The organism is Vibrio injensis (assembly GCF_001895205.1).
In the GTDB taxonomy this organism is placed as follows: Bacteria; Pseudomonadota; Gammaproteobacteria; order Enterobacterales; family Vibrionaceae; genus Vibrio; species Vibrio injensis.
Genome location: NZ_BDJF01000006.1, coordinates 423,937 through 539,279 on the forward strand (window position 1 = coordinate 423,937; position 115,343 = coordinate 539,279).

The 115,343-nt window shown below is 44.3% G+C and carries 98 protein-coding genes, 6 tRNA genes, 1 other RNA gene and 1 other annotated feature (2 of these 106 only partly in view); of the genes, 29 read left to right on the forward strand and 76 right to left on the reverse strand.

The window, feature by feature from the left end:
- The 5 genes from BSR11_RS02005 to BSR11_RS02025 form a co-directional block, all read left to right on the forward strand.
- On the forward strand, positions 1-728 hold the 3' portion of the coding sequence (locus BSR11_RS02005) for a zinc transporter ZntB (RefSeq protein WP_072668829.1). It extends 208 nt beyond the left edge of the window; only the last 728 of its 936 coding nucleotides appear in the window; its start codon lies off the left edge, out of view; its stop codon occupies positions 726-728.
- A gap of 13 nt (positions 729-741) precedes the next feature.
- Entirely contained in the window at positions 742-1,293 is a 552-nt protein-coding gene (locus tag BSR11_RS02010) for a gamma-glutamylcyclotransferase family protein (protein ID WP_072668830.1), read from the forward strand.
- 32 nt (positions 1,294-1,325) lie between these two features.
- Positions 1,326-2,471: a chromate efflux transporter gene (chrA, locus tag BSR11_RS02015; protein ID WP_072668831.1), complete on the forward strand. Its 1,146-nt coding sequence runs from the start codon at positions 1,326-1,328 to the stop codon at positions 2,469-2,471.
- A 97-nt stretch (positions 2,472-2,568) separates the two neighbouring features.
- On the forward strand, positions 2,569-3,726 hold the full coding sequence (locus BSR11_RS02020) for an HD domain-containing phosphohydrolase (protein ID WP_072668832.1): 1,158 nt from the start codon (positions 2,569-2,571) through the stop codon (positions 3,724-3,726).
- Between the two features lie 143 nt (positions 3,727-3,869).
- Entirely contained in the window at positions 3,870-5,555 is a 1,686-nt protein-coding gene (locus BSR11_RS02025) for an AMP-binding protein (RefSeq protein WP_072668833.1), read from the forward strand.
- Positions 5,556-5,772: 217 nt separating this feature from the next.
- On the opposite strand, the gene fusA is transcribed toward BSR11_RS02025, so the two are convergent.
- Positions 5,773-7,860 (reverse strand): elongation factor G, encoded by a 2,088-nt coding sequence (gene fusA, locus BSR11_RS02030; RefSeq protein ID WP_072668834.1) that lies wholly within the window; start codon positions 7,858-7,860, stop codon positions 5,773-5,775.
- Between the two features lie 223 nt (positions 7,861-8,083).
- Complete coding sequence (radA, locus tag BSR11_RS02035; RefSeq protein WP_072668835.1) at positions 8,084-9,463, reverse strand: DNA repair protein RadA; 1,380 nt, start codon at positions 9,461-9,463, stop codon at positions 8,084-8,086.
- Positions 9,464-9,614: 151 nt separating this feature from the next.
- Between radA and BSR11_RS02040 the strand changes: the two genes are divergently transcribed.
- Positions 9,615-11,945 carry a PilZ domain-containing protein gene (locus BSR11_RS02040; protein ID WP_072668836.1) on the forward strand — a complete coding sequence of 777 codons (2,331 nt, stop codon included), beginning with the start codon at positions 9,615-9,617 and terminating at the stop codon, positions 11,943-11,945.
- A gap of 78 nt (positions 11,946-12,023) precedes the next feature.
- Here BSR11_RS02040 and serB read toward each other — a convergent pair whose 3' ends face one another.
- Positions 12,024-13,004 (reverse strand): phosphoserine phosphatase, encoded by a 981-nt coding sequence (gene serB / locus BSR11_RS02045; RefSeq protein WP_072668837.1) that lies wholly within the window; start codon positions 13,002-13,004, stop codon positions 12,024-12,026.
- A 100-nt stretch (positions 13,005-13,104) separates the two neighbouring features.
- On the opposite strand from serB, the gene BSR11_RS02050 reads away from it, so the two are divergent.
- Complete coding sequence (locus tag BSR11_RS02050) at positions 13,105-13,716, forward strand: YtjB family periplasmic protein (RefSeq protein ID WP_072668838.1); 612 nt, start codon at positions 13,105-13,107, stop codon at positions 13,714-13,716.
- A 122-nt stretch (positions 13,717-13,838) separates the two neighbouring features.
- On the opposite strand, the gene deoD is transcribed toward BSR11_RS02050, so the two are convergent.
- From deoD to BSR11_RS02090, 9 genes are all read right to left on the reverse strand, one after another.
- Entirely contained in the window at positions 13,839-14,564 is a 726-nt protein-coding gene (gene deoD / locus BSR11_RS02055) for a purine-nucleoside phosphorylase (protein WP_072668839.1), read from the reverse strand.
- 125 nt (positions 14,565-14,689) lie between these two features.
- Entirely contained in the window at positions 14,690-15,910 is a 1,221-nt protein-coding gene (locus tag BSR11_RS02060) for a phosphopentomutase (protein ID WP_072668840.1), read from the reverse strand.
- A gap of 18 nt (positions 15,911-15,928) precedes the next feature.
- Positions 15,929-17,272 carry a thymidine phosphorylase gene (gene deoA, locus BSR11_RS02065; protein ID WP_072668841.1) on the reverse strand — a complete coding sequence of 448 codons (1,344 nt, stop codon included), beginning with the start codon at positions 17,270-17,272 and terminating at the stop codon, positions 15,929-15,931.
- A gap of 195 nt (positions 17,273-17,467) precedes the next feature.
- A complete protein-coding gene (deoC, locus tag BSR11_RS02070) occupies positions 17,468-18,244 on the reverse strand; it encodes a deoxyribose-phosphate aldolase (protein ID WP_072668842.1) in 777 nt (258 codons plus the stop codon).
- 585 nt (positions 18,245-18,829) lie between these two features.
- A complete protein-coding gene (locus BSR11_RS02075; protein WP_072668843.1) occupies positions 18,830-20,086 on the reverse strand; it encodes a NupC/NupG family nucleoside CNT transporter in 1,257 nt (418 codons plus the stop codon).
- A 181-nt stretch (positions 20,087-20,267) separates the two neighbouring features.
- Entirely contained in the window at positions 20,268-21,074 is an 807-nt protein-coding gene (locus BSR11_RS02080; protein ID WP_083544801.1) for a TatD family hydrolase, read from the reverse strand.
- An 11-nt stretch (positions 21,075-21,085) separates the two neighbouring features.
- Entirely contained in the window at positions 21,086-21,238 is a 153-nt protein-coding gene (locus tag BSR11_RS17240; protein WP_167363639.1) for a DUF5363 family protein, read from the reverse strand.
- Positions 21,239-21,301: 63 nt separating this feature from the next.
- The gene (gene yaaA, locus BSR11_RS02085; protein ID WP_072668845.1) at positions 21,302-22,075 is read right to left on the reverse strand and encodes a peroxide stress protein YaaA; all 774 of its coding nucleotides are present in this window, start codon (positions 22,073-22,075) and stop codon (positions 21,302-21,304) included.
- Positions 22,076-22,234: 159 nt separating this feature from the next.
- Entirely contained in the window at positions 22,235-23,662 is a 1,428-nt protein-coding gene (locus BSR11_RS02090; protein ID WP_072668846.1) for an alanine/glycine:cation symporter family protein, read from the reverse strand.
- Positions 23,663-24,562: 900 nt separating this feature from the next.
- Here BSR11_RS02090 and BSR11_RS02095 point away from each other — a divergent pair.
- A complete protein-coding gene (locus BSR11_RS02095) occupies positions 24,563-24,742 on the forward strand; it encodes a DUF3545 family protein (protein ID WP_004395917.1) in 180 nt (59 codons plus the stop codon).
- 98 nt (positions 24,743-24,840) lie between these two features.
- Here BSR11_RS02095 and BSR11_RS02100 read toward each other — a convergent pair whose 3' ends face one another.
- From BSR11_RS02100 to nfo, 3 genes are all read right to left on the reverse strand, one after another.
- Positions 24,841-25,392 carry a hemerythrin domain-containing protein gene (locus BSR11_RS02100; protein ID WP_072668847.1) on the reverse strand — a complete coding sequence of 184 codons (552 nt, stop codon included), beginning with the start codon at positions 25,390-25,392 and terminating at the stop codon, positions 24,841-24,843.
- 93 nt (positions 25,393-25,485) lie between these two features.
- Positions 25,486-26,166, reverse strand: coding sequence for a uracil-DNA glycosylase (ung, locus tag BSR11_RS02105; RefSeq protein WP_072668848.1), 681 nt, complete (start codon positions 26,164-26,166; stop codon positions 25,486-25,488).
- An 83-nt stretch (positions 26,167-26,249) separates the two neighbouring features.
- Complete coding sequence (gene nfo, locus BSR11_RS02110) at positions 26,250-27,134, reverse strand: deoxyribonuclease IV (protein WP_072668849.1); 885 nt, start codon at positions 27,132-27,134, stop codon at positions 26,250-26,252.
- A 327-nt stretch (positions 27,135-27,461) separates the two neighbouring features.
- On the opposite strand from nfo, the gene grcA reads away from it, so the two are divergent.
- The gene (grcA, locus tag BSR11_RS02115; RefSeq protein WP_072668850.1) at positions 27,462-27,839 is read left to right on the forward strand and encodes an autonomous glycyl radical cofactor GrcA; all 378 of its coding nucleotides are present in this window, start codon (positions 27,462-27,464) and stop codon (positions 27,837-27,839) included.
- A 251-nt stretch (positions 27,840-28,090) separates the two neighbouring features.
- On the opposite strand, the gene thrC is transcribed toward grcA, so the two are convergent.
- From thrC to thrA, 3 genes are read right to left on the reverse strand one after another with little or no spacing between them, the layout of a single operon-like run.
- Positions 28,091-29,368, reverse strand: coding sequence for a threonine synthase (gene thrC / locus BSR11_RS02120; protein ID WP_072668851.1), 1,278 nt, complete (start codon positions 29,366-29,368; stop codon positions 28,091-28,093).
- Entirely contained in the window at positions 29,365-30,321 is a 957-nt protein-coding gene (gene thrB / locus BSR11_RS02125) for a homoserine kinase (RefSeq protein ID WP_072668852.1), read from the reverse strand. Before thrB ends, thrC begins: the two co-directional genes overlap by 4 nt.
- A gap of 18 nt (positions 30,322-30,339) precedes the next feature.
- Entirely contained in the window at positions 30,340-32,799 is a 2,460-nt protein-coding gene (thrA, locus tag BSR11_RS02130; protein ID WP_072668853.1) for a bifunctional aspartate kinase/homoserine dehydrogenase I, read from the reverse strand.
- A gap of 33 nt (positions 32,800-32,832) precedes the next feature.
- Positions 32,833-32,951 (reverse strand) — a sequence feature (Thr leader region).
- A 261-nt stretch (positions 32,952-33,212) separates the two neighbouring features.
- Between thrA and BSR11_RS02135 the strand changes: the two genes are divergently transcribed.
- Positions 33,213-33,683, forward strand: a complete 471-nt coding sequence (locus BSR11_RS02135) for a hypothetical protein (protein ID WP_072668854.1) — start codon at positions 33,213-33,215, stop codon at positions 33,681-33,683.
- Here the strand turns inward: BSR11_RS02135 and BSR11_RS02140 are convergent.
- Positions 33,680-34,165 (reverse strand): putative 4-hydroxy-4-methyl-2-oxoglutarate aldolase, encoded by a 486-nt coding sequence (locus tag BSR11_RS02140; RefSeq protein ID WP_072668855.1) that lies wholly within the window; start codon positions 34,163-34,165, stop codon positions 33,680-33,682. The genes BSR11_RS02135 and BSR11_RS02140 overlap by 4 nt on opposite strands.
- Before the next feature lie 169 nt (positions 34,166-34,334).
- Positions 34,335-34,724 (reverse strand): DUF3293 domain-containing protein, encoded by a 390-nt coding sequence (locus BSR11_RS02145; protein WP_072668856.1) that lies wholly within the window; start codon positions 34,722-34,724, stop codon positions 34,335-34,337.
- A 307-nt stretch (positions 34,725-35,031) separates the two neighbouring features.
- Between BSR11_RS02145 and arcA the strand changes: the two genes are divergently transcribed.
- Entirely contained in the window at positions 35,032-35,748 is a 717-nt protein-coding gene (arcA, locus tag BSR11_RS02150) for a two-component system response regulator ArcA (RefSeq protein ID WP_004395926.1), read from the forward strand.
- Positions 35,749-35,939: 191 nt separating this feature from the next.
- On the opposite strand, the gene BSR11_RS02155 is transcribed toward arcA, so the two are convergent.
- The 3 genes from BSR11_RS02155 to mnmL form a co-directional block, all read right to left on the reverse strand.
- Entirely contained in the window at positions 35,940-36,407 is a 468-nt protein-coding gene (locus BSR11_RS02155; RefSeq protein WP_072668857.1) for a hypothetical protein, read from the reverse strand.
- A 1-nt stretch (position 36,408) separates the two neighbouring features.
- Complete coding sequence (arcB, locus tag BSR11_RS02160; RefSeq protein WP_072668858.1) at positions 36,409-38,760, reverse strand: aerobic respiration two-component sensor histidine kinase ArcB; 2,352 nt, start codon at positions 38,758-38,760, stop codon at positions 36,409-36,411.
- A 205-nt stretch (positions 38,761-38,965) separates the two neighbouring features.
- On the reverse strand, positions 38,966-39,907 hold the full coding sequence (gene mnmL, locus BSR11_RS02165; RefSeq protein WP_072668859.1) for a tRNA modification radical SAM protein MnmL/YtqA: 942 nt from the start codon (positions 39,905-39,907) through the stop codon (positions 38,966-38,968).
- Between the two features lie 527 nt (positions 39,908-40,434).
- Here mnmL and gltB point away from each other — a divergent pair.
- The 8 genes from gltB (at position 40,435) to BSR11_RS02205 (ending at position 51,569) form a co-directional block, all read left to right on the forward strand.
- Positions 40,435-44,976, forward strand: coding sequence for a glutamate synthase large subunit (gltB, locus tag BSR11_RS02170; protein WP_072668860.1), 4,542 nt, complete (start codon positions 40,435-40,437; stop codon positions 44,974-44,976).
- Positions 44,976-46,445: a glutamate synthase subunit beta gene (locus BSR11_RS02175; RefSeq protein WP_072668861.1), complete on the forward strand. Its 1,470-nt coding sequence runs from the start codon at positions 44,976-44,978 to the stop codon at positions 46,443-46,445. Before gltB ends, BSR11_RS02175 begins: the two co-directional genes overlap by 1 nt.
- Positions 46,446-46,946: 501 nt before the next feature.
- Positions 46,947-47,306: a DUF1499 domain-containing protein gene (locus BSR11_RS02180; RefSeq protein WP_072668962.1), complete on the forward strand. Its 360-nt coding sequence runs from the start codon at positions 46,947-46,949 to the stop codon at positions 47,304-47,306.
- 94 nt (positions 47,307-47,400) lie between these two features.
- On the forward strand, positions 47,401-48,096 hold the full coding sequence (gene mtnN, locus BSR11_RS02185) for a 5'-methylthioadenosine/S-adenosylhomocysteine nucleosidase (protein ID WP_072668862.1): 696 nt from the start codon (positions 47,401-47,403) through the stop codon (positions 48,094-48,096).
- Between the two features lie 10 nt (positions 48,097-48,106).
- Positions 48,107-49,060 (forward strand): cobalamin biosynthesis family protein, encoded by a 954-nt coding sequence (locus BSR11_RS02190; protein WP_072668863.1) that lies wholly within the window; start codon positions 48,107-48,109, stop codon positions 49,058-49,060.
- Between the two features lie 2 nt (positions 49,061-49,062).
- Positions 49,063-49,878 (forward strand): vitamin B12 ABC transporter substrate-binding protein BtuF, encoded by an 816-nt coding sequence (btuF, locus tag BSR11_RS02195; protein ID WP_072668864.1) that lies wholly within the window; start codon positions 49,063-49,065, stop codon positions 49,876-49,878.
- An 85-nt stretch (positions 49,879-49,963) separates the two neighbouring features.
- Positions 49,964-50,584, forward strand: a complete 621-nt coding sequence (locus tag BSR11_RS02200) for a TRIC cation channel family protein (protein ID WP_072668865.1) — start codon at positions 49,964-49,966, stop codon at positions 50,582-50,584.
- 124 nt (positions 50,585-50,708) lie between these two features.
- Complete coding sequence (locus tag BSR11_RS02205) at positions 50,709-51,569, forward strand: LysR family transcriptional regulator (protein WP_072668866.1); 861 nt, start codon at positions 50,709-50,711, stop codon at positions 51,567-51,569.
- Here the strand turns inward: BSR11_RS02205 and BSR11_RS02210 are convergent.
- The 3 genes from BSR11_RS02210 to carA all read right to left on the reverse strand — a co-directional run bounded on the left by BSR11_RS02210 (position 51,499) and on the right by carA (position 56,877).
- Positions 51,499-52,284, reverse strand: coding sequence for a TSUP family transporter (locus BSR11_RS02210; protein ID WP_072668867.1), 786 nt, complete (start codon positions 52,282-52,284; stop codon positions 51,499-51,501). The two genes, BSR11_RS02205 and BSR11_RS02210, sit on opposite strands and share 71 nt — an antisense overlap.
- A 206-nt stretch (positions 52,285-52,490) precedes the next feature.
- Positions 52,491-55,721 (reverse strand): carbamoyl-phosphate synthase large subunit, encoded by a 3,231-nt coding sequence (gene carB / locus BSR11_RS02215; protein ID WP_072668868.1) that lies wholly within the window; start codon positions 55,719-55,721, stop codon positions 52,491-52,493.
- A gap of 16 nt (positions 55,722-55,737) precedes the next feature.
- Entirely contained in the window at positions 55,738-56,877 is a 1,140-nt protein-coding gene (carA, locus tag BSR11_RS02220; protein ID WP_072668869.1) for a glutamine-hydrolyzing carbamoyl-phosphate synthase small subunit, read from the reverse strand.
- 259 nt (positions 56,878-57,136) lie between these two features.
- Between carA and BSR11_RS17510 the strand changes: the two genes are divergently transcribed.
- On the forward strand, positions 57,137-57,265 hold the full coding sequence (locus BSR11_RS17510; protein WP_259741279.1) for a hypothetical protein: 129 nt from the start codon (positions 57,137-57,139) through the stop codon (positions 57,263-57,265).
- Positions 57,266-57,355: 90 nt separating this feature from the next.
- Here BSR11_RS17510 and dapB read toward each other — a convergent pair whose 3' ends face one another.
- The 19 genes from dapB to rsmI all read right to left on the reverse strand — a co-directional run bounded on the left by dapB (position 57,356) and on the right by rsmI (position 79,939).
- Positions 57,356-58,165: a 4-hydroxy-tetrahydrodipicolinate reductase gene (gene dapB, locus BSR11_RS02225; protein ID WP_072668963.1), complete on the reverse strand. Its 810-nt coding sequence runs from the start codon at positions 58,163-58,165 to the stop codon at positions 57,356-57,358.
- Between the two features lie 92 nt (positions 58,166-58,257).
- Positions 58,258-58,656, reverse strand: a complete 399-nt coding sequence (mutT, locus tag BSR11_RS02230) for an 8-oxo-dGTP diphosphatase MutT (protein ID WP_072668964.1) — start codon at positions 58,654-58,656, stop codon at positions 58,258-58,260.
- A 70-nt stretch (positions 58,657-58,726) separates the two neighbouring features.
- Complete coding sequence (gene secA, locus BSR11_RS02235; RefSeq protein WP_072668870.1) at positions 58,727-61,438, reverse strand: preprotein translocase subunit SecA; 2,712 nt, start codon at positions 61,436-61,438, stop codon at positions 58,727-58,729.
- A 452-nt stretch (positions 61,439-61,890) separates the two neighbouring features.
- On the reverse strand, positions 61,891-62,808 hold the full coding sequence (gene lpxC / locus BSR11_RS02240; protein ID WP_072668871.1) for a UDP-3-O-acyl-N-acetylglucosamine deacetylase: 918 nt from the start codon (positions 62,806-62,808) through the stop codon (positions 61,891-61,893).
- A gap of 96 nt (positions 62,809-62,904) precedes the next feature.
- Positions 62,905-64,119 carry a cell division protein FtsZ gene (ftsZ, locus tag BSR11_RS02245; RefSeq protein ID WP_072668872.1) on the reverse strand — a complete coding sequence of 405 codons (1,215 nt, stop codon included), beginning with the start codon at positions 64,117-64,119 and terminating at the stop codon, positions 62,905-62,907.
- Between the two features lie 30 nt (positions 64,120-64,149).
- Positions 64,150-65,412 carry a cell division protein FtsA gene (ftsA, locus tag BSR11_RS02250; protein WP_072668873.1) on the reverse strand — a complete coding sequence of 421 codons (1,263 nt, stop codon included), beginning with the start codon at positions 65,410-65,412 and terminating at the stop codon, positions 64,150-64,152.
- A 14-nt stretch (positions 65,413-65,426) separates the two neighbouring features.
- Positions 65,427-66,185, reverse strand: a complete 759-nt coding sequence (locus tag BSR11_RS02255; RefSeq protein ID WP_072668874.1) for a cell division protein FtsQ/DivIB — start codon at positions 66,183-66,185, stop codon at positions 65,427-65,429.
- A 178-nt stretch (positions 66,186-66,363) separates the two neighbouring features.
- Entirely contained in the window at positions 66,364-67,827 is a 1,464-nt protein-coding gene (gene murC, locus BSR11_RS02260; protein WP_072668875.1) for a UDP-N-acetylmuramate--L-alanine ligase, read from the reverse strand.
- Between the two features lie 3 nt (positions 67,828-67,830).
- Positions 67,831-68,907, reverse strand: coding sequence for an undecaprenyldiphospho-muramoylpentapeptide beta-N-acetylglucosaminyltransferase (gene murG, locus BSR11_RS02265; RefSeq protein ID WP_072668876.1), 1,077 nt, complete (start codon positions 68,905-68,907; stop codon positions 67,831-67,833).
- Positions 68,894-70,081 carry a cell division protein FtsW gene (gene ftsW, locus BSR11_RS02270; RefSeq protein WP_072668877.1) on the reverse strand — a complete coding sequence of 396 codons (1,188 nt, stop codon included), beginning with the start codon at positions 70,079-70,081 and terminating at the stop codon, positions 68,894-68,896. Before ftsW ends, murG begins: the two co-directional genes overlap by 14 nt.
- 7 nt (positions 70,082-70,088) lie before the next feature.
- The gene (gene murD, locus BSR11_RS02275; protein WP_072668878.1) at positions 70,089-71,420 is read right to left on the reverse strand and encodes a UDP-N-acetylmuramoyl-L-alanine--D-glutamate ligase; all 1,332 of its coding nucleotides are present in this window, start codon (positions 71,418-71,420) and stop codon (positions 70,089-70,091) included.
- A gap of 17 nt (positions 71,421-71,437) precedes the next feature.
- Positions 71,438-72,520: a phospho-N-acetylmuramoyl-pentapeptide-transferase gene (gene mraY / locus BSR11_RS02280; protein ID WP_072668879.1), complete on the reverse strand. Its 1,083-nt coding sequence runs from the start codon at positions 72,518-72,520 to the stop codon at positions 71,438-71,440.
- Entirely contained in the window at positions 72,517-73,878 is a 1,362-nt protein-coding gene (locus tag BSR11_RS02285; protein ID WP_072668880.1) for a UDP-N-acetylmuramoyl-tripeptide--D-alanyl-D-alanine ligase, read from the reverse strand. The genes mraY and BSR11_RS02285 overlap by 4 nt, the downstream gene beginning before the upstream one ends.
- Positions 73,875-75,362, reverse strand: a complete 1,488-nt coding sequence (gene murE / locus BSR11_RS02290) for a UDP-N-acetylmuramoyl-L-alanyl-D-glutamate--2,6-diaminopimelate ligase (RefSeq protein WP_072668881.1) — start codon at positions 75,360-75,362, stop codon at positions 73,875-73,877. The genes BSR11_RS02285 and murE overlap by 4 nt, the downstream gene beginning before the upstream one ends.
- 36 nt (positions 75,363-75,398) lie before the next feature.
- A complete protein-coding gene (locus BSR11_RS02295) occupies positions 75,399-77,132 on the reverse strand; it encodes a peptidoglycan glycosyltransferase FtsI (protein ID WP_004395955.1) in 1,734 nt (577 codons plus the stop codon).
- Positions 77,129-77,446, reverse strand: coding sequence for a cell division protein FtsL (gene ftsL / locus BSR11_RS02300; protein WP_072668882.1), 318 nt, complete (start codon positions 77,444-77,446; stop codon positions 77,129-77,131). Before ftsL ends, BSR11_RS02295 begins: the two co-directional genes overlap by 4 nt.
- 9 nt (positions 77,447-77,455) lie before the next feature.
- Complete coding sequence (gene rsmH / locus BSR11_RS02305; RefSeq protein ID WP_072668883.1) at positions 77,456-78,406, reverse strand: 16S rRNA (cytosine(1402)-N(4))-methyltransferase RsmH; 951 nt, start codon at positions 78,404-78,406, stop codon at positions 77,456-77,458.
- A 185-nt stretch (positions 78,407-78,591) separates the two neighbouring features.
- An RNA gene (gene rnpB, locus BSR11_RS02310) (RNase P RNA component class A) lies at positions 78,592-78,985 on the reverse strand.
- A 90-nt stretch (positions 78,986-79,075) separates the two neighbouring features.
- On the reverse strand, positions 79,076-79,939 hold the full coding sequence (gene rsmI / locus BSR11_RS02315) for a 16S rRNA (cytidine(1402)-2'-O)-methyltransferase (RefSeq protein WP_072668884.1): 864 nt from the start codon (positions 79,937-79,939) through the stop codon (positions 79,076-79,078).
- A 69-nt stretch (positions 79,940-80,008) separates the two neighbouring features.
- Here rsmI and BSR11_RS02320 point away from each other — a divergent pair, with 69 nt between their 5' ends.
- From BSR11_RS02320 to BSR11_RS02335, 4 genes are read left to right on the forward strand one after another with little or no spacing between them, the layout of a single operon-like run.
- On the forward strand, positions 80,009-81,814 hold the full coding sequence (locus tag BSR11_RS02320) for a penicillin-binding protein activator (RefSeq protein WP_072668965.1): 1,806 nt from the start codon (positions 80,009-80,011) through the stop codon (positions 81,812-81,814).
- On the forward strand, positions 81,801-82,169 hold the full coding sequence (locus BSR11_RS02325; RefSeq protein ID WP_072668885.1) for a YraN family protein: 369 nt from the start codon (positions 81,801-81,803) through the stop codon (positions 82,167-82,169). Before BSR11_RS02320 ends, BSR11_RS02325 begins: the two co-directional genes overlap by 14 nt.
- 7 nt (positions 82,170-82,176) lie before the next feature.
- Entirely contained in the window at positions 82,177-82,767 is a 591-nt protein-coding gene (locus BSR11_RS02330) for a phosphoheptose isomerase (RefSeq protein ID WP_004395962.1), read from the forward strand.
- Between the two features lie 3 nt (positions 82,768-82,770).
- Entirely contained in the window at positions 82,771-83,352 is a 582-nt protein-coding gene (locus BSR11_RS02335; protein WP_072668886.1) for a BON domain-containing protein, read from the forward strand.
- A gap of 81 nt (positions 83,353-83,433) precedes the next feature.
- On the opposite strand, the gene sspB is transcribed toward BSR11_RS02335, so the two are convergent.
- The 5 genes from sspB to zapE all read right to left on the reverse strand — a co-directional run bounded on the left by sspB (position 83,434) and on the right by zapE (position 87,046).
- Positions 83,434-83,889: a ClpXP protease specificity-enhancing factor gene (sspB, locus tag BSR11_RS02340; protein ID WP_072668887.1), complete on the reverse strand. Its 456-nt coding sequence runs from the start codon at positions 83,887-83,889 to the stop codon at positions 83,434-83,436.
- Between the two features lie 10 nt (positions 83,890-83,899).
- Complete coding sequence (sspA, locus tag BSR11_RS02345; RefSeq protein ID WP_004395965.1) at positions 83,900-84,535, reverse strand: stringent starvation protein SspA; 636 nt, start codon at positions 84,533-84,535, stop codon at positions 83,900-83,902.
- Positions 84,536-84,779: 244 nt separating this feature from the next.
- The gene (gene rpsI / locus BSR11_RS02350; protein ID WP_004395968.1) at positions 84,780-85,172 is read right to left on the reverse strand and encodes a 30S ribosomal protein S9; all 393 of its coding nucleotides are present in this window, start codon (positions 85,170-85,172) and stop codon (positions 84,780-84,782) included.
- 15 nt (positions 85,173-85,187) lie between these two features.
- A complete protein-coding gene (rplM, locus tag BSR11_RS02355; protein ID WP_004395969.1) occupies positions 85,188-85,616 on the reverse strand; it encodes a 50S ribosomal protein L13 in 429 nt (142 codons plus the stop codon).
- Between the two features lie 326 nt (positions 85,617-85,942).
- On the reverse strand, positions 85,943-87,046 hold the full coding sequence (gene zapE / locus BSR11_RS02360; protein ID WP_072668888.1) for a cell division protein ZapE: 1,104 nt from the start codon (positions 87,044-87,046) through the stop codon (positions 85,943-85,945).
- A gap of 151 nt (positions 87,047-87,197) precedes the next feature.
- Here zapE and zapG point away from each other — a divergent pair, with 151 nt between their 5' ends.
- The 3 genes from zapG (at position 87,198) to degS (ending at position 90,534) form a co-directional block, all read left to right on the forward strand.
- Positions 87,198-87,638, forward strand: a complete 441-nt coding sequence (gene zapG, locus BSR11_RS02365; protein WP_072668889.1) for a Z-ring associated protein ZapG — start codon at positions 87,198-87,200, stop codon at positions 87,636-87,638.
- Between the two features lie 180 nt (positions 87,639-87,818).
- Positions 87,819-89,186 carry a DegQ family serine endoprotease gene (locus BSR11_RS02370; protein WP_072668890.1) on the forward strand — a complete coding sequence of 456 codons (1,368 nt, stop codon included), beginning with the start codon at positions 87,819-87,821 and terminating at the stop codon, positions 89,184-89,186.
- A gap of 286 nt (positions 89,187-89,472) precedes the next feature.
- Complete coding sequence (degS, locus tag BSR11_RS02375) at positions 89,473-90,534, forward strand: outer membrane-stress sensor serine endopeptidase DegS (RefSeq protein WP_072668891.1); 1,062 nt, start codon at positions 89,473-89,475, stop codon at positions 90,532-90,534.
- Between the two features lie 100 nt (positions 90,535-90,634).
- On the opposite strand, the gene rplS is transcribed toward degS, so the two are convergent.
- The 5 genes from rplS to ffh form a co-directional block, all read right to left on the reverse strand.
- A complete protein-coding gene (gene rplS, locus BSR11_RS02380) occupies positions 90,635-90,988 on the reverse strand; it encodes a 50S ribosomal protein L19 (protein ID WP_072668892.1) in 354 nt (117 codons plus the stop codon).
- A 42-nt stretch (positions 90,989-91,030) separates the two neighbouring features.
- Positions 91,031-91,771 (reverse strand): tRNA (guanosine(37)-N1)-methyltransferase TrmD, encoded by a 741-nt coding sequence (trmD, locus tag BSR11_RS02385; protein WP_072668893.1) that lies wholly within the window; start codon positions 91,769-91,771, stop codon positions 91,031-91,033.
- A 26-nt stretch (positions 91,772-91,797) separates the two neighbouring features.
- Positions 91,798-92,352, reverse strand: coding sequence for a ribosome maturation factor RimM (gene rimM, locus BSR11_RS02390; RefSeq protein WP_072668894.1), 555 nt, complete (start codon positions 92,350-92,352; stop codon positions 91,798-91,800).
- A 20-nt stretch (positions 92,353-92,372) separates the two neighbouring features.
- Positions 92,373-92,621 (reverse strand): 30S ribosomal protein S16, encoded by a 249-nt coding sequence (gene rpsP, locus BSR11_RS02395; RefSeq protein ID WP_004395977.1) that lies wholly within the window; start codon positions 92,619-92,621, stop codon positions 92,373-92,375.
- A gap of 237 nt (positions 92,622-92,858) precedes the next feature.
- Positions 92,859-94,229 (reverse strand): signal recognition particle protein, encoded by a 1,371-nt coding sequence (gene ffh / locus BSR11_RS02400; protein ID WP_004395978.1) that lies wholly within the window; start codon positions 94,227-94,229, stop codon positions 92,859-92,861.
- A 212-nt stretch (positions 94,230-94,441) separates the two neighbouring features.
- On the opposite strand from ffh, the gene BSR11_RS02405 reads away from it, so the two are divergent.
- Positions 94,442-95,236 carry a cytochrome C assembly family protein gene (locus BSR11_RS02405; RefSeq protein ID WP_072668895.1) on the forward strand — a complete coding sequence of 265 codons (795 nt, stop codon included), beginning with the start codon at positions 94,442-94,444 and terminating at the stop codon, positions 95,234-95,236.
- Between the two features lie 305 nt (positions 95,237-95,541).
- The gene (locus tag BSR11_RS02410) at positions 95,542-96,816 is read left to right on the forward strand and encodes an HlyC/CorC family transporter (RefSeq protein WP_072668896.1); all 1,275 of its coding nucleotides are present in this window, start codon (positions 95,542-95,544) and stop codon (positions 96,814-96,816) included.
- An 82-nt stretch (positions 96,817-96,898) separates the two neighbouring features.
- On the opposite strand, the gene luxS is transcribed toward BSR11_RS02410, so the two are convergent.
- From luxS to BSR11_RS02515, 21 genes are all read right to left on the reverse strand, one after another.
- Positions 96,899-97,417, reverse strand: coding sequence for an S-ribosylhomocysteine lyase (luxS, locus tag BSR11_RS02415; RefSeq protein WP_072668897.1), 519 nt, complete (start codon positions 97,415-97,417; stop codon positions 96,899-96,901).
- 116 nt (positions 97,418-97,533) lie between these two features.
- The gene (gshA, locus tag BSR11_RS02420) at positions 97,534-99,102 is read right to left on the reverse strand and encodes a glutamate--cysteine ligase (RefSeq protein ID WP_072668898.1); all 1,569 of its coding nucleotides are present in this window, start codon (positions 99,100-99,102) and stop codon (positions 97,534-97,536) included.
- A 267-nt stretch (positions 99,103-99,369) separates the two neighbouring features.
- Positions 99,370-102,222, reverse strand: a complete 2,853-nt coding sequence (locus BSR11_RS02425) for a M16 family metallopeptidase (protein WP_072668899.1) — start codon at positions 102,220-102,222, stop codon at positions 99,370-99,372.
- 9 nt (positions 102,223-102,231) lie between these two features.
- Positions 102,232-102,693 (reverse strand): YqaA family protein, encoded by a 462-nt coding sequence (locus tag BSR11_RS02430; protein WP_072668900.1) that lies wholly within the window; start codon positions 102,691-102,693, stop codon positions 102,232-102,234.
- On the reverse strand, positions 102,687-103,637 hold the full coding sequence (locus tag BSR11_RS02435) for an NADP-dependent oxidoreductase (protein ID WP_072668901.1): 951 nt from the start codon (positions 103,635-103,637) through the stop codon (positions 102,687-102,689). The genes BSR11_RS02430 and BSR11_RS02435 overlap by 7 nt, the downstream gene beginning before the upstream one ends.
- Before the next feature lie 165 nt (positions 103,638-103,802).
- A complete protein-coding gene (locus tag BSR11_RS02440) occupies positions 103,803-104,933 on the reverse strand; it encodes a sodium ion-translocating decarboxylase subunit beta (protein WP_072668902.1) in 1,131 nt (376 codons plus the stop codon).
- A gap of 10 nt (positions 104,934-104,943) precedes the next feature.
- Positions 104,944-106,725 (reverse strand): sodium-extruding oxaloacetate decarboxylase subunit alpha, encoded by a 1,782-nt coding sequence (oadA, locus tag BSR11_RS02445; protein WP_072668903.1) that lies wholly within the window; start codon positions 106,723-106,725, stop codon positions 104,944-104,946.
- A 28-nt stretch (positions 106,726-106,753) separates the two neighbouring features.
- A complete protein-coding gene (locus BSR11_RS02450) occupies positions 106,754-107,005 on the reverse strand; it encodes an oxaloacetate decarboxylase subunit gamma (protein ID WP_240004029.1) in 252 nt (83 codons plus the stop codon).
- Between the two features lie 463 nt (positions 107,006-107,468).
- A tRNA-Arg gene (locus BSR11_RS02455) sits at positions 107,469-107,545 on the reverse strand.
- A gap of 67 nt (positions 107,546-107,612) precedes the next feature.
- A tRNA-Arg gene (locus BSR11_RS02460) sits at positions 107,613-107,689 on the reverse strand.
- A gap of 33 nt (positions 107,690-107,722) precedes the next feature.
- Positions 107,723-107,799, reverse strand: a tRNA-Arg gene (locus BSR11_RS02465).
- A gap of 65 nt (positions 107,800-107,864) precedes the next feature.
- Positions 107,865-107,957, reverse strand: a tRNA-Ser gene (locus BSR11_RS02470).
- Positions 107,958-107,982: 25 nt separating this feature from the next.
- A tRNA-Arg gene (locus BSR11_RS02475) sits at positions 107,983-108,059 on the reverse strand.
- 49 nt (positions 108,060-108,108) lie between these two features.
- Positions 108,109-108,201: transfer RNA gene (locus BSR11_RS02480), tRNA-Ser, on the reverse strand.
- Positions 108,202-108,466: 265 nt separating this feature from the next.
- Entirely contained in the window at positions 108,467-108,664 is a 198-nt protein-coding gene (gene csrA, locus BSR11_RS02485) for a carbon storage regulator CsrA (protein ID WP_072668905.1), read from the reverse strand.
- A 90-nt stretch (positions 108,665-108,754) separates the two neighbouring features.
- Entirely contained in the window at positions 108,755-109,942 is a 1,188-nt protein-coding gene (locus BSR11_RS02490) for an aspartate kinase (protein WP_072668906.1), read from the reverse strand.
- Between the two features lie 222 nt (positions 109,943-110,164).
- Entirely contained in the window at positions 110,165-112,747 is a 2,583-nt protein-coding gene (gene alaS / locus BSR11_RS02495) for an alanine--tRNA ligase (RefSeq protein ID WP_072668907.1), read from the reverse strand.
- 131 nt (positions 112,748-112,878) lie between these two features.
- Entirely contained in the window at positions 112,879-113,379 is a 501-nt protein-coding gene (gene recX / locus BSR11_RS02500) for a recombination regulator RecX (protein WP_072668908.1), read from the reverse strand.
- Positions 113,380-113,440: 61 nt separating this feature from the next.
- Entirely contained in the window at positions 113,441-114,490 is a 1,050-nt protein-coding gene (gene recA, locus BSR11_RS02505) for a recombinase RecA (protein WP_072668909.1), read from the reverse strand.
- A gap of 131 nt (positions 114,491-114,621) precedes the next feature.
- The gene (locus BSR11_RS02510) at positions 114,622-115,113 is read right to left on the reverse strand and encodes a CinA family protein (RefSeq protein WP_072668910.1); all 492 of its coding nucleotides are present in this window, start codon (positions 115,111-115,113) and stop codon (positions 114,622-114,624) included.
- Positions 115,114-115,213: 100 nt separating this feature from the next.
- On the reverse strand, positions 115,214-115,343 hold the 3' end of the coding sequence (locus BSR11_RS02515; RefSeq protein ID WP_072668911.1) for a sulfate/molybdate ABC transporter ATP-binding protein. It continues 998 nt past the right edge of the window; the window shows 130 of its 1,128 coding nt (coding positions 999-1,128); the start codon falls outside the window, past its right edge — the gene reads right to left on this strand; the stop codon is at positions 115,214-115,216.

The window sequence follows — 115,343 nt, forward strand, 5'->3', positions numbered from 1 at the left end:
ACGAACAACGTTTTCTACTCATTCTACGAGGGGTTAATTTGAATGATAATGCCGACCCTTCTGACATGCTCAGCGTACGAATTCTCTATTATCATGGCGCCTTGATTACCAGCCGTAAGATATCTTCAAAAACCATTAATTTAATTAGCCAAGCACTACAACAAGGTAATGGACCGAAAAATCTTGCTGAGGTAATACTCGCCATCATTGATGGACTGAGCAAAAATATTGATGATTATCTCGATACGGTGGAAACCAAAATTGCTCAATTTGAAAGTGAAACCGAACTGAGTGAGCAATTAATCCAAACTCATAAAGCGCTGCTAAAAATTAAGCGATTTATAAAACCTCAACAATATGCCCTTGAAGATTATCAAACCGGTCAAATAGCGATAGCCAAAAGCAAACAATTGAATTTACGCCATAGCGTCAATACCATTACTCGGATTAATGAAACCTTAGATTTTTTTCTGAGTGAGTTGGATATTATCAAAGGAGAATTACGCCAATATCATGCAGAAAAAATGAATCAAAACACTTACTTATTTTCAGTCATTACGGCAATTTTTCTACCCGCGACGTTCCTGACTGGCTTACTTGGTGTCAATGTCGGTGGTATACCCGGTACTGACTCTCCTATCGCTTTTGGGGTCTTTTGTGCTGGCTTACTTGCTATTTTTGTGATGGAATTTTGGATACTGCGCCGTTTGCGTTTTTTAACTCATTAAGTAGGAAGTCACTATGTATATTTTCGGTTACGGAAGCTTAATGAACTCAGCTTCACGTCAACTGACAGGCCAGACAGGACAAGCAATTCCAGCGATTGTTCATGGTTTAGTGCGTTATTGGGGAAAAGTGGATGATAGCTATTTGCTTTCACCTTTAGTGGTCAACCCAGGACAAGGACAAGTGAATGGCGTACTACTCGAAGTCGATGAGACTGAATTGGCTGAATTTGATCGCCGAGAGCGAGGATATCAACGAATTGCACTTTCTCATCAACAAATAGACTGTCAGCATCCTCTTAAAACCGATCAAGAGATTTGGGTCTATGTCACCGAACAATATCAACCCCCTTGTCCACGCAGTCCGATTGTCCAAACTTACGTTGATACTGTTCTCTCCGGGTGTTTGGAAGTTTCTGAAGCGTTTGCTCGCCATTTTGTCGACCATACCTTAGGCTGGCAAGCGCCATGGGAAAATGATCGGTCCATGCCTAAATATGGCAACTTAGCTGGAGTTAACGCCACTGACCTTGAACACATCGATCAACTGATTGCTCAGGTTCGTTAAATATTCAATTCGCGATTGGGACGATGAACAAGATGTGGGAAATATTCATACGATTTTTTACGCTCGGTTGGATAAGTTTTGGCGGCCCAGCAGCGCATATTGGCTACTTTCGACACACGTTTGTTGAAAAATTGAAGTGGATGAGCGATCAACAATATGGACAGATCGTCGCTTTAAGTCAGTTTTTACCCGGCCCAGGTTCAAGTCAAGTTGGCTTCGCCATCGGCTATCAGAGAGGCGGATTACTGGGCGCTGGTTTAGCCTTTATTGGCTTTACTCTCCCGTCAATCATGATCATGGTTTTACTCGCCACTTTCAGTCGTCATTGGCTTGATACATCACAATATGCGCTACTGATCCATGGATTAAAACTGCTCGCTGTCGTAGTCGTTGCCGAAGCAACATGGGGAATGTATCAAAACTTTTGCCGAACAAAAACCACCGCCAGCTTGGGGCTGTTAAGTGCCGTTATTTTGTTGTGTTTTCCCGGTATTTTACCGCAAATATTGGTCATCATTCTGGCGGCCATCATCGGTATCGTCTGGCTAAAGAAGCCTCATCTGACAGCCACTCTCACTCCATTTCACCCAACGTGGTGGCCTTTAGTTTTATTTGTAGCGATTTTATTTGGCCTACCATGGCTAGTCAGCTCAAGTGCGAGTTTAATCTTATTCGAACAGTTTTTTCATGCTGGTAGCTTGGTATTTGGCGGTGGTCATGTCGTCATGCCTCTGCTGCAAAATTTGTTAGCCGATCAAATAAGCAGCGATATTTTTCTGGCTGGTTATGCCGCCGCTCAAGCAGTACCCGGCCCAATGTTTACACTGGCAACGTATCTGGGTTACTACTTGCTACCCGCATCGCCTGCCACTGGTGCCATCATCGCGACCATCGGTGTCTTTTTACCGGGATTTTTACTGCTTTTAGGCGTACTCAAACACTGGCAAAATCTTGCTAGTCTTCCCTCCGTTTCAGGCGCTCTCACCGGAGTCAACGCATCCGTAGTCGGATTATTACTCGCTGCTCTTTATCAACCGGTGTTTATCAGTGCTGTATTCAACGTTGTGGACGTCGCATTAATACTGATTGGTTTATGGTTACTTAAAATCATGAAATGGCCAATTCTTGGATTAGTCATGTTCTACCTGACAACTGCGCTTATTCGCTTCTTTTTGTGACAAAATGAAGCAATTTTTTGCACATCAAACAAGGTGAATTCTAAGGGATCGCCTAGACTTACTAGAGACGATGATGACACCACCGCAAGGAGGGCGCATGAACACGCACCATGAAGGAGAAAAGCCTAGCTTCTTTGCTAAAGTGGGCACACTCAACCAACAGTTAACCGATATCCATCAACGGATGCTAACGGTCGAGCCAAATATCGCTCGTATCTCTTTCGCTCTATTCGATGAAGAGAGCAACGAGTTAAAAACTTATGCTCATAGTGATAATCAAGGGAGTGAGCTACTCCATTACTCACTCTCGCTCGATAATCTGCCAAGTTTAAAAGCGTGTTCACAATCTGGTGAAGTTCGCTATCTCAATGATATTTCAGTCGAAGTTAATCATACCACTCCGCATAGCCAATGGTTATTTGAACAAGGTTTTCAATCATCAATGACCTTACCGGTTTACCATGATCAAACCTTCATTGGTTTTATTTTTTTAAATTCAAAACAAAAAAATACCTTTAGCCCAGAAAAATACGCACAACTCAAATCGTTTATCGATATTGTACGTTTTGTCGTCAGCTCAGAATACGATTTGGTTCAATCGCTACTCAATGCAACCAAAGCCATTAATGCTAAATCGCCTGAACACTGGTTAGATTCAAAAGAACATAAAGAGCGTATTAGCCGCTATGCGCGTGTCATAGCTCTAGAAGTAGCAGCGGTCTACCAATTGGATGATGAGGTAATAGAAAATATCAGCCAGTTTTCTAAATGCCATGATATTGGCAAACTGGCCATTCCAGCAGAATTACTGAATAAACCTTGTTCACTCGGTCAGGATGAAAGACAGCAACTCAATCAACATATCGAAAAAGGTATTGAGATCATCAATGATATTATTGATGATATTGGTGCTCCAGAACATCCAAGTATCGCCGTACTCAAAGAGATTGTTGCCTACCATCATGAGTTTCTTGATGGCAGTGGTTATCCTTATGGCTTAACACAAGAAGCCATTCCTATCTCCGCTCGTATTATTGCTGTCGCAAATATTTTCGATGCACTAACGAGTCATCGCCCCTACAAACAAGCTTGGTCTGTTCCATTTGCCTTGTTGGAACTAGAAAAAATGGTTGTATCCGGTAAGCTAGATAAACACTGCGTTAACGCGCTGCGTTATCATCAAGATTATTTAAAGCGGGTTAGCGAGACTTATCCAGAACTCGATCCGAAAGATAGAGAATCCCCAGCTTCTTAATTTGAGTAATTTTTGTGAGGTATCACTCTGTTGCCATTAACAAATGTGAGTTAATTAACCTTCATAACTCCAATAGCCATGCTACTATTTACAAAATTTTAACATAAATAGAATAGCCATTGCCTCATACATGGAGTTAGAGAATGAATCCGTTAACAAATCCAAGTCAAACTAAGTGTGCTCTCCCGCCCCCTAATGAAATGATCTTAACTTGGGCACAAACTCGTCCTAACGAAGTTTACTTGAAACAAATTATTAATCGGCAGTTTGTTGAATACACCTTCGCTCAAGTCGCTGATCAAGCGCTACGTCTCGTTTCAGCACTACGTGCCCTAGGTGCAGAACCTGGTGATAAAGTGGCGCTTATATCAAAAAACTGCGCTGAGTGGTTCATATGTGATTTAGCAATCATGCTCGGTGACTATGTTAGTGTGCCCATTTTCCCAACGGCGAGTGCTGATACGATTGAATATTGTACTAGCCATAGTGAAAGTAAAATAGTCATTGTCGGTAAATTAGACGATGGTAAGGCTACCGCCCAAGTTTTAGCTAAAATGCCAGAGCTGATCAGCATTGCTCTACCATACACTTCAGCACCAGCGTGCCAGCATCAATATTTAGACTTGATTGCTCAGTATCCACCCAGTGAAGAGCGGCCTGAACATTATGATGAAAAACTGATGTCGATAGTTTATACCTCTGGGACCTCGGGCGTACCAAAAGGTGCAATGCTAACCTACGGTGCTTTTGCTTGGGCAGTGCAACAATTGATCGCCCAAATCGGTATTCAAAAAGATGATCGCCTGTTTTCTTATTTGCCTCTCGCACACATCACAGAACGTGTTTACATTCTTGGCACCTCTATTCAAGGCGGTGTTTTAACCGCTTTTCCTGAATCGTTGGATACTTTTATTGAAGATGTGAAAATGCATCGCCCAACGTTGTTTATCTCTGTTCCAAGGCTCTGGACGTTGTTCCAACAACGTATTCAAGACAAACTTCCGCAGAAAAAGCTGAATATTTTGCTCAAGATTCCCTTTATAAATAGCTTAATCAAACGCAAATTAGCGGATGGTTTAGGGCTGGATAAAGCACGAGTACTGGGTTGTGGCTCTGCACCGGTCTCACCTGCCTTGTTAGAGTGGTATCACAGCCTTGGCTTAAATATTACTGAAGCATGGGGAATGACCGAATCATTTGCCTACAGTACGATCAATTACCCCTTCCGAGCCGATAAGATAGGAACGGTTGGCCATGCTGGGCCAGGAGTTCGCTTAAAAATTACCGATGACGGTGAGATACTCGTTCATAGTAAAGGGGTATTTTCTGGTTACTACAAAAATGACATTGCTTCCAAAGAAGCCTTTGATGCTCAAGGTTGGTTACACACCGGAGACTTAGGTTCAATTGACTCTGATGGTTATCTGACGATCCAAGGACGAATCAAAGATACGTTTAAAACAGCCAAAGGTAAGTTCGTTTCTCCCGTCCCCATTGAGAAAAAACTTTATGAATACAGTCGAGTAGAGATGCTGTGTTTAATTGGCTTAGGGCTACCAGCGCCGATACTTTTGGTTGTACCGCATAATTTCTCTGATTTTGATCGAGAGCGGTATGAGCGCACGACGAAACGCGTTATCGAAAAAATGAATACTCAACTCGAATCTCATGAGCAGATAAAAGGCGTATTGATGATCAAAGATCCGTGGAGTATCGATAATGGTATTCTTACCCCAACATTGAAAATTAAACGTCATGTCTTAGAGCAAAAATATCATGATATGGGCCAGAACTGGCCTAAAGACCAACTCGTGGTTTGGGAAGAGTAATCACGATTTCTTCCCTTTTAGGTAAGTGAAAAAGGAAAATAAGAGCTCCTAATCCCCAATCTTATCACTGAAGACTTTGCCCCCAGCGCCATTAGTTATGGTTGGGGGTATTCTAATTCTTCACTTATTCCTTACCCTTTATAATACAAAAACCATAAACAAAACGCCCCGATCAGTTTTCACTGTTCGGGGCGTTTTTAGCGCTTAAAATGAAGAATTATTTCTTCTCTTTTTTCGCTTTAGCTTCAGCAATAACGGTTTCTGCTACGTTAGCTGGACATGGTGCATAGTGTGAGAACTCCATAGAGAACTGACCACGACCAGATGTCATTGTACGTAGAGAACCGATATAACCAAACATTTCAGATAGTGGGATATCCGCTTTAACACGAACACCAGTCACACCAGCTTCTTGGTCTTTGATCATACCACGACGACGGTTCAAGTCACCGATAACATCACCAACGTGATCGTCTGGAGTGAACACGTCAACTTTCATGATTGGCTCAAGAAGTTGTGGGCCCGCTTTAGGCATTGATTGACGGAATGCACCTTTCGCTGCGATTTCAAATGCGATTGCAGATGAGTCAACGGCGTGGAAACCACCATCAAAAAGTTCAACTTCAACGTCTAAGGTTGGGAAGCCAGCAAGAACACCTTCTTGCATCATACCTGCAAAACCTTTCTCAATCGCTGGCCAGAATTCCTTAGGAACGTTACCACCAACAACAGTTGAAGTGAATTTGAAGCCTGAGTTTGGCTCGCCTGGTTTGATACGGTAATCGATCTTACCAAACTGACCAGAACCACCAGACTGTTTCTTATGCGTGTAGCTATCTTCAACAGCTTTCGTGATCGTTTCACGGTAAGCAACTTGAGGAGCACCAACAATAAGATCAATACCGTGTGTACGCTTAAGGATATCTACTTTGATATCTAGGTGAAGTTCACCCATCCCTTTCAGGATAGTTTCGCCAGTCTCTTCGTCTGACTCAACTTGGAATGATGGATCTTCAGAAACCATTTTACCAAGTGCAACACCTAATTTCTCAGAACCACCTTTATCTTTAGGCGCAACAGCGATAGAGATAACTGGGATTGGGAAAATCATTGGCTCAAGAGTACATTCGTGTTTAGGATCACACAGAGTATGACCTGTTTTCACGTTCTTCATACCAACGATAGCAATGATGTCACCCGCTTGCGCAGAGTCGATTTCATTACGGTCATCAGCGTGCATTTCTACCATGCGGCCAATACGCTCGGTTTTACCTGTCGCACTGTTCAAAATGGTGTCGCCTTTCTTCAGTTTACCTGAGTAAATACGAACGAAGGTTAATGCACCAAAACGGTCATCCATGATCTTAAATGCAAGAGCGCGGAATGGTTCATCAACAGAAACTTTAGCCACTTCGCCAGTTGCTTCACCAGTATCTGGATCAGTTAGCTCTTGTGCATGTACTTCTGTTGGGTTTGGTAGGTAATCTACAACGGCATCAAGGATAAGTTGCATGCCTTTGTTTTTGTACGCTGAACCACAGTAAGTTGGGAAGAAAGCAAGATCACGAGTACCTTTACGGATACAACGTTTGATGTCTTCTAGAGAAGGCTCTTCACCTTCCATATAAGCCATCATTAGCTCGTCGTCTTGTTCAACAGCCGCTTCAATCAACATTTCACGGTATTCTTCCGCTTGGTCAACTAAATCAGCTGGGATATCTGTTACTTCGTAGTTCTCTGGCAGACCTGAGTCATCCCAGATGTACGCTTTTTGGCTCAGTACATCAACAACACCAGTGAACTCATCTTCACGACCAATTGGTAGTGTCATTACTAGTGGTGTAGCGCCAAGTACATTTTTGATTTGGCCAATAACACGGAAGAAGTCTGCACCCATGCGGTCAAGCTTGTTGACGAAGATAAGACGAGATACTTCTGAGTCGTTCGCGTAACGCCAGTTGGTTTCTGATTGAGGTTCAACACCGCCTGAACCACAGAATACACCGATACCGCCGTCAAGAACTTTTAGAGAACGGTATACTTCAACTGTAAAGTCAACGTGCCCAGGAGTATCGATGATGTTAAAACGGTGGTCTTTCCAGAAACAGGTAGTCGCAGCAGACTGGATTGTGATACCACGTTCAGCTTCTTGATCCATGAAGTCCATGGTTGTAGTACCATCGTGGCTGTCGCCCATTTTATGGATTTTACCAGTCAGCTTAAGGATACGCTCCGTGGTAGTGGTTTTACCCGCATCAACGTGCGCGAAAATACCAATATTTCTGTATTTTGATAAATCTGCCATTGTCTTACTCTGTTAATAAGGTATAAAGTGCGCGCAGAGTATAGCATAATCTGTCAAGACTGATACCCCTGCGATCGCTTGCTGAAAAAAAATAGTCAAGGACTACCTGTTGCTGATGAAATATAGGTGATGCCCACACAAGACGCGAGCAAATATCGATAAAATTTTCCGTTTCATCACACCTAATCTTTCGAAAAACACCTATGCACGATTCACTTTGCCATCACAGCTCATCAAAAGCGGCAATCGCTTCGGAAAGTTTTCGAACACCATGGATTTGCATCCCAGCAATCCCCCCCTTTGGCATATTGGCAATCGGAACAATTGCGCGACTAAATCCATGTTTAAGCGCCTCGTTAAGACGCTCTTGTCCACTTGGTACCGGACGAATTTCTCCGGCTAAACCCACTTCACCAAAAACCACCACATCTTTGGGTAACGGTTTATCACGAAAGCTAGACAGTAGAGCCATTAATAGTGCCAGATCAGCACTAGTCTCAGTGACTTTTACGCCGCCCACTACGTTAACAAACACATCTTGGTCAGCCATTTGCAAACCACCATGCTTATGCAACACAGCCAATAATAAAGAGAGCCTATTTTGCTCTAAACCAACCGCTACACGACGTGGATTTGCCAACTGAGAATAATCGACTAAGGCTTGAATTTCTACTAAAAGCGGACGGGTACCTTCCCAAACCACCATAACCGAACTGCCGGAGGTCGCTTCTTCACCACGCGACAGGAATATCGCAGAAGGGTTACTGACCTCTTTTAATCCCTGCCCAGTCATTGCAAACACGCCCAGTTCGTTTACCGCACCAAAACGGTTTTTATGACTACGAAGGGTACGAAAACGACTATCCGCTCCTCCATCAAGTAAAACCGAACAGTCAATAATATGTTCTAGAACTTTAGGGCCAGCAAGAGTGCCGTCTTTAGTCACATGACCAACGATAAACACCGCAACATTATTTTGTTTGGCATAGCGAGTTAAGGCCGTCGCCGATTCGCGAACCTGAGCGACACTGCCCGGAGAGGATTGCACATCGGCGACGTGCATAACTTGAATCGAGTCGATAACCATAATTCTCGGCTGCTCTTGCTCAGCTATTTGGCAAATCCGATCAACGTTAGTTTCGGAAAGCATTTTCAGGTGTTCTTTGGGTAACCCTAAACGGGCGGCACGCATCGCCACTTGTTGGAGTGATTCTTCTCCCGTGACATAGAGAGTTGGCATCTGCGCAGAAAGTAAACACATGGTCTGTAAGAGTAACGTCGATTTACCAGCGCCAGGGCTGCCGCCAATCAGTATGGCTGCACCTGGCACCACGCCACCACCCAATACTCGATCAAACTCTTTAAAGCCACTGCTAAAACGAGGCACTTCTTGTAAATTGATTTCTGCCAACGTCTGTACACTGGTTTGCGTCGAGTTCCCCGCATAACCAGATAACCGCTCATGGCGCGCAACTTGAGGAGAAGCGGCTAAACGAACTTCAGAAATGGTGTTCCAAGCCCCACATGCATTACATTGACCTTGCCAGCGCGGAAAATCTGCTCCACACTCATTACATACATAGGCTCGCTTTGCTTTAACCATGAATCCTCAATACTTAATCAAAAATGGTCATTTAGGCGCTTTTGCCGTTTTAATACAATAGACAATAGTACCCACATTTTACTTCGGTTAGCGTTAAAGATTAACTGCATGATGCCGATATTGTTCAAGAACCTAACCTTAACAGAAAAGTATGCAGCAATCTGACATTCTCTCTTTCACTGAAAAACTCATTCCGGTCTATCGCTCTCCGGACTTTGAACTCATCCTTGCTCAGATCACGGATGGGCAGCCTGCTTCTGTTAAATTATTGATAAAAATGGAACTCAATCGACTGATGGCGCCGTGTAAAAAAATCATTGATTTGCGCAGCCGAGTCGAGACTGAATGTCGAGAATATGAAATCGACGGTTTGAAACACTGGTTAGATGATATTGCGTTAAATGACTATCAAAAAGGGGTAAAAAAATTTTCTGGTTATACTGAAGGGGTTTGGGAAACCGTTTATAAAGCGCGAATCAGCCAACGTGATAACAGCAAAACCGACCAAGCAACCAATAAAGCTTCCAAAAGCTTCCAAGCTGAGATCATTAAACTGGGCTATGATTTAAAACGCAAAGAAAATCGCCTCAGCCTAAATAGCCAAGTATTGATCACTCTTAATAATCAAGCCATTCATGCAGTAACACTGGATCTCTCGCCTTCAGGAGCAAAGTTTAAAGTACCCGCAGCATTTAACTATAAATCAGGACAAACCTTTAAAGCACAATTCACTGAACTGGAAAAATCGCTCGATATTCCAGGCTTAAATCAACCGATTGAATATCGCATACTGGCTATTGATGATTCTTATGAAAACAATGCGGTGAAATATTTGCGGGCATTACGTCTCACGGACACAACATTAATCGACAAAGTGATCAGTGAATCTTTAGCCAGTAATATTAAAAAGAATCGTCACGATAACCAAGATAAAATCATTCGCGCTCGCACCCGTGGTTATGAGCATGTTTATCTCAAGCATACCTGTCACTTACCGCTATTTTTTAGTGGTAACCAACTGAAATTAGTATTATTAACAGAAAATAATCGCCCAATTTGGCAATACTGGCATGATGAGCGTAATCAGCAAAGTTTGGGCAGCTTATTTAATAGTGAACGGATGGCTCTTCTCACCCAACCAGGGGTGAGAAATTGCAGTAATGTTCTGTACTCGTTTAAACATGAGTATCAGGATAAAACGTTGTTTTTCTCGATGTTCATGCCTGAAGCTTCAGTAGAGCAACGAAAGCTTTTCTGGCATATCGGTGCCAAAAAAGACAGCTGGAAAGCGTTCCGTTTATCGGTTTTTGAATTATCAGCCGAGGAGCGAGCCGAGTTAGCCAACCATTCCGAAGAATTATTAGAGCACTCCAATCAGCTTACTCACTGCGGTATTTTACAAGAAATTGCTGATATCAGTTCAGCACAAGATTATCTACTGGTAGCCAAACCCGCTCTGCCGGGGAGTGAATTAAATCCTTTTCGTCATAGTCGTCAAGTGATTGGTCAACCGTTAGGCGTGTATTTTGATGCTTGCTCTCGACGTAAAGAACTTCGCTACCGCTTTCGTACCCCCTTACAGCTACAAGATCAGCAGCAAGTATTAGGGGAGGGCTTGAGTGTTGACCTCTCTAAACGTGGATTAAATCTGATTCTTAATGCACCAGTTGCACTCAAGGCCGGTGATAAACTGCAGGTAAACTTTATTGATCTCAAACGCTACGATGAAAAGTTACCTTTGGATGCTTTGCCTTATCAAGTCGTTCGGATTAGTCCTGAAGGACGGCGTTTACAATTAAAAATTGAAGAAACCTCTGCAACTATCAAGAGCATTGCATTCTTTAATTCTCTTATCGAACATAACCAAGACAAATTGTTACCACAAAAAGAGCAACTCCCCAGCCCTTCTCTGTTAGAGGGCTTACACGATATGTTGTTAGATAAAATGGTTGGCTCACCCATTTTTGTTGATAAACCCGGAGCAAATTTACGACCACGAGTGATTGGCGTTAATTTTCCACTGCCCGCTCACCTCATGTTATTGGCTAAACTGGGACAAGATGGTTGCTTCTCCCTTGAGGCTATCTTTAAAAACCACACCAATACCCTACTCGCTTCTCCCATGAGACGAATTGATGGCGCAGAGCCTCAGCATCATGAAATCTACATTGCTGTCGTAAAGTTTGCTGACCGTATCCAGTCAGTAGAATCTTGTTTGAAAAGTGAATTTAGTGGTATCAAAGAACGCATTCAATTTATTCGTAGAGCAAGAGAATCTGGGGAGTTCTACGTGTTACGTATTTCAAGTTCACCAGTCTTCGAACCGATGACCACCTTGCTGCGCGAAGATCTTAACCAATTATTATTAGTCAGCTTAAACGATGCCAAAGCTTTAGAAAAAGAACTCAGTGCGATTGTTGGTTATTGTGAATTAACCGATATTACCGAGGAGGTTATCACTCGGCTGGAACTCACAGACTAAGTCAGGGTGCCCAGTTTCTCCGCCAAGCGTTAGTGGGAATCTATCGCCCATAATAAAAAATAGATTCCCATCATGCCTTTAAGGCTGGCTTTTCCAACTGATCTTTTGCTGTTTGATCAGACCCGCTGAAAGAATACACAATACACCGCCTAAACTTGCAAAGCGTACCGCCGTTTGCGCTTTTGCTTCTACTTTAGGTTTCGCATGATAGGCGATGCCTAACCCAGCAACATCCATCATCACTAAGTCATTCGCCCCATCACCCACCGCAACAGTATTATGCAATTCAATATCAAACTGCTGAGCGAGTTTTAGTACAATATCTGCTTTGGTTTGTGCGCCAACGATCTCGCCCTTCACTTCGCCACTCAGTTGGTTATTAATAATTTCTAATTGATTGGACTGCGCATAATCTAGCGATAATAACTGCTGCAGGTGATCCGAAAAATAGGTAAAGCCACCGGACGCTATCGCGGTTTTCCAACCCATCGCTTGTAGAGTGGAGAGTAACTCCGGCAATTCAGGCATCAATGGTAAATCGTTACGTACCTTTTCAAGGATTGCCGCATCTGCGCCTTTGAGTTTCGCGACTCGCTGGCGTAAACTCTGCTCGAAATCCAGCTCACCTTGCATAGCTCGCTCCGTTACCTGAGCGACCTCATCACCCACACCCGCTAGTTTAGCAATCTCATCTATACACTCAATTTGAATCGCTGTGGAGTCCATATCCAAGACGATCAAGCCGGGTTTAGACAGATCAGGCACTTCGTCAATTCGGGCATAATCTACCTGTAATTGCTGTAGAATAGGCTCTAGCACCGTATCGAGCTCTCCCGCCATTAAAGCGACATCATAATGGCCAACTTTCCATGTATCGACTATCGCTAACTCTTGACCACTCCATTGTTCAATATCGATAAAATGAGCGGGAGTCAGTGGCTGAGCAAAAATAATCCAATTAGCATTGGCCTTATCAAGAACGCTACTTTCTCGCGTTTCTGGGTAGCGATTCAGCAACGTCGTATGTTTTCTGATTGAGAGGGGTTTTACCGCATCCATGTTTAGCTTCCTTAACAATAATTCCCTGACGTTACCCTATTGCAATTTAAAAACGCAAGTCTCAATATGAGCGAAATGTCATTTTTTAGGTTTACTGTCTATGGATAGCTCACTGTTTTCATTTCGTGTCGTCGTTCGCAGCTTAACCGTTGTGCTCTTGATGGGCATGTCAGTGTTTACGATTCAAAATAGTGTCGTGATCAGCAAAGGCAATGAGCGTATTCAGGCCAATCAATTAGAAACCTTAACGAAAGTATTAATCAATCAAGCCTCTCTGTCTGCGAGTACGATGCTGGCAGAACAAGATCAAGAACGATTACTGGCACTCACCAATCAACTTGCTCAAGAACGCTTGGTATTCGATGCAACAATCTATGATGCAGAAGGCGTTAAGTTAGCAGCAAGTGATGAAGCATTAAGTGTGAGGGAAATATTAGGACTCGACACGCCACTACAAACAGCCAGTATCGGTCGCCAACAACTGGTTGAGCCAGTGTTGCATGATGGCAACATTATTGGTTTTGTTCGCTTAACTTTTGAAACGGGCCGAGTAACGGCAATTTCTGATCACCACTATCGAAAAAGTGATCGATATATGTATTTGATGTTATTGATGAGCTTTACTGGCGGGGTTTTGATCACTCTCTTGTTGCGTCGTCAATTTAGACCGAAAGAGCAGAAAGTAGAAAATGTGCTGCTTAAGCACGTTTAGCGATTAAACGATCCGGATCAGTAATGATATCCATCCCGATGAGTAAAGATAAACCGGACTCATCGGGACGAACGACACTGAGCATATCGCATCACCAATATGTTCTGCGTCATAATGAAAGATTAATACCCTGCTTGATCACCAATTAAGATGGAATCTAATGCAATTTCAATCATTTCATTAAAGGTATTTTGGCGCTCTTCAGAAGTGGTTTGCTCACCCGTTTTAATGTGGTCAGAAACCGTACAGATAGCCAATGCTTTTGCGCCATATTCAGCAGCCACACCATAGATACCAGCCGCTTCCATCTCTACGCCAACAATGCCGTATTTATCCATCACATCAAACATACTTGGATCTGGCGTATAAAACAGCTCTGCAGAAAACAAGTTGCCGACTTTAACATCAACGCCACGCGCTTTTGCCGCTTCTTCTGCCGCTTTGACCATCTTGTAATCGGCAATAGCAGCAAAGTCATGATCCTTAAAACGGATACGATTCACTTTAGAATCCGTGCATGCGCCCATACCAATCACCACATCGCGCAATTTGATATCTTCATTTACTGCACCACAGCTACCGACACGAATGATCTTTTTCACACCGTAATCTTTGATGAGTTCAGTGACGTAAATTGAGCATGAAGGAATACCCATGCCGTGGCCCATCACTGAGACTTTGCGACCTTTGTAGCTGCCCGTAAAGCCGAACATATTACGCACATCACACACCTGAACCACATCATCCAAAAAAGTCTCTGCAATGTATTTCGCGCGTAGTGGGTCACCAGGCATTAAAACAACGTCAGCGAAATCACCCAGTTGAGCATTAATATGTGGAGTTGCCATGTCTTTTCCTCTTAATAAAAGTCATTGAATTGCGGGCATAACACCAGCAAGACAATAAAAATCGCTAGCCTACCCAAATTCAAGCTAACCATAAGCGCAGCGGCCTCAACGGCCACTGCTCAGTATTACAAAAATGATTTGCCATAATCCATCGGTGACGTCGCAAAATAACTCGCTAAACTCTGACCAATATCAGCAAAGGTTTCACGGCGGCCAAGGCTACCCGGCGCGACTTTTTTACCATAGACGATCACCGGAATGTATTCGCGGGTATGATCGGTACCAGGCCAAGTAGGATCACAGCCGTGATCCGCGGTTAAAATCAGCACATCTTGTTCTTGCATCTGCTCTAGAATTTCAGGCAGACGCTGATCAAAATATTCCAATGCTGCTGCGTAACCAGCTACATCTCGGCGATGGCCATAAGCGGAATCAAAATCAACAAAGTTAGTGAATACAATCGTATTATCACCGGCCTGTTCAATTTGCTCTAACGTCGCATCAAACAAAGCGGGAATGCCGTTGGCTTTCACTTTTTTACTGATACCACAGTTGGCATAAATGTCGGCTATTTTACCAATCGACACCACGTCGCCTTGTCGCTCTTCAAGCAGTTTTTGCAATACGGTCGCTGCAGGTGGCTCTAAAGATAAATCACGGCGATTACCGGTGCGAGCAAATTGCCCTTTACCTGGGCCAGTAAAGGGACGGGCGATCACTCGGCCGATGTTATAACCTTCTAGTTCTTCACGAGCGATCTGGCACAGCTCTAGCAGGCGATCCAAACCAAAAGTCTCTTCATGGCAAGCGATCTGAAATACTGAATCTGCGGAGGTATAAAAAATAGGCTTACCTGTTGCCATATGCTCTTCACCCAAATCATCAAGAACTTGAGTACCAGAGGCATGACAATTGCCCAGAAAACCATCCAAACCAGCACGCTTTACAATGCGGTCGGTCAGTTCAGTTGGAAAACTGTTTTGCTTATCGCTGAAATAGCCCCACTCAAACAGCACTGGCACACCAGCAATTTCCCAATGCCCTGATGGAGTATCTTTACCAGAAGAAAGCTCAGCGGCATGCCCGTAAGCGCCAATAATATCAGCTTGCTGATCCAATCCTGGCGCAAATTGCCCTTTGGCTTCTTTGTGCGCCATCGCTAGACCTAACTTAGAGAGGTTGGGTAAACGTAAAGGCCCTTGACGATCCGCATTGTCCGCTTTGCCTTGTTGGCAATATTCGGCAATGTGACCTAATGTATCAGCGCCAACATCGCCAAATTTTTCAGCGTCTGGAGCGGCACCAATACCGAATGAATCTAATACTAAAACAAATGCTCTTTTCATTACTTTTCCTCGCCGGAGTTACACATCTTCAGGTCGAATTTGACGATAGATTTCCGGAGTTTCTTGATAATTGCCGCCAATCTTAACGGCTTGTTGTAGTGCTTTCGCAGCGGTCTCCCACTGAGCTTCACTGCGGGCATGAATGACCGCCAGTGGTTTATTGCTGTCAGCGATTTCACCTAAGCGAATGAATTGATCAAAACCTACAGCGTAATCAATCGTATCGGTCGCCACTCGGCGTCCGCCGCCCATACTCACCACTGCCATACCAATCGCGCGCGTATCCATGGCAGAAACTACGCCAGTTTGCTGTGCATAAACGGGGTTGATTACCTCGGCTTTTGCTAGATAACGATCGTAATTTTCGACAAAATCATTAGGGCCGCCGAGCCCTGCCACCATTTTTCCAAATCGCTCTGCCGCTTGCCCATTATCAAGCACGGCTTGTAACTTAGTGCGCGCTTCTTGAGGATCTTTGGCTAATTTGGCTAACAATAACATCTCGATGCACGAGGCCATGGTCACTTCGAGTAAACGCGGGTTACGATATTCACCGGTTAAGAAACGAACCGCTTCACGAACTTCTAAGGCATTACCTGCCGATGAAGCCAGTACTTGGTTCATATCCGTTAAGATAGCGGTCGTATTCGTTCCTGCACCATTGGCTACCGCGACGATGGATTTGGCTAACTCTTCAGAAGCTTGATAAGTGGGCATAAACGCGCCAGAACCGACTTTCACGTCCATCACTAGGGCATCCAAACCAGCAGCGAGTTTTTTCGATAAAATTGACGCTGTAATTAACGAGATATTATCCACCGTAGCGGTGATATCACGGGTTGCATAAACGCGCTTATCCGCTGGAGCTAGATTACCCGTTTGACCGATGATCGCCACGCCAGCGTGTTTGGTTACCTCACCAAACTGCTCATTACTCGGCATAATGTTATAGCCGGGGATGGCTTCTAATTTATCGAGCGTGCCCCCAGTGTGGCCTAAACCTCGCCCTGAGATCATCGGCACATAACCACCACATGCAGCCACCATAGGGCCAAGCATTAATGACGTCACATCACCAACGCCACCAGTGGAATGTTTATCAACAATCGGGCCATCAAAATTCATGTGTGCCCAATCGATAACCATACCTGAATCACGCATAGCACAAGTCAGTGCAATACGCTCTGGCATGGTCATTTCTTGAAAATAAATGGCCATCGCAAAGGCAGCGATTTGCCCTTCTGAAACCGTATTATCGGCAACGCCTTGAATGAAAAAGTAAATTTCATCGCGCGTTAATACTTCTCCGTCGCGTTTTCTACGAATAATTTCTTGTGGTAGGAATACATTAGATGTAGACATATAAGCCTCCTAAATGCTTTTGCTCATCTTTCAGGCCCTCTTTAAAATCACATGCCGTAATGGTTAGCACCATTGTTAATTAGACTCACACTTCGTTGTATAAAGTCCTCTGCTTAGTGCTTTGCAGATGCTGAAATTATCGAGGGGAAAAACAAAGTAAGTAATGCTTAGCACTACTTACTTGCTCGTTAATGATTAATAAGCAGTAGGATCAGCTTGTTGATCAGTGACCTCTAACGTATTTAATAAGTTAGTTAACAGGCTCGAAGCGCCAAAGCGATAATGACGGCTGTCAGCCCAACCTTGGCCAAGAATGTCATCCGCCATAGCTAAATATTGCGCGGCATCTTCTGCGGTACGTACGCCACCCGCTGGTTTAAAGCCTACCTGTTGCGCTACACCCATATCACGAATCACTTCTAGCATCATGCGAGCATACTCAGGGGTGGCATTAACGGGCACTTTACCTGTTGACGTTTTGATAAAATCGGCACCAGCTTCAATACTGATTTGTGACGCTTTCTTAATGAGCGCTTCTTCTTTTAATTCGCCCGTTTCGATGATGACTTTCAGTAAAATATCACCACACGCTTGTTTACACTGTTTAACCAGTTCAAAACCAACTTGCTCGTTACCAGCAATCAATGCGCGATAGGGGAATACCACATCAACTTCATCGGCACCATAAGCAACCGCGGCTTTGGTTTCAGCAACCGCAATCTCTATATCATCATTACCGTGAGGGAAATTAGTCACTGTCGCAATACGAATCTCAGGAGTGCCTTGCTCACGAAGGGTCTTCTTGGCAATAGGGATAAAACGTGGGTAAATACAGATCGCCGCCGTATTTCCTACCGGGCTTTTCGCATCATGACAAAGCTGGATAACTTTAGCGTCCGTATCATCATCATTTAGCGTGGTTAAATCCATCAGTTTCAGTGCGCGTAGCGCTGCGGCTTTTAAATCGCTCATTTCTATCTCCGATCAATATATTCAATTCATTGACTAACGAGTAAAACATTACTCAACTTAGCCACAAAATGAACGGACTTGGTTCCTTGAAGACTCGGTGTTTTCCACCAATTGCTATCCCTGTCACCGCACAATGCCAATAAGCTTCATGGCATAACCGTCTGTGATTGCGGTATAAAATAACTCCCAAGCAATCACTTGTTAGCAGTGTGTTGTTCTACAATACACTTTCATTACAACCGATCGCTCTGATGCTCTGCTGCCCCTTTTCGATAATAAAAACTGTGAATCCATCACTCGTTTCATTATCGCCATATTGGCGGCATATAAAGGCTAATAAGCTGTGATCTACAGTATAACTCTTCGCAACAAAACCCTAGCACAACACTCAGAGCAAACGGTTTGTATCTCAAAATAATCGTTATTATCCATCACGGATGATTTAGCGATTAAGCTGTTTTAGCGAACCTTATCGAGTGAAAGACAAGGAAGCACGTTTCTTGGTCAGCAAAACAACACAACCCCGCAGCAATCTCTTGCTACGGGGTTGTGTTTAGTGGCGTCTATATCGTTTTCTTTACTAAATTAGAAAGAAAGGAATAGGCCAGCAATCGTTGCTGCCATCAAGTTAGATAGCGTACCAGCGATCACAGCTTTAATACCCATACGTGCGATATCACCACGGCGTGAAGGAGCCAAGCTACCCAAACCACCTAGCAAAATTGCAATCGAGGATAAGTTAGCAAAACCACACAATGCAAAAGAGATGATCGCTTTGGTTTTCTCAGTTAACACGACAGGAGCGGCTTCACTTAGGTAAGGTGCAAATTGAGAGTAAGCCACAAATTCGTTAGCTACGGTTTTTAGACCGATGAACTCACCAGCAATCGTTGCTTCTGCCCATGGCACACCCAATAGGAATGCAAGAGGCGCGAAAATCAGACCTAAAATCATCTCTAGTGTCAGCTCAGGCATACCGAACCAACCACCGATACCGCCAAGCATACCGTTGATAAGAGCAATCAAACCAATAAATGCGATCAACATTGCACCAACGTTAAGGGCTAATTGTAAACCTGCTGATGCACCGCCTGCCGCAGCGTCAATCACGTTTGCTGGTTTATCAGCTTCCGCCGCTTCAATACCTTCGATTTGATCAACCGGTTTATCGGTTTCTGGCATGATGATTTTAGCAAACAGTAGACCACCTGGTGCCGCCATGAATGATGCCGCAACTAGGTACTCAATAGGCACGCCCATTGATGCGTAACCCGCTAGTACACCACCAGCAATAGAAGCCAAACCACCACACATTACCGCGAATAATTCAGATTGCGTCATCTTAGGCACAAACGGACGAACCACAAGTGGTGCTTCGGTTTGACCTACGAAAATGTTCGCAGCGGCTGACATAGATTCTGCGCGAGAAGTCCCTAAGGCTTTCTGTAGCGCACCACCTAAAATTCGGATAACCCATTGCATAACGCCTAGGTAGTACAGAACAGAGATCAGTGCAGAGAAGAAGATAAGTGTTGGTAATACGCGAAAAGCAAAGATGAAGCCCCCGCCACCAAATACCTCAAACATTTTACCAGAAACTAGGCCACCGAACATAAACTCAGTACCGTTATTACCATAGTTGATAACATTCGATACTGCGTCAGAGAGACCACGAAGGAGTTCTTGACCCCATGGTACATACAAAATGAATGCGCCAAGGGAAAATTGGATAGCAAAAGCACCACCCACGGTTCTGATATTGATAGCTTTACGGTTTGATGATAGTAATACTGCAATTCCCAGTAAGACAACCATACCGATTAGGCTCATAAACAGGCTCATAGTTTATGGCTTCCTTATAAAGTTAGAAGTTAATTAGGTGTTGGCGTGTGGCAAAATAGAGCTAAAAAGCGAAGCGATTATACTTATCTCAACCACAATAAAATAATGCTTTCCTCACACTTTCTTATAAGATTAATAATCCATTCACATACTTATGTGACACAAATCACTATTGATAAACTTATTTGTTACTCTCATCACGCGCATCAGTGATAGAAAGACCAAATAACGTATGGCTAGTTTGCCAAATGACCGAGGCAACCTGTTCAGGATCGGCCTGATGCAATCTTGCTAATTCCTGTAACACTAAAGGCAGTCGTAAAGGACGATTAATTTGACCTTGATAGCCCAATAGCGGCATATCTGGAGCATCCGTTTCAAGGACTAAGTCGGCCATCGATACCGAAGCGATTGCCTGACGCGTTTTATTGGCTCTAGGGTACGTAATCACGCCACCGACGCCCAATTTAAATCCTAAATCAATAAACTGCTTAGCTTCCTGGTAACTACCTGAAAAGGCGTGCAACACACCACCTTGGACAAATTTCATCTGCTTTATTATCTGAATGATGCGTTGATGAGTTTTTCGACTATGGAGGATGATTGGCTTCTGAAAAGTCTGAGCTATGGAAAGCTGTCCAATCAATAGGGCTTCTTGACGCTCTGCGGGTTGATCAATCAACGCATCTAAACCACATTCACCAATCGCCACGCAGGCGTGCTGAGCAACCGAAAGCCTATCCTCTAATTGTTGTAATAATTGGGCAGGCGTCGATAAAGGAATAAAATGAGGGTGAATGCCAAGCGCATAGTGTAAGCAATCTGAGTACTGCGCAACCAGTTGTTCAATACTCACCCAGCTATCAGGACTGGTCGAGGGGATGAGAAAACACTCAACGCCTTGCGCCTTAGCTTGAGCTAAATCATTAGACAATGTCTGTTCAAAAGCGGACAAGTCTAAATGACAGTGTGTATCAAATAATCGCACAGTACAGCACCTTAGGAACGCGATTCGGATGCATCATCGCACTCAGTATGATGCAATGGATCCATTCGATATGCGACACAACTGCGCTTTTGTTCAGGTGTTAAGCCCATCCGTTGACACCATGCATCGTAGCGAGCCAGCGCCTGTTTAAACCATTGCCACATGGCGACATCCTCTCAAACGTTTGTTGTCAGTATCATCAATTATTCCACAAAACTCTCGTGGCGTTATTGCTCTTCACGCTTAAATACCAGCTCGGTAGGACTAGACTCTTGAGGCACAAAATAATAACCAGCAGTGGTAAAATGGGTCAATTGTTCAACCGAGTTGACTTGGTTATCAATAATATAACGTGCCATCATGCCACGAGCTTTTTTAGCATAAAAACTGATCACTTTATATTGTCCGTTTTTGGCATCTTTAAAAATTGGCGTGATCACTTGTGCATCAAGCTGATTGGTTTTCACCGCTTTAAAATATTCATTTGACGCCAAATTGATCAGTACATTATCACCTTGCGCTTCAATCGCTTGATTCAGCTTATCGGTAATAATGCTGCCCCAAAACTGATACAAATTACTACCACGAGGATTCGCCAGTTTAGTGCCCATTTCTAAACGATAAGGCTGCATTAAATCGAGCGGTTTAAGTAAGCCATACAAACCGGATAGCATGCGTAAATGCTGCTGAGCAAAACGCAAACTCTCTTCAGATAAGCTTTGCGCATCAAGCCCCGTATAAACATCGCCTTTAAAAGCAAAGATCGCTTGACGTGCATTATCCAAAGTAAACTGCTCACTCCACTGCGTAAAACGAGCGACATTCAATCCAGCAATCGCATCACTGACTTTCATTAATGCGGCAATATCGTCAGGAGTTAACTGGCGACAGACATCAATCAGCAGCTTGGAATGCTCGATTAATTCCGGTTGAGAGTGATCTTGGCTTGGCAAAGGTGATTCATAATCAAGAGTTTTAGCAGGAGACACCACAATCAGCATTGTTCTATCCTAATATCGTTGACTTAGAGAGTTGAATCGTTAGGTTAACAAAAAAAGCCACACATTGTCTGCATGGCTTTTTCTATCTTATTCATTGGGCCTAACGATAGGCTTAACCACTTTCAATGGCAAACCATCATAAAAGGTAATTCTTAACGATTATTTGCTTTTGCTATCCCAAATCCCGTCTTCTAGCTGAGATTTTAGTTCTGGATAATCGTTGGCATCAAAGGTTGGTAACTTGCCGGATTTCAGTTGACGGTTATAGTCTTTCGCTAATTTAACCACCGTTCCAGAGAGCAACAAAATGGCAATTAAGTTGACGATAGCCATCAATCCCATTGTCACGTCCGCCATCGACCAAACGGTAGGTAATGTCGCCAGTGAACCGAACATCACCATACCTAAGACGATCATTCGAAAAACCACCAAGCCTTTCTTATTATTATGCTCAAGGAAAATCAGGTTAGTTTCAGCATAAGAATAATTGGCAATAATAGAGGTAAAGGCGAAGAAGAAAATCGCTAAAGCAATAAAAATGCTGCCCCAATCTCCCACTTGTGAACTCAATGCACGCTGAGTCAGCTCAATACCGGTAATTTCACCATGCGGAACGTATTCTCCAGACATCAAAATAATTGCTACCGTTGCTGAACAAATCACTATGGTATCAACGAAAACACCCAACATCTGAACATAGCCTTGTGAGGCTGGATGCGGCGGATAAGGCGTAGCAGAAGCAGCAGCGTTAGGCGCCGAGCCCATACCTGCTTCATTAGAGAATAAACCGCGTTTCACCCCATGAATCATTGCTTGAGCAATCGCATAGCCTAGACCACCAGCCGCCGCTTGCTCTAAACCAAACGCGCTTCTAAATACTAAGCTCAGTACTGAAGGTAACTTTTCGATGTTTAGAATCATCACAACCATAGCAATCAAAATATAAGCTAAGGCCATGATCGGTACAATCAGCTCGGCGGTACGAGCAATCTTGCGAATCCCACCAAAAATCACAAACGAAGAGATTAAAACGATCGCGATGCCAACATAAAGAGGATCAAAACCAAAAGCGGTGTGCATCGCACTGGAAATCGAATTGGCTTGTACTGCATTGAACACTAGACCGAATGCGATGATAAGGAAGATAGAAAACAGCACGCCCATCCAACGCATGCCTAGGCCTTTTTCCATGTAATAGGCGGGACCACCACGATAGTTTCCATCTCTATCACGGGTTTTATACAGCTGAGCCAGAGTACTTTCCGCGAAAGAAGTCGCCATACCGAGCATTGCCGTCATCCACATCCAAAAGATGGCTCCTGGGCCACCTAGTGTTAAAGCCACAGCGACACCAGCCATATTACCGGTACCAACACGAGCAGCTAAACTGGTGCATAAGGCTTGAAAAGAAGAAATACCAGATTGATCTGATTTGCGGCTATTTTTCAATACACTGAACATATGACCGAAATGACGAAACTGGATGAACCCTAAACGGACCGTGAAGTAAATCCCTACCCCGACTAAAAGATAAACGAGAATCGAACCCCAAAGCAGGTCGTTCATTAAATTAATTAAGTCTGTCACAAGAACCTCTCTTAGAATGTGTGTTGAGTTGACCAGCCGATCAGCACGAAAAGGTGAATGGGCATCCCGGAAAATTATTAGCGTTATGGGATCCATTAAGCGTGATTCAACACTTTTTAGGTCGTTAAAATAATGCAGTAAATTTTTTGACGGGCGGATAATGCTACCTGAATCAGCAAAAATCAATATGCAACAATACTCATTTTTATGTTATTTTTTACTATAAAGTCACCATTCATTAACACAAGCTCGACCATTACCCCCCAATAAAACAAATAAAAAACAAACAAAATGCTAACAATACAGAATAAAAAATCTGCACAAACTGCTTGTTGCATAATCCTAATCTCATCGGCTGAGAATCTCGCTATCACAGTGCATGACAGAAATTTTTGTCAGTAAAATGTCATAAAACACAACCAAGTGAGCAATAAATCATCGATGGGTAAATCAAAGACGTTGAATGTAACGTTTCATTAACAAGACATTTTTGACAATAAAAACGTTTGCGCGAATCGATTGCGCATTTTTTGCACAGAAAAAAGTTCAAAAATGTGAAAGAACAGAGAAAAAAAGCGCTTCAATCGACAAAAAGTCATAAATGAGAAATGAATCATGGCTAAGATTAAGTTTCATATGCTATACCCAAATCGCAGTGAAATGCAGCACAGGCTTACCGCATCAAAACAACCAATGGTTGAGATAATGTATTAATTCTGGCGCTGTAACTTCAAGCAGGAAGGGAATATCTAGCATGATGTTTACGATGTAGGCCCAACCCACAGGATACCTGCGATAAATGCCGTCCGCAGTGCTCTTCAATGAACGAGTATCTCATCAGCGAAGTTATGGCAGTATGTGGTGGAGAGGGATAATGACTAATGACAATGAGGCTTGCTTATGGATGACTTGCACTTTGATCAACTACTCGACATGGAAATGACCAAGATTCGCGCTAGCCGCAGCAAACCAGTAAAACGAATGTGGAGAGAGATTGAAGCAATACGAGATAAAAAACGCCTAGAGAAAGAGCTGCTTGATATGGATGTCTGCTTAGATCTCGATAGCATAAAGCTATAAAAATAAACCACATCAAAAGTAAAGAGCACCGAATCATTCGGCGCTCTTTATTCATGACTACTCATACAGTCTATCTTGATGATCAATTACAGCATGGATCATATACATTCAAATTCACTTTGTCTGACACGCCGAGCCAATTGAGTAAATTGCTCAGCAATGGTTTCACCAAATACAGGATCATCTTCGTGTCCACTCCAGATAGACTCAACCTGTTGCCAGTCTGAAACAGTGAATGCATTCTCTATCAATGGAAAAACCGCCCGCTCTTCTAGATCTAAATGATGCTGCTGCTGTTCAATAAAATCGCTCAACTTTTCGATGAAAACATCTTGTGGTACGACCGCATCTTGTAAAATCATTTCTACGATCAACAAAAATGCTTGAGTCTGCTCAGCCAGCAAATCGTGCTCTTGCTGCAAATCTTCTACAATCGGAGCCATGGAGTAGTGCTGCTGATAGTAATGATAAAGGATATTCTCTTTTGGATGATGGACAGATTGAGAATGAATCCCTAAATAATCAACAATCTCCTTAATAAGACTGTAGTTGATCAGTTGCTCGCTATTGAGCAACTGTAGCTTTTCACGCAGTATGGCTAACAGACGAACCATATAACCATGTTCGCGACGGATCCTTTCTAACATCATGATGAGCCTCCCTGACAGATCATTAACCAATAATGGCCTTTGGTTTGACTGTTAATTATAGCTCAAAAAACAACCAACCAAAAAACAAGGCTCTCAGACATCCAACGTCGGCTGCCAATTGATCTTTTGCTTACCTTGTTGCTCAAGTAATTGATTAGTGATTGAGAAATGCTTACAACCTAAAAAACCACGATGAGCAGAGAGCGGAGAAGGATGCGGTGCCTCTAAAACATGATGACGCTGACGATCGATCATCTTGCCCTTTTTTTGTGCATGGGCACCCCATAATAAAAAGATAATCCCCTGTCCATGCTGATTTAATGCTTCAATCACACGGTCAGTAAACGTTTCCCAACCACTATTAGCATGAGAATGCGCCTTGCCCTGCTCGACCGTTAATACAGTATTGAGCAGTAAAACACCCTGATCAGCCCAGCTTTTTAAATAACCATGATGCGGGATAGTAAATCCCCTGATATCTTGTGCCAGCTCTTTGTATATATTCACCAATGAGGGCGGAGTCTTAACTTGTGGTAACACCGAAAAACAAAGACCATGAGCTTGGTTTGGCCCATGATAAGGATCTTGGCCGAGGATCACTACGTTAACATCATGAAATTCCGTTAACCGAAAAGCGTTAAAAACCTCTGTCGCTGGTGGGTAAATCACTTTTCCAGACCGTCTTTCTTGTTCGACAAAAGCTAACGTACTTTGAAAATAGCTTTGCTGTTTTTCATGACCAATAACATCATGCCAAGTCAATGGTTGTTCCATAAAAAAGCCCTATCATATAAATCGTTAGCCTATTGTATACTCAAACTGCGCCCGATTGCAGGTAGCCAAGTCGCCTCAATAGCTCAAACCGACAATGCTTGGTGATGATGTTCTCGTAAGATTTGAATCTCTTGCGCCCAAATATTTGGATCAATCGTTTCTAAAATCAAAGGGATACCATTAAATCGGCTATCTTGAGCGATATACTCAAAACATGCCCATCCAATCTCACCCTGCCCCAATGAGTGATGACGATCGACTCGACTACCCAAGGGAGATTTTGAATCGTTAATGTGCATGGCACGCAAATAGTGTATGCCAACGATCTGATCAAAAAGCGCGAAAGTTAACTCACAATCAGCCTTAGTTCGTAAGTCGTAACCCGCAGCAAAGGTATGGCATGTATCAAGGCAAACACCCACTCTCGATTTATCATCCACTTGCTCAATAATTTCGGCAATATGCTCAAAACGCCAGCCTAAATTACTTCCCTGACCAGCGGTATTTTCAATCACCGCGACCACTTCAGGAACGGCTTGATGAGCCAGATTGATCGATTGAGCAATATGACTAAGACATTGGCTTTCAGAGATTTGTTTTAAATGACTCCCCGGATGAAAATTGAGTAATGATAATCCTAATTGCCGGCAACGTTGCATCTCATCAATAAATGCAGCCCTGGATTTGGCAAGTTTATCTGCTTCTGGTGCACCTAAATTAATCAAATAAGAATCATGCGGTAAAATATAATCATGTGTAAAACCTAACCGTTCACAATTGGCTTTAAACGCTTTTATTGTCTCGATATCTAAAGGCTTTGCAGACCATTGACGCTGATTTTTGGTAAATAAGGCAAAAGCATTTGCCCCTATTTGGTGAGCACGAATCGGTGCTTGATCAACGCCACCCGCCGCAGAAACATGAGCACCAAAATATTTGGTTTTTGAAGATTGTGTCATATTGGTCATTGAATCACTTTTTTACTTTCAGTTTTATTGAGATAACTATCTGATGCTACGTAATACAGGCTAAAAAAACACTTCAAAATGTAGTAATTTTACAAGAAAACAAACTTTAAACTTTATTTTAAATATTCAAAAAGCAGATGAAACCATTACTTATCATCAATTTATTGATTAAGATCAACTCCACAACTAATTCCAAAACAGGCTACATTGGTGTTTTTTGACCTAAATCAATACTTAAAATAGGGATATAAGCTATATAATACCCAGCTCAGCACGTATTGAAAATTAACACCAATAATGCCACATTCAGTGGCCAAGGAGACAGTAATGATCCAAGGTATTCAAATCACTAAAGCGGCCAACGACGATCTGCTTAACTCTATCTGGCTAATCGATAGCCAAACCAATCAAGCTCGTTGTGTCGCTGCCGTAAAAGGCTATGAAGCAGACCAAGTGGTTGCACTGAGCGAATTCGGCGATTATGAAAGCCGTGAAGTGGCGATTGAAACCACTCCTCGCATTGAAGGCGGTCAACATTTAAACGTTAACGTACTTAAGCGTGAAACCTTAGAAGATGCGGTTGCTAACCCAGAGAAATACCCACAATTAACCATTCGTGTCTCTGGTTATGCGGTGCGTTTTAACTCTCTGACCACTGAGCAACAACGCGATGTGATTGCACGTACTTTTACTGAATCACTATAATCGTGAGTTGAGTGGTTATCTTGATATGATATACCCAAACAACTTGGAGTTGCAGGTAGGCGGCAAGTGAGTGAGTCCCCATGAGCATAGATAGACTATGTGATTGGGGCGAACGAACGTAGCCAACACCCCTGCAGCTTCAAGTCGGAAGGATATAACCCTAAATATAAAAACGGCGTCTATTACTATAGACGCCGTTTTCTATTTATTCCGATACGACTTCACATGATGGTTTGAGCGTAAACTCCATATTACAAAGCCAGCAAGCGCGCTTTTAATTGCGCAAAATCAGCATCAAGCTGCTCAGACAATAAGGTCATCGCAGCATGTTTAGCAAGCGGCGCGGGTAGATCAATATCGCTAGCCAAAATATCATCGACCACTTCTTTAAATTTCGCAGGGTGCGCGGTACATAAAAATAACCCCGTTTCTCCCGCTTGCAACTGCTCAGTTAAAACTCGATAGCCAATCGCACCATGTGGCTCACACAAATAGCCAAGCTGATTCAGTTCTTGTACCGCTTGAGCACTTTCATGATCCAAGACGGCTCCTTTACCTAAGGTTTCTAGTCCCCAGTTTTGTAACCGGCATAGCTCTTCAATACGTGGCCAGTTGTTCGGCTGACTGACATCCATCGCATTGGAAGTGGTAGCAACGGTTGGTTTTGGATCCCATTTACCCGAGTCTAGGTAACGTGGCACAGTATCATTAGCATTGGTGGCGGCAATAAAACGTTTGACTGGTAGCCCCATCGCTTTAGCGAATAAACCAGCAGTCAAGTTACCAAAGTTACCACTAGGAACACTGATCACTAGGTTTTCACGTTCGGCTTTACTAAGCTGAGCAACCGCTTCAAAGTAATAACAGATCTGCGCCATCAATCGACTGATATTAATCGAGTTAGCCGAGTTAAGGCCAATTTGCTGACGTAACTCTGCATCATCAAAGGCTTGTTTGACTAAGGCTTGGCATGCATCAAAGTCGCCATTGATGGCAATGGTATGAATATTGCCGCCTAAGGTACAAAATAGTTTTTCTTGTAGCGGACTGATTTTTCCTTTCGGGTACAAAATCACAACATTAATGTCTGGCATACCATAAAAAGCGTGCGCAACGGCGGCTCCAGTATCACCGGATGTTGCAGTAAGGATAGTGATTTTACCACCGTCAGAGACCGCCGCCAGAGATTGCGCCATAAAGCGGCCACCAAAATCTTTAAACGCTAACGTAGGGCCATGAAACAGCTCTAACGCATACACTCCTGACTTAACCGCTTTAATCGGCGCTGGGAACTGAAAAGCCTGCTTGACCATCTCAGTCACTTTTTCTGCCGCCAATTCATCACCAATTAATGCCGATAAAATTTTACTGCTGCGCGAGATAAAATCTTCCGCTAAAAGTGCGTCAATATCACTAAATTTAGGTAACTCAGCAGGGAAAAATAACCCTTGATTACGGCCTAGTCCTTGACGGACAGCTTGGGCAAAAGAGACTTGTTGATCATTTTCTTTGATGTTGTACAGCTTCATAATTGACTTCCTGTTACTTGTGATCCCTGCTTGTCTAGACGACAGATATGCACGAATCCTTGTTCATTTTGTAAATAATTGTCTTCAAGCCATTTGGCAACACGTTCGGCAACGTCTTGCTGCTGACAAATACTAAATAAAGTTGGCCCGCTACCTGAAATCCCCGTCACGAGTGCGCCTGCAGATTTCGCATACTCACGGGCTTGGCTAAAACCAGGTAATAATTTTTCCCGATACGGCTCAGCAATCACATCTTTGATCATCGTGGCCGCCAATTCTGCTTGCTGTGTATGACAAGCATGGATAAAACCGGCCAGATGACGACCATGAGCAATCACATCTTGGCGACGATATTGAGCGGGTAAAATCGCCCGAGCTTCCGCCGTAGACACTTTGATCCCTGGATACGCCATCACCCAAAACCACTGATCAAACCCAGGTACTGACTGGCTGATAATGCCCTGTTCTTCAATCATCAGCTGCAAGCCGCCCAAGTAGCACGGTGCAACATTGTCATAATGAACACCACCGGAGATTTTCCCTTCCATTTCCCCCATTAATGCCAGTAACTCAGTCTGGTTTAATGGCTGATCATGAAAACGATTTAACGCATCGAGAGCCGCCACAATTGAACAAGCGCTAGAACCAAGTCCAGATCCAATCGGCATGTTTTTCTCTAGGGTCATCACGAGAGGCTTTGCCGCGATCTGCTTAGTGGTTAATTCACGAACAAACACCGTCCAGCAGTCATAAACAATATTTTGTTCAGGATTGCTGGGCAGTTTATCAACAAAACGTCCCGCGGTTTTGAGTTCAAAAGGCAAGCTTCCCGCGGCAACACAAACTCGGTCGCCTAATAAACTACCGTCAATCGGAGAAACGGCGGCCCCCAGAACATCAAAACCAACGCTCACATTACCAATTGAAGCTGGCGCGTAAACTACTACACTCATATCACTTGAACTCATTGCTTACACCCCTAATTTCCAGCCTAATGTCCGCATCACATCAGCAAAAACACCGGCTGCCGTCACCTCAGTACCCGCACCATAACCACGCAATACTAAAGGAATCGGTTGATAATAACGGCTATAAAAGGCGAGCGCATTTTCGCCATCTTTGACTTTAAACATCGGATCATTTTCATCGACCATAGCAAGACGGACTTGGCAGCGTCCATCTCGAATTTGCGCTCTGTAGCGAAGTACACAGCCTTGTTGACGCGCTTGCTCAACTAACTGAGCAAAATAGTGGTCGGCTTGCGGTAAGCGAGCGATAAACGCTTCAACACTGCCAGAAGTATCAAATCCCGGTGGTAATGCCGCTTCAACGTCAACATCACAGAGCTCAAGCGCTAACCCCGACTCACGAGCTAAAATTAACAGCTTACGCGCTACATCAATCCCAGACAAATCGTCTCGCGGATCCGGCTCCGTAAAGCCTTTCTCTTTGGCTAATAACGTCGCCTGACTAAAAGTCAGTCCTTCATCTAATTTACCAAAAATAAAGGATAGAGAACCGGATAAAATGCCGTTAAATTGCTCTAGTTCATCGCCAGCGGCAATTAAGTTTTGCAAATTCTCAATCACAGGTAAGCCAGCCCCCACCGTCGTTTCGTACATTAATTTACGACGCGACTGACGAGCAACACTACGCAATTGCTGATAATAAGCCATGCTGCTGGTATTGGCTTTTTTGTTCGGTGTTACCACATGAAAACCCGCTGCCAGAAAATCAGCATATTGATTAGCAATCACTTCACTCGATGTACAATCAACCAACACAGGATTGATAATATGATTGCGCTGCACTAAAGCAGTTAAATTAGCCAAAGAGAACGCTTCGGTAGCGGCGCTCATTCTGTCTCGCCACTGCTCTAACGGTAAACCACTACCATCGAGTAACAATCCCTTGCTATTAGCTAAACCACAAACTCGGATCACGATACCTTTAGCAGCCAACTTGGCTTGTTGACGATGAATTTGATCCACCAGTTCACCACCAACGCCACCGACGCCGACCACAAACACATCAAGAAAATGTTTCGAGTTAAACAAATTCTCATGACAAGCTTTAATTGCTGGGGAAACCTTATCTTCGGGGATCACAGCAGAAATCGCTCGCTCAGAGGAGCCTTGCGCAATAGCTACGATATTGACATGCGCTTCCGTTAACGAGGCAAAAAACTGCGCCGCTACGCCACGAGAAGTGCGCATACCATCGCCAACCAGTGTAATGATCGACAGATCATTCATAAACTCAACCGGCTCTAACAATCCCTCTTTGAGCTCTAATTCAAACGTTTCAGCTAAAGCTTGTTGTGCTAACTGTTTATCCTCAGCTTCAATACAAAAACTGATACTGTATTCTGAAGATGATTGCGTGATAAGAACGATGGATACACCAGCCGCCGACATAGCACCGAAGACTCGGCTGGCCATGCCAACCATGCCTTTCATGCCAGGTCCTGACACATTCACCATCGTTAAATGATTCAAGGTAGTGATGCCTTTAATCGCCAGTTTATCTTCACCACTATCTTGACCAATTAATGTTCCCGCGCCTTGGGGGTTAAAACTATTTTTAATCAAACAAGGGATATGAAATTGAGCAATGGGTGCAATGGTTTTGGGGTGTAACACCGAAGCGCCAAAATAAGACAGCTCCATAGCTTCTTGATAACTGAGTGATTTCAGTAAACGAGCATCAGCAACCAAACGTGGGTCGCAGTTATACACCCCATCGACATCAGTCCAAATCTCACAGCAATCAGCGCGTAAGCAGGCGGCTAATATAGCGGCAGAGTAATCAGAGCCATTACGCCCTAAACACACTAACTCACCTTTTTTATTGCCCGCGGTGAAACCCGGCATTATATGGACATGTTGTTTAGGTAATGGTGAGTGCAAAAAGTTTTGCGTAGAAAGCTCAACATCGACCATGGCTTCCAAATAATCGCCTTTGGCAAGTAAATACTGTACAGGATCGATTAAATTAACGGCCAAGCCTTTGGCTTGAATGGCCGCTTTCATTAGCTGTATAGAAATACGCTCACCTTTACTGATGATGCGCGCATTGACGTTATCAGGGCACATGCCTAATAAATGAATACCATGCACAAACTGACGCAGTTGCGCCATAGATTGTTCTACCTGTGCATGATAGGCAGCGCCGTCTATATTCGGTAACTGTGCTTGAATATCATTAAACAACAGCTGAAACGACTGTTCTAATTCGAGCACTTGCCTTTCAACATCACCATGACGTAACGCTGTATCGATAATAGCCACCAACTTATTGGTCGTTTTACCCGGCGCAGACAGCACAATCGCCACTTCTTCTTGCTGAGCATTATTAATGATAATATCCGCAGCTCTTAAAAGACGTTCAGCATCGGCTAGTGATGAACCCCCAAATTTTAATACTCGCATCCCTTTCTCCAAACTTGTCAAAAATAATAAGTATAAAAAAAGGCCTGTATCGGAGGGGATACAGGCCTTTTTTATGAAATTTTACGCTCAGCAGCCCGCCCCAACATGCGTAGTGTCGGTGGTAATAATGGTGGTGGTCATTACTAGGCTGAACAATGTCATCACGGTGATAAGTCACTTTCTGTTGGCGTTTATCTACGTTTACCTTATTTCGTATTGTAGAGTCAATAAAAAGTTTAATGTTTATGTATTTTAAATAATCATTCGCTCAATAAAGATAAACAAAACCGAGCTTTATCGCCCATCCGTTAATCATAAAGATAAATTCAAGATAATTTCTCTCTGCAAAACGGGGAATTTTATGCTTAAATAGTGTTCAACGTAAAATAAAGCTCGGTAACAAGGAGGATACCATGCGCATATTGATCGCACTGTCTGGCTTATCGCTAGCATTAAGCGCGCACGCCGTGACTCTTCCCTCTTTACCTTCCGAGCCCTCTCGCTCTGCACATACCGTTTTTCTCTACAGCGATCCCTCAAGCCAAACTTTCGATAGCTGGGTGATTGATAGTGGTTATGCCTACAATGTATTTCGTAACGTTGATCTTTATGTGGGCGCGAGGATCAACTCATCAAATGCCTCAATCAATGGCGGAAGTAATGGCTTTTTAAGTGGCGTTAGTTACAAGGTGAATGAGCGAGTTTCAGTGAAAAGTACTCTTTACTCATCAGCGAAATACGACGATCAAAAACGTCGCTATGATGTCTTTTCAGCAGAGCTATCCAGTCGTCTGCGTCTCTCTGAAAACTTAGATTTGCACGCCACCCTTGATTATCAAGAATGGCAACAGGGTATTGAGTTCGGAATTGGCTTTCGGTTTTAAGTTAATGTTAATAATTGCTCAGAAAGCAACACGCCATTCCAGTCAGCATATAGATAATCTCCGGGCTGAACCATTTGATTGTGTAACGTTAAGGTCACATTAACCTCTCCTGCACCACGCTTGTCAGTCTTAAAAGGCGAAGTTCCCAACGCTTTAATCCCCAAATCCATTTCTGACATTGCTACAACATCACGGACAGCACCATAAATGATCACGCCTTCCCAACCATTTTCGATCGCCAAAATCGCAATTTGGTCGCCCATTAAAGCTTTTTGGCAAGAACCATTACCATCAACAACCAGCACTTTCCCTTTACCCGGTTGACTAAGCACGTCTCTAACTTTTGAGTTATCATGATAGCAACGTACCGTGACAATCTCGCCCCAAAATGCACTACGCATCCCAAAGTTTTGTAATGGCAAATTAAGTAAAGTCACTTCTGATGGGTATTTATCACACAGATCTGGTGTTATGTCGTTCATTGTTCCTCCATGAATTTAATCAGCAAACGGCAAGAAGGAGTGATATCAATGAGGGCTTATATTTACTCTAGTCCTTGCCAATAATAATGGCCGGAACGATCAACTACTCACACCACAGCATCTTCAAGTCGTTAGACATATTGAGTCCATTAAAAGACTCTCTTTAAGGTTAGATTGATTTTATTCTACTCAATAATGGTCCTAATTCGAGTCGTTGGTGATCAAGACAAGATTGCAAAATAAGTTGTCCATCTTGTACATAATAAAACGCATTTTGTGCACATTGATTAGCCAAAACCACCGCTTTAGTAACAGGCATCACAACAGCAAAACTCTCTTCATACCAACTAAAATCATCATTACCGACAATAATCTCAATCAAATCATAATCGATTAAAGCCTGTTGTAAATGGCGATTATTTAGCCGATTCTCATCTTCTGACAAGCGAAGGCTTCGAGGGTTCCATGCCGTAATAATGACAAAATCTCCTTTAATGCTCGTTGTTGGAAACACCAACTTCACTTGAGAGTAGGCGTACCATAGGTTTTCATTGATCATCTCTTTTTACATCTCGTGATTACTATTCATATCTGTTACATTACAACTCTTGATATAAATCAACAAAGTGATTGGAATTAACATTTGGGCGTTGTTAGCATGCTGTTAACATTATAGAATCCGCTCAAAAGCTGATAGAAGCGAAAGGTGATGGATCTTCATAACAAATACACCAAGGAAGGCGGCTGTTGAGGTAATTTTTCAAGATACTTTGATTTATTATCAACATAAAGTTTCTTGTATGTTATATTTTTGCCTAGAATAAATTCTATTAGTACAATTTTTTCACAAGTTTAGGTACCGCCAAATGCAAACCCCGCAGATTCTTATCGTTGAAGACGAGCAAGTCACTCGCAACACATTAAAAAGTATTTTTGAAGCAGAGGGATACGCTGTTTTTGAAGCCAGTAACGGTGAAGAGATGCACCAAATACTGTCGGATAATCCCATTAACTTGGTCATCATGGACATTAACCTACCGGGTAAAAACGGCTTACTGCTTGCTCGTGAGCTTCGTGAACAAGCTGATGTTGCGTTAATGTTTTTAACTGGTCGTGATAATGAAGTTGATAAAATTCTAGGCCTTGAAATTGGTGCTGACGATTACATCACCAAACCGTTTAATCCTCGTGAATTGACCATTCGTGCGCGTAACCTATTAAGCCGTTCAATGAATGCCAACGTGGCTCATGAAGAAAAGCGTTCGGTTGAAAAGTATCAATTTAATGGCTGGGTATTGGATATCAATAGTCGTTCTTTGATCAGCCCACATGGTGAAGGTTACAAGCTGCCGCGTTCAGAATTCCGTGCTCTGCTTCATTTCTGTGAGAATCCGGGGAAAATTCAAACTCGTGCCGATCTATTGAAGAAAATGACTGGCCGAGAACTTAAGCCTCATGATCGCACGGTTGATGTGACTATCCGTCGTATTCGTAAGCACTTTGAATCGATCTCTGGTACGCCAGAAATTATCGCGACCATCCATGGTGAAGGCTATCGCTTCTGTGGCGACATCACAGAATAAACCTGCACACGAATAAAAAGCCTCGATAGAACGTCGAGGCTTTTTTATGATTAACAACCCGAAATCATCAGACGTAGATTGATATAGCTATCAAGCGACTAGAAGTAAACTCTTATATCAATAAGCGATCATATGGTGGAAAAATAGTTCAATTTATCCTATTGCCACTTAAAATCTGAACTGAATATTGATTAATAGACTTTATCAATCGATACCTGATGCTCGACTAGCCAAGTCTCTCCGAAACTATCTCGTACACCAAGTGCAACGCTCACTGGACGATTGATGTTCACCGATAGTGTACTGTTAAAGACCACTTCCCAATTATTTTCACTCGGTGTGCGTAATTCTAATACAGAACCGGGAAGAGACCATATTTCCTCCCCTTGTCTGAACACTAATTGAAATAAGGTTAAATCAGCGGGCAATTGACCTGAGGTTTCTAGCACTAGCGTACCATTCAAATTGTCGGTGAAATCGAGTTCAGTGGCCCCCTCAGTTAAGGCTATTTTGGGCATCCGATCGGTCCATAAATTACTTTTTAGCTGAATAGCAGCCTGAGAAAATAATGCCGCATTACTAGCCTGCCAATTGACTTGTGGCGATGTTGCACACGCTGACAGTAAAAAAGTAAGTACAATTAAAGCATATTTTTTCATGTTATCTCCTTTGCTCTAGCCACTGTTTTAACACTTGAATATCATTGCTGTATTCATTTTTTATTTCATCAACCCAATCGGCAATATTTTCCCACCACGCGGGTGCATCCGGAGACTGAGCTTTTTGTGCAACACTTTGAATACGTTTTAGACCGATTGAACCCGCCGCACCTTTAATTTTATGAGCCTCAGAGACAATTCCGGCTTGATCTTTCGCTACCATATTAGAATCCAAGATCTCTAAATAACTTGGCATCATTTTTTCAAGCATCTCAACACTTTCTAACATAGGTTGAGGCCCGACAATATCGAGATAAGAGTTTAGCATCTCGATATCGATCAAACGACGACATAACTCTTGATAACAAGGCTCAGCGGGATCAACATCAGGGAGCTTCGCAACCTCGCTCTGAAATAGCTGCTGAGCAATAACTTTACTGATCACTTCTTGCACCGCCTGCACCGAAAGTGGCTTACTTATCGCATCATCCAATCCTTGGGCTTGATACTGCTGCTTATCTTTCAAAACATTAGCAGTCAGTGCAACGAGCGGCGGTAATGAGGAGTAAGTTGCTCGATAAAACTGTGCCACATCAAACCCAGTCATATCCGGTAGCTGAATATCTAAGAAAACCAAATCAAACTCATCTGGCATAAACCGTTGCTTGGCTTCTTCACCAGTCATCGCCACCGTCACCTGATGACCTAAACTCTCTAACAGGGAGCGAGCAACCGTGATATTAAGTTCAATATCTTCCACCATAAAAATACGTAAGCTTTTTTGCGGCGTAAGGCTGAATTGCGGCTTATCCGGAGGACTCACTAAAGGCACTCGGATAGTCACCGTAAAGGTACTGCCGAAGCCCTCTTCGCTACTTACTTGAATATCACCCGCCATTAAATTGATCAATTGACGCGAAACAGCCAAACCTATGCCCGTTCCTACGGCATGGAGGTTATCTTTGCCCGATTTAACCTGGTAATACATGGCAAAGATCTTATCTAATTCAGCCTCTGGAATACCAATACCGGTATCTTCGATCTCCATAACAATCTCAGCACTATCTTGTTCAATATCAGCGCTGACACTCATCACCACACCGCCTTCTTTAGTGAACTTCATAGCGTTGCTCATTAAGTTCCACAGCACTTGGCGTAAGCGTGTTGCATCGACTTCAATCCATGTCGGTAACTCAGTTAAACGCTCCAAATCAAAACGCAGTCCTTTTTGTTCAGCCATTAACGCAGAAAGGCTCTCTAGCTCAGCAACAAATTCGATAAAGTTTAATGGGGCAGGAAAAAGCTCTAGCTTACGGCGGTCGAATTTATCCATATCAATAATGTCATTAAAAATATGACCTAAGGTGATCGCACTAACTTGAATGGTTTGCATATGCTTACGCTGCTCATCAGTGAGTTGACTATCGAGCAGCATCCTGCTTAATCCGACAATACCATTGAGTGGCGTGCGTAATTCATGACTGATGGTCGAGATAAAGGTGGTTTTATCGCGGCTGGCTTTTTCCAGTGATTCTTGATGACGCTTACGCTCAGTAATGTCTCTTCCAAAACCCACTAAACCTAAATGACGGCCCTCTTTACTATAAAAAGGCACTTTGCGCAGTTCAAAGAAGTGTTTACGTCCATCGGGATACTCAAGCCACTGCTCATAGGTAATGGCTTGATTATTCTTAAATACTTGCTGATCGGTTTCAACTATCGATTGAGCAATCTCCTTACGATACACATCCCAAGGTGTCAGACCGACTAATTGACTTTCCCGCTTACCCGTTAGCTCTTCCATTGCTCGGTTACAGCCGGAAAATTCACCTTTCGCATTGCGGTAATAAATTAAGTCTGGTGACGCATCGATAAATGAGCGCAATAGCGCGGTACGTTCGGCCAGTTCCAACTGTGTTTTTTCTCGTTGATACACCTCGTTTTCTAAATCAACCATCGCCTCTTCACGAGCTTCTTCAGCTTTAATACGCTCTTCAATTTCTTGATTGAGTTTAACAATATTTTGCTGTAACTGTTGGTTAAGCTCTTGATCTCGCGAGCGCATATCTTTGAGCTTGGAGACTAACTTAGAGAGACGTTGTCGAGATTCCTCTAATTGATCAACCACGACCGATAAAAAATACACCGCCCACGGGGTGATCAATAGTCCAAAAAACACCGAACGTACAATATCTATGTCATCGACAAAACCTTTCAAAACCAGCGTAATTCCGACCTGAACCACGACAGCCAGAGCAACCAACGCTAAAGCCAGTAAAATTGAAAAACGTAAAATGCCCAATTTAACAAGTAGGTCGACATAGTACTGAGCTAAGTTTTTTATCGGTTTCATTGCAGGTTCCGCATAGATAATGGCCGTGACGCCAAGCGAGTTTCGAAATAGCGACTTCGCGCTAATCCAACAGCGCTTTCAGATAAAAAGCCTGTGATTAAAAAGACTTAAAAGATAAAGATACCAGCTTATCAAATCAGGATCTGCAACTATTCTAAGAGTTTGCCTAGCGTAACGCAGTAAATTGCGTTTAAAAGTGAGCGGCTTATTTTTTGTTGGTCGGATTAATGTATTGGAAAGGACGCCCGATTAATGAACCTTGCGCGCCATCTTTTGCTAATCGCCGACCAAGCTCAGTCATCGCCAACCAACGATTCTCACACCAGAGAGGAGCCAACAACGTAGGACGGCGAGCGGCAGAAGAGACTCGATGATAAACCACTTCAGGTGGCGTTAAGCGAATGAGCTGGCTGGCAATCGTGACGTACTCTTCTAATGTTGGCGCAACTAACTTGCCTGCCCGCCACGCTTTGGCCATCGTACTGCCATCAACAATATGCAAGCCATGTAACTTGATACCATCGGTTCCCACTTCAACGACTTGCTGTAATGTCGCCACATTATCGCTTGCCGTTTCTTTAGGCAAGCCAACGATTAAATGAGTACAGATTTTAATACCAAGCGCTCTTGCTCTTTGAGCGATTGATTGATAACAAGCAAAATCATGGCCGCGATTAATGCGCTTTAAGGTACGATCATGTGCAGTCTGTAATCCTAGCTCTAACCAGACTTCAAATCCTTGCTGCACATAGTCATGTAACAGTTCCAATACTGCATCCGGTACACAATCAGGGCGAGTGCCCACACACAGACCAACAATGTGGGCATTTTGCAACGCTTGTTGATACATCGCTTTTAATACCTGAACTTCAGCATAAGTGCTGGTATAGGCTTGGAAATAAGCTAAGTATTTATTGGCACGCTGAACTTCACCCGCTCTTTCTTTTAGCTGATCAGCAATACTCTGCTTTTGCGTATGTTCATCAACAAAAGAGGCAACATTGCAAAATGTACATCCACCTCGACCAATGGTGCCATCTCGGTTAGGACAACTAAAGCCCCCATGCAACGTCAGTTTATGGACTTTCTCACCGTAGCGGCGTTGAAGATCTTGCCCTAATGTGTTTACTAATTGATGCAGTTGCATAACGGATACCCAAACTATAAATACAAATAACTCTCACTTCGATCTATGTAATTAAATTACATCGAAAGGAATAAATAGTAAGCGTATGAGGTAGATACCGCGTGGTGCAAAATCAATAAACATTCATTAAATCTGCATTTAGCTAACTTTGTTTGAAAAATGTTGCGCTGATTATGCAGATGTTGAGAAAAAGGCGCAAAAAAGACCGAGTTTTTCATTGCATTTACGGCTAACAAAATTGTAGGATAGTTACAGTTTCATGATGATTTTTGTTTGTTTTATTACAAATAAGCTCAAGAAACGTCGGCGATATTCCATTCCTACCTATATAAACCACTATAAAATGTGGTTAAACAGAGGAATATCACTAAGGATTGTTTTTCTCACACTATATATTTCCTGTGAGAGACGGAAGGGATGCGAGTCGGTCAGCATAGATCGATTTAAATGGATAACAATAAGGATAGATGCAGTGCTGGGGCTTGCCTTGGCTTGCTTGTGTCCAACTGAACTGGAAGGATGTATCTATGGTAAATAGAGAACAAAGTTCGCAAGGTCTGTATACGCCAGAACTCGAGCATGACGCTTGCGGCATCGGTTTTGTTGCTCACCTCAAAAACCGTAAATCACACCATGTCGTGACTCAAGCCCTAGATATGCTAGCGCGAATGGAACACCGTGGTGGACAAGGTTGTGACCCTTGTAGCGGTGACGGAGCTGGTATTTTACTGCAGAAACCTCACGAATTCCTATTAGAGGAAGCGGTAAAATTGGGGATTAAGCTGCCATCATTTGACCAATACGGTGTCGGTGTCATCTTGTTTCCAAGGGATGAGCACAAACGCGCTCAATGCCGTGATATTTTAGAGCGCAATGCTAAACGTCTTGATCTTGATGTTCTTGGCTATCGTAAACTGCCAACCGACAATAGCATGCTCGGTGCCGATCCACTCAGTACTGAACCTTATTTTGAACATGTTTTCATCTCAGCAGGTCCAGGAAGTACGCCGCAAGAATTGGAACGCAAACTCTACGTACTACGTAACTATACGGTTCGCGTTTGTCTCGAAAGCGTTTCTAATATTGGCGATGATTTTTATATCAACTCGCTCTCCTATAAAACGCTGGTTTACAAAGGCCAGTTAACCACTGAGCAAGTTCCGCAATATTTTCTCGATCTACAAAACCCAACCATGGTTACCGCTTTGGCGTTGGTGCATTCACGTTTTTCCACCAATACCTTCCCAAGATGGCGTTTAGCGCAGCCGTTTCGTTACATTGCTCATAATGGCGAGATCAATACCGTACGCGGTAACTTGAACTGGATGAAAGCACGCGAAGCTATCTTACAATCCAATCTCTTTACCCAAGCAGAAATTGATATGCTGCTACCTGTCTGTCAGGAAGGTGCTTCCGACTCAGCTAACTTTGATATGGTGTTAGAGTTATTGGTGCTATCGGGCCGAACTCTGCCACACGCATTGATGATGATGATCCCCGAAGCGTGGCAAGAAAACAAAACCATGGATCCCAAGCGTCGTGCCTTTTATCAATATCATGCCAATATCATGGAACCATGGGATGGCCCAGCCTCAGTATGCTTTACCGATGGTGTTCAAGTTGGTGCAACCTTAGATAGAAACGGCCTACGTCCCTCTCGCTATACCGTCACTAAAGACGACTTTTTGATCATGGCGTCTGAATCTGGCGTGGTAGAAATTGATCCAACTAATGTCGAATATCGTGGTCGCCTACAGCCCGGACGCATCTTTGTTGCCGATCTTGAACAAGGGCGAATCATCTCAGATGAAGAAGTCAAAGATGGCATCGCTAACGCACAGCCTTATGAGAAATGGGTAGAAGACAACTTACTGAGCCTGAAAAAGCTGCCCGAAGCCGATAACGTGCACAGTCAACCTTCACCAGAGCGTCTGCTTCATCGTCAGCAAGCGTTTGGCGTCAGTAGTGAAGAAGTCAACGACATTATCTTTACCTTGGCTGAAACGGGTTACGAGCCTCTTGGCTCAATGGGAGCCGATTGGCCGGTGGCGGTGCTGTCGCATCAGTCTCAGCACTTATCGAACTACTTTAAACAGTTGTTTGCGCAGGTAACCAACCCGCCGATCGACCCGATCCGTGAGCGGATGGTGATGTCGCTCAATACTTATATTGGCCGCGATCAAAACCTACTCGCTGAGTCTCCAGTTCATTGTCGTAAAGTCGAACTAGAATCACCGGTGATTTCCAACGCTGAATTAGAAAAGCTGCGCGCCATTGATAACGAGCACCTGCAAGCCAAAACACTGGATATTGTTTTTCAAGCCAGTGAAGAGCCCGGCAAACTTGAGCGAGCATTAAAACGTATCTGTCAGTACGCTGAAGATGCGGTGATCGATGGCTATTCCATCATTCTCCTTACCGACCGCGCGGTAAACTCTAACCATGCTGCAATTCCAGCAATGCTGGCCGTTGGCGCTGTCCACCATCATCTGATCCGTAAAGGACTACGCTCTAAGTGCGGCATCGTGGTTGAAACTGGGGATGCGCGCGAAACTCACCATTTTGCCACCTTAGTCGGTTATGGTGCTAATGCGGTGAACCCTTATTTAGTGGTCGAAACCATTGTTGACTTACAGCGTCGCAATAAGCTGGATGCTAACGTTGAGGTGAACAAATATTTCGAAAACTATCGTAAAGGGATCAACGCAGGCCTATTGAAAATTTTCTCCAAAATGGGCATCTCGACTTTACAGTCCTACCATGGCGCACAGATCTTTGAAGCATTAGGGATCAGCAAATCCGTGGTAGACAAATACTTCACTGGTACAGTGACCCGTATTCAGGGTTTAACGTTAGATGATATTGCCAAAGAAGTGGTGGTTCGCCATCGCATTGGTTATCCGACGCGTGAAATCCCGTTACAAATGCTCGATGTTGGTGGTGTCTATCAGTGGAAACAGCGTGGTGAAAAACACCTATTTAACCCAGAAACCATCCATTTACTGCAACACTCGACTCGTCACAAAGATTATCAACAGTTCAAGCAGTATGCAGCCGCTGTGGATAGCCAAGGGGATAAAGCAGTAACCCTGCGTAGTCAGCTTGATTTTATTAAAAATCCTGCAGGCTCTATTGCGATTGAAGAGGTCGAACCGGTATCGAGCATTGTAAAACGCTTTGCTACTGGCGCAATGTCGTTCGGATCAATTTCTCATGAAGCGCACTCAACATTAGCAGTAGCCATGAACCGTTTGGGCGCACGCTCCAACTCTGGTGAAGGGGGGGAAGATCCCGCGCGTTTCATTCGTAAAGAGAATGGCGACTGGGAACGTTCAGCCATTAAACAGGTGGCTTCTGGACGCTTTGGGGTTACCTCTTACTATTTGACCAACTGCGACGAAATTCAGATCAAAATGGCGCAAGGGGCTAAGCCAGGAGAAGGCGGCCAGCTACCGGGAGATAAAGTCGATGATTGGATTGGTGCAACTCGCCACTCAACGCCAGGGGTTGGCTTAATTTCGCCGCCACCGCATCATGACATCTACTCCATTGAAGATTTGGCGCAGCTGATTTTTGACTTGAAAAATGCCAACCGTAAAGGGCGAGTCAACGTTAAATTGGTCTCTGAAGCCGGCGTGGGCACTATCGCTTCTGGTGTTGCTAAAGCAAAAGCCGATGTGGTGCTGATTGCAGGCCATGACGGGGGAACTGGCGCGTCGCCTATTTCATCGATTCGTCATACTGGTTTACCGTGGGAACTCGGTCTGGCTGAAACCCATCAGACACTACTTAAAAACGGTTTACGTAACCGCATCGTGGTACAAGCGGATGGACAGATGAAAACCCCGCGCGATATCGCTATCGCTACTTTGCTAGGGGCCGAAGAATGGGGCGTTGCTACCGCCGCCTTAGTGGTGGAGGGTTGCATCATGATGCGTAAGTGTCATAAAAACACCTGCCCAGTCGGTATCGCAACTCAAAACAAAACCTTACGTGAACGCTTTGATGGCCGCGTGGAAGATGTGGTGACTTTCTTCCAATATATGGCACAAGGCCTACGGGAAATCATGGCCGAGCTTGGTTTTCGCACCATTGATGAGATGGTAGGGCAAGCGCAAAAACTCAAATTACGTGATGATGTGGGCCACTGGAAATACAAAAACCTCGACCTTTCTCCCCTGCTCTATCTTGAGCCAGCCCGTGAAGGGGATGGTATTTATTGCCAAAGCGCGCAAAATCACAACTTGGAGCATGTCCTCGACCGTCAATTAATCCAGTTAGCGAAACCAGCGCTTGAACAAGGCTTAGCGGTGAATGCCGAACTGCCGATCATCAATACCGATCGCAGTACTGGCACCATGCTGTCGAACGAAATTTGTAAAGTCTACCAAGATCAAGGGCTACCTCAGCCAATGACGGTTAAATTTAACGGTAGTGCTGGGCAATCGTTTGGCGCTTTCTTGACCAAAGGCGTCCATTTTGAAGTCGAAGGTGATGCCAACGACTACTGGGGTAAAGGCTTATCAGGCGGTACGTTAGTACTTTATCCTAACCGCAATGCCAGCTTAATTGCAGAAGATAATATCGTGGTTGGTAACGTCTGTTTCTACGGCGCTACCTCTGGTGAATCTTATATTCGAGGCTTAGCGGGTGAACGTTTCTGCGTGCGTAACTCTGGCGCTAAAGTGGTCGTAGAAGGTGTCGGCGATCATGGCTGTGAGTACATGACCGGCGGTATTGCGGTGATCCTTGGTTCAACCGGACGTAACTTTGCCGCGGGTATGAGTGGCGGTATCGCTTATGTGTGGGATAAAGCGGGTGATTTTTCACAAAAACTCAACGCTGAGCTGGTCGATCTTGACCCTATCGAAGCGGAAGATAAAGCGCTGTTAAAAGAAATGTTGACTAAACACGTTCAATTCACAGGAAGTGAAGTGGCACAAACATTCCTCGATAATTTTGAGCAAAGCTTAGCCACGATGGTGAAAGTCATGCCTCGTGACTATAAAGCCGTACTTGAAAAACGTAAGGAAGCCGCAGCGGCAATGGAAAAAGCGGAGGCTGTATAATGGGTAAAGCAACTGGATTTTTAGAGTTTGGTCGAGAGCTGCCAAAAAAGATCGACCCAGCAGAGCGAATTAAACACAATCATGAATTTGTGCTCAATAAAGAATTTGGCCAAAAAATCAACCAACAAGCAGCACGTTGCATGGACTGTGGGGTGCCGTTTTGTCATAGCGGCTGCCCAATCGGCAACATCATTCCTGAATTTAATGATGCGGTCTATCGTGATAGTTGGCAAGAAGCTTGGCAAATCTTAAGCTCAACCAATAACTTCCCTGAATTTACTGGTCGAGTATGCCCAGCCCCTTGCGAAACTGCTTGTGTGCTAGGTATCAATCAAGATCCCATTACTATCTGTAATATTGAGAAAACCATTGTTGAACGGGCTTATCAAGAAGGCTATGCCAAGCCGAAAACGCCTCGTTCTCGTACTGGTAAAAAGGTCGCGATCATCGGCTCTGGGCCAGCGGGATTAGCCGCCGCTGAGCAATTAAACAGCGCAGGCCATCAGGTCACCGTGTTTGAGCGGGATGAAAAAATCGGTGGCTTACTGCGTTTCGGCATCCCTGATTTTAAACTCAGCATGGCCGTGATTGATCGCAAACTCGATCTCATGGCTCAAGCGGGGGTTGAATTTGTGGTGAATGCTCATGTGGGGGTTGATATTAACGCTCAGCAGCTGCGCCAAGAGTTTGATGCAATTTTGCTGACTGGCGGCTCCACCGTGCCACGTGATTTACCTATCCCGGGACGCGATTTACAAGGCGTTTACTTTGCAATGCAATTCCTCGGACAAAATAATCGCCGCGCTAACAATATGGATCTTAAAGGTGAAGAGATTCACGCCAAAGGCAAACATGTGGTGGTCATTGGTGGTGGCGATACCGGTTCAGACTGTGTCGGTACATCTAATCGCCATGGTGCAGCAAGCATTACTCAAGTCGAGATCATGCCAATGCCACCAGAAAAACGCCCAGCTAATATGCCATGGCCACAATATCCGATGATTTTACGCACGTCGACTTCCCATGAAGAAGGCTGCGAAAGACATTGGAATATTCTGACTAAAGAATTCATTGGCAACGATCAAGGTCAAGTAACTGGACTAAGAATTGCCGATATTGTTTGGCAAGAGGCCGCGCCGGGTCAACGCCCAGAATTTCGCGAAGTGGCAGGCACAGAACGTGTCATCCCTTGTGATATGGCGTTTCTCGCGATGGGCTTTTTACATCCAGAGCCACATGGTGTACTCGCTCAGTTAGCGATAAAACTCGATGATCGCGGTAACGTCGCGACAGATAACTTTGCCACCAATCAAAAAGGGGTCTTTGCCGCTGGCGACATGCGCACTGGTCAATCACTGGTTGTACGCTGCATCAATGAAGGCCGTGAATCTGCCAGAGCGATTGATGCTTACTTGATGGGCAATACGCATCTTGAATCGATCAATGATTCTTTAATGTTATCGGCGTAAACGTTTTATCTATACCCAAACAACTTGGAGTTGCAGGTAGGCGGCAAGTGAGCGACAAATTTGTCTGGAACAAATTTGAACAGCCGTAGGCTGGCCTTTGGTGAGAGCCACGGATGGCTCTCATAATCCCCATTAGCATAGATAGACTATGTGATTGGGGCGAACGAACGCAGCCAACACCCCTGCAGCTTCAAGTAGGAAGGGGATATACCCAAACCGCTTTGGGTTGCAGGTAGAAAGAGATTTTCAAAGGCTAACACCCAGTGTTAGCCTTTTTTATCAGTAACATCGCTCAATCTTAGCGTTCTTCGTCCCCAAACTAGAAAAATCATCAGCTTAATCAGCCAAAGATCGTCAATCATCCGTATAATGGGTTGTCCTCAGCGGAAAATATCAGCTATGCTCAAATTTTATTCGCCATAGGAAAATGTCGTGAAGCCATTCATTATTATCGGGTTATCACTCCTTGTCATTGCTTGTAGCCGAGGTATTTCATCTAATATGACCGATCGAACAGCGAGCCTGTGTGGCAATAAACCTAACTGCGTATCGACGGAAGAATCCAGAGACAAGTTTTCTGTGGCACCGTTTATCCTGCGCCCAGGTGTGACGCTCAATCAAATTGAGCGTATTGCGTTAACCTTACCCGGCGCTGAAGTTGTTGAAAAGACAGACGATTACTTGCGAATTGAATGCACTACCCGAGTATTACGCTTTGTTGATGATTTGGAACTTAAACTACAGCATGATCAATTAAAAGTTCGTTCAGAGTCTCGAGTTGGCTATAGCGATTTTGGCGTTAATCGCCGCAGAGTTGAAACATTACGTGAAAAAATGACCTCCGCGGGTTTGTTGCAATAACGCATTCATCGCTGGCATTTTTAGTTAACCTCGATCAATCCTCGTTGAGCATGATAAACTGCAGCGATTTTTATCCATTGAAAAGAGACATAAAATGAAAATTGGCATCATCGGCGCGATGCAACAAGAAGTCGCCATTTTAAAAGACGCTCTCGAACAACGCCAAGAAATCAGTCAAGGTGGCTGCACCTATTACAGCGGTAAGCTGTATGGTGTTGAAGTTATCTTGCTTCAATCTGGGATCGGTAAAGTATCAGCCGCTGTTGGTACAGCATTATTGCTCAGTCAATACCAACCTGATGTTGTGATTAACACAGGCTCTGCGGGCGGTTTCGATTCTAGTTTAACTATGGGCGATGTGGTCATTTCTAGCGAAGTTCGTCACCATGACGCTGATGTGACTGCTTTTGGTTATGAAATCGGACAAATGGCTGGTCAACCCGCCGCTTTCATTGCCGATGAAAAACTCATGTCAGTGGCTGAACAAGCTCTGCAAACCATGGATAACAAACACGCAGTTCGCGGCCTGATTTGCACTGGCGATGCCTTTGTTTGCAGCGAAGAAAAACAAAACTTTATTCGTCAACATTTCCCAACCGCAGTAGCGGTGGAAATGGAAGCCGCTGCAATTGCCCAAACTTGTCATCAATTTGGTGTACCCTTTGTCGTGGTGCGTGCTATTTCTGATGTCGCAGATAAAGCTTCGCCACTCTCTTTTGATGAGTTTTTGCCGCTAGCCGCACAAAGCTCTTCAGCGATGGTGCTAAAAATGGTTGAACTACTAAAGTAGCCTGTTGTTCATGGATGAATTATTCAAACTCTTTTATGCCAATGGTGCCCTACTTGTCATGTGGGGTGCTTTGTTATTTCATTGGCTATTGCCGATCCCTCACGCCGCCCATCCGATTACTTTGTGGCATAAATTTGCCGAAATATTGGCAGAGAAAGTCAATAAACCAAGCAGTTATCAACAAAGTTTAATTTCCGGCACTCTGGCTTGGCTACTGATGATTATCCCTACCATTATGCTGTGCGTTGCTCTGCAACCTCTGGTTTGGCACCCGCAACTGTTTGAATTAGCGTTATTGCTGTTAGCGCTCGATTGGCGCAGTGCGGATAAACTTAGCCAGCAGATGAGTCAAGCACTGGCACAACAGGATAAACCGTTAGCTCGCCGTTTATTGGTGCCGTTTGTTAATCGTGAAACGGCAACGCTTTCCCCGGTCGGTTTAGGTAAAGCCAGTGTTGAAACTATTACTATGGGTATTGGCCGTAACCTAATTGGGGTTCTGTTTTGGTATGGATTACTCGGAGGGATCGGTGCGTTTATTTATCGTTTAATGGTCGAATTGGCCCGTTGTTGGTCCCCTTCTCGTACTCAATTTCAGCCGTTTGGTTTGCCTGTTATTCGCGCCGTGGCAGTACTTGATATCGTTCCTTTGCGTTTATTTAGCTTACTGATCCTGATGGGCGAAAATGTTAACTATAATTTGACGCAAATGCTTAATCAAAGTCGCTCTTGGCCATTACCGGGGCCGGGATGGCTACTGTGCGCGGTAGGTAACAAATTACACTTAGCGCTGGGTGGACCAGCCATTTATGGTCAGCAGAAAGCGGTAAGAGCAAAAATTGGCGGACGCATTGTACCTGCAAGCCTTCATTTAGCTCAACTACGTCAATTACTCACTCGTCGATTATGGCTTTGGCTTATTTTACAAAGCATTATGTTACTGCTCGTTTATCAAGGCGTATAAACATGCCACACCGATTACTGCTCTTACTTCTGTTCTTTTGGCCCTGTTATGCTCTTGCTGCTGTAGAAAGGATCATTAGCTTAGCTCCTCATGCCACCGAACTGATATTTGCCGCTGGACTGGGAGATAAATTGGTGGCAGTGAGTGACTATAGTGATTACCCAGAATCAGCACAAAGCTTACCGCGAGTCGCCAATTATCAAGGGATCAACATTGAACGGATTCTGACCTTACAGCCTGATTTAGTGGTGGTATGGCCACAAGGTAATGCTATGCGAGAGGTAGATAAGTTAGCTCGCCTCGGCATTCCACTCTTTTATTCAGATCCAAAAACGTTAGATGATATTGCACTCGATATCGAAAAACTGAGTCAGTATGCCAGCGATCCTAAACTTGGTATGCAAGCGGCCAATCAGTTTCGCCAGCAGCTTGCTCAACTCGGACAGAAATACGCTCATCTTGATAATGTACGTTATTTTTACCAATTAAGTGAGAAGCCAATCATCACCTTAGCGCAAGGCAGTTGGCCAAGTGAGATTTTTACTTTTTGTGGGGGGGTGAATATTTTCCAGCATAGCCCATCTCCTTATCCTCAAGTGAGCATTGAACAGGTGCTACTCGCCAAACCGGAAGTCATTTTCACTTCAGAACAAGCAATAGTCGAAGGCACTATGTGGCAACGCTGGAAAAGCCAAATCCCAGCAGTAAAAAAGGGACAGATCACCAGTATCAATGCTGACTGGCTCAACCGGCAAACCCCAAGATCACTGCTCGCGATTGAGCAAGTTTGCAATTATTTTGCCCAAACACAAAAGTAGTAACTAAAAAAGCAAAAGTTGCATACAATGTGCTCCCATTTACTCATCCCAAATTAACAGGGAATGTTAAGCGAGCGACTCAACTTTGGATACTTCACTGCTCTACTTGATTGATATGTTTGGCACTGCAGTGTTTGCGATTTCAGGCGTACTACTAGCAGGGCGATTAAAGATGGACCCTTTCGGTGCGGTGGTTCTAGCTAGTGTCACCGCCATTGGTGGTGGAACCATACGCGATATGGCACTCGGTGCGACGCCGGTTTTTTGGATCACCGATACCACTTATTTATGGGTGATCTTTGCGACCTGCCTATTAACCATGTTGATTGTCCGTCGCCCTAAACGGGTGGCTTGGTGGATATTGCCCGTCTGTGATGCGGTAGGTCTGGCGGTATTTGTCGCTATTGGGGTTGAAAAAGCACTGATCTTCCAAGAATCAGCGTTAATCGCGATTATTATGGGGGTAATCACTGGCTGCGGTGGAGGTATCATCCGTGATGTGCTTGCTCGTGAGATCCCTATGGTATTAAGAAGCGAAGTCTATGCCACCGCCTGTATTGTCGGCGGCATGGTACATACTAGCGCGCTCGCTTTAGATTATAACAGTTCGAGCGCTTTTCTCTGTGGCGTAATGTCAACTCTAGTTATCCGCTTATGCGCCATTCGTTGGCACTTATCATTGCCGACTTTTGCACTAACCAAATAATCCCTCAATCACCAGCCATCATGGCTGGTGATGCTCCATACGCAAGCTTTGTGACTTTAATAGACGACACCGTAATGGTTCAAGGTTACCATTAGCGACATCTATTCCCATTTGTCATCAACCTATGTTACTCGAAGGCATTGAAACCTTACTGGTGCTCAGCAAAGAAAAAACCATGAGCCGTACCGGTAGCCAACTCTATATCAGCCAATCGGCCGTCAGTAAGCGCATTGCGAACTTAGAGAAAAAACTCGGCAAGAAACTGATTGTTCCCGCAGGTCGACATATCAAATTGACCGCCGATGCCGAGCAATTAATTACCAGCATTGGCCCTAGATTTAATGAGTTGCATGGCTTGATTTTTGAGCAGCAGATACTGGAAGACAATACACTATTGCGTATGGATTGCTCGGAGACGTTAGTCGCCGGTTATCTTGGCCAGATCATGGGACAACATCGCAAGCAGGATCCGCATTGGCTGATCACTACCAACCACACGCCGAGAATTGTCGAAAATGTTCAGTCTGGCAAAGCCACCTTGGGCTTTTGTGCCGGTTATCTGCCTGCCAATCATGGTTTGCTGACCTTTCATTTAGGCGATGAGCCATTTACCGTAATTAGCCAAGCCCCTTTGCACTCACTACCAAGCGAGCTGATCACTAATGATTTAGCCAATCCCGCCAACACCTATCAAGCAGCCATACTGCACAAACAAGGCATTCGACCGGCGATGGAGATGGACTCTTACACCGCCGCCGCGCAGCTAGCGCTCGGCGGTATGTTACCGGCCTTAGTGCCACGCTCGATTGTCAGCACCCTAAAAATTGAGCCTCAGCACTGCTTTGATTTCGTTGAACTTGCCGATCTGACTCGGCCCATTCATATTTGTCTACGCGCCAGCCGCTATCGCAGCATTAGAGTCCAAACATTGATAACAGCGCTGCATGATGCTGTTCCCAAAGCAGTTTTAGCGCCATCAGCATAGACATGGTGATCACCAGAGGGCGAATCCAACGCTGACCTTGGCTGATCACCACTTTTGCTCCCATACGAGCACCAATAAAGCCACCAACCGCCATGGTTAAACCTATCTGCCAAATGGGTAATCCGGCGATTAAGAAAAAAGTCAGCGCGGCAATGTTGGAGGTAAAATTAAGCACCTTAGTGCGCGCGGTAGCTTCCACCAATCCAAAATGACCTAAAGCGACAAAACAGACGGTAAAGATTGAGCCGGTACCGGGGCCAAAAAAACCATCATAAAAACCGATACCAAAACCCACCGTGAAAGCAAACGCGGTTTCGGATAAAGGTGCAGACCCAGTGTGAGTTTTAGTAGTCGGAGCCAATAAGAAATAAAGCGATATACCGATAAGTAGAAGTGGGATAAGGCTAGTCAACAAAGAGGCATCAATATACTGCACCGCTTCCGCGCCAAGTGCCGCGCCAACAAAAGTACACACAATGGCGAGGCGCATCGATTTTAGGCTTACAACACCATTGCGGACAAAATAAAAAGTGGCAGAAAAGCTACCAAAGGAGCTTTGCAGTTTATTGGTCGCCAGTGCTTGGGTCGGCGGTACCCCTGCGGCCAATAAGGCCGGTAAAGTCAGTAAACCGCCGCCGCCTGCCATGGCATCAATAAATCCCGCAACAGCCGCTACTAAAAATAGTAAGCCCAGCACTTCCAATGAAAGTTCCATTTCTCATCAACATGTTAAATAATAAAGCTTAACAGTATCACTGCTCAAAACATCAAAACAGCGAAATGCAAGACAACAACCTATTCCATTTATTCATCAATATAGACTTGGGAGATCACTGGGCAATTGAGATGATAAAAAAGCCCGCTTAATTCAGCGGGCAATGAGGTTGTCTGATAAGCCTTAACGACTTACCTTAATTGTTATTAGGCTAAGCTGGCTTTGACTTGCTCATGTAGCTCTTGCACCGAAGTGACCGACGCTTTCGCGTCCGCGGTGTGTGACATACAAGTTGCAAATGCCGCATTTAACGTCGTGGTATAGTTAACTTTTTCAGCTAGAGCACCACGGCGCAATACTTTTGAATCTTCAATCGCTTGACGACCTGCCGCGGTATTGACGATATAGGTGTACTCATTGTTTTTGATTCGATCCAAGATATGCGGACGCCCTTCATGTACCTTATTCACTAGGCGAGGGTTAATCCCAGCTTCACCGAGAATCACCGCGGTACCATGAGTTGCATCTAACTGATAACCAAGTTTGATCAACTTAGAAGCTAAATCGACCACACGCTCTTTATCTTCTTCACGTACCGATAATAGTGCTCGGCCACCATCGGGATACACGTTGCCACAGCCAAGTTCAGCTTTAGCGTAAGCTTCAGCAAACGTTGCCCCAACGCCCATCACTTCACCAGTTGAGCGCATTTCAGGACCGAGTAGCGGGTCAACACCTGGAAACTTATTAAAAGGCAGCACGACTTCTTTGACCGAATAATAAGGAGGAATGATCTCTTTGGTAAAGCCTTGTGACTCAAGTGACTGACCAGCCATCACACGTGCGGCAATTTTTGCCAGCGGCGCGCCAGTCGCTTTGGATACGAACGGCACCGTTCGTGCAGCGCGAGGGTTGACTTCAATCAGATAAACTTGATTATTTTTCACCGCAAATTGGGTGTTCATCAAACCGCGTACACCTAATTCAAAAGCTAACTTCTCAACTTGCTCACGCATCACATCTTGAATTTCTTGGCTTAGCGTGTAAGCCGGTAGTGAGCACGCTGAGTCACCGGAGTGAACACCCGCTTGTTCAATGTGCTCCATGATGCCGCCAATCACGACTCGCTCGCCATCACAAATCGCATCGATATCCACTTCAACCGCATCGTCTAAAAAGCGATCGAGCAGAACCGGTGACTCATTCGATACACTGACCGCTTCGTTAAAGTAACGACGTAAATCTTGCTCGTCATAGACAATTTCCATCGCCCGACCACCAAGCACATAAGAAGGACGTACTACCAACGGGAAGCCAATCTCTCTTGATTTTTCAATCGCTTGTTCCATGGTGGTGACCGTGGCATTTTCTGGTTGCAGTAACCCTAAACGCTCTACCGCTTGCTGGAAGCGTTCACGGTCTTCCGCGCGATCAATCGCATCTGGGCTAGTACCAATAATCGGCACTCCGGCCGCTTCTAAGGCGCGTGCCAGTTTTAATGGCGTTTGACCGCCGTATTGGACAATAACCCCTTTCGGTTTTTCAACGCGAACAATGGCTAACACATCTTCCAGTGTTACTGGCTCGAAATAGAGGCGATCTGAGGTATCGTAGTCGGTGGATACGGTTTCTGGGTTACAGTTCACCATGATGGTTTCATAGCCATCTTCACGCAGTGCAAGTGAAGCATGAACGCAGCAATAATCAAATTCGATACCTTGACCGATACGGTTTGGACCACCGCCGAGCACCATAATTTTGTCTTTATCCGTTGGCTGCGCTTCACACTCTTCATCATAGGTTGAGTACATATAAGCGGTATCGGATGAGAACTCCGCTGCGCAGGTATCGACACGTTTATAGACCGGATGAATATTGTACTGATCACGCAAGCGACGAATTTCACTTTCTGCTACGCCTAATAGAGCAGAAAGACGCGCATCAGCAAAACCTTTGCGTTTCATTTTACGCAGGATATCGGCATTAAGGCCGGCAAAGCCACCCGCTTTCACTTGCTGCTCCATCTTGACCAGTTCTTCGATTTGCACCAAGAACCAGCGGTCGATATTGGTTAAGTTAAATACTCCATCGACCGATAAACCAGCACGAAACGCATCAGCAATGTACCAAATACGCTCAGCACCGGCTTCTTTCAGTTCGTGACGAATTTTGGTCAGTGCATCAGGGGCATCGAGATCAACCATTTCATCAAAACCACTCACACCCACTTCTAAGCCGCGTAATGCCTTTTGCAGTGATTCTTGCTGGTTACGACCAATGGCCATCACTTCACCGACAGACTTCATCTGTGTCGTTAAACGATCGTTGGAGCCAGCGAATTTTTCAAAGTTAAAGCGTGGAATTTTGGTGACCACGTAGTCAATCGTTGGCTCAAACGATGCTGGGGTTGCACCGCCAGTGATGTCGTTCATCAACTCATCAAGTGTGAAGCCAACCGCTAATTTAGCGGCCACTTTAGCAATCGGAAAACCAGTTGCCTTTGAAGCCAGAGCAGAAGAGCGTGACACACGAGGGTTCATCTCGATGATCACCATGCGGCCATCTTTCGGGTTAATACCAAACTGTACATTCGAGCCGCCAGTTTCAACGCCAATTTCACGCAATACCGCTAATGAAGCATTACGCATCAGCTGATACTCTTTATCGGTAAGAGTTTGCGCCGGCGCTACTGTAATTGAGTCACCCGTATGAATACCCATTGGGTCGAAGTTTTCAATTGCACAGACGATGATGCAGTTGTCGTTTTTATCACGTACCACTTCCATCTCGTACTCTTTCCAACCGATCAGCGATTCATCAATCAATAACTCATTGGTTGGCGATAAGTCGAGGCCGCGGCGACAAATTTCTTCAAACTCTTCTTTGTTGTAGGCAATACCGCCACCGGTTCCGCCCATGGTAAAAGAAGGACGGATGATACAAGGGAAACCGACCATCTCTTGTACTCGGTAAGCCTCTTCCATACTCTTGGCGGTATCCGCACGAGGACAGGCTAAGCCGATGGATTTCATGGCTTTATCAAAACGTGAGCGATCTTCTGCTTTATCGATCGCATCAGCGGTTGCACCGATCATTTCTACGCCGAACTCAGCCAATACACCTTGGCGCTCTAGTTCTAACGCGCAGTTCAATGCCGTCTGGCCGCCCATGGTTGGCAATACGGCGTCAGGGCGCTCTTTTTCAATAATTTTACGCACCACTTCCCAATGAATCGGCTCAATATAAGTGGCATCGGCCATATCGGGGTCGGTCATGATCGTTGCTGGATTCGAGTTGACGAGAATCACTCGATAGCCTTCTTCACGTAACGCTTTACAAGCTTGGGCACCTGAGTAGTCGAACTCACAAGCCTGACCAATGACAATCGGGCCTGCACCTAAAATTAGAATACTGTTAATGTCAGTACGTTTTGGCATTGTCTACTACTCCGAATTAGGCTGTATGCTGTTTAATTAATTCAATGAAATGGTCAAAAAGAGGAGCGGCATCGTGGGGACCGGGGCTTGCTTCTGGGTGACCTTGGAAGCTAAACGCAGGTTTATCAGTGCGATGAATGCCTTGTAATGAGCCATCAAACAGTGATTTGTGTGTTGCGCGCAACGTGTCTGGTAAGCTTGCTTCATCAACAGCAAAGCCATGATTTTGCGCTGTGATCATCACGACATTACGCTGTAAATCTTTTACAGGATGGTTCGCACCATGGTGACCAAATTTCATTTTGACTGTCTGCGCACCAGAAGCTAAGGCTAAAATTTGGTGTCCTAAACAGATCCCAAATACCGGTAATCCTTTCTCTAAGAACACCTTAGTGGCTTCAATTGCATAAGTACATGGGGCGGGATCACCAGGACCGTTGGATAAGAAAACACCATCAGGGTGGAGTGCTAATACCTCTTCGGCTGACGTTTGTGCTGGTACAACCGTTAAGCGGCATCCTCGGTCAACCAACATACGTAAGATGTTACGTTTGGCTCCGAAATCGTAGGCAACGACGTGATAGGGTAACTCGCTGTGGTCTTTTGCTTCAGGAAGTCCACCTTCCAACGTCCACGAACCTTGTTGCCATGCATACGCTTCTTGTGTTGTAACCTCTTTCGCAAGATCCATTCCTTTTAAGCCTGGGAAATTTTTTGCTTTCTCGAGTGCAAATGCTTCATCCAAAGACTCACCAGCCATAATGCAGCCATTTTGCGCGCCTTTTTCCCGCAAAATACGCGTCAGTTTACGCGTATCAATCTCTGCAATACCGAGAATATTTTGTGATTTTAGATAGTCAGAAAGAGAGCGTTGATTACGGAAGTTAGAAGCGATAAGAGGGAGATCGCGAATCACTAGGCCTTGGGCGTGGATAGAAGAGGATTCTTCGTCTTCAGTATTAGTTCCGGTATTACCAATGTGGGGATAAGTGAGAGTAACAATTTGTTGAGAATAGGAAGGGTCAGTGAGAATTTCTTGGTACCCCGTCATCGAAGTATTAAAAACAACTTCACCAACGGAAAAACCCTCTGCCCCAATGGACACTCCGTGGAACACTGTCCCATCTTCTAGGACCAACAGTGCTGGTTTACTCAAGACAACCTCCAGAATAAAAATGCATTAAATATAAATTAAATCTCAAATCTGCCTTCCTGTTCGCAGCGAGACGTTGCTTGAGGGTATGTTAGACAAATTGGCGGTATTCTAAGGTTCACACTAATCCCTGTCAACAATCGTTGATAAATTAAATTTTAATTTATCAACTTGCCAATAAAAACCAAACCAAAGCCAACAAAACGATACTTTTCTTACCTTTTTATCGCCAATAATGATGAAATAAATAAAAAGCACCTAAATGACCAGTAAAAAAAAACAACAAAAAAACCAAAAACAAAAGCAAACGATAAACAAAGACAAAAACAATCAAAAACAGACAACTAAAGAAAAAACACCAACCAACCCGCTATTTATTACAACAAAATAGCTATAATTAAGCTTTTAAAAAAAGCTTAATATTCTTAGTTAACGTGAATAAAAAAAATGCGCCAATCTAAACTGGCGCATAATTATGTAATTAAAGCTCATTCAAATTGAGCACATCGGTCATCGAATAAAGCCCGGCGGGTCTGTCCGCTAACCAAATAGCCGCTTTCACAGCCCCATTAGCAAAGGTCATACGATCGGTCGCTTTATGAGTAATTTCTACTCGCTCACCAATATCGGCAAACATAGCTGTATGTTCACCAACAATATCGCCAGCACGAATCGTGGCAAAACCAATTTCATGCCGAGATCTTTCACCAGTGATCCCTTCACGTGCATAGACCGCTACATCATTAAGCTGATTACCCATCGCATGAGCAATCGCTTCTCCCATACCAATCGCGGTTCCAGAAGGTGCGTCCACTTTAAAACGATGATGAGCTTCAATGATCTCAATATCGCAATAATTCCCCATCACTTGCGCGGCTTTTTCTAATAACTTAAAGACTAGGTTAACGCCAACACTGTAGTTCGGAGCCATAACAATAGGCACCTGCTGAGCAGCAAGCTTAATTTGTATTAATTGCTGTTCATCAAACCCCGTTGTACCAATCACCAATTTCTTTTGGTGTTTTTGACATAATTCAATATTGGCTAACGTACTAGTAGGGGCAGTGAAATCAATGATCACATCGAAATCATTCACGGCTTGCTCTAGATTATCGACTAAAGCAACATCAAAACGTCCCTCACCACACAATTCTCCAATATCTACACCGACTAGTGATGACTCAGGACGCTCGGAACCGGCCCCGACGATGGTATTGGGATTATAATAACTTGCCTTGACGAGATTGCGTCCCATACGACCAGCAGCACCTGCAATCGCAATTCTTATCATTGCTTCTTTCTCCATTTATCATTCCATGGTTCGCGATAGACGATTTATCCATTACCCTTAAACTAACAACTATCCTCGATGCTGGCTAGCACTTAGAGTAACTCTTTCATCACTCGCTCAACAATCGCATTATTAGCCGCAGGGAAAGCGTAGTTTGTCAGGTCACTGATCAGGACCCATTTACCTTGTTGGCCTTCTTTACCGAAAGGTTGGCCTTCGAAATGACTCACTAACATGAAATCAAACATTAAGGCTTTATCAGAGTAATCAAATTCAAGATGTTCAAACAAATTCTGCTCAGTAACCGTAATACCAATCTCTTCATACAATTCACGAGACAAAGCTTGCTTAATGCTTTCACCAGCCTCAACCTTTCCTCCAGGAAACTCCCATAACCCCCCTTGATGTTTATCATCAGGGCGTTTAGTAATATAAATCTGTGAACCTTCAGAATTAACAATAATCCCGGCAACGATATGAATACGTTTCATGCGTTTTCCCATACGATATAGATTAAAAAAAGAGTCGCTTAAGCGACTCTTTTTACTGAATTAAATAAAATTAATCAATTTTACCGTGGCACTGTTTGTATTTTTTACCACTACCACAAGGACAAGGCTCATTTCGTCCGACTTTACGCTCTTCACGGACCATCGGATGATGTCCATCATCTTTATTCTGGTTATCGCTACTAGGATGTTGAGCTTGAGCACGACGAGCAACCTCTTCAGCTTGAGCAATACGCTGAGCTTCCATACGCTCCACTTCATCTTGCTGTTGCACGCGCACTTTTGACAAAATAGCAATCACATCAGATTTTAATGAATCAAGTAACCCTTCAAACAGCTCAAACGATTCACGTTTATATTCCTGTTTTGGATTTTTCTGCGCATACCCACGTAGATGGATCCCTTGACGTAGATGATCCATAGCTGCGAGATGCTCTTTCCATAGCGTATCCAGTGTTTGTAACATGACGGATTTTTCAAAATTACGCATGACAGAGACACCAACCGCTTGCTCTTTCTCTTTATACACGGTAGCCGCTTGTTCAAGAATTCGCTCACGCAACGCTTCTTCATAAAGCTTATCGTCTTCATCTAACCAAGTTTGAATCGGTAGAGCAAGATCAAAATCATTTTTCAAGCGCTCTTGTAATCCCTCAATATCCCACATTTCTTCTAACGATTGTGGTGGGATGTAGGTATCAATGACCGAATTAAAGACATCTGCACGATTGTGTTCAATCATGTCGCTAATATCATCCACTCGCATTAGCTCGTCACGGAGTTCATAAACGACTTTACGTTGATCATTGGCTACGTCATCGTATTCCAAGAGTTGTTTACGTATATCAAAGTTACGACCTTCAACTTTACGTTGCGCTTTTTCAATCGAGCGAGAAAGCATTTTACTTTCTATGGCTTCGCCTTCGTCCATACCGCTCTGAATTAAGCTCGCCATACGATCTGAGGTAAAGATACGCAGCAAACTGTCTTCCATAGAAAGGTAGAAACGCGAAGAGCCGGCATCACCTTGACGGCCAGAACGACCACGTAATTGGTTATCAATACGACGAGATTCATGACGCTCGGTACCAATAATGTGCAAGCCACCGGAAGCAAGTACTTGATCATGTACTTTTTTCCACTCAGCTTTAATTTGATCAATCTGCTCTTGAGTTGGGTTATCTAACGTCTCAACCTGTGCCTGCCAACTACCGCCGAGAACAATATCCGTACCTCGACCCGCCATATTGGTGGCGATCGTTACAGCCCCTGGCTTACCAGCATCAGCAACAATTTCTGCTTCTTTTTCATGGAATTTCGCATTCAGGACGTTATGTTTGATCTTGGCTTTTTTTAGAGCATGAGAAAGCAGTTCCGACTTCTCAATTGATACGGTACCAACCAGCACAGGTTGACCTTTTTCTACTCGATATTTAATGTCTTCAATAATCGCTGCAAACTTCTCAGCTTCAGTGCGATACACCACATCCGGCATATCATCTCGGACCATCGGTTTATTGGTTGGGATAACTACCGTTTCTAAGCCATAAATTGACTGAAATTCGAAAGCTTCGGTGTCAGCAGTACCTGTCATGCCTGACAGTTTTTCATATAAACGGAAATAGTTTTGGAAAGTGATCGAAGCTAAGGTTTGGTTCTCATTTTGAATTTTGACCCCTTCTTTTGCTTCAACGGCTTGATGTAAACCATCAGACCAACGACGTCCAGGCATCGTTCGTCCGGTATGTTCATCAACAATAACCACTTCACCATCGTCGGTAACGATGTAATCGACATTTTTCTCAAATAAGACATGAGCACGTAATGCCGCATTAACGTGATGCAATAAGCTAATATTATTTGGAGAATATAACGTATCTCCTTCTTCCATTAAGCCATTACGCACTAACAACTCTTCAACAAATTCCTGTCCTGTTTCCGTCAGGTAAACCTGTTTGGATTTTTCATCCACGGTATAATGGCCATCACCACGATAATCTTCAGAGTCTTCTTTATCTTGCTGCTGGAGATTAGGAATCAATGTATTAATTCGTGTATATAATTCTGAGCTATCTTCGGCAGGACCAGAGATGATCAATGGCGTACGCGCCTCATCAATTAAGATTGAGTCCACCTCATCCACTACCGCAAAAAAGCGTTCGCGTTGCACTCGGTCTTCCATACGGAACGCCATATTATCGCGCAAGTAGTCAAAACCGAACTCATTGTTGGTTCCGTAAAGGATATCAGCAAGATAGGCTTGTTTTTTCTCATGAGGCGGCATATTGGGAACGTTAATACCAACGGTCATGCCCAAAAACTCAAACAGAGCACGGTTGGTTTCCGCATCACGTTTAGCTAAATAGTCATTGACAGTAACGATGTGTACGCCTTTGCCCGCTAAGGCATTAAGATAAGCTGGCAGTGTTGCGGTGAGTGTTTTACCTTCACCAGTACGCATTTCGGCGATTTGCCCCGCATTTAAGACCATACCACCAATTAATTGCACATCGAAATGACGCATGCCAAACACACGTTTAGAAGCTTCACGTACGGTAGCAAAGGCTTCTGGTAACAGTTGGTCTAATGACTCACCCTGTTCGATACGTTGACGAAACTCGATAGTTTTTGCTTTTAGTTCATCATCAGAAAGGGTCGCAAATGCAGGCTCAAAATTATTGATTTCTTTAACGATTTTTCTTAAACGGCGCAAGGTTCGGTCGTTTCGACTGCCAACCACCTTTGTCAGTAGCTTAGTTATCATTTTTTATGTATCTCTCTTTACTTAGATCGTCCCGATCTGCTTTAAATATTTCCAGTCTCTCTCTATCTTCAACTAAGGATACTGAGATAAATCATGTCCTTTGGATATTGTGATGAAGATGTGTATTTTCAAGACACCAAGCCAATTAAGTCATGCTCAGTGTAAGGATTTCTATCGGTAACCATCAATGGTCATAACACCAGAGACGTAAGATACCATTTTACTTAATCAGAACGAAGTCTGTTATACCAACTAAACTCACTCAAAATACTGACAGCAAGTCCCACTTGAAGCAAAACAGGCTCAACGTTACCGAAGAGGCAAAGAATTACCGCCGTTTTATTAATACATTGCCGCTTAAATAAGCATTAAACAGGTAAACGTTCAAGATGAGTAAATAAAGAATAAATAAAAAAGCCAGACTGAGTCTGGCTTTTTTATTTATTCTTTATTTATGCAATAACCATATTCGGCTCTGCAAAAGCAACAGGAGCTCCTGCTTCTTCTTCGAATGTAGCCCATTCCCACGCTTCTTGGTCAGCTAATAGCGCACGAAGTAGCTGGTTATTCAAACCATGTCCTGATTTGTAAGCTCTGAATTCGCCGACAATGGCATGACCACACATGTAAAGGTCACCAATGGCATCCAATACTTTGTGAGTGACAAATTCATTAGCAAAACGCAAACCTTCCTCGTTCAAAATGCGATAATCATCGAGTACGATAGCACAATCGAAACTACCGCCAAGGCAAAGGTTTTGCGACTGTAAATACTCTATATCACGCATAAAACCAAACGTTCGGGCGCGAGAGATTTCTTTCACAAAGCCTTGCGAAGAGAAATCAAACACCAGATGCTGCTCATCACCATCAATCGCCGGATGATTAAACTCTATCTCGAAATCCATTTTAAAGCCATTATGAGGGCGTAACTCCGCCCATTTGTCTTCATCTTGGAATCGTATTGGTTTCTTGATACGAATGAAACGCTTAGGTGCATTCAGTTTTTCTATACCGGCCTGTTGTAATAAGTACACAAATGGGCTGGCACTGCCGTCCATAATAGGAATTTCCGGAGCATCTACTTCAACAATAACATTGTCGATCCCCATGCCAGCCAAAGCCGCATTGAGATGCTCAACAGTTGAGATACGGATACCATCATCGTTAACTAATGCCGTACACAGCATAGTATCTCGTACTGATGCTGGATCAGCAGGGAAGTCAACAGGTGGGTTAACATCAGTACGACGATAAATAATACCCGTGTTTGCAGCAGCTGGGCGAAGAGTAAGCGTGACTTTACGACCAGAGTGAAGGCCCACTCCAGTTGTTTTCACTATTTCTTTCAGAGTACGTTGTCTGATCATCTACTTGCCTCTATTTCGATGCCACAAAGCTCGACCGATAAAAAACCGACCGACATCTTACCAAAATTTTGAACGGTGTCAAATTGTGGCGCTATTTTAATCAGCCTGACGACGTAAAAAAGCCGGAATATCCAAGTAACCGCTCTCTTTCTCTGGCTTAGGTGCCGTACTTTGACTGGCAGAAGAAGCACTACTCGTCGTTGGTGCTGACGGAGTTTTCACTTCTACTTTTTCCTGCAAAGGTTGTGCCATTCTATCTTCCACTTTAGTTGCCGAAGCAACGTTCTGTGGTTGAGCAATGGCGGCGGTTTTCGGTTTGCTACCACCAGCAACTAGTGTGATATCCGGTTTTCTCTCGTTACCAATACCCGTTGCCACTACCGTTACACGAATTTCATCGGCCATGTCTGGATCAAGTGAAGTACCAATCACGACGGTGGCATTGTCTGATGCAAACGCTTTAACCGTGTTACCCACCGTTTCAAACTCATCAAGACGCATATCCAAGCCAGCCGTAATATTAACTAATACGCCACGAGCTCCTGCTAGATCGATGTCTTCTAGAAGCGGACTTGAGATGGCCATTTCTGCCGCCTCTTCTGCTCTATCTTCACCTCTAGCTACACCGCTGCCCATCATCGCATGACCCATTTCAGACATTACTGTTCTTACATCAGCAAAGTCGACGTTAATCATGCCGGGACGAGTAATCAGTTCAGCGATGCCTTGTACGGCATTTTTAAGTACGTCGTTCGCGCTGGCAAAGGCTTCAAGTAGAGTAATACCACGACCCAATACTTTGAGCAGCTTCTCGTTAGGAATAGTGATTAAAGAATCAACGTGTTTCGATAGTTCTTCAATACCTTGTTCTGCAAACGCGAGGCGCTTTTTGCCTTCGAAGCTAAATGGCTTAGTTACGACAGCAACCGTTAGGATGCCAAGCTCTTTAGCCACTTCTGCAATCACCGGAGCGGCACCAGTTCCAGTACCACCACCCATACCAGCGGCGACAAATACCATATCGGCACCAGAGAGAATTTCTTTAATTCTTTCTCGATCTTCGAGAGCAGCATCACGACCAACCTGTGGGTTAGCGCCTGCGCCAAGTCCTTTAGTAATGTCACCACCGATTTGGATAACCGTACTAACATTACTTTTACGAAGTGCTTGCGCATCTGTATTGATACTGATGAATTCCACGCCTTCGATGGACTCACGCACCATGTGTTCTACAGCGTTACCGCCACCACCACCTACTCCAACGACTTTGATTACCGCATCGTCAGACATTTCCATCATCGGTTCAAACATGTGTTATCTCCGTTTTTCCTGCTTATCAGGTTAAAACTCTTTTTGTATCCAATTACGCAAGCGGCTAAATAAACTCGAAACTGATTGGCGCTTAGGCTCTTGATAGTCAGTGTCATCATTTATTTGGCTATCCCTTGCGTAATGAAGTAAACCCACCGCCGTAGAATGATACGGCTCTTTTACATAATCGGTTAAACCACTCACTTCGAGCGGTTTCCCCACCCTAACTTGATTGCGGAATACTCGCTCTGCACAGTCGACTAATCCTTCAATTTGCGCAGCACCACCAGTCAGTACCACACCAGCTGCGAGATGATGTTTAATACCATCTTTACGCAGCTTATCTTGAACCGTGTCGATGATCTGATTCACTAACCCCATTAACTCAGTGTAGCGAGGCTCTATCACTTCCGACAAGGTTTGTCTTTGTAAACTTCGTGAGGGACGTCCACCAACACTCGGAACGTTAACCGTATCATCCTTACTCACCAGTTCACTCAGTGCACATCCATATTTAACTTTGATCTCTTCAGCATCGCTCACTGGTGTACCAAAAGCAAACGCAATGTCACTCGTCACTGCATTACCAGCATAAGAGAGCACTTCTGTATGTCGTAATGCTCCGCCAGTCCAGATAGCGATATCCATAGTGCCCGCACCAATATCTATCACACAGACTCCAAGTTCACGCTCATCTTCGGTGATCACTGCATGACTAGCGGCTAATCCTGAATACACTAGCTGTTCAACTTTCAACCCACAACGTTCAACGGCTTTAATGATGTTTCGAGCCATATCATTGTGACAAGTAATCAGGTGGACGCTAACTTCCATGCGAACCCCTGATAATCCTAATGGATTTTTAATCCCTTCTTGATAATCAATGGTAAATTCTTGAGGAATAACATGTAAAATCCGTTGCTCCTCGCCAATTTTAATCGATTTGGCAGTATGGATAGCTCTATCCATATCATCCTGAGAGACCTCCTCATCAGAGATGGTTCCCATACCTTTTTCTATACGGCTTGCAATATGCCGGCCAGATATAGATAGAAAAACGTGACTTATTTGGCATTCTGCCATTAATTCTGCTTGATCGACGGCGCGCTGTACCGATTTAACAACGGATTCCAGATCGTTAACACCGCCTTTATCCATGCCTCTTGATGGACTACTTCCCGCACCGATAATATTAATTTGACCGTCAGGCAGGATCTCACCGACCAACGCGGACACCGTTGCGGTACCAATATCTAATCCAACTACAAGGCTATCATTGGCCGATTTCGTCATTTAAACTCTCTTTGTCACTCTTGCTCTGAGAACCAACCTACTGCGGCACCTGTATCGTATCTGAGATCGATATAACTAACTCGCTCAGCATCTTGGCCTAATCGCTTATAAAGTAGGAAAAAACGTGCAATACGTTCATCTAATGACTCTTTGCCTAATTCTAAGCGGATACCGTTATCCAAAATAATTTGCCAAGCTCGGCGCTCATTCAATAGCAGGGAAGAAATATTTAATCCTAGCGCTTGAAACTGCGGATTGTATTGCCGCCAAACCGCGAGTACTTGAGGACCACTGTCATCGGGTCCATACAATTTAACATACTCTTGTTTCACCGCGGCGATATCGCCATTAAAAACCTTGCCTTTATCGTTAAGCAATGCATTACCATTCCAAATCGCTGCCACTTGATGTTCGGTTAAAAACACCTTAATAGTATCTGGCCATTGTTTGCGAATAGAAGCATGAGCAACCCAAGGAATCGCCTGTGCCCGGCTCTGTAAAACATCAATATCTTGCGACATAAACGTGCCAATATGCTCTAGCTCCGCAAAAGCGCGCTGAACGTCGAGCGTCGAGACATAATGTAAATCGCCCTGCAAGACTAACTGGGAAAGGGGCAGACGATGTTCATCCCACATCCAACTGATCGTTGAGTACAACAAAGCGCCTATCAACAACAGCACCATCAAGAAGAAGCACCCAGATGCGGTATGCTGTTTTACTTGAGATGAAGTGGATAAGCGGCGACTTTCGGTTAACACATGGTTAATCAAAGTCCGATGATCCTGATGTCGACTAGCAATGTGATTCCCTATATCGTTGCTCAATAGAGGTAAAAGCACTGACATTAACCTTCGAATTATACTGAGCAGATGAAAACTATCAAATACTCAAGTAAAGAAATCGCTGCTTAATGGTCATTTATTTGTCATAAGTGCTCAGTTATGCAACTTATAGATATTGTTGCATTTGCTCAATATCTAATTTTAATGCGGCAAGTTGTTTGGCTATTTTACCAATATCGCCGGCTCCTTGCGTCAAAACTAAGTCACCATCTTGCAGAATATTGGCTAAAACTGCAGGTAATGCTGCACTATCTGGAATAAAGATCGGATCTATTTTTCCACGACGGCGAATCGTTCGGCACAATGAGCGTCCGTCAGCTCCAGCGATCGGCTTCTCTCCTGCAGAATAGACATCCAACATCAGTAGAACATCAACCTGCTCAAGCACATGAGCAAAGTCATCGTACAAATCACGCGTACGGGTGTAACGATGAGGTTGGAAAATCATCACTAAACGTTTTTCTGCCCAACCATTACGAGCAGCCTTAATGGTGACATCAACTTCCGTTGGATGATGGCCATAATCATCGACTAGCATAACATGACCATGACCGGTGGCAAACTCACCTAAGTGGTCAAAACGACGCCCAGTACCTTGAGTACTCGCCATCGCACGTAAAATGGCATCATCGTCAATATCATCCTCACTGGCAACGGCGATCGCGGCAGCCGCATTCAACGCATTATGTCGACCGGGAATATTTAAAGTGATCGCCAAATCAGCCCTATCTTTACGCAGTACAGTAAAGTGACCTTGTTGGCCTTGTTGATGATAGTCGGCGATACGTACATCGGCATCTTCGGAAAATCCATAAGTAATGACATGGCGACTGATACGAGGAATAAGCTCTCTGACTACCGGATCGTCAATACATAATACCGCTTGACCATAGAAAGGCAGATTATGTAAGAAATCAATAAAAGTTTGCTTAAGGGTTTCAAAATCACCGCCATAGGTATCCATATGGTCAGCTTCAATATTGGTAACAATCGTCACCATGGGTTGCAGATGTAAAAACGAAGCATCACTTTCATCCGCTTCAGCAATTAATATCCGGCTCGACCCCAAGCGTGCATTAGTTCCTGCACTTTTTACCAATCCACCGTTGACAAAAGTCGGGTCCAGACCCGCTTCTGAATAAATTTGTGTAACTAAAGCCGTTGTAGTCGTTTTACCATGCGTTCCAGCTACCGCAATACCATGTCGAAAACGCATTAATTCAGCGAGCATTTCTGCGCGGCGTACGACAGGAATTCGTTTTTCACGAGCGGCAATGATTTCAGGGTTTTGCTCATTAATCGCCGTTGACACAACAACCACACTCGCTTGCGATACATGTTGTGCTTGATGACCAAGATAAATCGTCGCTCCTTTATTGACTAAACGCTCAGTCACTGTGTTACTCGATAAATCAGAACCGGTAATGTGATAGCCTTCATTAAGTAGTACTTCCGCTATACCACTCATTCCCGCACCGCCAATGCCAATAAAATGAATACACTTTACTCGGCGCATTTCTGGAACAAGGGCACGAATTTGCGCCAAGTCTTGAGTATGTTTAATTGTCATTGATCATTTCTCATGTTTATCTGCAGTGATGGCGATAATCGCCTCGGCAACCACTTTATCCGCATTCAGCTTGGCCGCTTGTCTGGCTTGTTGAGCCATTGTTAACAGTTGTGGACGATCGAGATTAGCAATAGTATTCGCCAATCGTTCGCTGGTCAGTTCCTGTTGTTCAATCATTAACGCCGCCCCACTTGAAACAAGATGATCCGCATTGAGCGCTTGCTGACGATCTTTATGCATAAAAGGAATAAAAATAGCAGCGACGCCCGCAGCTGACACTTCGGAAACGGTTAACGCCCCTGAACGACAAACGATTAAATCAGCCCATTGATAGGCATCCGCGACATCGTCAATGAATTCTGTTACTTCAAACTGAGTGCAACCTAAATCCGCATAAGCTTGCTCAACTTCAATATGATGACGTTTACCCGCTTGATGACGTATGTGGTAACCGTCACCCAAGATTGCCATGACCTCTGGCAGGGTTTGATTTAAGACCTGTGCACCTTGACTTCCGCCCATGACCAGAATTCGAATGGGTCCTTGTCGCGCGGCTAAGCGCTCTGTTGGTTCAGCGATTTGAGTGACGTCCATCCGCACCGGGTTACCCACCACTGATGCATCACTGAACGCACCGGGAAAAGCTTGAAATACCTTAGTGGCAATTTTCGCTAGCCATTGATTGGTTAAACCTGCCACGGCATTTTGTTCATGGAGAATCACCGGAATACCCTGCAACCAAGCAGCGATACCTCCGGGTCCACTTACGTAGCCTCCCATTCCCAATACCGCATCTGGCTGCCACGCTTGCAAATGACGTCGCGCTTGGCAAATAGCATTTAAGATTTGCCACGGTGCTTTTAGTAAACGCAATACACCTTGACCGCGCAATCCTTTGACACGAATAAAATCAATCTCAATACCGTGTTTAGGTACTAATTCGGCTTCCATGCGATCAGCAGTGCCTAACCAACGAATCTCCCAACCTTGTTGTTGGAGCTGCTTTGCCACTGCCAAGCCGGGGAAAACGTGTCCCCCTGTGCCACCAGCCATGACCATTAAACGTTTATTTTTCTTCATGATGTCTATCTTTTCTTCTATCTTGTAAACGACATTCGTGATCAATTCTTAATAAAATCGATACCGCGACGGACATAACAATCAAGCTTGAACCGCCGTAACTGATCAGTGGTAGCGTTAACCCTTTGGTAGGCACCATACCTGAAGCTGCGCCCACGTTAACCAAAGTTTGAAAAGCAAACCAAATACCAATCCCAAACGCTAAATAACCACCAAATTGCTGATCATGTTCAAAGGCTTTTCGACCAATCAACATCGCCTTAAGTACCAAACTGAAAATCAACACCAGGACTAAACTAACGCCAATAAATCCTAACTCTTCACCCATTACCGCAAAAACAAAGTCGGTGTGCGCTTCTGGTAAGTATTCTAATTTTTGAATCGAGTTACCCAGACCTTGGCCCCACCATTCACCACGACCAAACGCCATTAAAGACTGAGTGAGCTGATAGCCACTGCCAAAAGGATCTTCCCACGGGTCGAGAAACGAGGTAACACGACGAATACGATAAGGCTCTGCCGCAATCAAACCAACGACGACTAACACGCCTGCGACGACCAATGCCAAAAATTGAGATAATTTAGCGCCAGCAATAAACAGCATGCCAAATAATGTGACCAGCATAACAATCACTGTGCCTAAATCTGGTTGCAACAGCAGCAGCACCGCTAACGCTGCAAAAACCATGATCGGTTTCATGAAGCCACCAAAAAAAGTGGCGCGCACTTCATCTTGTTTACGAACCAAATAGCTAGACATAAAAATGAATAGCGCTAGCTTAGCCACCTCTGCAGGCTGGAGATTAAACAAGCCAAGTGGGATCCAACGTGAGGCCCCATTGACCGATTTACCCGCGACCAACACCACAATCAGCAGCACAAATGCGAGGGCAAGAAACACCGAGCTATAACGCATCCAGCGTTCAACGGGGATCTGCAAAATAATCGCCGATGTGCCTAGAGCCAAAAGCAAAAAAATGCCATGCCGAAACATAAAATGAAAAGGTTGATCGGTTAAACGAGAGCTGATCGGAAAAGAGGCCGACGTCACCATGACAAGGCCAATCAACATCAATCCTAACGCAAGCCAAACTAGCTGCCGATCAAACAGCGCTTTCGGTGACGGTGTTTTTAGCCAATAAACGAAAGCGTGCAGTGTGCTTGAGATAGACACAGAAATATTACCTTTTCGTGTAGGCGTAGTGTTTAGCTAGCGCTGCAAAAGCGTCTCCCCTAGCCATAAAGTTGTTAAACTGATCAAAGCTAGCACAAGCGGGAGAGAGTAATACCATATCCCCAGCTTTTAATTGTGGATGAATCTCTTCAATGATCGCAGGTAAACTTGGGTAGTACTGTGCTGAAGGGTGTAATGGCATAAATTGTTGCCCATCAATGCCGAAACAGCATAATTTAACCGGTAAAGTGGCTAAAACAGGCTTCAAAGGCGTAAAATCCGCACCTTTTCCGACACCACCAACCAGCAAATAAAGATCACCGTCTATCACAAGACCAGATAAGGCGGCCAAGGTACTGGCCAAATTAGTCGCCTTGGAATCATTGACCCAGCGAATGCCATCATACTCTACAACCAGTTGGCAACGGTGTGTCAATCCAGTGTAAGACTTTAACGCCTCTAATGCGTGGGTATACTCTATATTTAGGGCGTCTAAAAGTGCGAGAACCGTTAATGCATTGGCGATATTATGCCGTCCGACAAGGCTCAATTGCGAAACTGCCAGCACTGGCGTTCCTTTGACCGATAAATATTCCTCACCCTGATGTATCTGTAGCGAGTAATCGGCAGCGCCGTTTAAACCAACGCTGAGTATTGGCCCTGAAAAATCATCCGGTAACGTTTGTCGATCATCAGCATTAATCACCGCGGTTTTAGCATGGTTAAAAATACGTAGCTTGGCTTGGCGATACTCCGCCATTCCAGAGTAGCGATCCATATGATCTTCGGACAAATTTAAAAATGCCGCCGCGGCTATCGATAAATGATGAGTCGTTTCCAACTGAAAGCTCGATAACTCTAAAACATAGAGATCAGCCGCTTCCGCTAATAGATCGAGCGCGGGCACACCAATATTGCCTCCCACCGCCGTTTTCACGCCCGCCGCTTTCGCCATTACTCCAGTTAAGTCGGTGACCGTACTCTTACCGTTCGAGCCGGTAATGGCAATCACAGGCTTATCAACATGCCAAGCAAATAACTCAATATCACCCACCACCGGAATGCCAGCAGCAAGCGCTTGCTGTATTTCAGGCGTCGCTAATGCAATGCCTGGATTGGTGACGATCAAATCGGCATCAAGTAGCCAGTCCATATTCCAGCCACCACAGTGCAAAGCTACGTGCTGATCCAAAGACTCTTGACCAGGAGGAGTGAGCCGAGTATCAATAACCCGAATCCGAAGCTCAGGATGATAGCGACGTAAATAGTTGACCACTGAAAGCCCAGTAATGCCTAGCCCAACCACCACAACTTGCTGAATATCTTGCCAACGGTTCATGACTCTGCCTCTACGGATTAGCGTACTTTTAAGGTCGCTAGACCAATCAAAACTAGCACAATAGAGATAATCCAGAAACGCACAATCACTCGCGGCTCTGGCCAGCCTTTTAACTCATAATGGTGATGAATGGGTGCCATTCTAAAAATACGCTGACCACGCAATTTGTAGGAGCCGACCTGCAAGATAACCGAGATAGTTTCCATCACAAATACCCCGCCCATAATTACCAATAGCAGCTCTTGTCTGACCAAAACCGCGATAATACCGAGCGCCCCACCCAAAGCTAATGAACCGACATCGCCCATAAAAACTTGCGCTGGATAAGTGTTAAACCATAAAAAGCCAAGACCTGCGCCAACGATAGCCGTACAAACGACAACCAGCTCTGAGGTATAAGGAATATGGGGGATATGCAGATAGTTAGCAAAATTAACGTTACCCGTTGCCCAAGCAATCACCGCAAAAGCCGCTGCGACTAAAATGGTCGGCATTATCGCTAATCCATCTAGCCCATCCGTTAAATTTACCGCGTTACTGGTACCAACGATCACAAAGTAAGTTAAAGCTATATACAACAGACCAAGCTGCGGCATCACATCTTTGAAAAAGGGCACGACTAACTGAGTAGCAGCCGTGTCTTGACCATGGGCATAAAGAGCAAAAGCGACCACGAGAGCAATAACCGATTGCCAAAAATACTTCCAACGCGCAATTAAACCATCACTATTTTTACGTACGACTTTACGATAATCATCAATAAAACCAATCACGCCATAGCCAAAAAGAACAGCTAAAACTGCCCACACATAAGGGTTACTCAAGTTTGCCCACAGTAATACCGTGATGATGATAGAAGCCAAAATCATCACCCCGCCCATGGTTGGCGTACCACGTTTGCTAAAATGCGACTCAGGACCATCATTACGAACCACTTGACCGATTTGCAGCATTTGAAGACGCTTAATTAATCTTGGGCCCATCCAGAGAGATAAACTCAATGCGGTCAAAATACTCACGATGGCCCGAAAGGATAAATATTCAAACAAACGAAAGAATGAAAAGTAGGGCTGGAGTAACTCCGCAAGCCAAATAATCATGAGAATTTCTCCTTAAGTGCAGCAACAATCTTACTCATACCTGAACTGTTCGCCCCTTTCACTAACAACACATGAGGTTGAGAGGCGCGAACTTCGAGTTGCTGCGCAATAAATATCAGCATGTCTTGATGTGTTAAAAAGTGCTGTCCGTGACACCGTTGGCTAATCACTCGCGCATCCTCTCCGTACGTCAAGACATAGTCAAATTGGAATGGGGCAGCATGTTCACCGACTTGTTGGTGAAGTGCAAGACTTTCTGTGCCTAATTCCGCCATATTACCTAAAATTAACCAACGACAACCAGAGAAAGAAGCCAGCAGTTCAATGGCAGCTTTCATCGCCGGAACACTTGCGTTATAGCTGTCATCAATAAGACGAATCATCGGAGTTAACTGGCTAACGTCAACTCGACCTTTCACAGCAGATAACTGAGCAAGACCAGCGGCCACGTTTTCTAAGCTCGCGCCCATTTCGATTGCTAATGCGCTAGCAGCGAGTGCGTTACTGACATTATGCTGGCCTATTATTCCTAATGTTACGGGTTGTTCACCTTGTGGTGTATGTAAGATGAAACTGGCTTCTCCCGCTTGATTTAACGCTATTTGCGAGGCAAAAAAGTCAGCGTTCTGCTGGTTAACGGAAAAGGTTTTGACTTGTTTATCAGCCAATACTTTACTCCATAGCTCGCCACCATGACTATCCAAGTTAACCAGTGCCGTTTTTCCCGATGCGAGACCTTGATAAATCTCTCCTTTGGCTTGTTTCACGCCATCGATCGAACCAAAACCTTCCAAGTGAGCCGCAGCGACATTATTAACTAGCGCGACATCGGGCTTAACTAACTGGGTTGTATAAGCAATCTCACCAATATGATTGGCACCCAATTCAATCACCGCAAAATCATCTTCTTGGCTCGAGCGAAGTAAGGTAAGTGGTACACCAATATCATTATTGAAATTGCCAGCGGTATACAACACCTGACCTTTAGCACTTAAAATACTAGCAACCATTTCTTTGACCGTGGTTTTTCCACAGCTTCCGGTAATCGCAATGGTTGGCGTTTGGCACTGTTGATGAACCCAACACCCCAGTTGACCTAACGCTTGTTTGGTATTGCTGACGATAATTTGCGCAACATCAACATCGAGAGCGCGTTCAACCATTAATGCTTTAGCGCCAGCATCTATCGCTTGCTGCGCAAACTGATGAGCATCAAAACGTTCACCGACTAAGGCAACGAAAAGCCCTTCAGGCTCAATCCGACGCGTGTCGGTTGAAACAGACGAAATAATGCTATCCGCGCCCAGTAATTGACCTTGTACTACGTGGCTGATCGTCGATAATTGAGTACTGATCATACGGTTAACCCTAAAAGTTGTTGAGCTGACTCTCTGTCCGAATAATGAACGGTTTGATCGGCCAGTACTTGGTAATCCTCATGCCCTTTGCCCGCTAACAAAATAATATCATCGGCATTGGCATGGGTCAGAGCATACTGTAGGGCCTGATAACGATTATGCTCAATGTGCGCTTGAGCATGGCTTAATCCTGCGAGCATATCCTGTACGATAGCGTGCACAGACTCACTGCGCGGATTATCGTCGGTAAAAATAATGTTATCGGCAAATTGCTCAGCGATCGCCGCCATCATAGGCCGCTTACCGGTATCACGATCACCACCACAACCGAAAATCACCCACAATTTCCCCAAGCAATGTACACGCAAAGCACAAAGAGCTTTCTCTAGCGCATCAGGGGTATGCGCATAATCAACAACCACTTTCGCTTTACCCGGTGCGCTGAATAGCTCCATCCGTCCTAAAACTGGCGTTAACTGCGGCGCAGTATCCAGCAAAGCTTGCTTACTAAATCCTAAACTTAATAACGTTGCCAACGAAAGTAGCAGATTACTGGCGTTAAACTCACCGATTAAGGGGGCGTGTAAGTTGCCGTCCCCCCAACTGCCATCAAAGGCTAAGTGAATACCTTGCTCGGAATAGCTGACCGACGTCGCCCATAAGCAACGCTCTGTCCTCGGCTGTTGATATAATGAAACCCCAACTAATCCGGGCCATTGTTCCGTCGCCCATTGCGCACCGACCGGATCATCAACATTCAAGATCGCTTGCTGACAATGATGTTCCGTAAATAGGGATTGCTTAGCTTTAGCGTACTCTTGCATCGTACCGTGGTAATCAAGATGGTCGCGACTTAGATTTGAAAAAACCCCTGCGATAAAGGGGAGAGCTTTGACTCGTCCTTGAACCAAACCATGAGAAGAAACTTCCATGGCGGTATATTGAGCCCCTTTATCCGCCAATTGACGTAACGTGGCTTGTACTTCCAATGCATTGCCAGTGGTATTCATCGCTGGCTGTAATTGATTTAAAAACCCATTACCTGTGGTGCCCATTACGGCGGCACGCTCCCCCAACAGTTCCAGCCATTGAGTGATTAATTGACTGATGGTCGTCTTACCATTAGTTCCGGTTACGGCGATCACTCGGTTTTCATGACCAGCATAAAAACGACCCGCTAATGCCGATAAATGCTTATCCAACGAGGCTAAATAGATGATCGGTTTACCATCAATATCGCTCATCGTACCATGAGGATGCTGTTCATCGGCCTGAGCTAATACGAGATTAGCACCACAAGCCAATGCATCGATGATGAACTGTCGCCCATCAACAGCATGTCCGGCAACCGCCACAAACGTATCGCCTGGTTGTATTTTCCGACTATCGAGCTGCAAGTGCTGAATGGTTAACGAATTGAGTTGCGGATCATCAATCTTCATCCATGGTGCAAGCAATGTGGGTAAACCTAGGGTTATCTTCATGTCGATTTCACATTTTCATTTTGATTTGAATAAACATTAGCGTTGAAAACGATTCTCATCAGGTGCGACATTTAAGATCTGTAACGCCCCTTTGATAATTTCAGCAAACACTGGACCAGCAACAGCACCACCATAGTAAGTATCCCCTTGCGGCTCATTAACCATGACCACCAGAGCAATACGAGGGTTACTGACCGGAGCCACACCGGCGGTATAGGCAAAGTACTCATCACTGTATCCTCCAGCGACGGCTTTACGTGATGTCCCCGATTTAGCCGCAATCCGATATCCCGGAACCGCAGAACGTACCGCCGTACCGCCCGGCTGAGTAACGGTTTCCAGCATCTCTAATACTTGTCTGGCGTATTTTTCTTCGACGACTCGCTGAGATAAGTCTTGACGATTACTATCAATTAAATAAATCGGTTGATAAACACCAAGATTACCTAATGTCGCATAAGCATGCGCTAATTGAATCGGTGTCACCGATAAACCATAACCGTAAGCTAATGTGGCAATTTCAAAAGGAGACCAGCGGCGGCGATTGGGGAAAATACCACTGCTTTCTCCGACAAGATTGAGCCCAGAAACTTCACCAAGCCCAACCGCACGATACATATCTAAGGTATCTTCTAAAGGCATATCCAGTGCTAATTTAGCCACACCGATATTACTCGACTTTTGTAAAATTACCTGCAAACTGGCTTTTCCGACCCGAGAAACATCTCGCACTCGGCTCCCACCAACTTGCATAATCCCATTACCCGTATCAATAATGGTATTTTCATCGGCGGTTCCATTGGCTAACGCCGCAAGGACGACAAACGGTTTAACGGTTGACCCTGGCTCAAACGCATCCGTGATCACTCGATTGCGCATTTGAAAACTTTGCCAATCGCTACGATTATTAGGGTTATAAGAAGGGGCATTCACCATCGCTAGCACCGCTCCGGTTTTTACATCAAGCATCACCGCAGAAGCAGAAGTGGCGCGATAATCGGCCATCGCTTGTTTTACCGCACGAAAGGCAATAGCTTGCAAACGCTGATCAATGGTTAATTGCAGGGGTTTGCCTTCTTCCCGCTGTTCAAGAGCAATATTTTCAACTACTCGACCATACCGATCGCGGCGAATGATGCTTTTACCAGCCTCACCGGTCAGCCATTTATCATAGCTACGTTCAACCCCTTCCAAGCCATGACCATCAATTCCGGTCACGCCGATCAGATGCGCACTGACTTCTCCTGCCGGATAGTAACGACGTGATTCTGATTTAAGACCAACCCCTACCAGTTTAAGCTCGCGAATGTACTTAGCCATTGCCGGACTCACTTGGCGCTGCAAGTAAACAAAACGGCGCGTACTGTTATCTTGAATTTTTTGCAGCATGGCTTGCCTATCTAGCCCCAACACATCGGCTAATGCGTGCCAACGTTCAAGCTCGTTAAAGCCACCCTCTCTAAAAATCACTAACGGATCCGCCCAGACGGCTTCGACCGGTACGCTCACCGCCAGTGCCTCACCATTTCGGTCTGAAATAATCCCGCGTGCGGAATGCAAAGTCAGCGCACGAATCGAGCGTAGATCCCCTTGCCGGATCAAATTGTCCGGTTCAATCACTTGAATAAAGGCAAGCCGAGCGATCAGTAAGCCAAAAATCAGCACCACGAAGGAGAGTAATAAATATAAACGCCAGTGGATCAAAACGGGCGGCGTTGACTTAGTCGGTGAGCTAGCGGCTAGCGCTTTTTTGGTCGGCTGTTTACTCATTTAAGCTTAATCACTACTTCTTTATCGGCATCTGGGCGCTTCATCTCTAATTCACGACTGGCAACATCTTGCACTCGACTATGCTCAGACAGCGCCGTCTCTTCTAAAATTAAATTACGCCACTCATTATCCAGATAGTCACGTTGCTGCATGGCCTCATTTTTTTCGGCAATCGCTTGACGAGTATGATGAGTGGTAAACACCACGCCCATTGCAGTAGCAAAAATCATTAATAACAAACACAGGGGTAATCGACCGACCGTAAACAGGTCAATCACAATCAATTTAGCAAGATTTGGCTTAGAGACAGACATAGTGAATAATTACAACTTTTCTGCAATTCGTAATACTGAGCTACGAGAACGCGGATTGAGCGCCACTTCGTGATCGCTTGGCTTAATCGCTTTCCCCACGGCTTTCAATTTTGCGCTGCCTAAGGCTTTAATTTGATCTTGCGTCAGTGGTAAGCCATGTGGCACATCGGGGCCTTTACTCTCTTTACGAATAAAACGCTTAACCATACGATCTTCTAACGAATGGAAACTGATCACCGATAAACGTCCTTGCGGCGCTAAAATCGACGCAGCTCCCTGTAAAGCGATATCAATTTCTTCTAATTCACTGTTAATGTAAATACGAAAAGCTTGAAAAGTCCGGGTCGCAGGGTGTTTTTTTTCTTTAAAACTTTTTGGTGCCACTTCCGAAATTAACTTTGCTAACTGACTGGTTCGAGTCAGTGGCTCGTTGTCTGGATTGTCACGATGAGCAACGATCGCTTTAGCAATCCGTCTTGCGTGTTTATCTTCGCCAAATTCACGAATCACCCAAGTAATGTCATCCAATTCTGCGCTTAATAGCCACTGCGCAACCGAGACTCCTGAATTAGGGTCCATGCGCATATCCAACGGACCATCTTTCATAAAACTGAATCCACGCTCAGCATCATCAAGTTGCGGTGACGACACCCCTAAATCAAATAACACCCCATCAACCTGACCTTGCAAATCATAACGCTGGGCATACTCTGCAATGCCCGAAAAAGGGCCATGAATGATGGTAAACCGTGGATCATCAATTTTACTTGCCTCAGCAATGGCTTGAGGATCGCGATCAATACTGTATAAACGCCCTTCTGGACCTAATTGAGCTAATATCGTACGGCTATGACCACCGCGGCCAAAAGTCCCATCGATATAAATACCATCGGGTTTGATCGCCAATCCATCGATGGATTCATGAAGCAGCACTGATACGTGTTGGAAAGATTCAGTCATAATATTCTCGTTTCGCTGAACAAAGCGCGATTGATGCGTCGTTAGTGTACCGTTTTCACACTCGACCGCTACCCATAAGCATAGACAGGACGTGACATTGCGCTAAGTTTAATGGTTTTGCTATCAGCTAAGTCAATAAAAAGCAAAAAACCCATCATAACCGCGAAGCTATGATGGGCCTGAAAAGGTGGAGTCGACATATAAGCCGGGTTCTGTTCCGCTTGCGCGGCGGTAGCCATTCCTCTAGGCCAGCAATCGCTCACTGGCTCAAGCAACCTACCCGCCTCCTAACGCGAGCAACGTTATGTGGAAGCCTATTTGGTCTTGCTCCGGGTGGAGTTTACCTTGCTACGAACTGTTGCCAGACGCACGGTGCGCTCTTACCGCACCCTTTCACCCTTACCTGATCCCCAAAGGGCCATCGGCGGTCTTCTCTCTGTTGCACTTGTCGTAGGCTTGCGCCCCCCAGGCATTACCTGGCACCCTGCTCTATGGAGCCCGGACTTTCCTCCCCCTTATCAGTCTCCCTAACACAAGGTTAAGGGACGTCAATAAGGCAGCGGCTACCCAGTCAACTCCGGTCACGGATTCTATAGATAAGCATCGTGACTGTCTAGCACCAATCTCGAACCGGCCAAGAATTCGATACAATCGCTCAAAAAGCCTGCATTAGCTTAAGTTTTCAAGCCCCCACTTATACAGAGCATTTTTCTTCACGTTATAGATTTCTGCGGCTAAAGCTGCCGCTTTTTTTAAGGGTAACCCTTTACTTAGAATGCTCAAACTTCTTAATGCCTCTTCCGGTAACGCTTGATTCGATTCTTCTCTGCTACCATGAATTAATAAGACCATCTCTCCGCGTTTGCGATTTTCATCTTGATTAATCCACTCAATCAACTCGCCAAGCGGCAACCCTTGGATGGTTTCAAAGGTTTTGGTGAGCTCACGAGCCAATACCACTTGACGATCTGGGCCTAAAATTTCCAACATATCCTGCAGCGATTCATTGATTCGATGCGGAGATTCATAAAAAATACACGTTCGCTCAACTTTGGCTATTTCTAAAAACTTATCTTTGCGCCCTTTACTTTTGGCTGGCAAAAAACCTTCAAAACTAAACCGATCCGAAGGTAAACCAGAAGCACTCAGTGCCGTAATCACCGCACAAGCACCAGGAAGAGGGACAACTTTAACACCCGCTTGACGACATTGATTGACTAAGTGGTAACCTGGATCACTGATCAGCGGTGTACCAGCGTCCGAAACGAGCGCTATCGACTGGCCAGATAATAATTTATCAACTAATGCTTGAGCTTTGTGCTGTTCATTGTGATCATGCAAAGCGAACGTTTTAGTTTGGATATTGAAGTGAGCAAGCAGTTTACCTGTGTGACGTGTATCTTCAGCGGCGATAATATCGACCTGAGCAAGGACATCAAGGGCGCGTTGGGTGATATCCCCTAGATTGCCAATTGGCGTCGGGACAATATAGAGGGTTGCTCCCTCTGCGGACACGGTTTTGTTATCTGTCATTTGTTTACCATCACTTCAACGATTAATATAGAGACAATTTTACACGGAATAATGAAAGAACCCATGGCTATGAAAAACCATCAGAGATGCAGTGTAACACGCTTACTCACTCCCGTTGCATTGGCAATCATGCTAGCGGCTTGTTCAACTACACCGTCAGTACCAACGTCTGTACAGATCACCGATAAACCACAACTATCGGCCCAAACCTATTTAATGCGCGCCGATAGCAGCCAAGGCAGCTTACAAAATGACTGGCTCATCATGGCACTCAAAGCTGCTGTGGCCGACAACGATTCCGCACAGGCAGAATTATTGATTCGCCGTATATCAAAACAAACTTTGAGTGAGACTCAGCAGGCAGAGTGGCAACTCGCTCGCGCCCAGTTATCGTTTAATCAACAGCAATATCAAACGGTCTTATCGCGGCTCAGTTTCCCTACTGATTGGCGCTTAGACCCACTACAATGGCAGAAGTACTATCAACTGAGAGCGGACAGTTTGCTTGCGCTGGATCGTGCCTTTGACGCGAATCGGGAACTCGTTGGGTTGTATGAACATTCGACGTCTGACCAGCAATCAATCATCGCACAACAAATTTGGCAGAATTTTGATGGCTACTCTAGCTCAACCATTACAACACTAAGCACTGGAGCAGATGAAGAGATCCTCGATGGTTGGTTGCAACTGGCTATCTATGTCAAAACGCTCGGTAGCGATTTACCACAATTAAAAAATACCTTAGAAAAATGGTTGAAAGAGAACGCTTCACACCCTGCGGCTCGTTATACACCTCAAACGATCAGTGATATTTTAGCATTAGATCTCGTGCAACCAACGCATACCGCCTTACTCCTACCGCTCAGTGGTCGTTTTGCCAAGCAAGCAGAGTTAATTCGCGACGGTTTTATCATGGCAATGATGAACGATCCTCAACGTGATCCACAAGCGACCCTCACTATTTTGGATACCAATACGGAAAGCTTAGAAAAAGTTGATGCAATTTTGGCAGAAAAAAAGGTTGATTTTGTCGTTGGCCCGCTGATTAAAAGCGATATCGAAAAGTTACAAGCTTTTCAGAAAAAACGCGGCCAAGCAATTCCAACCTTAGCACTGAATATTCCGGACAACATTGAGCAATCAAGTAATACTTGTTATCTCACTCTCTCTCCTGAGCAAGAGGTCGCGCAAGCGGCGAAATATTTGTTCAATCAAGGCTATCGATACCCATTAATTTTAGCACCACAAGGTAGCTATGGTGATCGCGTGGTAGAAGCTTTCAATCAAGAGTGGCGTCAATACAGTACCAATAAAGTCGCGGTGAACCTATTTGGTGACAAACGACAGTTACAACGCAATATCAACAACGTTTTTGGTCTTCAAGCAAGCCAACAGAATATTACCCAAATGAACTCATTATTGGGTATTGGTTTAGAGAGCCAACCACGTAGTCGACGCGACATTGATGCCGTTTATATTGCTGCAGGTATTGCTGACCTCACGTTGATCAAACCTTTTATTGAAGTAGCGATCAACCCAGATACGCGTCCACCTAAACTATTTTCTAATTCAAACAGCAACAGCGGAGGTCGTCAATTTGAGGATCTCACTGGGATCACTTATAGCGATATTCCACTGTTGATAGAGTCTGGTAACCCTGTTGCCACTCAAGCGGCTGAACTTTGGCCACGAACGTCCAATGCTGATCGTCGCTTGCAAGCACTCGGGATGGATGCCTATCAACTGATGCTTGAACTCCCACAAATGAAAGTGGTCAAAGGATACACAATTTCAGGCCAAACAGGTGTACTCGGCATTGATGACAACTGCGTCGTACTGCGTGAAATTAGCTGGGCAGAGCATGGGGCTCTTTAGTCGCCGAAATACGGGACAGCATTATGAACAAGTAGCGGCTGATTACCTCGGTCGCCACTCTTTACGACTACTCGAAAAAAACTTTACCACTCGTGCTGGAGAAATTGATCTGGTGATGCGCGATAATGCTTGCTTAGTCTTTGTCGAAGTAAAATATCGTAAAAATCAATCTTACGGCCACGCTGCCGAAATGGTCACTTCACAGAAAAAAACACGCTTGATCAAAGCCGCGAATTGGTGGATGCTCAAGCACGGACTCAGTGTCGATAATACCGATTTTCGTTTCGATGTCGTAGCCATTCATGACAATGGTCAACACATTGAGTGGATAAAGAACGCAATAACCCAAGGATAATCAATCAATGCTCGATAGCATTAAAGATAGCTTTACCGAAAGTATTCAAATTCAAATTGCCGCCGCCGAGGCCTTGCCAGATGCGATTATGCACGCCGCGCAAGCAATGGTTGTCACGCTACTGAATGGTCAGAAAATTCTTTGTTGTGGGAATGGTGGATCTGCCGCTAATGCTCAGCAATTTGTCTCTTGTTTACTGAATCGTTTTGAGACTGAGCGTCCCAGCTTACCAGCCATGGCACTGACCGCCGACAATACGACATTGACCGCCGTCGCCAATGACTACCATTATCAAGAGATTTTCTCCAAGCAAGTCCGAGCGTTTGGTCAAGCGGGAGATGTACTACTGGCCATATCTACCAGTGGTAATAGTAAAAACATCATCAAAGCGATGGAAGCAGCGGTGACACGCGACATGACAATCATTGCCTTAACCGGTAAAGATGGTGGAGAAATGGCGGGGTTGCTTGGGGAAAATGATGTTGAGATTCGCATTCCTTCCCATCGCACTGCTCGTATTCACGAAGTACACATGGTCACTTTACACTGTTTATGTGACTTAATTGACCAAGTGTTGTTTCCAGCTCACGAAGAGTAACTCATGAAAAACATCCGGTTCAACTTACTGCCTTTACTTGCTCTAGTGTTTATCTTACCGCTCTCTGGCTGTGCTGGTTTTCTAGTGGCTGGAGCCGCTGCAACGGTTAACATTGCAACAGACCCTCGTTCAACCACTGAGCAATGGCAAGATAAAAACCTTGAATTAGAAATTACAGGCTTGAGTAATAAGCCCCCTTTTCGCAGTCAAATGCGTATCACGGCAAGCTCATTTCGAGGTACGGTAGTATTGATTGGCCAGTCACAAACGAGTGATCTGCTCGAGCAATTTATTGGTCAAGTCGAGCAATTAAAAGGAGTGAACCACCTACATAATCAAGTGAAAATACAGCCACCGTTAACCGTAGGCCAGGTCAGTAATGACAGCTGGATCACCACCAAGGTCAAATCAGCCTTGTTGGCTAAGTCAGAGCTGCGCGGCGTGAAAGTCTCAGTAATCACTGAAAATAGAGAAGTGTTTTTACTCGGTTACGTCACTCAAGAACATGCAGAAATAGCAACTGATGTTGCACGTCACGTATCAGGGGTTAAGCAAGTCATCAAAGCGTTTGAATACGCAGATTAACACTTAATTAATCAAGCCATCGTATCAATAAAAAAAGCAGCGTTACCGCTGCTTTTTTTATTGTCTTTCATCATCGAAGGTTTATTTGACCACTCGAAGGCTTGGTCTACCTTGAGGTTTTGATGGTTCGGTGTCAGTGGATTGTTCATCAGCACCACTGTCTTGAGCTGCTACAACGCTCTCTGCAACCTCCGTCAGCTTTTGCTGATAAGCAGGCTCAGGTTCAAACATGGTGCCAGCACCGTTCTCACGAGCATAAATGGCTTGAACCGCATAAAGAGGAACAATCACTAAATGAGGACGCCCGCCAAAACGAGCACTGAACGTTACCTCATCATCACCTAACTCTAAATTACCAACCGCGCGAGGGGCGACATTAAGAATGATCTGTCCATCTTGGACAAACTCCATCGGTACCCTTACCCCTTGCAAGGTAGCATCCACCACTAAATGTGGCGTTAATTCATTGTCTAGCAACCAATCATAAAACGCACGAAGCATGAAAGGTCGACGAGGTGTCATTTTTTCAATATCCATAACACACCGATTAACGCGACAAACGCATCTCACGCTCAGCTTCTGTCAAAGAGGCTAAGAATGAATCACGCTCAAATACACGATTCATGTAGACTTTTAATTCTTTTGAACCTGGACCAATTAATTCAATGCCTAAGACTGGTAAACGCCATAGTAATGGCGCGAGATAGCAGTCAATTAAGCTGAATTCTTCGCTCATAAAGTATTCGTATTCGGCAAATACAGGGGCGAGCGTTAATAGGTCATTACGCAGTTTATTACGAGCCGCTTCCGCTTCACTAGCATTACCACGAATCACTTTATCCGCCAATGAATACCAGTTTCTTTCGATACGATAGATCATTAAACGACTATTACCACGAGCGACCGGATAAACAGGCATCAAAGGTGGATGAGGAAAACGCTCATCTAGGTATTCCATAATGATTTTTGAATCGTACAGCGCAAGCTCACGATCAATCAGCGTTGGGACCGACTTATAGGGATTCAGTTCGATAAGTTCAGCAGGCAGATTATCTTCATCAACCAGTTCAACTTCAACACTGACACCTTTTTCAGCCAGCACAATACGTACCTGATGGCTATACATATCAGACGCACTCGAAAATAGAGTCATCACAGAACGTTTATTGGCAGCTACAGCCATGGAGCCCTCCAGCACACACTTACAAGTATAAAAACAATGGAGGCTTAGCCTCCATTGATGATTCGAATAATCAAAAATTAGCATGGCATAATAGCATATTTAGTGCTCATCACGCTAATGTTCTTTCTTAACCGCAACTCAACTCGCCAATCAGCCAGTTCTTACCGACACAAAAAAGCCCAGCAAATGCTGAGCTTTTTGAACCACAATCCAGCCGAAGCTGAAGGATAATCTTTGAAAAAGATTAACGCTTAGAGAATTGAGGTTTACGACGAGCTTTACGTAGACCAACTTTCTTACGCTCAACGCAACGAGCGTCGCGAGTAACGTAGCCAGCAGCACGTAGTGCAGGACGTAGTGATTCATCGTACTCCATAAGAGCGCGAGTGATACCGTGACGGATAGCACCAGCTTGACCAGAAATACCACCACCTTTAACAGTGATGTATAGGTCAAATTTCTCTGTCATTTCAACTAGCTCAAGTGGTTGTTTAACCACCATGCGCGAAGTTGGACGACCGAAGTATTCATCAAGACTGCGCTTGTTGATTACGATGTTGCCGCTGCCTGGTTTAATAAAAACACGTGCAGCTGAGCTTTTGCGACGGCCAGTGCCGTAGTATTGATTCTCTGCCATTTCCGAAATCCCCAATTAGATGTCTAGTACTTTTGGTTGTTGAGCAGCATGGTTGTGCTCAGCGCCAGCGTAAACTTTCAGCTTACGGTACATAGCACGGCCTAGAGGACCACGTGGAAGCATACCTTTAACCGCTAGTTCAAGAACCATTTCTGGCTTACGATCGATCAGTTTTTCAAAGCTGATTGATTTAAGTCCACCAGGGAACTCAGTGTGACGGTGGTAGATTTTACCTTTAGCTTTGTTACCAGTTACAGTAACTTTCTCCGCGTTTACAACGATGATGTAATCACCAGTGTCAACGTGTGGAGTATATTCAGCTTTATGTTTGCCACGTAGGCGAGATGCAATTTCACTTGCAAGACGGCCAAGAGTTTTACCTTCAGCGTCTACAACGTACCAGTCGCGTTTTACAGTTTCTGGTTTAGCAACGAAAGTTTTCATGCTAATAATAACCCGTTAATTAAAATTTACACTTAAAGGAGCATTTGCTCCCACTGTCTAAGAGCCCAGACATCACCCCTTCGAGTGGATGGCACTCTGGCCTAAAAGGCCGCAGTAACGGTGGGTTGCAGGATTATAGAGAAGAGAGTGGAAAAAATCACCTTTTTTTGCTTAAAATCACAAAAAACTCTGCTAATCATCATGCTATCTCGAAAATCAGCCAATAAAAAACCAATCACCTAAGTTACAGTGAAGTATTGTCGATTGGTCATTTCGAGAATAATCAATATATTAATAACCAGATTGATGGAATTACTAAAGGCTTATTAAGGCAAATGCGCTTTTGCCAGATACTCATGGCTTTGCATTTCAATCAATCTTGACTGACAGCGTTTAAACTCAAAACTTAACCGCTCTCCAGCATAGAGCTCCTCTAACTTCACCTGCGCTGAAATAATCAGTTTGACATGGCGCTCATAAAACTCATCCACTAAAGCAATAAATCGTCGCGCCGCATCGTCCGCAAGAGGCCCCATCTGCATCACCTCAGCAAGTAAAACGGTGTGATATACACGAGACAACTCGATATAATCATTTTGACTACGAGCCGTTTGGCACAGTTGAGCAAACGTCGCATACAATACCCCATCACTGGCTTTTATGACGTTTAATTGGCGATGATTGATGGCTATTTGCGTCTGGCACTCTTTATCGCTACTGACTAACTGAGTGTAATACTTATCGAGATTCCGCTGTGCTTGCTCGTCCAAGGGAAAATGATAAATTTCGGCTTGCTTTAGTGTACGTAAACGATAATCAACGCCGCTATCAACGTTCAGAACATGGCAATGCTGCTCAATCAATTTGATAGCTGGTAAAAAACGAGCTCGCTGCAAGCCATTACGGTATAGCTCCTCTGGTGGGATATTCGAGGTTGCAACCAAAACCACACCGCGAGCGAACAGTCCTTGCAATAAAGTGGCTAAGATCATCGCATCGGTAATGTCTGAGACAAAAAATTCATCAAAGCAGATCACCACAGCTTCTTGGCTAAATTTTTCAGCCACCGCTTCAAGAGGATCGCTGATTTCACCCAATTGCTTTAATTCATCATGCACACGATACATAAAACGATGAAAATGAACGCGCATTTTCTTTTCGGTCGGTAAGGCATCAAAGAAAGTATCCATAAGATAGGTTTTCCCTCGCCCAACACCACCCCAAAAATAGAGCCCTTGAGGCACGGTCATCGTCGGTGATTTAATACCCAACCATTTTTTCCAAAGCTGAGGTCGAACCACCGGTTGATTAATAAAATCACATAACTGATGATAGAGCAGATCCAGCGCGTCGACGGCGAGAGCTTGCGCGGCATCGTATTGAAAACCTGAGCGTTTTAAATCTTGTTCGTATCGCTGTTTCGGTGTCATGATGGTTTACTGTGTCTCTAGAGAATAAAAACTGCCTTCAGGCGTACATGCATTTTGCTTTATCGAATTTCGCTCTCATAGTAACATGTCACTACAGCATGTGTAACTAACCCGTAAAAAACATGTTAAATAACAACAATAAGGAGTCGTTATGCCTTGGATTTATGCCGTAGTAGGCCTAATAGTAGGGATGGTTGTCGGAGTCGTTATTGCACGTTTGACTGCTGACAACTACAAAAACCAAAAGTCATTGCAAAAAGAGCTGGATAACGCAAAATTTGCGATGGATCAACAGCGCCAAGAATTGGCCGATCATTTTGCTCAAACGGCAGAAATGCTCGATGCACTTGGTAAAGACTATACCAAGCTCTATCAACATATGGCAAAAACTGCGACAGACCTGCAACCTAACCTACCAGAACAAGATAATCCGTTTATAAAAAAAATGGCTCAACATAAAGACAATGAGCCAAAACAAGAACTCGTTGAACAACCGCCTAAAGATTATGCTCAAGGAGCAACCGGGTTATTAAAAAATGAACCAAAAACGATCCTACGTTCATCCGATGTGATTCACAGTAAAGTCAATTAACCCTTTTGCTGCCAAACCGATTCATCAGGAGAATTAGCTTAGTATTGAAGATTAAATTCGCAACACAATGATGAACTTTGTAAAGGTTTTTAAGTCATAACTTTCACTCAGCCTATTGAAGTTTTTTTGTTCAAGACAAATATTACTTTCATGAAGCATTTATTTACGAGGATTGTTACGATGAAAAAACCTTTGCTTGTTTTAACGGCTCTCTCTTTAAGCTTAAGTTCCCTCATCACACCATTGCAGGTTAATGCGGCATTGCCCATCGCAGTACAAGGTCAAACACTGCCTAGTCTGGCTCCGATGCTAGAAACGGTGACACCCGCCGTAGTCAGTATCGCGGTAGAGGGGACTCAAGTTGCTCGCCAGCGTATCCCTGACCAATTTCGTTTCTTTTTTGGCCCTAATTTCCCAACGGAACAGTTTCAAGAACGCCCTTTTCGAGGACTCGGTTCTGGGGTCATTATTAACGCCAGTAAAGGTTATATTGTCACCAACTATCATGTAATTAATGATGCAGAAAAAATTCGCGTCAAGCTGTATGACGGCAGAGAATTTAATGCAGAACTGGTTGGTGGTGATCAGATGTCTGATGTGGCTTTGCTGAAAATCAACAACACCACGAATCTTACTGAGATGCCAATCGCTGATTCCGATCAATTACGCGTCGGTGACTTTGCGGTCGCGATTGGTAATCCATTTGGTTTGGGACAAACCGTCACCTCAGGCATCATTTCTGCCCTCGGTCGCAGCGGCTTAAATTTAGAAAATTTTGAAAACTTTATCCAGACTGATGCCGCGATCAACAGTGGTAATTCTGGTGGCGCATTAGTTAATCTCAATGGCGAACTGATTGGTATTAATACCGCAATTTTAGGCCCTAATGGGGGTAATGTAGGGATTGGCTTTGCCATCCCATCCAATATGATGAAAAACCTCACCGATCAAATCATTGAGTTTGGAGAAGTCAAACGCGGCATGCTTGGCGTTCAAGGGGGAGAAATCTCTTCTGAACTGGCGGAAGCTTTAGGCTATACCTCAAGTAAAGGAGCATTTGTTAGTCAAGTCGTCGCTGACAGTGCTGCTGATAAAGCCGGAATTAAAGCGGGTGATATTATCGTTTCACTCAATGGTCGAAGAATCGATACCTTCTCTGAACTGCGAGCCAATGTCGCCACCCTTGGACCAGGTAAAAAAGTTAAGCTGGGAGTGGTTCGTGATGGTAAAGAAAAAACCTTTACTGTTACCTTGGAAGAACAGGTGCTCAATAAAACCAAAGCGGATAATCTGCATCAAGGCTTAACGGGTGCAGAACTGTCAAACACCACTGCAAGTGATAGTATTCAAGGGGTAAAAATCACTCAGGTAGAAAAAGGCTCTAGCGCTGAGGCTTACCAACTGCAACAAGATGACATCATTATTGGAGTCAACCGTAAGCGAGTCAGAAACATCGCCGAATTCAGAGCCATTTTAGAGCAATCACCAGCAATACTTGCTTTAAACATACAACGTGGTGATAGAACACTCTATCTTGTTATACGTTAATCATTCTGTAACAAGCATCAACGTTTCAAAGGCAGCGCTCATTACGCTGCCTTTTGTTATTTCTGCAGGTGATGGTATCCTTAAAACACGCCTCTCATTACGCCTCTAACTGCATTACTGGAAGGTACCAATCAGCGGCCAATACCGTCGAGCTTTTGGGGAATATCAGTCGTTCCGATGACGTTAACCAATACCGTTCATGAGTAATGCCGCATTGTCAGGGTTATTAGTTAGCTACACCATATCGATGTTAAATTCAGTGGCATGACTATATTTTGGGGAAAACATGCTGATTTATCTGATTCGCTCTATTGGGCTTGGATTGATTGTCGCGCTTGCGGTGATTGTCGTGACACCATCATTACGAGCTCATCTGGTCGTTAAACCGAGCACTCAACCCGCTCATATTGCCTCATTACAAATTTCATTTAATGATGCTGTACGGCGAGCGGCTCCAGCCGTCGTTAATATCTACAGTCGAAAATATTCGGAAAACGATCGTAGTAAATTATCGACACAAGGTCTCGGTTCTGGGGTTATTGTCAGTGAAAAAGGTTATATCATCACCAATTATCACGTTATTGCTCAAGCCGATCAAATTATTGTTGCCTTGCAAGATGGTCGAGTTGCTGCTGCGCAGCTGGTGGGCCAAGATCGACGCACCGATATCGCTATTTTACAAATTGAAGGTAATAACTTACCGGTCATTCCTCAAAACCCTAACTATCATGCCAAAGTGGGAGACGTAGTTCTGGCAATTGGTAATCCTTATAACTTAGGTCAAACTACCACCTTCGGTATTATCTCTGCGACTGGCCGTTCCTCAATCAGTGCCGATGGTCGACAAGCCTTTATTCAAACGGATGCTGCAATTAATGAAGGCAATTCAGGTGGAGCTTTAGTCAATACCCAAGGTGAGTTAGTAGGAATTAATACCGCCTCTTTCCAACAAGCAACCGAATTAGAAACCTATGGAATTTCTTTTGCCATTCCGTTTGTTCTGGCCAATAAAATCATGGAAAAAATCATCGCTGACGGACGAGTAATTCGAGGGTACATCGGAGTGGATGGGCAAGATATTAATGCGGTAACTTCACGCCTATTGGGTAGCGATCATATTGGTGGAATCGTCGTGCTCGGAGTTGATCCTAATGGCCCCGCCGCTCAAGCAGGATTTATGGTCCGCGATATAATTTTAAAAATTGACGGACAAAAAATTAATGGCCGACAGAGTGTCATGGATATGGTCACCGATCTGCGTCCAGGTAGTGTGATTGAGTTTACTCTGCTACGTAAAGGGCAAGAAATGATAGTACCAGTGACGATTGCCGAAGATAGCCGAGAATAAACGCTCTCGTTTATTGCTTATCGAGTATCAGCAACAAACAACAGATAAAAAAACGGAGCCTAATGGCTCCGTTTTCTCAATGAGAACGCGAGTTCTAGCATTATTTTCTAGTAAGCTTCTCTCTAATACGAGCTGCTTTACCAGATAGATCGCGTAGGTAGTACAATTTGGCACGACGTACTGCACCACGGCGCTTCACTTCAATGCTAGCAACAACTGGAGAGTGAGTTTGGAACACACGCTCAACACCTTCACCGTTAGAAATCTTACGTACAGTGAAAGCTGAGTGTAGACCACGGTTACGGATAGCGATTACAACACCTTCATAAGCCTGTAGACGCTCACGATCACCTTCTTTTACCTTAACTTGAACCACAACAGTGTCACCTGGTGCGAATTTAGGTAGGTCTTTCTTCATTTGCTCTTGTTCTAGAGCCTTGATGATATTACTCATGTTTTTAAATTCCTAGAATAAACTGATACTAAATTTAATAGGTTACTGTTGAGTCTCTTTAATATACTCAGCCAGTAATTGTTCCTGTTCGTCAGTCAGAGCTAGGTTTTCCAGGAGCTCTGGTCTTCTTAGCCAAGTACGGCCTAACGATTGTTTCAATCGCCAGCGACGAATTTCCTGATGATTACCAGACATCAATACCGTAGGTACGGTTTTGCCATCCAATACTTCAGGGCGCGTATAATGTGGGCAATCCAATAAACCATTAGCAAAAGAATCTTCTTCTGCTGACGCGAAATCACCTAATACCCCTGGAATAAAACGGGACACCGTATCAATCAACGTCATGGCTGGAATTTCGCCCCCAGTCATTACAAAATCACCGATTGACCATTCTTCATCAACCTCTGATTGTATAACGCGCTCATCTATCCCTTCGTAGCGACCACAAATGAGCAATAAATTGTCATTGTTTGCCAGCTCTTCTACTCCTTGCTGATCGAGTTTTCGACCTTGGGGAGAGAGATAAATCACTTTCGTCTTGCCCGGTGCGGCTGCTTTGGCAGCATGTATGGCGTCACGCAAAGGTTGCACCATCATTAACATGCCTGGGCCACCACCGTAAGGCTTATCATCGACAGTATGACGTTTGTCATGAGCGAAATCGCGTGGATTCCAGCTCTGTACGGATAATAGCCCTTTTTTTACCGCTTGGCCTGTGACTCCAAAATCCGTTACGCTACGGAACATTTCAGGAAATAGGCTAATAATGCCAACCCACATGTGTTCTTCGCCTTATCGATTTAGAGTTAAAACGCAGGATCCCAGTCAACTTCGATCCGTTGAGCAGTGCGATCAATTTGTTTGATCACTTGCTCTTCAAGAAACGGAATTAATCGTTCCTTTTGCCCAAAAGCATCTTTAAGATTCGCTTTCACTACGAGAACATCGTTGGAGCCAGTTTCTAACATATCGACAACTTCACCAAGGTCATAACCTTTCGTTGTCACCACTCGCATTCCAAACAATTCACGCCAGTAGAATTCATCTTCTGACAGCTCAGGTAATGCAGCTGGGTCAATTGAAATTTCAAAGTTAGTCAATAGATGAGCATCTTCACGCACATCAAGACCTTCAAGTTTTGCCACCAAACCTTTGTTATGGCGCTTCCAACTTTCTACTTTGTACTCAACCCATTCACCATTTTGGTTTACCAACCAAGGGCTATAATCGAAAATGCTTTCAGCATTGTCTGTGTAGGACAAAACTTTAAGCCAGCCACGAATGCCATAAGAAGCACCAAACTTGCCTACAACAATTTTCTCGCCTTGCTCGCTCATTGTCTGTTTGCCTTTCATCGACATAAACTAGTTGCTACTGGTTATTAAGCCGCTTTTTGAGCGTCTTTAACTAGTTTAGCTACGCGATCAGATAGAGATGCGCCTTGTGAAACCCAATGGTTCACGCGATCTAGATCAACACGTAGGCCTTCTTCTTTACCCGCTGCTGTTGGGTTGAAGAAACCAACTTTCTCAATGAAACGGCCAGTTGCAGAGTTGCGGCTATCAGCTACAACGATTTGATAAAATGGACGCTTTTTAGCGCCGTGACGTGCCAAACGAATGGTTACCATGTCGTCCTCTTTGCTTTCTCAAAAATAAAATTAACCCCAGAAACTATTTATTTAAAACAGTTTGGGGTCTCGTGCCAAAATAAAGCCTCGGAATTTTACTCTTATTCCGAGGCTTTGCAAGGGGTTTAGCTACTTTTTCACCAGCATAAATTGCATTTTAACTTTGTGATTTAGGTAACAGCTTTAAAAAGAGGCAAAAAAACAAACTGGCTTAAGCAAAACTCAAGCCTCGATTTTTTAACGGCCAAATGGGTTAAAGCCACCACCGCCCATCATACCTTGCATATTGCGCATCATGCCCTTCATGCCGCCTTTTTGCATTTTTTTCATCATTTTTTGCATTTGAGTAAACTGCTTGAGTAGCCGATTAATATCTTGTACTTGTGTTCCCGAGCCTGCCGCGATGCGTTTTTTACGCGAGCCTTTGATTAAATCGGGATTTTGTCTCTCTTTCATGGTCATCGAATTGATGATGGCTTCCATTTGCTTAAACATGCGATCATCAACTTTATCTTTAACACCCGCCGGAAGTTGTGACATACCAGGGAGCTTATCCAGCATTCCCATCATGCCACCCATGTTTTTCATCTGCCCTAATTGCTCGCGAAAATCTTCTAAATCAAAGCCTTTCTTCTCTTTGAACTTCTTCGCTAGCTTCTCGGCTTTGTCTTGATCAACATTACGCTGCAAATCTTCAATTAATGATAAGACATCGCCCATACCTAGAATACGCGAGGCAACGCGATCCGGATGGAAGGCTTCAAGAGCATCGGTTTTTTCTCCGACCCCTAAAAACTTAATCGGTTTTCCGGTCACATGACGTACCGACAAAGCCGCACCGCCACGTGCATCACCATCAACCTTGGTTAAAATCACCCCGGTGAGTGGTAGAGTATCACCAAACGCTTTGGCGGTATTCGCGGCATCTTGTCCTGTCATTGCGTCAACGACGAACAAGGTTTCTACAGGGTTAATCGCCGAATGAAGCGCTTTGATCTCAGCCATCATCACTTCATCAACCGCTAATCGACCGGCTGTATCGACAATCAAGACATCGTAAAACTTCTTCTTGGCATGATCGACGGCAGCATTAGCAATATCAATCGGCTTTTGATCCGCTGATGAAGGAAAGAAATCCACGCCCAAATCGTTAGCTAATGTTTCTAACTGCTTAATCGCGGCCGGACGATAAACGTCTGCCGAAACCACCAGCACTTTTTTCTTATCACGTTCTTTAAGTAACTTAGAGAGTTTACCGACACTGGTGGTTTTACCAGCCCCTTGTAAACCCGCCATTAAAATAATTGCCGGAGGCTGGGCAGCAAGATTCAACGCTTCATTCGCGGCCCCCATGACAGTCTCAAGCTCATGGCGAACTATTTTAATAAACTCTTGCCCAGGCGTTAACGATTTGGAAACTTCAACGCCAACAGCACTCTCTTTTACTCGACTAACGAAGTCGCGCACCACTGGCAAAGCAACGTCGGCCTCCAGTAGTGCCATACGCACTTCACGTAAGGTATCTTTTATATTGTCTTCGGTAAGACGACCTTTACCACTAATATTCTTTAGGGTTTTAGATAAACGATCGGTTAAATTTTCAAACATGTTTTTCTCTTCGCGATTAGGCGACCAATGCGCCTGAGTATACCTTAGCCAACTGCTTAGGCATACCCATTGCAAGCTAGCTGTCGAGTTTCTTTGTTAGATTGGGTTATCTTTCGATATCTCAACTCTCAAAAACGATTGCGATCCAACGTAGCTCATTAAGGTTTGGCAAGGTATAATTCGCCAACTGAGCCACTAAATTTGTGACAAGCATGGATAACCTAATCGCTATTGTTGCCGCTACGCTGTATTTTTTATCGATTGCCACTATTGTCCCTGGACTGGTTAATCAAACGGGCATTAAGGCAAAAACCGTCTTTATTAGCGCTACATTGGGGCTTTTTTTTCATGCCTGGTTACTTAGTGGCTTAATTTTCCACAGTAATGGACAAAATCTTAGTATTCTTAATGTCGCTTCGTTGATCAGCTTTATCATTGCTTTGGTGATGAGTTTAGCTATGTTCAAGGTACGTTTATGGTTTTTACTGCCAGTAGTGTATAGCTTTTCAGCAATCAATTTGTTTTTGGCAACCTTTCTACCAAGTACCTTTATCACTCATTTGGAACGTGAACCAGAGCTAATGGCTCATATTGCCTTAGCTCTTTTCTCTTATTCTACGTTATCCATTGGTGCATTATACGCTTTACAGCTTGCTTGGCTGGATTACAAATTGAAAAAAAAGAAAGGCTTATCCATCAACCCTAATTTACCGCCCTTGATGATGGTCGAGCGCCAACTGTTTAAAATTATTTTAATCGGCAATGTTCTACTTACAGGAACATTATTAACCGGTGCACTTTTTGTGCAGGATATGTTTGCTCAAGGTAAAGCTCATAAAGGTATTTTATCGTTTATCGCTTGGATCGTTTATTCAATTTTATTATGGGGCCATTATCAAAAAGGATGGCGAGGACGCAAAGTGACTTGGTTTGCCGTTGCAGGGGCGACATTACTCACCCTTGCTTACTTCGGTAGTCGATTTGTCAGAGAGATCATTCTGCGCTAAGGTCTGTTTATATCTGACTTTATCGACCTATCATCATGGAAAATAATGCTTAATTTAAGTCTAACGATGGGATGAAAACGGTGGACTTAATCCCCATATAAGCTCAGTGTATTTTATTTCTGGATACAACTTTATCCCTGAATCACTTGATGTAACAAATAAACGGTAAGATGAGTACCCCATAAATACAGATAAACCGTCTAATGGGGACTAGTGACTACAGTCGCACCGACGTTGCTTTTCATCGAAAAGGGATACGCTCTTTTTGTTATTGAACATCTATAAGTATAAGGAAACAAAGCGTTTTGGACGACATATCAACGGGTATCTTATTTGCGCTACTCGCGTGTCTTATCATTATTTCTGCCTATTTTTCAGGCTCAGAAACAGGCATGATGGCACTTAACCGCTATCGCCTTAAGCATTTAGCGAGTACTGGTCATAAAGGCGCTAAACGCGTTGAACGGTTACTCAGTCGTCCAGACCGTTTAATAGGCTTGATCTTGATTGGCAATAACTTAGTCAATATCCTTGCCTCTGCGATTGCTACGATCATCGGGATGCGACTATATGGTGATATTGGTGTAGCGATAGCAACCGGTGTATTAACTCTCGTGATTCTCGTCTTCGCGGAAGTGACCCCGAAAACGCTAGCTGCGATTTACCCTGAAAGGGTATCTTATACCAGCAGTGTTGTGCTGACTTTTCTAATGAAAGTGCTTTCTCCTTTGGTGGTTTTTATCAATTTCATCACCAACGGCTTCATTCGCTTACTGGGTCTCAATGCTAAACACACTCGCGATGATCCCCTCAGCTCCGAAGAACTGCGTACGATTGTTAACGATGCAGGGCGGCTTATTCCTCGTCGCCACCAAGATATGCTGTTATCCATTCTTGATTTAGAACATGTAACAGTGAATGACATTATGATTCCGCGTAATGAAATCACGGGCATTAATATTAATGATGATTGGAAGTCGATCATTCGCCAGCTCACTCACTCACCTCATGGTCGAGTAGTACTGTATCGCGACAATATTGATGAGGCAGTCGGCATGCTGCGCTTACGTGAAGCAGCACGGTTAATGTTAGAAAAAAACGAATTCAATAAAGAAACGCTCTTTCGGGCCGCTGATGAAGTGTACTTTATTCCCGAAGGAACACCGCTTAATGTCCAATTACTCAAATTCCAACGTAATAAACAGAGAATTGGTCTTATCGTTGATGAGTACGGCGATATTATAGGTCTTATTACCTTAGAAGATATTCTGGAAGAGATTGTCGGTGAGTTTACCACCTCAATGGCTCCTAGCTTAGCTGAAGAGATCACACCACAAGGTGATGGCAGCTTCTTAATTGAGGGTAGTGCTAATATTCGCGATATTAATAAAAGCTTAAAATGGAAGTTACCAACCGATGGGCCAAGAACCCTAAATGGACTAATTCTGGAACATTTAGAAGAGATACCTGAAACTCACTTAAGTGTTAAAGTTGCTAATCATCCGATGGAAATTGTTCAGTTAGAAGAAAACCGCATAAAGCTAGTGCGTGTCTACCCGCGAAAAATCAAAAAGCCCTAATCTATGATGATCATAAACGGCTAAAAAAATGGGCTGCGAATCAACGCAGCCCATTTTTATTACCTGATAGTTTCTTAAGCTATTAATTGACTTGTAAATTTTTTAGCATCGATTCAGGTAAAGCAAGTTGATCGTTTTTGTTCACTCCAATACCGCTGGTCAATACTTGCTGAGCAATGGCTTGTGCTTCCGATAAAGAGTGCATCGCTGCAGTACCGCACTGATACTCATTGAGTTCTGGAATGTCCTTTTGATCACGAACTTTCAAAACATCTTCCATCGCAGCGAGCCACGCCTTAGCCACTTGCTGCTCCGTAGGGGTACCAATCAAACTCATATAAAACCCAGTGCGGCATCCCATAGGAGAAATATCAATAATTTCTACCTCTTCGCTATTAAGATGATTACGCATAAACCCTGCATAAAGGTGCTCTAGAGTATGAATCCCTTTTTCAGATAAAATCGCTTGATTAGGTAGAGTAAAACGTAGGTCAAACACAGTGATGGTATCACCTTTGGGTGTTTGCATCGTTTTCGCTACGCGTACAGCGGGAGCTTGCATACGGGTATGATCGACCGTAAAACTATCTAATAATGGCATGTAACTTATCTCCTTGTTTAACCGTTAAAATACCCATTTGTACGCTGAGCCCAATTCACTAGCGATCTCAGTCTGCGTAGCAAACGAACGACATTTTCTTATTCATACGTCACTGATTATGACTCTAAATAGCTAAAATAGTCAGCTAAAAAGGCATCGAAACTCAGCGTGTCTTGCTGCTCTATCTCTAATTGAGCCTCGCGTGAACGAACGACTTCTTGCTGCATTTGTTGTTCGGAATAGACTTGGTAAGCATGCTGTAAATTATCTTCACGATAGCGTTCACCAAGATAACTTCCGACTTTACCTAATCCACCTAGTTGCTGAGTTTTTTCTAGTAAACGAGCCGATAAGGTTTGTTCAGGGTTATCAATCCAGCGGGCAAGCTCTTGGCACACCTCTTGATAGGCATTACCGCCACAGGCCGCGTCCATTTGCTCAGCAATCAAACTTAGGTCTGCAAATACGCGTTTCGCCCATGCCGTCAGAGTTAATTTTTCACCATGACAGCCAATTTGCAACTCCAGTCCTGGTTTTCGTCCTTCAAGGACGACTTTACTCCAGTTATCGCGCCAACACTGTAACTCACAACTATCCATCGGGTCTGAATCTGATAAAGCGGTCCATGTGAGGAACAAATCTAGAAAACGTACTTGCTGTTCGGTGATCCCGATAGGACTGAAAGGATTGACATCCAATGAACGTACTTCAATGTATTCTACCCCACCACGCGCTAACGCTTCTGAAGGTTTTTCACCATTTTTAGCAACACGTTTCGGACGAATCGGCGCATAGAGCTCATTTTCAATTTGTAAAATATTGCTATTCAGTTGACGATATTCACCATCGACTTTGACACCAATATTAGCAAATAGCTCAGATGGCGTTCTTATCGCTTGATTTAAGCCAGTTAAATATTGTTCTAAACTATTAAAACCAATTTTGAGGCTACTTTGCGCATCATTGGTGTAACCTAAATCACTCAGTCTCAATGAAGTTGAATAAGGTAGGTAGAGCGTTTTACCTATCGATTCGAAAGGTAACTGCGTTTCTCTTCCCTGAATAAATGAAGAGCATAATGCTGGAGAGGCCCCAAAAAAATAAGGGATCAACCAACCAAAACGATAATAGTTACGGATTAGGCCAAAATAGGCTTGCGACTGACTAGCTTGACGCTCTTGATCCGTTTGCTCGCCGTATAAGGCATCCCAAAATGCAGCTGGAAACGAGAAATTAAAATGCACGCCAGAGATGATCTGCATTAGGCTGCCGTAACGCTGTTTTAATCCTGTTCGGTATAGGGTTTTCATTCGTCCAGTATTGGAAGTGCCGTATTGAGCAAGCTGAATATCCGCTTCACTCCCAACATAACAAGGCATAGAGAGAGGCCAGAGTTTTTCGTCACCAATGTTAGCTTGCGTAAAATGATGAATGTCTGCTAATTGAGCCATTAAGGTATCGACATTGTTCGACACTGGCGTAATAAACTCCAGTAATGATTCAGCAAAATCAGTAGTGATCCAAGCATTAGTCAACGCTGAACCTAGTTTCTCAGGGTGCGGCGTTTGAGCAATACGACCATCGACGGTATAACGTAAAGTTTCACGCTCAACACCACGGCCAAACTGCTGAAATATTTCTGGTTGATTAGCAACTCGTGCTAGTCGATCGGCAAAGTTAGTCAAAATAAAATTCGCTTATAAATAGATGATGTTGTAGATATCGCTACCGTCGTTCGCCCAAGGCCCACAGACGCTCCAGAAGATGCAGACTCCATTGCTTGATCGCTACTTTGTCACAGCAACGAAAGCCACGTAACATTTTTGTGGCCTTAGTTGCTCAAGTAACGAGGTAGAATGCGATATTTGATACGCGATAAGAAACCTAATGGCTCATAGCGCAGCCTTGAAAGCCGTATCTTTTCTTCTACGTTGTTTTTATATATGCGTGCTCTAATGGATTATTTCAAGCTCTTCAATCGGAATTGATAATTTTTCTAATTGTGGCCTTAAGCTTTTAGCATCGCCAACCACAATAATTTGATAATCCTCTGGGACAAACCATTTCGCCGCCAATGTGTTCAGTGTCGATTTATTCACCGTTTTCAATAGACGATTACGCTGCTGAAGATAATCCTGATCCAGATTATTAGTCAGCATTTGTCCAATCAATTGTGCTTTTTGTGAAGGCGTTTCGTAACTCAAAGCCTCTTGTTGACCAACGGCAAGACGTAAAAAGGCCATCTCATCCGTGGTTAAACCATACTGACTAAAATGACTCAGTTCTTGGATAATTTCTTGAATGGCTGGTAACGTTGCATTCGCTCGCACTTGAGCATTAAAAATGATCGCCCCCACTTCACGATTACTGGACAAATAACCACTTGCACCGTAGGTATAGCCTTTATCTTCACGTAGATTCTGGTTAATACGACTATTAAAGTTACCCGCCAAGTTGAAATTCGTTAATTGAGTGAGATACATTTCTCCCGTGGCATCGAAAGGCAGTCCACGGCGAACAAAACGCACCACACTTTGCGGTGAATCGGGTTTATCGACCAAAAAAAGACGCTGCTCAGTGAGCGTCGGGATCACTTGCGGACGGAGAATAGGGGCAGGTTGACCATGCCAATCAGTAAAAAAAGCCAGTTGTTCGCGAACTTGTTGAGGTTCAATATCACCGACGACAATCACTTGAGCACCGTGTGGCGTATAATGCTGCTGATAAAAACCTTTAACCTCATCCAATGTCAGTGCAGCAATAGAGGCTTGTGTACCATCACTCGAACGAGCAAACACCGAGTCGCCAAACAACACTTGACGCATCGCCTGCCCTGCCAACCAACTAGGTTGCTGATGCTGATAGACCACACTTTGCAGCATTTGTTGCTGGATACGCTCAAAATCCTCTTGCTTAAATCCAGGGGTTAATAACATCTCTTGGACAATCTGCAATGTTTCTGGCAAATGCTTGGTTAAGCTTGAGATAACCACATTGGTTGAATAAGCTCCGGTATTGAGACTGATGGTCGAACCCAGTTTATCAAGTTGTGCTTGAATCGCTTCCACACTGCGTATCGCTGAGTCCTGCTTGATTAAAGCTGCCGTTAAATTTGCTAAGCCTTCTTTGCCAGCTTCAACATGACGCTCTCCCGCCGGTAAACGGATCTCTATTTGTACCGTCGGAGTCTCACTGCTCACCGTCCCGATTAACTCCGCGCCATTATCAAAATGGATTTCATACAACTCAGGCATATTAATTTGTACAGCTTGCGCAACGGCAGGCATCACCGAACGATCAAAATTATCCACGACTTGGCGGTATTCTAGCTGTTGTTCTGTTATTTTCTGATACGTGGGTAATAAACGATCAGGAGTGACAAAGGTTGCTTGACGAACGGCTAATGATTGACGACCTCGAGGGACAACACTTAATGTGACTTTGGGTTTACCTTGTAGATAAGTTTGAAAAGCCTGATTCACTGATTGAGGGGTAACCGCTCTTAACTGTGCTAACTGTGCTTCGATACGATCGGGTTGATCATAGAAGGTTTGATTACTTGCCAACTGGGTCACTTTGCCTTGAACACTTTGTAAAGCAAAAATAGCGTTCGCTTCTGCCATCCCAGAGATTTGCGCTAGACGGTCATCACCAACACCTTGCTGCTCAAATTGTGCCAATGTACGCATGATTTCTTTATACAAGGGGGCCAATTGAGCACGTTGCCCTGAGGGAGCCATCGCGTAGATATAAAAAGTACATGCCAGTTCTGCACAATCTTGAAAAGCACCGGCATCGACCGCTTTCTGTGTTCTTACTAAATTCTGATACAGTAAACTATTACTACCACTACCAAGTACTTGTGCTAAGGCATCTAATGAAGCTTGTTGTTCAGCGCCTCGATAAGCCGTTGGGAAGCCAATCAGTACCATCGGCTGCTGAATACGATCTTCTAAGGTGATATAACGATCTTCCATTAACGTGACTGGCTGTTTCTCTGCCTTATCAACCTCTGGACCTCTGGGAATCGAGCCAAAATAACGATTAACCCAAGCTAAGGTTTGTTTAACATCAATGTCCCCGCCAATCGTAAGAACTGCATTATTCGGTCCATACCAGCGTAAGAAAAAAGCTTTCAGATCATTCACATCCACTCGATCTAAATCTTCGACATAACCAATCGTCTGCCACGAATAAGGATGGCTTTGTGGATACAAGGCTTCAGCCATTTTCTCCCAAATCAGTCCATAAGGACGATTATCATAGTTTTGTGCGCGCTCGTTTTTCACCGTATCACGTTGTATTTCAAACTTACGCTGCGAAACAGCATCAAGTAAAAAGCCCATTCGATCGGCTTCTAGCCATAACACTTTTTCTAGTTGGTTAGCAGGAACGGTTTGAAAATAATTGGTTCGATCACGATTGGTGGTGCCATTTAAACGTCCGCCAGCTTCAGTAATCAACCGAAAATGCTCTTGATCGGCGACATGCTTAGAACCTTGAAACATCATGTGTTCAAAGAAATGTGCGAACCCAGACTTACCTTGCTCCTCACGAGCAGAGCCGACATGATACGTCATATCAACATGCACTAATGGATCAGAATGATCCGGTGACAAAATCACGGTTAAGCCATTATCTAAGCGATATTTGCTATAGGGAATCATCACTTTATCAGGCTGTGCTTCGATCTCTTCTAGTAAAGTGACACCAGAAGGTAAGGATGAAAAAAAGGATAACGAGGTAGGAGTAGAACAGCCAGAGAGAGCTAGCAGCGCGAGTGCACCTAGCCAAATAGTCTTCATGCCATCACCTTAAAAAAGACCGTAGAAAATTGCAGTTAATAAGCAGTAGCGGAGCATCTTCCCAATCAGGAGCATACAAAAAACCACACTACCACGCATTCGTAACCACCCTGCGGCTAAACAAAGTGGATCACCAATAATCGGTAACCAACTGAATAATAATGCCCAATAACCATGTTTGTTTAACCACGTTAATGCATTATGACCATGTTTTTCCTGTTGAGTTCGATTAGGAAGCAATAAACCTAACCAATAATTAGTCATACCTCCGAGTGAATTACCAAGCGTTGCGATCAAAATGATCAACCATGGAGAGTATTGACCAAGGGCAAGTGTTGCAATGAGTATCGCTTCGGAACCACCGGGAAGTAAAGTCGCGCTAAGAAAACTAACAACAAACAATACCCAAAGTGCTGAAGTAGAAAACAGCTCCGCCAAATAGGTAAAACTGATATTAAATAGTTCTAGCATTGCATATTAAGCAAGATTTTACCTCGCGTATGTCCCGTTGCGATTTGCTCGTGTGCTTGTTGTACTTCTTGCAGAGGGTAAATATGTTGAATTTCTATTTTCAATAACCCAACCCCAACCATGTATAGCATAGTATCTAGCTGCTCAGGATTAGGATCGACCAACATACCACAGGCTTCAAAACCCAATAATTTGGCTTTCTCACAGATAAGCTCAGCGCTGAGTGTGGGTACTGTGACCACTCTGGCCGCATCTTTCAAACATTTAAGTGCGTCGAGAGCAACATCGCCACCAACAAGATCGATCAGTACATCAACCTCTTCTAATCGCTGAGAAACAGGAGCGAATTGATAATTGATTGCATGAGCACCTAATGTGGCAAGATAATCTAAATTGGCTTCACTACAAGTGGTGTAAACTTCCGCTTTCGTGGCTAACGCTATCTGTAAAGCGATATGCCCAACGCCGCCGGCTCCAGCAAGGATCAATACACGATCGCTCTCTTTAATCTGAGCTTTACTTAAAGCTTGAGCTGCAGTCTGTCCAGCTAATGGTAATGCAGCTGCTGCCTCCAAAGTCACCGAGTCAGGTACGATACTAAGATCTTTTTCCGCCACACAGACATATTGACTATAACCGCCGCCTCGCAGTGGAAAACCAATAAAGCCTGCGACATTCATCCCTTGCTGTAACTCACAAACCCCAGCACCAACTTTAATAATCCGTCCGGAGATGTCATAACCAGGAACCCAAGGCAATTTATCTTTATTTTGTTCTGCAGCCCAACCTAAACCGGCGCGAGTTTTGATATCAATTGGATTCACGCTAGCAAAAGCAACCTTGACTAACACCTCCCCTTCCTGTGGCTCTGGAATGCTTGATGATTGAATCGCGAGCACTTCTGGCCCACCGAATTGGGTAATGACTATCTGCTTATTGTCCATGTCCTCGGTTCCTATTGCTAGCAAGTAAAAAGAGATGCCGAAGCATCCCTTTGAATATATATCATTTTATAACTGATTGTGAACTATATCTCCCCAAAGTGATTGGAGAGCGTCCGTTTCATTGCTAAGAGTGAAGACACTCAATATTCAGACTCGATGTGTTGCTCAACCTACCAAGGCAAGCAATACTCCAGCAGCAACGGCTGAACCTAATACCCCTGCCACATTCGGCCCCATCGCATGCATTAATAAAAAGTTTTGCGGATTGGCTTCTAAGCCGACTTTATTCACCACTCGAGCAGCCATTGGTACCGCAGAAACACCAGCGGCACCGATCAGAGGATTAATGTCTTCTTTAGAAAATTTATTGAGTAATTTCGCCATCAATACACCGCCAGCAGTACCAATACTGAAAGCAACGGCACCAAGCAATAATATTCCCAGCGTCGAGACATTGAGAAACTTGTCCGCTTGCAGTTGAGAACCGACTCCCAAACCTAAGAAGATAGTCACAATATTAATCAGCTCATTTTGTGCCGTTTTCGATAATCGCTCAACAACTCCCGCTTCACGCATTAAATTACCTAAACAGAACATACCAACCAAGGGGGTCGCTGCCGGAAGAAATAAGATTGCCATCAACAACACTAACAATGGAAAGATCATTTTTTCCAGTTTACTGACAGGGCGAAGCTGAGCCATCTTAATTTGACGCTCTTTTTCCGTAGTCAATGCTCTCATGATTGGCGGCTGAATGATCGGCACCAGCGCCATATAGCTATAAGCAGCAACAGCAACCGCCCCCAATAAATCAGGAGAGAGTTTACTGGTCAGAAAAATCGCGGTTGGGCCATCAGCCCCACCGATGATCGAAATCGAAGCAGCATCCGCCATGGTAAAACTGATCCCTGGCACATAATTGAGTAAAATCGCACCAAATAAGGTGGCAAAAATCCCAAACTGCGCCGCAGCACCCAGCCATAACGTTTTCGGGTTAGCAATTAAAGCACCAAAATCGGTCATGGCTCCTACGCCAAGGAAGATCAACAACGGGAAAATACCTGACGCAATACCTATGTGATAAACGTAGTAAAGCAATCCACCGGGGTCGGTAAAACCAGCATTAGGAATGTTGGCTAAAATCGCTCCAAAACCAATCGGCAGCAATAATAACGGCTCAAATCCTTTGCCAATGGCTAAAAATAGCAATCCCACACCAACCAAAATCATGATTAATTGGCTGAGTTCAAAATTAGCAATCCCAGTTTCATTCCATAGAGTTAACAATCCGTCCATGTGATAACCCCTATGCCAGACTTAAGATTGGCGTACCAACGGAGACAGCATCACCTTCTTTGACATGTAGTGCTTGGACGACACCATTACGTGCAGCACGCACTTCCGTCTCCATTTTCATTGCTTCTAAAATCACCAATACATCACCTTCAACCACTTCGCACCCTGGTTGAACTTGAACTTTAAAGATATTGCCAGCGAGCGGTGCTGGCACAGCTTCTACGGTTGATACTGAAGCTACCGCAACGTGAGGCAAAGCTTGAGCGGCGACAGAAGTCAATTCTCCCTGAGGGCCCACCTCCACTTGATAAATTTGACCGTCAACCTTAACGCTGTAAGTCTCAACACCTTTTTGCGCGACACTCGTCTGTCGATTTTCTGTCGGTACAGAGGATTGAGGCGCAAGATTAGGTGCGGGTTCAAATGCTGAAGCATCACCTCGGTGTTTTAAAAACTTCAAACCAACCTGCGGGAAAAGGGCATAAGTTAGTACATCATCAACGGCTTGCTCAGCAAGAGAAATCCCTTCAATTTTGGCCTTCTCTAATAATTCGCTCGTTAAGTTAACCATCTCTGCTTGTAAAAGGTCCGCAGGACGACAGGTGATAGGTGACTCACCTGCGAGTACTTTTTGCTGTAACTCATGATTAACCTCGGCAGGTGTCGCGCCATACTCGCCCTTCAAAACACCAGCCGTTTCTTTGGTAATACTTTTATAACGCTCACCTGTTAAAACGTTAATCACCGCTTGTGTACCGACAATCTGTGAGGTAGGCGTAACCAAAGGAATATAACCGAGATCATGGCGCACTCTCGGGATCTCTTGCAGAACTTCATCAAGACGATCAGCCGCTCCTTGCTCTTTTAACTGGCTCTCCATATTGGTCAACATACCACCAGGTACCTGAGCAATCAGGATTCGTGAATCAACCCCTTTTAACTGCCCCTCAAATTGAGCGTACTTTTTACGTACTTCACGGAAATAGGCAGCAATTGGCGCTAATTGCTCAAGACTCAGTTGTGTATCACGCTCTGTCCCTTGCAGCATCGCAACGACGGTTTCCGTTGGCGTATGACCATAGGTTTGACTCATCGACGAAATCGCGGTATCCAGAATATCTACCCCAGCTTCAACCGCTTTAATCGCGGTTGCCGTCGACAGCCCAGTGGTTGCATGACAATGCAAGGCTAGAGGCACTGCGCAAGACGCCTTAATCCGCGAAATCAGTTCTTCCGCTTCATAAGGTTTAAGTAGCCCAGACATATCTTTAATGCACAAAGAGTGGCAGCCGAGATCTTCTAAACGTTTCGCAAGATCGACCCAAGTCTGAGTATTGTGAACTGGGCTAGTAGTGTAAGAAAGTGTCCCCTGAGCATGAGCACCAACATCGATCGTTGCTTTTACTGCTTGTTGAAAATTACGTACATCGTTCATCGCATCAAAAATACGAAATACATCCATGCCATTGGCATGAGCGCGTTCTACAAATTTGGCGACAACATCATCGGCATAATGACGATACCCTAATAAATTTTGGCCGCGTAACAACATCTGCATCGGCGTATTGGGCATCGCTTGTTTTAATGCCCGTAAACGATGCCAAGGGTCCTCACCGAGAAAACGAATGCACGCATCAAATGTCGCTCCACCCCATGTTTCCAGTGACCAATAGCCGATCTTATCTAACTCTGCCGCAATCGGCAGCATATCTTCCAAGCGCATACGAGTCGCAAATAATGACTGATGTGCATCACGTAGGACCACATCGGTGATAGCAAGTGGTTTAGACATGCTGATTAACTCCTTTTAATTCTTACAATTAGACTGCTGAATGTCGGTATTGATGTACCGCGGCAGAAATGGCCGCCACAACCTGAGGATTTGCAGTCGTGGCTGAAGGGATACGGTTATGGGCTGGGACAGGCTTCGCTTCTGGTAGTGCCTCATCGGGGAGACATTTGGACATCAGTCGAACCAGATAGACCAAAATAGTTAAAAAAACAAATACTACCGCCATTCCTGTACCCATTAAGGTTGCGGCATCGATAAGCAGGCTTCCAATATCAATCATGTTGCTTCCTTTCTCTGTCATCCTGACAATCTGCTTGAGAAATTACATTGACGGCTACAGCGTCTTGGCCTCACTTAGAACATTATCATTGGTGATAAAAATGCCTATCAGCGATTGAGATGACTTACTCAAAGCTTAGATAAAAGCGAGGTCAGCAGGGATTATCTCGACTGGCGAAAAATTGTCAATTTGCTTTAAACATCTTTGACCAAATCGGGGCATGTAAGTCATAGAAGCGTCACATGAATCACATAAACGAGTGTAATATTGGCTAAATAAGAGCAGAGATTATATTCAAAATAGCAAGTTTGGTGAGTTTTGATACTCCGACAAACGATATTGCCATTAATTGCAAAAAGCATTTATTGAAAACAAAGACTTGTAAATTAAAACAACAAAAAATGTTAATGAAAAGTTAAATCAAGGGAAATAAAAAACCCCGCCTAAGCGAGGTTCTTATAAATGGCGCGCTCAGGAGGATTCGAACCTCCGACCGCCTGGTTCGTAGCCAGGTACTCTATCCAGCTGAGCTATGAGCGCGCAGATGTTTTATCTATTCATTCACACCACTAGTGAAGAAAAGAATCGGTGATCACTCACCGTAATATGGCGCGTCCTGGAGGATTCGAACCTCCGACCGCCTGGTTCGTAGCCAGGTACTCTATCCAGCTGAGCTAAGGACGCAAGGCTAATGATTGACATCACTAGTTTAAAATATGGCGCGCTCAGGAGGATTCGAACCTCCGACCGCCTGGTTCGTAGCCAGGTACTCTATCCAGCTGAGCTATGAGCGCGCAAGAGTGATTTTCATCACTAACTATTTCTTTTAAAACAAAAATGTTGACCTCAGGTCAACAAATGGCGATGAGGGAGGGATTCGAACCCTCGATACGGCTACAAACCGTATACTCCCTTAGCAGGGGAGCGCCTTCAGCCTCTCGGCCACCTCACCACATATTTATACTCTAAAAGAAATATGGCGCGTCCTGGAGGATTCGAACCTCCGACCGCCTGGTTCGTAGCCAGGTACTCTATCCAGCTGAGCTAAGGACGCGCTGTCACTTATTTCTACAAATTTCTTCATCTAAACAAGCGCCACAAGATGGCGATGAGGGAGGGATTCGAACCCTCGATACGGCTACAAACCGTATACTCCCTTAGCAGGGGAGCGCCTTCAGCCTCTCGGCCACCTCACCGTCTTGCGGAGGCACATATTACGATTTACCCAAAATATGTCAAACACTTTCTTGGTAAAAAAAACAAAAACCACATCAACCGTTGGCAATTTAACCAAAGCGTTGAGAATTTGCACTTTAGAAAAAGTATAGGTAAAAACAAACACCTAAATAATCTCGCACACGACTTATCACACAGACACTCAAAATGCGCTATCTCGACTGTCATGGCGGTAAATAAAAAACCAGAAAGGCTGACAATCGTCAGCCTTCCTCAGTTCAGTAATTAGTAATTGCCAGTCGTGGCGTTACCATTACCTTTTTCAGCTTGAATGCGCATGTAGATTTCTTCACGGTGCACAGACACCTCTTTCGGAGCATTCACACCAATACGAACTTGGTTACCTTTTACGCCCAGAACTGTTACGGTTACTTCATCACCGATCATCAGTGTTTCGCCAACGCGGCGAGTCAAAATTAGCATTCTTTGCTCCTTGAGTATTCTCTGTATTATCTTGCAACAACACTATTATCTACTAAAAGTTATATTTTCGTAAACTCTATACTCTCTAAATCAGCCTAAAAAGGCTTGTTTAGCCTGAAACTGCAATAAAGTATCCGAATGAATATAAGCTTCGTGCAAAATATTAGCCGCACTATCAACCTTGTCCGGCGCAAGCATTAACATTAACGAGTGTGAGGTGTGAGATACATAATGCACATTAATACCGTTCTCGGCCAACAATGTGCAGGCATGCTCCATCAAAGCAGGGGCTTGCAAACCAACTGTCGTGAGTAAACTCACCTGCTCACTATTACGGATTTTATCGTGGAACACCAGATCCAACTTAGCATAAGCATCGCGTTTTATGACCACACCTGCCCATTCTGTCTCCTCGATCACATTCCAAAGTTCAATCGCTAGCATCTGACACTGTTTAATTAAACCAGCTAAGCTGTCATGAGGAACGGTGACTAAAGCCATATCGCGTTGTATCGCTACGCCACAGACTCTTTGTGTACCGACTTCCCCTTTAATTAAACTGCCATGATTAACATCGAACGTTGATAACACTCGTAAAGGCACTTGATGCTTCCATGCATATTGCACGCAAGGTAAATGCAACACTTTAGCGCCTTTACGCGCCATCTCTTCCATAGATGGGAAATCTATCACGTCTAGCTTTTTGGCTGTAGGCACCACTCGTGGATCACAAGTGTACACACCATCAACATCCGTGAATATTTGACACTCATCAGCTCTCAGTGCTCCAGCGAGTGTTACTGCACTCGTATCGGAGCCTCCTCGCCCTAAAGTGGTGATATCCCCATTGTCATTAATACCTTGAAAACCTGCCACTATCACAATCTGATCTTGCTCTAATAGCTCAGTAATCGTTTGAGTATCAATGTTCTTAATCGTTGCGTCATTGTGTTGATTATCCGTCACAATCTTCGCCTGAGCTCCGGTTAGTGAGCGAGCAGCATACCCTAACTTATTTAAGGTCATCGCCAACAGTGCCATCGACACTTGCTCACCAGCAGAGAGCAAAACATCAAGTTCTCGAGCAGTAGGAACGCTATCGATTTGTTGGGCGAGACCCAATAAACGATTAGTTTCTCCTGACATTGCCGAAACGACAACGACAACTTGATTACCATCATTCTTCGCTTTAATGATGTGTTCGGCTACGGTATACATTCTTTCGATTGAACCAACCGACGTTCCGCCGAACTTTTGCACGATAAGGGGCTTTTTCACCAGTATTCACCTTCCCAAGACCAAAGTCTCATTAGGTTCAAACAATATCATAATCAACCAGTACACTAATCAACCTATTGATTATTTGTTTGAAGAGTATAAACAACAAAACCAAGTGAGTAATTGGTTACGGTTAAAATAACGTCAATTACACCACTTGGTTAACCAGATAAAGTTACGCTCAATCAAAAAAACAGTGATTGAGCGTAAGTTATCATTATTTTATAGACGCTCAGCAATCCAAGCGTCTACTGACTCTAAAGCCAATGGCAGTGCTTGTGCGTCACTTCCCCCAGCTTGAGCCATATCAGGACGACCACCACCCTTGCCACCAACTTGCTGAGCAACGAGGTTAACCAGCTCACCGGCTTTGACTTTGGCGGTCAGATCGTTAGTTACGCCAGCAATTAAACCAACTTTGTCGTCAGCTACATTGCCAAGTAAAATAATACCACTACCCAATTGGTTTTTAAGTTCATCCACCATGCCACGTAAGGCTTTATTATCAGCGCCATTCAATTGCGCCACGAGGACTTTAACACCCGCGATTAATTTAACCTGATCGATCAAGCTAACACTCGCTTGTGAAGCAAGTTTATCTTTCAGTTGCTGGATTTCTTTTTCCAATTGCTTAGTTTTTTGCACCGCTTCCGATAATTTCTCTTCGTACTTGTGCTGCTGAGTATCCAGTGCATCCAGTGCGGCTTCACCCGTTACGGCTTCGATACGACGGATCCCTGCCGCAATTCCTCCTTCAGAGAGAATCTTAAATAGGCCAATATCGCCAGTATGTGACGCATGAATACCACCGCATAATTCAGTCGAGAAATCACCCATCGACAAGACACGCACTTGTTCATCGTATTTCTCGCCAAACAGCGCCATCGCGCCTTTTTGCTTGGCTGACTCGATGTCCATCACATGAGTTTCAATTACATGATTTAAACGAATTTGCGCATTAACTAAACGTTCAACTTGCTTAATTTCTGCTGCGGTCATCGCTTCTAAATGAGAGAAATCGAAACGCAAATTTTCGGCTCTAACCAGTGAGCCTTTTTGCGTCACATGCTCACCGAGCACTTGACGTAAAGCGGCGTGCAATAAGTGGGTCGCTGAGTGATTGAGTGAGATCGCATTGCGACGTTTTTCATCCACCAAGGCTTCTACATGATCGCTACTTGCTAATACACCTTCTTGCATCACACCATAATGGGCAATGGCATTACCCAATTTCTGGGTATCTTCTACTTTAAACACACCCGAAGCGGTTCTCAGTAAGCCAGCATCACCGCATTGACCACCGGATTCAGCATAAAACGGCGTCGTTTCCAAAACCACAATCGCTTTATCACCCGCGGATAGCGCCGAAACTTCTTGTCCATCGACAAACAAGGCAGATACCGGACTCATTTGCTGGGTCGCGCTATAACCACAAAATTCCGTTTCTCCATCAACCTTAATCAGGCTGTTGTAATCGGTGCCAAAATTGCCTGCATCGCGCGCGCGCTGACGCTGCTCTTCCATCGCAGCTTCAAAGCCTTCTTCATCAATTGTGAAACCACGCTCACGCGCGACATCATTGGTTAAATCCGCAGGGAAGCCGTAAGTATCATAGAGTTTGAATACGGTTTCACCATCTAAAACCGAACCTTTAACCGCATCCAATGCATCGTTGAGAATCGCCATACCGCGCTCTAATGTACGACCAAAGTTTTCTTCTTCGATACGCAGTACTTTTTCCACTAAGGCGTGCTGTTTCTTAAGCTCTTCGCCAGCGCTGCCCATTACCTCGGCTAACGGTGCTACGAGTTTATGGAAGAAAGCTCCTTGTGCTCCTAATTTGTTACCATGACGAACTGCACGGCGAATGATGCGGCGCAGCACATAACCACGACCTTCATTCGACGGCATCACACCATCCACGATCAAAAAGGCACAAGAGCGAATATGGTCAGCGACAACACGTAATGATTGATTAGTGAGATCTTGGTAACCAATAACGTCTGCTGCGGCTTTGATTAACGTTTGGAAGACGTCAATCTCATAGTTGGAATGAACCCCCTGAGTGATCGCCGAAATACGCTCGATACCCATTCCGGTGTCAACCGAAGGCTTAGGCAATGGTTCCATTTTTCCGTCAGCGTGGCGATTAAACTGCATAAAGACCACGTTCCAGATTTCAATAAATCGATCGCCATCTTCTTCAGCTGAACCTGGAGGACCACCCCAAATATGCTCACCATGATCGTAGAAAATTTCCGTGCAAGGGCCACAAGGTCCTGTATCACCCATTTGCCAGAAGTTATCCGACTCGTAAGCTTTACCACCAGGCTTATCGCCAATACGAATAATACGATCTTGGGGAATACCAATCTTCTGATGCCAAATATCAAACGCTTCATCGTCGGTTTGATAAACGGTGACCAATAGACGCTCTTTAGGAAGCTTAACCACTTCGGTTAAAAACTCCCACGCATACTGAATGGCATCTTCTTTGAAATAATCGCCAAAACTGAAGTTGCCTAGCATTTCAAAAAAAGTGTGGTGACGAGCAGTAAAGCCAACGTTTTCTAGATCGTTGTGTTTACCACCAGCACGAACGCAGCGCTGAGCTGTCGTAGCGCGAGTATAGGCGCGTTTTTCTAGGCCTAAAAAGCAGTCTTTAAATTGGTTCATCCCAGCATTGGTGAATAGCAGGGTCGGATCGTTTGCAGGCACCAATGACGAACTGTCAACGATTTGGTGTCCTTTACTTTCAAAGAATGAGAGGAACGCGCGGCGAACCTCATCGGTGCTCATAAACATGCAGCTCTTCCTGAATAACTCAAGTTAGAATTTTGCGTATTGTAAAGCATGGATAAGGCTTCGCCTAGTTTTCTTAAATAAAAGCCGCTAATGGTGATAGAAAAGAAGCGTGATAGACAGTTATATAGCGTTTAGTTCATCTCTTCTTGATCATTCAAAGCGTAGTGAATCTGTTCAAAACTGAAACCTCGAGACTGTAAAAATCGCACCCGCTTTGCCTGTTCTTTGGCTTCAAGCGCAGCTTGGGCTTTAAACTTTTTTTCTGCTAGCTGCTTGGCAAGTTGAAACCAATCGGGATCAAGCTGCTGTAACGCGGTATTGACCAGATCATCGGCAACTCGATTTTGCTGCAATAACTGACGAATTCTCCGCTCACCATGGCCTTTGTTCATGCCTTGGCGAATGGCACTCAAAGCGTAACGTAAATCATCAAGATAACCGTATTCTCGACAAGAATTCATCACAGGTTGTACCTCCTCATGATTAAACCCTTTGAGGAGTAACTTTTGCAGCAATTCATATTCACTGTGATCTCGACGAGACAATATCCGCAAAGCCGTTTCTTTAGGAGAACTAACGGCTAAAGCATTTTGATGTCGATGGGGAGAACGCGAGGATAAAGGAGAATGCATCGTTTTCGCTCCAATAAGAAAGCCCTGCACAGCAGGGCTTAAAGAGTAGTCAGGCGTTAGATTATAACTCTTCTTCCTGTTCAGGAATCACGCCAAATTCAGGCTCATCGAGCGGAACTTGTTCAGGGCTGAGTAACATCTCACGCAATTTGCTATCAATCGCCTTGCTGGCTTCAGGATGCTCACGCAAGAACTTACAAGCATTGGCTTTACCTTGGCCGATTTTATCGCCATTGTAACTGTACCAAGCACCGGATTTTTCAATCAGCTTATGTTTAACCCCTAAATCGACCAACTCACCCTCACGGTTAAATCCTTGTCCATACATGATTTGAGTATTGGCTTCTTTAAACGGAGCTGCGATTTTATTTTTAACGACTTTAATGCGGGTTTCATTACCAACCACTTCTTCGCCTTCTTTAATCGCGCCAGTACGGCGAATATCTAATCGAACAGAGGCATAGAACTTCAGAGCATTACCACCGGTTGTGGTTTCTGGGTTGCCAAACATCACGCCAATTTTCATCCGAATTTGGTTGATGAAAATACACATACAGTTCGACTGCTTCAAGTTACCCGTCAGCTTACGCATCGCTTGAGAAAGCATACGGGCTTGTAGCCCCATGTGGCTATCACCCATTTCACCTTCGATTTCTGCTTTTGGTGTTAGCGCAGCAACAGAGTCAACAACGATGACATCGACGGCACCTGAACGCGCTAGTGCATCACAAATCTCTAATGCTTGCTCACCAGTATCAGGCTGAGAGACGAGTAAATCGTTGATTTTCACACCCAGTTTCTGAGCATAAATAGGATCAAGAGCGTGTTCAGCATCAATAAACGCACAGGTTTTACCTTCACGTTGTGCAGAAGCAATTAACTCAAGAGTTAAGGTTGTTTTACCCGAAGATTCAGGACCATAAACTTCAACAATCCGCCCCATTGGTAAACCGCCGGCACCCAATGCGATGTCAAGAGAAAGAGAACCGGTTGAAATCGTCTCTACATCCATAGTACGGTTATCACCGAGCAGCATGATAGAGCCTTTACCGAATTGCTTTTCAATTTGACCGAGCGCTGCGGCTAAGGCTTTTTGTTTATTCTCGTCCATTACTTTCTCCAGACTGTCACCTTGCGGTGAAAAGTTTCGCGATTGAGTGCGACGTTATCGTCAACTTGCTACTTATTATACTGTTGATTCATACAGTGTCCAGAGCTGTATGAAGATTTTTGCGCCTTAGTTCAAATCGTCGAAGATAAATGGTCACTGATGATTTGTAACGCATGGATGATCGCTTGCTCGCGAACGCTCACTCTATCCCCTTGAAAAAAAATCGTTTCTACTCTCCGCCAATCTTGGTTACTTGCCCAAGCAAAACACACTGTGCCGACGGGCTTATCTTCCGTTGCTCCTGACGGACCAGCGATACCACTGATCGCCACTCCAATGGTCGCTTGTGAATGCAACAGGGCTCCCTGCACCATTTCTAGCACAACCGGTTCAGACACCGCGCCATATTCCAATAAGGTTTGTGAGCGTACGCCGAGCATCTCTTGTTTGGCTTGATTACTGTAAGTGACAAAAGCGCGATCGAACCAAGCCGAGCTGCCTGCTGTCTCAGTGATAGCATAGGCAACCCCACCTCCCGTACATGATTCTGCGCTAGTCATTATTTGCTGAGCCGCCAATAGCTGCTGTCCGACTTGTTGGCTAAGTGCGATAAGGTTACTCATGCTACCCCCTACTTATTTTCGATCCAATCATCCAAAATCATAAAACATAATGGGTACCATTCGGTACCCATTGATTAACATCGCACAGTCATGATGACTCTTAAATTTCAAACATCAAACTGTCCGCATCGAGGAACGGCCAGCGAATAACCTGAGGAGATTGACTTTGTTCGTCAAAAAAATACCCGACCTGTGGCATAGCAAATACTTTGTCACCACGAGCAATAGGC

What these genes read in the sequence shown, in the direction of transcription:
- BSR11_RS02010 (WP_072668830.1), top strand. Translation starts at nt 742, where the DNA reads ATGTATATTTTCGGTTACGGAAGCTTAATGAACTCAGCTTCACGTCAA.
- chrA (WP_072668831.1), top strand. Translation starts at nt 1,326, where the DNA reads ATGTGGGAAATATTCATACGATTTTTTACGCTCGGTTGGATAAGTTTT.
- BSR11_RS02020 (WP_072668832.1), top strand. Translation starts at nt 2,569, where the DNA reads ATGAACACGCACCATGAAGGAGAAAAGCCTAGCTTCTTTGCTAAAGTG.
- BSR11_RS02025 (WP_072668833.1), top strand. Translation starts at nt 3,870, where the DNA reads ATGAATCCGTTAACAAATCCAAGTCAAACTAAGTGTGCTCTCCCGCCC.
- fusA (WP_072668834.1), bottom strand. Translation starts at nt 7,860, where the DNA reads ATGGCAGATTTATCAAAATACAGAAATATTGGTATTTTCGCGCACGTT.
- radA (WP_072668835.1), bottom strand. Translation starts at nt 9,463, where the DNA reads ATGGTTAAAGCAAAGCGAGCCTATGTATGTAATGAGTGTGGAGCAGAT.
- BSR11_RS02040 (WP_072668836.1), top strand. Translation starts at nt 9,615, where the DNA reads ATGCAGCAATCTGACATTCTCTCTTTCACTGAAAAACTCATTCCGGTC.
- serB (WP_072668837.1), bottom strand. Translation starts at nt 13,004, where the DNA reads ATGGATGCGGTAAAACCCCTCTCAATCAGAAAACATACGACGTTGCTG.
- BSR11_RS02050 (WP_072668838.1), top strand. Translation starts at nt 13,105, where the DNA reads ATGGATAGCTCACTGTTTTCATTTCGTGTCGTCGTTCGCAGCTTAACC.
- deoD (WP_072668839.1), bottom strand. Translation starts at nt 14,564, where the DNA reads ATGGCAACTCCACATATTAATGCTCAACTGGGTGATTTCGCTGACGTT.
- BSR11_RS02060 (WP_072668840.1), bottom strand. Translation starts at nt 15,910, where the DNA reads ATGAAAAGAGCATTTGTTTTAGTATTAGATTCATTCGGTATTGGTGCC.
- deoA (WP_072668841.1), bottom strand. Translation starts at nt 17,272, where the DNA reads ATGTCTACATCTAATGTATTCCTACCACAAGAAATTATTCGTAGAAAA.
- deoC (WP_072668842.1), bottom strand. Translation starts at nt 18,244, where the DNA reads ATGAGCGATTTAAAAGCCGCAGCGCTACGCGCACTGAAACTGATGGAT.
- BSR11_RS02075 (WP_072668843.1), bottom strand. Translation starts at nt 20,086, where the DNA reads ATGAGCCTGTTTATGAGCCTAATCGGTATGGTTGTCTTACTGGGAATT.
- BSR11_RS17240 (WP_167363639.1), bottom strand. Translation starts at nt 21,238, where the DNA reads ATGTGGCAATGGTTTAAACAGGCGCTGGCTCGCTACGATGCATGGTGT.
- yaaA (WP_072668845.1), bottom strand. Translation starts at nt 22,075, where the DNA reads ATGCTGATTGTGGTGTCTCCTGCTAAAACTCTTGATTATGAATCACCT.
- BSR11_RS02095 (WP_004395917.1), top strand. Translation starts at nt 24,563, where the DNA reads ATGGATGACTTGCACTTTGATCAACTACTCGACATGGAAATGACCAAG.
- BSR11_RS02100 (WP_072668847.1), bottom strand. Translation starts at nt 25,392, where the DNA reads ATGATGTTAGAAAGGATCCGTCGCGAACATGGTTATATGGTTCGTCTG.
- ung (WP_072668848.1), bottom strand. Translation starts at nt 26,166, where the DNA reads ATGGAACAACCATTGACTTGGCATGATGTTATTGGTCATGAAAAACAG.
- nfo (WP_072668849.1), bottom strand. Translation starts at nt 27,134, where the DNA reads ATGACCAATATGACACAATCTTCAAAAACCAAATATTTTGGTGCTCAT.
- grcA (WP_072668850.1), top strand. Translation starts at nt 27,462, where the DNA reads ATGATCCAAGGTATTCAAATCACTAAAGCGGCCAACGACGATCTGCTT.
- thrC (WP_072668851.1), bottom strand. Translation starts at nt 29,368, where the DNA reads ATGAAGCTGTACAACATCAAAGAAAATGATCAACAAGTCTCTTTTGCC.
- thrB (WP_072668852.1), bottom strand. Translation starts at nt 30,321, where the DNA reads ATGAGTGTAGTAGTTTACGCGCCAGCTTCAATTGGTAATGTGAGCGTT.
- thrA (WP_072668853.1), bottom strand. Translation starts at nt 32,799, where the DNA reads ATGCGAGTATTAAAATTTGGGGGTTCATCACTAGCCGATGCTGAACGT.
- BSR11_RS02135 (WP_072668854.1), top strand. Translation starts at nt 33,213, where the DNA reads ATGCGCATATTGATCGCACTGTCTGGCTTATCGCTAGCATTAAGCGCG.
- BSR11_RS02140 (WP_072668855.1), bottom strand. Translation starts at nt 34,165, where the DNA reads ATGAACGACATAACACCAGATCTGTGTGATAAATACCCATCAGAAGTG.
- BSR11_RS02145 (WP_072668856.1), bottom strand. Translation starts at nt 34,724, where the DNA reads ATGATCAATGAAAACCTATGGTACGCCTACTCTCAAGTGAAGTTGGTG.
- arcA (WP_004395926.1), top strand. Translation starts at nt 35,032, where the DNA reads ATGCAAACCCCGCAGATTCTTATCGTTGAAGACGAGCAAGTCACTCGC.
- BSR11_RS02155 (WP_072668857.1), bottom strand. Translation starts at nt 36,407, where the DNA reads ATGAAAAAATATGCTTTAATTGTACTTACTTTTTTACTGTCAGCGTGT.
- arcB (WP_072668858.1), bottom strand. Translation starts at nt 38,760, where the DNA reads ATGAAACCGATAAAAAACTTAGCTCAGTACTATGTCGACCTACTTGTT.
- mnmL (WP_072668859.1), bottom strand. Translation starts at nt 39,907, where the DNA reads ATGCAACTGCATCAATTAGTAAACACATTAGGGCAAGATCTTCAACGC.
- gltB (WP_072668860.1), top strand. Translation starts at nt 40,435, where the DNA reads ATGGTAAATAGAGAACAAAGTTCGCAAGGTCTGTATACGCCAGAACTC.
- BSR11_RS02175 (WP_072668861.1), top strand. Translation starts at nt 44,976, where the DNA reads ATGGGTAAAGCAACTGGATTTTTAGAGTTTGGTCGAGAGCTGCCAAAA.
- BSR11_RS02180 (WP_072668962.1), top strand. Translation starts at nt 46,947, where the DNA reads ATGACCGATCGAACAGCGAGCCTGTGTGGCAATAAACCTAACTGCGTA.
- mtnN (WP_072668862.1), top strand. Translation starts at nt 47,401, where the DNA reads ATGAAAATTGGCATCATCGGCGCGATGCAACAAGAAGTCGCCATTTTA.
- BSR11_RS02190 (WP_072668863.1), top strand. Translation starts at nt 48,107, where the DNA reads ATGGATGAATTATTCAAACTCTTTTATGCCAATGGTGCCCTACTTGTC.
- btuF (WP_072668864.1), top strand. Translation starts at nt 49,063, where the DNA reads ATGCCACACCGATTACTGCTCTTACTTCTGTTCTTTTGGCCCTGTTAT.
- BSR11_RS02205 (WP_072668866.1), top strand. Translation starts at nt 50,709, where the DNA reads ATGTTACTCGAAGGCATTGAAACCTTACTGGTGCTCAGCAAAGAAAAA.
- BSR11_RS02210 (WP_072668867.1), bottom strand. Translation starts at nt 52,284, where the DNA reads ATGGAACTTTCATTGGAAGTGCTGGGCTTACTATTTTTAGTAGCGGCT.
- carB (WP_072668868.1), bottom strand. Translation starts at nt 55,721, where the DNA reads ATGCCAAAACGTACTGACATTAACAGTATTCTAATTTTAGGTGCAGGC.
- BSR11_RS17510 (WP_259741279.1), top strand. Translation starts at nt 57,137, where the DNA reads ATGACCAGTAAAAAAAAACAACAAAAAAACCAAAAACAAAAGCAAACG.
- dapB (WP_072668963.1), bottom strand. Translation starts at nt 58,165, where the DNA reads ATGATAAGAATTGCGATTGCAGGTGCTGCTGGTCGTATGGGACGCAAT.
- mutT (WP_072668964.1), bottom strand. Translation starts at nt 58,656, where the DNA reads ATGAAACGTATTCATATCGTTGCCGGGATTATTGTTAATTCTGAAGGT.
- secA (WP_072668870.1), bottom strand. Translation starts at nt 61,438, where the DNA reads ATGATAACTAAGCTACTGACAAAGGTGGTTGGCAGTCGAAACGACCGA.
- lpxC (WP_072668871.1), bottom strand. Translation starts at nt 62,808, where the DNA reads ATGATCAGACAACGTACTCTGAAAGAAATAGTGAAAACAACTGGAGTG.
- ftsZ (WP_072668872.1), bottom strand. Translation starts at nt 64,119, where the DNA reads ATGTTTGAACCGATGATGGAAATGTCTGACGATGCGGTAATCAAAGTC.
- ftsA (WP_072668873.1), bottom strand. Translation starts at nt 65,412, where the DNA reads ATGACGAAATCGGCCAATGATAGCCTTGTAGTTGGATTAGATATTGGT.
- murC (WP_072668875.1), bottom strand. Translation starts at nt 67,827, where the DNA reads ATGACAATTAAACATACTCAAGACTTGGCGCAAATTCGTGCCCTTGTT.
- murG (WP_072668876.1), bottom strand. Translation starts at nt 68,907, where the DNA reads ATGAAGAAAAATAAACGTTTAATGGTCATGGCTGGTGGCACAGGGGGA.
- murD (WP_072668878.1), bottom strand. Translation starts at nt 71,420, where the DNA reads ATGAACCGTTGGCAAGATATTCAGCAAGTTGTGGTGGTTGGGCTAGGC.
- mraY (WP_072668879.1), bottom strand. Translation starts at nt 72,520, where the DNA reads ATGATTATTTGGCTTGCGGAGTTACTCCAGCCCTACTTTTCATTCTTT.
- BSR11_RS02285 (WP_072668880.1), bottom strand. Translation starts at nt 73,878, where the DNA reads ATGATCAGTACTCAATTATCGACGATCAGCCACGTAGTACAAGGTCAA.
- murE (WP_072668881.1), bottom strand. Translation starts at nt 75,362, where the DNA reads ATGAAGATAACCCTAGGTTTACCCACATTGCTTGCACCATGGATGAAG.
- BSR11_RS02295 (WP_004395955.1), bottom strand. Translation starts at nt 77,132, where the DNA reads ATGAGTAAACAGCCGACCAAAAAAGCGCTAGCCGCTAGCTCACCGACT.
- ftsL (WP_072668882.1), bottom strand. Translation starts at nt 77,446, where the DNA reads ATGTCTGTCTCTAAGCCAAATCTTGCTAAATTGATTGTGATTGACCTG.
- rsmH (WP_072668883.1), bottom strand. Translation starts at nt 78,406, where the DNA reads ATGACTGAATCTTTCCAACACGTATCAGTGCTGCTTCATGAATCCATC.
- rsmI (WP_072668884.1), bottom strand. Translation starts at nt 79,939, where the DNA reads ATGACAGATAACAAAACCGTGTCCGCAGAGGGAGCAACCCTCTATATT.
- BSR11_RS02320 (WP_072668965.1), top strand. Translation starts at nt 80,009, where the DNA reads ATGAAAAACCATCAGAGATGCAGTGTAACACGCTTACTCACTCCCGTT.
- BSR11_RS02325 (WP_072668885.1), top strand. Translation starts at nt 81,801, where the DNA reads ATGGGGCTCTTTAGTCGCCGAAATACGGGACAGCATTATGAACAAGTA.
- BSR11_RS02330 (WP_004395962.1), top strand. Translation starts at nt 82,177, where the DNA reads ATGCTCGATAGCATTAAAGATAGCTTTACCGAAAGTATTCAAATTCAA.
- BSR11_RS02335 (WP_072668886.1), top strand. Translation starts at nt 82,771, where the DNA reads ATGAAAAACATCCGGTTCAACTTACTGCCTTTACTTGCTCTAGTGTTT.
- sspB (WP_072668887.1), bottom strand. Translation starts at nt 83,889, where the DNA reads ATGGATATTGAAAAAATGACACCTCGTCGACCTTTCATGCTTCGTGCG.
- sspA (WP_004395965.1), bottom strand. Translation starts at nt 84,535, where the DNA reads ATGGCTGTAGCTGCCAATAAACGTTCTGTGATGACTCTATTTTCGAGT.
- rpsI (WP_004395968.1), bottom strand. Translation starts at nt 85,172, where the DNA reads ATGGCAGAGAATCAATACTACGGCACTGGCCGTCGCAAAAGCTCAGCT.
- rplM (WP_004395969.1), bottom strand. Translation starts at nt 85,616, where the DNA reads ATGAAAACTTTCGTTGCTAAACCAGAAACTGTAAAACGCGACTGGTAC.
- zapE (WP_072668888.1), bottom strand. Translation starts at nt 87,046, where the DNA reads ATGACACCGAAACAGCGATACGAACAAGATTTAAAACGCTCAGGTTTT.
- zapG (WP_072668889.1), top strand. Translation starts at nt 87,198, where the DNA reads ATGCCTTGGATTTATGCCGTAGTAGGCCTAATAGTAGGGATGGTTGTC.
- BSR11_RS02370 (WP_072668890.1), top strand. Translation starts at nt 87,819, where the DNA reads ATGAAAAAACCTTTGCTTGTTTTAACGGCTCTCTCTTTAAGCTTAAGT.
- degS (WP_072668891.1), top strand. Translation starts at nt 89,473, where the DNA reads ATGCTGATTTATCTGATTCGCTCTATTGGGCTTGGATTGATTGTCGCG.
- rplS (WP_072668892.1), bottom strand. Translation starts at nt 90,988, where the DNA reads ATGAGTAATATCATCAAGGCTCTAGAACAAGAGCAAATGAAGAAAGAC.
- trmD (WP_072668893.1), bottom strand. Translation starts at nt 91,771, where the DNA reads ATGTGGGTTGGCATTATTAGCCTATTTCCTGAAATGTTCCGTAGCGTA.
- rimM (WP_072668894.1), bottom strand. Translation starts at nt 92,352, where the DNA reads ATGTCGATGAAAGGCAAACAGACAATGAGCGAGCAAGGCGAGAAAATT.
- rpsP (WP_004395977.1), bottom strand. Translation starts at nt 92,621, where the DNA reads ATGGTAACCATTCGTTTGGCACGTCACGGCGCTAAAAAGCGTCCATTT.
- ffh (WP_004395978.1), bottom strand. Translation starts at nt 94,229, where the DNA reads ATGTTTGAAAATTTAACCGATCGTTTATCTAAAACCCTAAAGAATATT.
- BSR11_RS02405 (WP_072668895.1), top strand. Translation starts at nt 94,442, where the DNA reads ATGGATAACCTAATCGCTATTGTTGCCGCTACGCTGTATTTTTTATCG.
- luxS (WP_072668897.1), bottom strand. Translation starts at nt 97,417, where the DNA reads ATGCCATTATTAGATAGTTTTACGGTCGATCATACCCGTATGCAAGCT.
- BSR11_RS02425 (WP_072668899.1), bottom strand. Translation starts at nt 102,222, where the DNA reads ATGAAGACTATTTGGCTAGGTGCACTCGCGCTGCTAGCTCTCTCTGGC.
- BSR11_RS02430 (WP_072668900.1), bottom strand. Translation starts at nt 102,693, where the DNA reads ATGCTAGAACTATTTAATATCAGTTTTACCTATTTGGCGGAGCTGTTT.
- BSR11_RS02435 (WP_072668901.1), bottom strand. Translation starts at nt 103,637, where the DNA reads ATGGACAATAAGCAGATAGTCATTACCCAATTCGGTGGGCCAGAAGTG.
- BSR11_RS02440 (WP_072668902.1), bottom strand. Translation starts at nt 104,933, where the DNA reads ATGGACGGATTGTTAACTCTATGGAATGAAACTGGGATTGCTAATTTT.
- oadA (WP_072668903.1), bottom strand. Translation starts at nt 106,725, where the DNA reads ATGTCTAAACCACTTGCTATCACCGATGTGGTCCTACGTGATGCACAT.
- BSR11_RS02450 (WP_240004029.1), bottom strand. Translation starts at nt 107,005, where the DNA reads ATGATTGATATTGGAAGCCTGCTTATCGATGCCGCAACCTTAATGGGT.
- csrA (WP_072668905.1), bottom strand. Translation starts at nt 108,664, where the DNA reads ATGCTAATTTTGACTCGCCGCGTTGGCGAAACACTGATGATCGGTGAT.
- alaS (WP_072668907.1), bottom strand. Translation starts at nt 112,747, where the DNA reads ATGTTTATGAGCACCGATGAGGTTCGCCGCGCGTTCCTCTCATTCTTT.
- recX (WP_072668908.1), bottom strand. Translation starts at nt 113,379, where the DNA reads ATGCATTCTCCTTTATCCTCGCGTTCTCCCCATCGACATCAAAATGCT.
- recA (WP_072668909.1), bottom strand. Translation starts at nt 114,490, where the DNA reads ATGGACGAGAATAAACAAAAAGCCTTAGCCGCAGCGCTCGGTCAAATT.
- BSR11_RS02510 (WP_072668910.1), bottom strand. Translation starts at nt 115,113, where the DNA reads ATGAGTAACCTTATCGCACTTAGCCAACAAGTCGGACAGCAGCTATTG.